The organism is Fodinicola feengrottensis (assembly GCF_010993775.1).
GTDB classification, from domain to species: Bacteria; Actinomycetota; Actinomycetes; order Mycobacteriales; family HKI-0501; genus Fodinicola; species Fodinicola feengrottensis.
This window is the reverse complement of record NZ_WOTO01000033.1, coordinates 1-102,579: the sequence shown is the minus strand read 5'-3', so window position 1 is coordinate 102,579 and position 102,579 is coordinate 1. Positions and strand designations below refer to the sequence as shown.

General features: G+C 67.6%; 104 protein-coding genes and 27 pseudogenes. 69 read left to right on the top strand and 62 right to left on the bottom strand.

Translation table 11 applies throughout. The annotated features are described in order from the left end of the window. The first annotated feature begins 63 nt into the window (after positions 1-63). Both guaA and xylB read left to right on the top strand, forming a co-directional pair. Positions 64-1,641, top strand: a pseudogene (gene guaA, locus GNX96_RS27975) (glutamine-hydrolyzing GMP synthase). A gap of 126 nt (positions 1,642-1,767) precedes the next feature. After that, positions 1,768-3,198 (top strand): annotated as a pseudogene (gene xylB, locus GNX96_RS27970) (xylulokinase). 698 nt (positions 3,199-3,896) lie between these two features. Here the strand turns inward: xylB and GNX96_RS55740 are convergent. Continuing rightward, positions 3,897-4,124, bottom strand: a complete 228-nt coding sequence (locus GNX96_RS55740) for a hypothetical protein (protein WP_279581667.1) — start codon at positions 4,122-4,124, stop codon at positions 3,897-3,899. On the opposite strand from GNX96_RS55740, the gene GNX96_RS55735 reads away from it, so the two are divergent. Continuing rightward, the gene (locus tag GNX96_RS55735; RefSeq protein WP_313885800.1) at positions 4,123-4,503 is read left to right on the top strand and encodes a CDP-alcohol phosphatidyltransferase family protein; all 381 of its coding nucleotides are present in this window, start codon (positions 4,123-4,125) and stop codon (positions 4,501-4,503) included. The two genes, GNX96_RS55740 and GNX96_RS55735, sit on opposite strands and share 2 nt — an antisense overlap. 3 nt (positions 4,504-4,506) lie before the next feature. Here the strand turns inward: GNX96_RS55735 and GNX96_RS65035 are convergent, their stop codons facing one another. From GNX96_RS65035 to GNX96_RS65030, 4 genes and pseudogenes are all read right to left on the bottom strand, one after another. Next, entirely contained in the window at positions 4,507-4,959 is a 453-nt protein-coding gene (locus GNX96_RS65035; protein ID WP_390624162.1) for a phosphatidylserine decarboxylase, read from the bottom strand. Then, positions 4,935-5,999: a phosphatidylserine decarboxylase gene (locus GNX96_RS27955; RefSeq protein WP_163570645.1), complete on the bottom strand. Its 1,065-nt coding sequence runs from the start codon at positions 5,997-5,999 to the stop codon at positions 4,935-4,937. Before GNX96_RS27955 ends, GNX96_RS65035 begins: the two co-directional genes overlap by 25 nt. A gap of 53 nt (positions 6,000-6,052) precedes the next feature. Beyond that, on the bottom strand, positions 6,053-6,898 hold the full coding sequence (locus tag GNX96_RS27950) for an alpha/beta hydrolase (RefSeq protein WP_163570642.1): 846 nt from the start codon (positions 6,896-6,898) through the stop codon (positions 6,053-6,055). Positions 6,899-6,929: 31 nt separating this feature from the next. Then, positions 6,930-7,022, bottom strand: a pseudogene (locus tag GNX96_RS65030) (hypothetical protein); the annotation flags it as partial. A gap of 50 nt (positions 7,023-7,072) precedes the next feature. Between GNX96_RS65030 and GNX96_RS27940 the strand changes: the two are divergent. Then, the gene (locus GNX96_RS27940) at positions 7,073-7,312 is read left to right on the top strand and encodes a hypothetical protein (RefSeq protein WP_163570639.1); all 240 of its coding nucleotides are present in this window, start codon (positions 7,073-7,075) and stop codon (positions 7,310-7,312) included. Positions 7,313-7,366: 54 nt separating this feature from the next. Here the strand turns inward: GNX96_RS27940 and GNX96_RS27935 are convergent, their stop codons facing one another. Genes GNX96_RS27935 through GNX96_RS27925 form a run of 4 tightly spaced genes read right to left on the bottom strand, consistent with a single transcriptional unit; the run spans position 7,367 to position 9,172 of the window. Beyond that, a complete protein-coding gene (locus tag GNX96_RS27935) occupies positions 7,367-7,669 on the bottom strand; it encodes a hypothetical protein (RefSeq protein ID WP_163570636.1) in 303 nt (100 codons plus the stop codon). Further along, positions 7,656-7,928 carry a LiaF domain-containing protein gene (locus GNX96_RS27930; protein ID WP_279581672.1) on the bottom strand — a complete coding sequence of 91 codons (273 nt, stop codon included), beginning with the start codon at positions 7,926-7,928 and terminating at the stop codon, positions 7,656-7,658. The genes GNX96_RS27935 and GNX96_RS27930 overlap by 14 nt, the downstream gene beginning before the upstream one ends. Continuing rightward, on the bottom strand, positions 7,837-8,847 hold the full coding sequence (locus GNX96_RS55730) for a hypothetical protein (RefSeq protein ID WP_279581665.1): 1,011 nt from the start codon (positions 8,845-8,847) through the stop codon (positions 7,837-7,839). Before GNX96_RS55730 ends, GNX96_RS27930 begins: the two co-directional genes overlap by 92 nt. Beyond that, entirely contained in the window at positions 8,780-9,172 is a 393-nt protein-coding gene (locus GNX96_RS27925) for a PspC domain-containing protein (protein ID WP_163570630.1), read from the bottom strand. The genes GNX96_RS55730 and GNX96_RS27925 overlap by 68 nt, the downstream gene beginning before the upstream one ends. An 85-nt stretch (positions 9,173-9,257) precedes the next feature. On the opposite strand from GNX96_RS27925, the gene GNX96_RS55725 reads away from it, so the two are divergent. The 3 genes and pseudogenes from GNX96_RS55725 to GNX96_RS27915 all read left to right on the top strand — a co-directional run bounded on the left by GNX96_RS55725 (position 9,258) and on the right by GNX96_RS27915 (position 11,225). Further along, complete coding sequence (locus tag GNX96_RS55725; RefSeq protein WP_279581664.1) at positions 9,258-10,106, top strand: PspC domain-containing protein; 849 nt, start codon at positions 9,258-9,260, stop codon at positions 10,104-10,106. Beyond that, positions 10,040-10,561, top strand: coding sequence for a sensor histidine kinase (locus tag GNX96_RS55720; RefSeq protein ID WP_279581663.1), 522 nt, complete (start codon positions 10,040-10,042; stop codon positions 10,559-10,561). Before GNX96_RS55725 ends, GNX96_RS55720 begins: the two co-directional genes overlap by 67 nt. Continuing rightward, positions 10,561-11,225: pseudogene (locus GNX96_RS27915) on the top strand (response regulator). The gene GNX96_RS55720 and the pseudogene GNX96_RS27915 overlap by 1 nt, the downstream one beginning before the upstream one ends. On the opposite strand, the gene GNX96_RS27910 reads toward GNX96_RS27915, so the two are convergent. From GNX96_RS27910 to GNX96_RS27870, 9 genes are read right to left on the bottom strand one after another with little or no spacing between them, the layout of a single operon-like run. After that, entirely contained in the window at positions 11,218-11,466 is a 249-nt protein-coding gene (locus tag GNX96_RS27910; protein ID WP_279581662.1) for an HAD family hydrolase, read from the bottom strand. The pseudogene GNX96_RS27915 and the gene GNX96_RS27910 overlap by 8 nt on opposite strands. 5 nt (positions 11,467-11,471) lie before the next feature. Next, positions 11,472-12,011, bottom strand: a complete 540-nt coding sequence (locus GNX96_RS27905; RefSeq protein ID WP_163570624.1) for an HAD family hydrolase — start codon at positions 12,009-12,011, stop codon at positions 11,472-11,474. Then, a complete protein-coding gene (locus tag GNX96_RS27900) occupies positions 12,008-13,009 on the bottom strand; it encodes an SIS domain-containing protein (protein ID WP_163570622.1) in 1,002 nt (333 codons plus the stop codon). The genes GNX96_RS27905 and GNX96_RS27900 overlap by 4 nt, the downstream gene beginning before the upstream one ends. A 3-nt stretch (positions 13,010-13,012) precedes the next feature. Next, entirely contained in the window at positions 13,013-14,260 is a 1,248-nt protein-coding gene (locus GNX96_RS27895) for an MFS transporter (protein ID WP_163570619.1), read from the bottom strand. After that, the gene (locus GNX96_RS27890) at positions 14,257-14,706 is read right to left on the bottom strand and encodes an adenylyltransferase/cytidyltransferase family protein (protein WP_163570617.1); all 450 of its coding nucleotides are present in this window, start codon (positions 14,704-14,706) and stop codon (positions 14,257-14,259) included. Before GNX96_RS27890 ends, GNX96_RS27895 begins: the two co-directional genes overlap by 4 nt. Positions 14,707-14,711: 5 nt before the next feature. Beyond that, positions 14,712-14,978 carry a hypothetical protein gene (locus GNX96_RS27885; RefSeq protein WP_163570614.1) on the bottom strand — a complete coding sequence of 89 codons (267 nt, stop codon included), beginning with the start codon at positions 14,976-14,978 and terminating at the stop codon, positions 14,712-14,714. After that, the gene (locus GNX96_RS27880; protein ID WP_163570611.1) at positions 14,953-15,795 is read right to left on the bottom strand and encodes a tetratricopeptide repeat protein; all 843 of its coding nucleotides are present in this window, start codon (positions 15,793-15,795) and stop codon (positions 14,953-14,955) included. Before GNX96_RS27880 ends, GNX96_RS27885 begins: the two co-directional genes overlap by 26 nt. Next, positions 15,792-16,046, bottom strand: coding sequence for a hypothetical protein (locus tag GNX96_RS27875; RefSeq protein WP_163570609.1), 255 nt, complete (start codon positions 16,044-16,046; stop codon positions 15,792-15,794). Before GNX96_RS27875 ends, GNX96_RS27880 begins: the two co-directional genes overlap by 4 nt. Then, positions 15,982-16,410, bottom strand: coding sequence for a LicD family protein (locus GNX96_RS27870; protein ID WP_279581661.1), 429 nt, complete (start codon positions 16,408-16,410; stop codon positions 15,982-15,984). Before GNX96_RS27870 ends, GNX96_RS27875 begins: the two co-directional genes overlap by 65 nt. A gap of 677 nt (positions 16,411-17,087) precedes the next feature. Here GNX96_RS27870 and GNX96_RS65025 point away from each other — a divergent pair. The 3 genes and pseudogenes from GNX96_RS65025 to GNX96_RS27855 all read left to right on the top strand — a co-directional run. Beyond that, positions 17,088-17,486, top strand: a pseudogene (locus tag GNX96_RS65025) (DUF222 domain-containing protein); the annotation flags it as partial. Beyond that, complete coding sequence (locus GNX96_RS27860) at positions 17,422-17,859, top strand: DUF222 domain-containing protein (RefSeq protein WP_279581660.1); 438 nt, start codon at positions 17,422-17,424, stop codon at positions 17,857-17,859. The pseudogene GNX96_RS65025 and the gene GNX96_RS27860, both read left to right, overlap by 65 nt. Next, positions 17,859-18,308, top strand: coding sequence for a hypothetical protein (locus GNX96_RS27855; protein ID WP_279581659.1), 450 nt, complete (start codon positions 17,859-17,861; stop codon positions 18,306-18,308). The genes GNX96_RS27860 and GNX96_RS27855 overlap by 1 nt, the downstream gene beginning before the upstream one ends. A 543-nt stretch (positions 18,309-18,851) precedes the next feature. Here GNX96_RS27855 and GNX96_RS27850 read toward each other — a convergent pair. The 4 genes and pseudogenes from GNX96_RS27850 to GNX96_RS27840 form a co-directional block, all read right to left on the bottom strand. Continuing rightward, positions 18,852-20,303, bottom strand: a complete 1,452-nt coding sequence (locus GNX96_RS27850; protein ID WP_163570604.1) for a M4 family metallopeptidase — start codon at positions 20,301-20,303, stop codon at positions 18,852-18,854. 286 nt (positions 20,304-20,589) lie between these two features. After that, complete coding sequence (locus GNX96_RS55715) at positions 20,590-20,829, bottom strand: fibronectin type III-like domain-contianing protein (RefSeq protein ID WP_279581671.1); 240 nt, start codon at positions 20,827-20,829, stop codon at positions 20,590-20,592. A 120-nt stretch (positions 20,830-20,949) separates the two neighbouring features. Further along, positions 20,950-22,374: pseudogene (locus tag GNX96_RS27845) on the bottom strand (glycoside hydrolase family 3 protein); the annotation flags it as partial. A 143-nt stretch (positions 22,375-22,517) separates the two neighbouring features. After that, positions 22,518-22,874 carry a hypothetical protein gene (locus GNX96_RS27840; RefSeq protein ID WP_163570599.1) on the bottom strand — a complete coding sequence of 119 codons (357 nt, stop codon included), beginning with the start codon at positions 22,872-22,874 and terminating at the stop codon, positions 22,518-22,520. 241 nt (positions 22,875-23,115) lie between these two features. On the opposite strand from GNX96_RS27840, the gene GNX96_RS27835 reads away from it, so the two are divergent. Together GNX96_RS27835 and GNX96_RS27830 are read left to right on the top strand one after the other, a co-directional pair. Beyond that, positions 23,116-24,279 (top strand): macrolide family glycosyltransferase, encoded by a 1,164-nt coding sequence (locus GNX96_RS27835; RefSeq protein WP_163570597.1) that lies wholly within the window; start codon positions 23,116-23,118, stop codon positions 24,277-24,279. A 753-nt stretch (positions 24,280-25,032) separates the two neighbouring features. Beyond that, the gene (locus tag GNX96_RS27830; protein ID WP_163570594.1) at positions 25,033-25,245 is read left to right on the top strand and encodes a hypothetical protein; all 213 of its coding nucleotides are present in this window, start codon (positions 25,033-25,035) and stop codon (positions 25,243-25,245) included. On the opposite strand, the gene GNX96_RS67375 is transcribed toward GNX96_RS27830, so the two are convergent. Genes GNX96_RS67375 through GNX96_RS27815 form a run of 4 tightly spaced genes read right to left on the bottom strand, consistent with a single transcriptional unit; the run spans position 25,202 to position 27,538 of the window. Then, the gene (locus GNX96_RS67375) at positions 25,202-26,191 is read right to left on the bottom strand and encodes an ROK family protein (RefSeq protein ID WP_452124491.1); all 990 of its coding nucleotides are present in this window, start codon (positions 26,189-26,191) and stop codon (positions 25,202-25,204) included. The two genes, GNX96_RS27830 and GNX96_RS67375, sit on opposite strands and share 44 nt — an antisense overlap. Then, positions 26,119-26,472, bottom strand: coding sequence for a MarR family transcriptional regulator (locus GNX96_RS55700; protein ID WP_279581658.1), 354 nt, complete (start codon positions 26,470-26,472; stop codon positions 26,119-26,121). The genes GNX96_RS67375 and GNX96_RS55700 overlap by 73 nt, the downstream gene beginning before the upstream one ends. A 3-nt stretch (positions 26,473-26,475) precedes the next feature. Further along, complete coding sequence (locus tag GNX96_RS27820; protein ID WP_279581657.1) at positions 26,476-27,234, bottom strand: PIG-L deacetylase family protein; 759 nt, start codon at positions 27,232-27,234, stop codon at positions 26,476-26,478. A gap of 31 nt (positions 27,235-27,265) precedes the next feature. Then, complete coding sequence (locus tag GNX96_RS27815) at positions 27,266-27,538, bottom strand: chorismate mutase (RefSeq protein WP_279581656.1); 273 nt, start codon at positions 27,536-27,538, stop codon at positions 27,266-27,268. A 296-nt stretch (positions 27,539-27,834) separates the two neighbouring features. On the opposite strand from GNX96_RS27815, the pseudogene pcrA reads away from it, so the two are divergent. Both pcrA and GNX96_RS27805 read left to right on the top strand, forming a co-directional pair. Then, a pseudogene (gene pcrA / locus GNX96_RS65020) lies at positions 27,835-30,263 on the top strand (DNA helicase PcrA). Continuing rightward, positions 30,260-30,703, top strand: a complete 444-nt coding sequence (locus GNX96_RS27805) for an HIT family protein (protein WP_279581655.1) — start codon at positions 30,260-30,262, stop codon at positions 30,701-30,703. Before pcrA ends, GNX96_RS27805 begins: the two are co-directional and overlap by 4 nt. A 162-nt stretch (positions 30,704-30,865) precedes the next feature. Here GNX96_RS27805 and GNX96_RS27800 read toward each other — a convergent pair whose 3' ends face one another. Next, entirely contained in the window at positions 30,866-31,489 is a 624-nt protein-coding gene (locus tag GNX96_RS27800) for a M23 family metallopeptidase (RefSeq protein WP_163570586.1), read from the bottom strand. 492 nt (positions 31,490-31,981) lie between these two features. Here GNX96_RS27800 and GNX96_RS27795 point away from each other — a divergent pair, with 492 nt between their 5' ends. The 7 genes from GNX96_RS27795 (at position 31,982) to GNX96_RS27765 (ending at position 37,668) form a co-directional block, all read left to right on the top strand. Then, positions 31,982-32,341, top strand: coding sequence for a cobalamin B12-binding domain-containing protein (locus GNX96_RS27795; protein ID WP_313885799.1), 360 nt, complete (start codon positions 31,982-31,984; stop codon positions 32,339-32,341). A gap of 123 nt (positions 32,342-32,464) precedes the next feature. Next, positions 32,465-32,647, top strand: a complete 183-nt coding sequence (locus tag GNX96_RS27790; protein ID WP_163570584.1) for a hypothetical protein — start codon at positions 32,465-32,467, stop codon at positions 32,645-32,647. Between the two features lie 231 nt (positions 32,648-32,878). Then, the gene (locus GNX96_RS27785; protein ID WP_163570582.1) at positions 32,879-33,763 is read left to right on the top strand and encodes a hypothetical protein; all 885 of its coding nucleotides are present in this window, start codon (positions 32,879-32,881) and stop codon (positions 33,761-33,763) included. 196 nt (positions 33,764-33,959) lie between these two features. Continuing rightward, a complete protein-coding gene (gene sucC, locus GNX96_RS27780; RefSeq protein ID WP_163570579.1) occupies positions 33,960-35,129 on the top strand; it encodes an ADP-forming succinate--CoA ligase subunit beta in 1,170 nt (389 codons plus the stop codon). A gap of 3 nt (positions 35,130-35,132) precedes the next feature. Next, on the top strand, positions 35,133-36,014 hold the full coding sequence (gene sucD / locus GNX96_RS27775; protein ID WP_163570576.1) for a succinate--CoA ligase subunit alpha: 882 nt from the start codon (positions 35,133-35,135) through the stop codon (positions 36,012-36,014). A gap of 182 nt (positions 36,015-36,196) precedes the next feature. Next, a complete protein-coding gene (locus GNX96_RS27770; RefSeq protein WP_163570574.1) occupies positions 36,197-36,874 on the top strand; it encodes a cell division protein PerM in 678 nt (225 codons plus the stop codon). Then, positions 36,865-37,668, top strand: coding sequence for a cell division protein PerM (locus GNX96_RS27765; RefSeq protein ID WP_163570573.1), 804 nt, complete (start codon positions 36,865-36,867; stop codon positions 37,666-37,668). The genes GNX96_RS27770 and GNX96_RS27765 overlap by 10 nt, the downstream gene beginning before the upstream one ends. A gap of 78 nt (positions 37,669-37,746) precedes the next feature. Here GNX96_RS27765 and GNX96_RS55695 read toward each other — a convergent pair whose 3' ends face one another. Beyond that, positions 37,747-38,202: a hypothetical protein gene (locus GNX96_RS55695; RefSeq protein WP_279581654.1), complete on the bottom strand. Its 456-nt coding sequence runs from the start codon at positions 38,200-38,202 to the stop codon at positions 37,747-37,749. A 127-nt stretch (positions 38,203-38,329) separates the two neighbouring features. Next, on the bottom strand, positions 38,330-38,710 hold the full coding sequence (locus GNX96_RS27755) for a hypothetical protein (RefSeq protein WP_279581653.1): 381 nt from the start codon (positions 38,708-38,710) through the stop codon (positions 38,330-38,332). Between the two features lie 22 nt (positions 38,711-38,732). Here GNX96_RS27755 and GNX96_RS55690 point away from each other — a divergent pair, with 22 nt between their 5' ends. The 5 genes from GNX96_RS55690 to GNX96_RS27735 all read left to right on the top strand — a co-directional run bounded on the left by GNX96_RS55690 (position 38,733) and on the right by GNX96_RS27735 (position 40,372). Continuing rightward, positions 38,733-38,903 (top strand): hypothetical protein, encoded by a 171-nt coding sequence (locus GNX96_RS55690; protein WP_279581652.1) that lies wholly within the window; start codon positions 38,733-38,735, stop codon positions 38,901-38,903. A 275-nt stretch (positions 38,904-39,178) separates the two neighbouring features. After that, on the top strand, positions 39,179-39,361 hold the full coding sequence (locus GNX96_RS27750) for a hypothetical protein (protein WP_163570567.1): 183 nt from the start codon (positions 39,179-39,181) through the stop codon (positions 39,359-39,361). Then, positions 39,342-39,569: a hypothetical protein gene (locus GNX96_RS27745; RefSeq protein ID WP_163570565.1), complete on the top strand. Its 228-nt coding sequence runs from the start codon at positions 39,342-39,344 to the stop codon at positions 39,567-39,569. Before GNX96_RS27750 ends, GNX96_RS27745 begins: the two co-directional genes overlap by 20 nt. A gap of 111 nt (positions 39,570-39,680) precedes the next feature. Continuing rightward, on the top strand, positions 39,681-39,836 hold the full coding sequence (locus GNX96_RS27740; protein WP_163570562.1) for a hypothetical protein: 156 nt from the start codon (positions 39,681-39,683) through the stop codon (positions 39,834-39,836). 227 nt (positions 39,837-40,063) lie between these two features. Continuing rightward, positions 40,064-40,372 (top strand): hypothetical protein, encoded by a 309-nt coding sequence (locus tag GNX96_RS27735; protein WP_279581651.1) that lies wholly within the window; start codon positions 40,064-40,066, stop codon positions 40,370-40,372. 615 nt (positions 40,373-40,987) lie between these two features. Here the strand turns inward: GNX96_RS27735 and GNX96_RS27730 are convergent. Further along, on the bottom strand, positions 40,988-41,272 hold the full coding sequence (locus GNX96_RS27730; RefSeq protein WP_163570556.1) for a hypothetical protein: 285 nt from the start codon (positions 41,270-41,272) through the stop codon (positions 40,988-40,990). A gap of 285 nt (positions 41,273-41,557) precedes the next feature. On the opposite strand from GNX96_RS27730, the gene purN reads away from it, so the two are divergent. Next, positions 41,558-42,211 carry a phosphoribosylglycinamide formyltransferase gene (purN, locus tag GNX96_RS27725; protein WP_279581650.1) on the top strand — a complete coding sequence of 218 codons (654 nt, stop codon included), beginning with the start codon at positions 41,558-41,560 and terminating at the stop codon, positions 42,209-42,211. Here purN and GNX96_RS55685 read toward each other — a convergent pair. Further along, positions 42,183-42,389 carry a hypothetical protein gene (locus GNX96_RS55685; RefSeq protein ID WP_279581673.1) on the bottom strand — a complete coding sequence of 69 codons (207 nt, stop codon included), beginning with the start codon at positions 42,387-42,389 and terminating at the stop codon, positions 42,183-42,185. The two genes, purN and GNX96_RS55685, sit on opposite strands and share 29 nt — an antisense overlap. On the opposite strand from GNX96_RS55685, the pseudogene purH reads away from it, so the two are divergent. The 3 genes and pseudogenes from purH (at position 42,295) to mdh (ending at position 45,836) form a co-directional block, all read left to right on the top strand. Beyond that, positions 42,295-43,785: pseudogene (purH, locus tag GNX96_RS27720) on the top strand (bifunctional phosphoribosylaminoimidazolecarboxamide formyltransferase/IMP cyclohydrolase). The gene GNX96_RS55685 and the pseudogene purH sit on opposite strands and share 95 nt — an antisense overlap. A 20-nt stretch (positions 43,786-43,805) precedes the next feature. Further along, positions 43,806-44,674 (top strand): annotated as a pseudogene (locus tag GNX96_RS27715) (bifunctional methylenetetrahydrofolate dehydrogenase/methenyltetrahydrofolate cyclohydrolase). A gap of 217 nt (positions 44,675-44,891) precedes the next feature. Beyond that, positions 44,892-45,836, top strand: a complete 945-nt coding sequence (gene mdh, locus GNX96_RS27710; protein WP_163570553.1) for a malate dehydrogenase — start codon at positions 44,892-44,894, stop codon at positions 45,834-45,836. Between the two features lie 59 nt (positions 45,837-45,895). Here the strand turns inward: mdh and GNX96_RS27705 are convergent, their stop codons facing one another. Further along, entirely contained in the window at positions 45,896-46,867 is a 972-nt protein-coding gene (locus GNX96_RS27705) for a hypothetical protein (RefSeq protein ID WP_163570473.1), read from the bottom strand. 344 nt (positions 46,868-47,211) lie between these two features. On the opposite strand from GNX96_RS27705, the gene GNX96_RS27700 reads away from it, so the two are divergent. Then, entirely contained in the window at positions 47,212-48,744 is a 1,533-nt protein-coding gene (locus tag GNX96_RS27700; RefSeq protein WP_279581649.1) for a CYTH and CHAD domain-containing protein, read from the top strand. Continuing rightward, positions 48,741-49,229 (top strand): annotated as a pseudogene (locus tag GNX96_RS65015) (ParA family protein); the annotation flags it as partial. The gene GNX96_RS27700 and the pseudogene GNX96_RS65015, both read left to right, overlap by 4 nt. 269 nt (positions 49,230-49,498) lie before the next feature. Here GNX96_RS65015 and GNX96_RS65010 read toward each other — a convergent pair. The 5 genes and pseudogenes from GNX96_RS65010 to GNX96_RS27670 all read right to left on the bottom strand — a co-directional run bounded on the left by GNX96_RS65010 (position 49,499) and on the right by GNX96_RS27670 (position 55,279). Beyond that, positions 49,499-50,017 carry a DUF1707 SHOCT-like domain-containing protein gene (locus GNX96_RS65010; RefSeq protein ID WP_163570547.1) on the bottom strand — a complete coding sequence of 173 codons (519 nt, stop codon included), beginning with the start codon at positions 50,015-50,017 and terminating at the stop codon, positions 49,499-49,501. 72 nt (positions 50,018-50,089) lie between these two features. Further along, the gene (locus tag GNX96_RS27685) at positions 50,090-50,575 is read right to left on the bottom strand and encodes a DUF1707 SHOCT-like domain-containing protein (RefSeq protein WP_163570545.1); all 486 of its coding nucleotides are present in this window, start codon (positions 50,573-50,575) and stop codon (positions 50,090-50,092) included. Between the two features lie 231 nt (positions 50,576-50,806). Next, positions 50,807-52,603: pseudogene (locus tag GNX96_RS27680) on the bottom strand (acetyl/propionyl/methylcrotonyl-CoA carboxylase subunit alpha). An 83-nt stretch (positions 52,604-52,686) separates the two neighbouring features. Further along, the gene (locus GNX96_RS27675) at positions 52,687-53,532 is read right to left on the bottom strand and encodes an LLM class F420-dependent oxidoreductase (RefSeq protein ID WP_163570542.1); all 846 of its coding nucleotides are present in this window, start codon (positions 53,530-53,532) and stop codon (positions 52,687-52,689) included. A gap of 820 nt (positions 53,533-54,352) precedes the next feature. Continuing rightward, complete coding sequence (locus GNX96_RS27670; protein WP_452124490.1) at positions 54,353-55,279, bottom strand: AurF N-oxygenase family protein; 927 nt, start codon at positions 55,277-55,279, stop codon at positions 54,353-54,355. A gap of 159 nt (positions 55,280-55,438) precedes the next feature. Between GNX96_RS27670 and GNX96_RS27665 the strand changes: the two genes are divergently transcribed. Then, positions 55,439-55,798: a MerR family transcriptional regulator gene (locus GNX96_RS27665; RefSeq protein WP_163570539.1), complete on the top strand. Its 360-nt coding sequence runs from the start codon at positions 55,439-55,441 to the stop codon at positions 55,796-55,798. Between the two features lie 29 nt (positions 55,799-55,827). Next, the gene (locus GNX96_RS27660) at positions 55,828-56,475 is read left to right on the top strand and encodes a TetR/AcrR family transcriptional regulator (RefSeq protein WP_163570536.1); all 648 of its coding nucleotides are present in this window, start codon (positions 55,828-55,830) and stop codon (positions 56,473-56,475) included. A gap of 10 nt (positions 56,476-56,485) precedes the next feature. Here GNX96_RS27660 and GNX96_RS27655 read toward each other — a convergent pair whose 3' ends face one another. The 3 genes from GNX96_RS27655 to GNX96_RS27645 form a co-directional block, all read right to left on the bottom strand. After that, complete coding sequence (locus tag GNX96_RS27655; protein WP_279581646.1) at positions 56,486-56,896, bottom strand: type II toxin-antitoxin system VapC family toxin; 411 nt, start codon at positions 56,894-56,896, stop codon at positions 56,486-56,488. Then, positions 56,886-57,152, bottom strand: coding sequence for a type II toxin-antitoxin system Phd/YefM family antitoxin (locus tag GNX96_RS27650; RefSeq protein WP_163570663.1), 267 nt, complete (start codon positions 57,150-57,152; stop codon positions 56,886-56,888). The genes GNX96_RS27655 and GNX96_RS27650 overlap by 11 nt, the downstream gene beginning before the upstream one ends. A gap of 89 nt (positions 57,153-57,241) precedes the next feature. After that, on the bottom strand, positions 57,242-57,778 hold the full coding sequence (locus GNX96_RS27645) for a CGNR zinc finger domain-containing protein (protein ID WP_163570533.1): 537 nt from the start codon (positions 57,776-57,778) through the stop codon (positions 57,242-57,244). Positions 57,779-57,915: 137 nt separating this feature from the next. On the opposite strand from GNX96_RS27645, the gene GNX96_RS27640 reads away from it, so the two are divergent. After that, entirely contained in the window at positions 57,916-58,710 is a 795-nt protein-coding gene (locus tag GNX96_RS27640) for an arginase family protein (protein ID WP_163570530.1), read from the top strand. Positions 58,711-58,728: 18 nt separating this feature from the next. Here the strand turns inward: GNX96_RS27640 and GNX96_RS27635 are convergent, their stop codons facing one another. The 6 genes and pseudogenes from GNX96_RS27635 to GNX96_RS27610 all read right to left on the bottom strand — a co-directional run bounded on the left by GNX96_RS27635 (position 58,729) and on the right by GNX96_RS27610 (position 62,124). Beyond that, positions 58,729-59,046, bottom strand: coding sequence for a hypothetical protein (locus GNX96_RS27635; protein ID WP_163570527.1), 318 nt, complete (start codon positions 59,044-59,046; stop codon positions 58,729-58,731). After that, positions 59,027-59,221 carry a class I SAM-dependent methyltransferase gene (locus GNX96_RS27630; RefSeq protein ID WP_279581645.1) on the bottom strand — a complete coding sequence of 65 codons (195 nt, stop codon included), beginning with the start codon at positions 59,219-59,221 and terminating at the stop codon, positions 59,027-59,029. The genes GNX96_RS27635 and GNX96_RS27630 overlap by 20 nt, the downstream gene beginning before the upstream one ends. Continuing rightward, positions 59,193-59,513, bottom strand: coding sequence for a class I SAM-dependent methyltransferase (locus tag GNX96_RS27625; protein WP_163570525.1), 321 nt, complete (start codon positions 59,511-59,513; stop codon positions 59,193-59,195). Before GNX96_RS27625 ends, GNX96_RS27630 begins: the two co-directional genes overlap by 29 nt. A gap of 84 nt (positions 59,514-59,597) precedes the next feature. Further along, positions 59,598-60,144: pseudogene (locus GNX96_RS27620) on the bottom strand (Maf family protein). Positions 60,145-60,295: 151 nt separating this feature from the next. After that, on the bottom strand, positions 60,296-60,502 hold the full coding sequence (locus GNX96_RS27615; protein ID WP_163570523.1) for an acyl-CoA carboxylase epsilon subunit: 207 nt from the start codon (positions 60,500-60,502) through the stop codon (positions 60,296-60,298). Next, positions 60,499-62,124: pseudogene (locus tag GNX96_RS27610) on the bottom strand (acyl-CoA carboxylase subunit beta). Before GNX96_RS27610 ends, GNX96_RS27615 begins: the two are co-directional and overlap by 4 nt. Before the next feature lie 186 nt (positions 62,125-62,310). Between GNX96_RS27610 and GNX96_RS55670 the strand changes: the two are divergent. From GNX96_RS55670 to GNX96_RS65000, 6 genes and pseudogenes are all read left to right on the top strand, one after another. Then, positions 62,311-62,565 carry a hypothetical protein gene (locus GNX96_RS55670; protein ID WP_279581644.1) on the top strand — a complete coding sequence of 85 codons (255 nt, stop codon included), beginning with the start codon at positions 62,311-62,313 and terminating at the stop codon, positions 62,563-62,565. Then, positions 62,562-63,257, top strand: coding sequence for a biotin--[acetyl-CoA-carboxylase] ligase (locus tag GNX96_RS27600; RefSeq protein ID WP_279581643.1), 696 nt, complete (start codon positions 62,562-62,564; stop codon positions 63,255-63,257). The genes GNX96_RS55670 and GNX96_RS27600 overlap by 4 nt, the downstream gene beginning before the upstream one ends. Before the next feature lie 87 nt (positions 63,258-63,344). Continuing rightward, complete coding sequence (locus tag GNX96_RS27595; protein ID WP_163570517.1) at positions 63,345-63,935, top strand: PH domain-containing protein; 591 nt, start codon at positions 63,345-63,347, stop codon at positions 63,933-63,935. Between the two features lie 44 nt (positions 63,936-63,979). Further along, positions 63,980-64,658 (top strand): annotated as a pseudogene (locus tag GNX96_RS27590) (response regulator transcription factor). Further along, positions 64,618-65,472: pseudogene (locus tag GNX96_RS65005) on the top strand (sensor histidine kinase); the annotation flags it as partial. The pseudogenes GNX96_RS27590 and GNX96_RS65005, both read left to right, overlap by 41 nt. 199 nt (positions 65,473-65,671) lie before the next feature. Beyond that, a complete protein-coding gene (locus GNX96_RS65000; RefSeq protein WP_390624163.1) occupies positions 65,672-65,959 on the top strand; it encodes a sensor histidine kinase in 288 nt (95 codons plus the stop codon). A 142-nt stretch (positions 65,960-66,101) separates the two neighbouring features. On the opposite strand, the pseudogene GNX96_RS64995 reads toward GNX96_RS65000, so the two are convergent. The 5 genes and pseudogenes from GNX96_RS64995 to GNX96_RS27560 form a co-directional block, all read right to left on the bottom strand. Then, positions 66,102-66,191: pseudogene (locus GNX96_RS64995) on the bottom strand (hypothetical protein); the annotation flags it as partial. Beyond that, positions 66,176-66,490: a GtrA family protein gene (locus GNX96_RS27575; protein ID WP_163570510.1), complete on the bottom strand. Its 315-nt coding sequence runs from the start codon at positions 66,488-66,490 to the stop codon at positions 66,176-66,178. The pseudogene GNX96_RS64995 and the gene GNX96_RS27575, both read right to left, overlap by 16 nt. 23 nt (positions 66,491-66,513) lie before the next feature. Beyond that, positions 66,514-67,086, bottom strand: coding sequence for a GtrA family protein (locus GNX96_RS27570; protein ID WP_163570507.1), 573 nt, complete (start codon positions 67,084-67,086; stop codon positions 66,514-66,516). A gap of 6 nt (positions 67,087-67,092) precedes the next feature. Further along, complete coding sequence (locus GNX96_RS27565; RefSeq protein WP_163570505.1) at positions 67,093-67,926, bottom strand: hypothetical protein; 834 nt, start codon at positions 67,924-67,926, stop codon at positions 67,093-67,095. A 420-nt stretch (positions 67,927-68,346) separates the two neighbouring features. Then, positions 68,347-69,648: an RNA polymerase sigma factor gene (locus GNX96_RS27560; RefSeq protein ID WP_163570502.1), complete on the bottom strand. Its 1,302-nt coding sequence runs from the start codon at positions 69,646-69,648 to the stop codon at positions 68,347-68,349. A 183-nt stretch (positions 69,649-69,831) separates the two neighbouring features. On the opposite strand from GNX96_RS27560, the gene GNX96_RS27555 reads away from it, so the two are divergent. Then, positions 69,832-70,665: a hypothetical protein gene (locus GNX96_RS27555; protein WP_279581642.1), complete on the top strand. Its 834-nt coding sequence runs from the start codon at positions 69,832-69,834 to the stop codon at positions 70,663-70,665. A gap of 380 nt (positions 70,666-71,045) precedes the next feature. Here the strand turns inward: GNX96_RS27555 and GNX96_RS55665 are convergent, their stop codons facing one another. The 5 genes and pseudogenes from GNX96_RS55665 to GNX96_RS61505 all read right to left on the bottom strand — a co-directional run. Beyond that, complete coding sequence (locus GNX96_RS55665) at positions 71,046-71,546, bottom strand: carboxypeptidase-like regulatory domain-containing protein (RefSeq protein ID WP_279581641.1); 501 nt, start codon at positions 71,544-71,546, stop codon at positions 71,046-71,048. Between the two features lie 156 nt (positions 71,547-71,702). Continuing rightward, positions 71,703-72,029 (bottom strand): annotated as a pseudogene (locus tag GNX96_RS64990) (hypothetical protein); the annotation flags it as partial. After that, positions 71,944-72,456: pseudogene (locus GNX96_RS64985) on the bottom strand (Kelch repeat-containing protein); the annotation flags it as partial. The pseudogenes GNX96_RS64985 and GNX96_RS64990, both read right to left, overlap by 86 nt. Before the next feature lie 1,144 nt (positions 72,457-73,600). After that, positions 73,601-73,882: a carboxypeptidase-like regulatory domain-containing protein gene (locus tag GNX96_RS61510; RefSeq protein ID WP_313885798.1), complete on the bottom strand. Its 282-nt coding sequence runs from the start codon at positions 73,880-73,882 to the stop codon at positions 73,601-73,603. A 319-nt stretch (positions 73,883-74,201) separates the two neighbouring features. Beyond that, a pseudogene (locus GNX96_RS61505) lies at positions 74,202-74,711 on the bottom strand (hypothetical protein); the annotation flags it as partial. Between the two features lie 919 nt (positions 74,712-75,630). On the opposite strand from GNX96_RS61505, the gene GNX96_RS27545 reads away from it, so the two are divergent. The 4 genes and pseudogenes from GNX96_RS27545 to purE all read left to right on the top strand — a co-directional run bounded on the left by GNX96_RS27545 (position 75,631) and on the right by purE (position 80,249). Continuing rightward, complete coding sequence (locus GNX96_RS27545) at positions 75,631-78,222, top strand: AAA family ATPase (protein ID WP_279581638.1); 2,592 nt, start codon at positions 75,631-75,633, stop codon at positions 78,220-78,222. Beyond that, positions 78,219-78,431 (top strand): helix-turn-helix domain-containing protein, encoded by a 213-nt coding sequence (locus GNX96_RS27540; protein ID WP_163570496.1) that lies wholly within the window; start codon positions 78,219-78,221, stop codon positions 78,429-78,431. The genes GNX96_RS27545 and GNX96_RS27540 overlap by 4 nt, the downstream gene beginning before the upstream one ends. 190 nt (positions 78,432-78,621) lie before the next feature. Beyond that, a pseudogene (locus GNX96_RS27535) lies at positions 78,622-79,742 on the top strand (5-(carboxyamino)imidazole ribonucleotide synthase). A gap of 8 nt (positions 79,743-79,750) precedes the next feature. Continuing rightward, positions 79,751-80,249, top strand: a pseudogene (gene purE / locus GNX96_RS27530) (5-(carboxyamino)imidazole ribonucleotide mutase). Between the two features lie 3 nt (positions 80,250-80,252). Here purE and GNX96_RS27525 read toward each other — a convergent pair. Beyond that, positions 80,253-80,642, bottom strand: a complete 390-nt coding sequence (locus GNX96_RS27525; RefSeq protein ID WP_163570494.1) for a MerR family transcriptional regulator — start codon at positions 80,640-80,642, stop codon at positions 80,253-80,255. A gap of 110 nt (positions 80,643-80,752) precedes the next feature. Here GNX96_RS27525 and GNX96_RS27520 point away from each other — a divergent pair, with 110 nt between their 5' ends. Next, on the top strand, positions 80,753-81,661 hold the full coding sequence (locus tag GNX96_RS27520; protein ID WP_279581637.1) for an aldo/keto reductase: 909 nt from the start codon (positions 80,753-80,755) through the stop codon (positions 81,659-81,661). A gap of 66 nt (positions 81,662-81,727) precedes the next feature. On the opposite strand, the gene GNX96_RS27515 is transcribed toward GNX96_RS27520, so the two are convergent. Further along, positions 81,728-82,942, bottom strand: coding sequence for an alpha-hydroxy acid oxidase (locus GNX96_RS27515; RefSeq protein ID WP_163570492.1), 1,215 nt, complete (start codon positions 82,940-82,942; stop codon positions 81,728-81,730). 170 nt (positions 82,943-83,112) lie between these two features. Between GNX96_RS27515 and GNX96_RS55650 the strand changes: the two are divergent. From GNX96_RS55650 to GNX96_RS55610, 14 genes and pseudogenes are all read left to right on the top strand, one after another. After that, positions 83,113-84,917, top strand: a pseudogene (locus tag GNX96_RS55650) (MFS transporter); the annotation flags it as partial. Between the two features lie 45 nt (positions 84,918-84,962). Next, positions 84,963-85,748 carry an MSCRAMM family protein gene (locus GNX96_RS55645; RefSeq protein ID WP_279581669.1) on the top strand — a complete coding sequence of 262 codons (786 nt, stop codon included), beginning with the start codon at positions 84,963-84,965 and terminating at the stop codon, positions 85,746-85,748. A gap of 8 nt (positions 85,749-85,756) precedes the next feature. Further along, a complete protein-coding gene (locus tag GNX96_RS27505; protein WP_163570490.1) occupies positions 85,757-86,227 on the top strand; it encodes a MarR family winged helix-turn-helix transcriptional regulator in 471 nt (156 codons plus the stop codon). A gap of 82 nt (positions 86,228-86,309) precedes the next feature. Beyond that, a pseudogene (locus tag GNX96_RS55640) lies at positions 86,310-88,049 on the top strand (FGGY family carbohydrate kinase); the annotation flags it as partial. Continuing rightward, positions 87,970-88,377 (top strand): annotated as a pseudogene (locus GNX96_RS64980) (FGGY-family carbohydrate kinase); the annotation flags it as partial. The pseudogenes GNX96_RS55640 and GNX96_RS64980, both read left to right, overlap by 80 nt. Before the next feature lie 6 nt (positions 88,378-88,383). Continuing rightward, positions 88,384-89,661, top strand: coding sequence for an autoinducer 2 ABC transporter substrate-binding protein (locus GNX96_RS27485; RefSeq protein WP_279581635.1), 1,278 nt, complete (start codon positions 88,384-88,386; stop codon positions 89,659-89,661). Positions 89,662-89,825: 164 nt separating this feature from the next. Continuing rightward, positions 89,826-90,659: an ATP-binding cassette domain-containing protein gene (locus GNX96_RS55635; RefSeq protein ID WP_279581634.1), complete on the top strand. Its 834-nt coding sequence runs from the start codon at positions 89,826-89,828 to the stop codon at positions 90,657-90,659. Further along, positions 90,605-90,805 (top strand): annotated as a pseudogene (locus GNX96_RS64975) (sugar ABC transporter ATP-binding protein); the annotation flags it as partial. The gene GNX96_RS55635 and the pseudogene GNX96_RS64975, both read left to right, overlap by 55 nt. 217 nt (positions 90,806-91,022) lie before the next feature. Next, the gene (locus GNX96_RS55630; protein WP_279581633.1) at positions 91,023-91,337 is read left to right on the top strand and encodes an ATP-binding cassette domain-containing protein; all 315 of its coding nucleotides are present in this window, start codon (positions 91,023-91,025) and stop codon (positions 91,335-91,337) included. Further along, the gene (locus tag GNX96_RS55625) at positions 91,334-91,600 is read left to right on the top strand and encodes a hypothetical protein (RefSeq protein WP_279581632.1); all 267 of its coding nucleotides are present in this window, start codon (positions 91,334-91,336) and stop codon (positions 91,598-91,600) included. The genes GNX96_RS55630 and GNX96_RS55625 overlap by 4 nt, the downstream gene beginning before the upstream one ends. Continuing rightward, positions 91,570-91,890, top strand: a complete 321-nt coding sequence (locus GNX96_RS55620; protein ID WP_279581631.1) for a hypothetical protein — start codon at positions 91,570-91,572, stop codon at positions 91,888-91,890. Before GNX96_RS55625 ends, GNX96_RS55620 begins: the two co-directional genes overlap by 31 nt. A 12-nt stretch (positions 91,891-91,902) precedes the next feature. Further along, positions 91,903-92,295 carry an ABC transporter permease gene (locus tag GNX96_RS55615; RefSeq protein ID WP_279581630.1) on the top strand — a complete coding sequence of 131 codons (393 nt, stop codon included), beginning with the start codon at positions 91,903-91,905 and terminating at the stop codon, positions 92,293-92,295. Between the two features lie 57 nt (positions 92,296-92,352). Beyond that, positions 92,353-93,249 (top strand): ABC transporter permease, encoded by an 897-nt coding sequence (locus tag GNX96_RS27470; RefSeq protein ID WP_279581629.1) that lies wholly within the window; start codon positions 92,353-92,355, stop codon positions 93,247-93,249. Positions 93,250-93,266: 17 nt separating this feature from the next. Next, positions 93,267-93,407 carry a hypothetical protein gene (locus GNX96_RS55610; protein WP_279581628.1) on the top strand — a complete coding sequence of 47 codons (141 nt, stop codon included), beginning with the start codon at positions 93,267-93,269 and terminating at the stop codon, positions 93,405-93,407. Between the two features lie 114 nt (positions 93,408-93,521). Here the strand turns inward: GNX96_RS55610 and GNX96_RS55605 are convergent, their stop codons facing one another. Together GNX96_RS55605 and GNX96_RS55600 are read right to left on the bottom strand one after the other, a co-directional pair. Continuing rightward, on the bottom strand, positions 93,522-93,983 hold the full coding sequence (locus tag GNX96_RS55605) for an MFS transporter (RefSeq protein WP_279581627.1): 462 nt from the start codon (positions 93,981-93,983) through the stop codon (positions 93,522-93,524). Beyond that, positions 93,923-94,666: an MFS transporter gene (locus GNX96_RS55600; RefSeq protein ID WP_279581626.1), complete on the bottom strand. Its 744-nt coding sequence runs from the start codon at positions 94,664-94,666 to the stop codon at positions 93,923-93,925. Before GNX96_RS55600 ends, GNX96_RS55605 begins: the two co-directional genes overlap by 61 nt. A 139-nt stretch (positions 94,667-94,805) precedes the next feature. Between GNX96_RS55600 and GNX96_RS27460 the strand changes: the two genes are divergently transcribed. From GNX96_RS27460 to GNX96_RS27430, 7 genes and pseudogenes are all read left to right on the top strand, one after another. Continuing rightward, positions 94,806-94,997 (top strand): hypothetical protein, encoded by a 192-nt coding sequence (locus GNX96_RS27460; protein WP_163570488.1) that lies wholly within the window; start codon positions 94,806-94,808, stop codon positions 94,995-94,997. A 47-nt stretch (positions 94,998-95,044) separates the two neighbouring features. Beyond that, positions 95,045-95,782: pseudogene (locus tag GNX96_RS27455) on the top strand (ROK family transcriptional regulator); the annotation flags it as partial. Beyond that, positions 95,701-96,354, top strand: a complete 654-nt coding sequence (locus GNX96_RS64970; protein WP_163570651.1) for an ROK family protein — start codon at positions 95,701-95,703, stop codon at positions 96,352-96,354. The pseudogene GNX96_RS27455 and the gene GNX96_RS64970, both read left to right, overlap by 82 nt. Positions 96,355-96,403: 49 nt before the next feature. Next, positions 96,404-97,333: pseudogene (locus GNX96_RS27445) on the top strand (alpha-N-acetylglucosaminidase TIM-barrel domain-containing protein); the annotation flags it as partial. A 28-nt stretch (positions 97,334-97,361) separates the two neighbouring features. Further along, a complete protein-coding gene (locus GNX96_RS27440) occupies positions 97,362-98,195 on the top strand; it encodes an alpha-N-acetylglucosaminidase TIM-barrel domain-containing protein (RefSeq protein WP_163570482.1) in 834 nt (277 codons plus the stop codon). Continuing rightward, positions 98,086-99,390: an alpha-N-acetylglucosaminidase C-terminal domain-containing protein gene (locus tag GNX96_RS27435; RefSeq protein ID WP_279581668.1), complete on the top strand. Its 1,305-nt coding sequence runs from the start codon at positions 98,086-98,088 to the stop codon at positions 99,388-99,390. The genes GNX96_RS27440 and GNX96_RS27435 overlap by 110 nt, the downstream gene beginning before the upstream one ends. A gap of 212 nt (positions 99,391-99,602) precedes the next feature. After that, positions 99,603-99,899: a discoidin domain-containing protein gene (locus GNX96_RS27430; protein ID WP_163570478.1), complete on the top strand. Its 297-nt coding sequence runs from the start codon at positions 99,603-99,605 to the stop codon at positions 99,897-99,899. On the opposite strand, the gene GNX96_RS27425 is transcribed toward GNX96_RS27430, so the two are convergent. Together GNX96_RS27425 and GNX96_RS27420 are read right to left on the bottom strand one after the other, a co-directional pair. Further along, positions 99,896-100,441 carry a DUF3558 family protein gene (locus GNX96_RS27425; protein ID WP_163570476.1) on the bottom strand — a complete coding sequence of 182 codons (546 nt, stop codon included), beginning with the start codon at positions 100,439-100,441 and terminating at the stop codon, positions 99,896-99,898. The two genes, GNX96_RS27430 and GNX96_RS27425, sit on opposite strands and share 4 nt — an antisense overlap. Positions 100,442-100,649: 208 nt before the next feature. After that, positions 100,650-102,008, bottom strand: coding sequence for a UDP-glucose dehydrogenase family protein (locus tag GNX96_RS27420; RefSeq protein ID WP_279581625.1), 1,359 nt, complete (start codon positions 102,006-102,008; stop codon positions 100,650-100,652). Between the two features lie 258 nt (positions 102,009-102,266). Between GNX96_RS27420 and GNX96_RS27415 the strand changes: the two genes are divergently transcribed. After that, on the top strand, positions 102,267-102,533 hold the full coding sequence (locus GNX96_RS27415) for an acyl-CoA dehydrogenase family protein (RefSeq protein ID WP_163570474.1): 267 nt from the start codon (positions 102,267-102,269) through the stop codon (positions 102,531-102,533). The last annotated feature ends 46 nt before the right edge of the window (positions 102,534-102,579 follow it).

Below are 102,579 nucleotides of genomic sequence, written 5' to 3'. Positions count from 1 at the left end.
ACCGGGGCAGCTTAGAATGGGCCCCACCGGCCGCAGGTGGTCATTCGAGAGGATTCGAAAGTCTTGAGCACCCAGCCGACGACCGACCGACCGGTTCTGGTGGTGGACTTCGGCGCGCAGTACGCGCAGCTGATCGCCCGCCGGGTCCGGGAGGCCCGGGTCTACTCCGAGATCGTGCCGCACACCATGCCGGTCGCCGACATGCTGGCCCGCCAGCCGGCCGCGATCATCCTGTCCGGCGGCCCGTCGAGTGTCTACGCCGACGGCGCGCCCAGCGTGGACCGTGAGCTGCTGGCCACCGGGGTGCCGACTTTTGGGATCTGCTATGGCTTTCAGGCGATCGCGCTGGCGCTGGGCGGCACCGTCGCGCACACCGACAGTCGGGAATACGGGCGTACCGAGCTGAAGGTCACCGCGGCCGACTCGGCGCTTTTTCACGGGCTGCCGGCGGGGCAGTCGGTGTGGATGAGTCACGGCGACGCGGTCACCGCGGCGCCGGCCGGCTTCCGGGTCACCGCGGCCACCGACCGACCGAGTGCCGGTGGCCGCATTCGAGGACGACACCGCGCGGGCAGTCGCCGGCGTGCAGTTCCACCCGGAGGTCATGCACACCGAGCACGGCCAGGCCGTGCTGGAGCACTTCCTCTACGAGGTGGCCGACATCCGTCCACAGTGGACGACCGCGTCCATCGTGGCCGAGCAGGTGGAGGCGATCCGGGCCCAGGTGGGCGGCAAGCGAGTGATCTGTGCGCTGTCCGGTGGAGTCGACTCGTCGGTCGCCGCCGCCCTCGTACAGCAGGCCGTCGGAGACCAGCTGACCTGCGTTTATGTCGATCACGGTCTGCAGCGGTCGGGAGAGTCCGAGCAGGTTGAGCGGGACTTCGTGGCCGCCACCGGGGTCAACCTGAAGGTGGTCGACGCGAGCGAGCAGTTCCTGTCCGCGTTGGACGGCGTCTCCGATCCAGAGACCAAACGCAAGATCATCGGCCGCGAGTTCATCCGGGTCTTCGAGCAGGCCGCCCGGGAGGTTGTCGCCGACGACTCGGTCGACTTCCTGGTGCAGGGCACGCTCTATCCGGACGTCGTGGAGTCCGGCGGCGGCGCTGGTACGGCGAACATCAAGAGTCACCACAACGTGGGCGGGCTGCCGGACGACCTGCAGTTCGCGCTGGTGGAGCCGCTGCGCACGCTGTTCAAGGACGAGGTCCGCAAGGTTGGGCTGGAGCTGGGCCTGCCGGAGGCGATCGTCTACCGGCAGCCGTTCCCCGGCCCGGGCCTGGGCATCCGGATCGTCGGCTGCGTCACCGCCGAGCGGCTGGAGCTGCTGCGCGCGGCCGACGCGATCGCCCGCGCCGAGCTGACCGCGGCCGGGCTGGACCGGGAGATCTGGCAGTGTCCGGTGGTGCTGCTCGCGGACGTGCGATCCGTCGGGGTGTGCAGGGCGACGGCCGTACGTACGGCCACCCGATCGTGCTGCGACCGGTGTCCAGCGAGGACGCCATGACCGCCGACTGGACCCGGCTGCCGTACGACGTGCTGGCCCGGATCTCGACCCGCATCATCACCAACGAGGTGCCAGGGGTTAACCGGGTCGTGCTCGACGTCACCAGCAAACCCCCAGGCACCATCGAGTGGGAGTAGCCGTCGTTACAATCGGAATCCGATTGTCACGACCGGGGCGGGCTGACCTGCGGGTCTGTTTTTGGCTGTGACAATCGGATTCCGATTGTGACGACAGGCGCGAGTTCGGCGGCGAAGGGGTGTGCGGTGACGCTGGTAGCCGGGGTCGACAGTTCCACCCAGTCGACGAAGGTCCTGGTGGTCGATGCGGCGGACGGCCGAGTCGTACGCACCGGTGACGCGCCCCACCCGGACGGCACCGAGATCGACCCGACGGCCTGGTGGCATGCGCTGGCGGTGGCGACCGAGGGCGGGGGCTGCTCAACGACGTGTCGGCGATCGCGGTCGCCGCGCAGCAGCACGGCATGGTCACGTTGGACGGCGAGGGCGAGGTCGTACGCCCGGCGCTGCTCTGGAACGACCTGCGTTCGGCTCCGGACGCGGCCCGATTTGATCAACGAGCTGGGTGGCCCGGATCGGTGGGCGTCGGCGGTTGGCTCGGTGCCGCTGGCCAGCTTCACTGTGACCAAGCTGCGCTGGCTGCGCCGATCTGAGCCGGACCTGGCTGACCGAGTGGCATCGGTGATGTTGCCGCATGACTGGCTGACGATGCGGCTGACCGGCGCCGAGCCGACCACTGATCGCGGGGACGCCTCCGGCACTGGCTACTTCGACCCAGCGACCTCGCAATACCGCCCTGAGCTGCTCAAACAGGCCTTCGGTCGGACGCCGGCCCTGCCCCGAGTGGCGGCTCCCGGCGAGGTGGTCGGACAGACCGATCGGGGTGCGGTGATCGCGGCCGGCACCGGCGACAACATGGGCGCGGCGCTCGGGCTGGGGTTGGAGACCGGAGACGTCGTCGTCTCGATGGGCACGTCAGGGACCGTTTTCGCGGTCGCCGAGCAGCCGAGCGTCGACCCGAGCGGCGCGGTCGTCGCCGGGTTCGCCGACGCCACTGGCCGCTGGTTGCCGTTGGTCTGCACGCTGAACGCGGCCCGCGTACTGGCCGCCGGCCGGCACCTGCTCGGCGTCGAGCCGGCCGAGTTCGACGCGTTGGCGCTGGCCGGTCCACCCGGCGCCGGTGGCCTGACTCTCGTCCCGTACCTGGAGGGCGAGCGCACCCCGAACCTTCCGACGGCGTCCGGCCGGCTGGTCGGGCTGCGGCTCGCGAACACCACTCGCGAGCACCTGGCCCGCGCCTTCGTCGAGGGCATGCTCTGTGGGCTCGCCGACGGCCTGGACGCGCTGCGTGCGCAGGGCGTGGCGCCCAGGCGGCTGCTGCTGACCGGTGGCGCGGCCCGTTCGTTGGCCGTGCAGGAGATCGCCGGGAGCCTTTTCGATGTGCCTGTGGAGGTGCCGGAGCCGCTGGAGTACGTGGCGATGGGAGCCGCTCGGCAGGCGGCCTGGGCGGCCTCTGGAGCCGCTGCCGCACCGGCCTGGCAGGTCCGCTCCCGCGCTGTCGAGGCGGCTCCACAGCCGGACGTGGCTGGAGTCGTACGCGAGGCGTACGCGTACGCTCGCGACCACCTCGCCGCCGAATTGGGCTGGGCCCTGTCTGGTTATTGCGGCGGGCGATAGCCGAGCCCAGGAGCCGCCTGGCGGCAACGCGGGAAAGCCCCCATAGCGCTGCTATGAAGGCTTTCCCGCGGCACCACCAGCCGACTCCTGAATCTCGACTCTCATCCCACCGCAATAACCAGACAGGACCCAAACCCGGCCTCACCCGGTCGAAACTCAAAACGCATAGTCGCCATGAGTGCAAGCCCATTCAGGCAGCCGGCAGGTGTCGATTGGGTGATTGTGCCGTTACGTCCCGCCTACTTAATCGTGTCAGAGTCCGAATTTGGTCTCGTCCTACAGAGTGATTCGGTGGTCCACCGGGTACGTAAGCTCGGTCGGATATGGCATGGTGGTCAATCGCACCTGGGCGTCGCGCGCCGACCGGCGAACTACGACGGACCCAGGCAGGAGGACGTAGTGCAAGCACGACCCTGGCGTCGGGGCACGATAGACCGCCCCAGACCGTTGGGCCGGCGGTGGACGCGGGGGCTGCGTCGAAGTGGCGTCTTCGCCCGGCGGGTTTTGATCCGCCGGCCGGGATCTGGACGACCGCTTAGCGGCTGGAGCCTCATCCCACCGCGGGGCGGTGGTGCGGCGGTGCTCGAACGGCCGGCCGACGCCCTCGTCGAGCCCACCATAGAGAAGGTCCCCGCGAAGGCGATCAAACCCGAGCCCGAGGTGGACGCACCGGTCGTCGTACCGTTGCTCCCCGGCCCTCAGACCGTCGCCCGCAAAAAATCAAGTTCGGCCTGGTCACGGCCACGTCGATCGCCAGTCTGGTGTTCGGTACGAGTGCGGTGCTGGTCGCCTTCAGCGGCTACTCCCGGCTCGGCGCGCTGCTGCTGATCGGCTCGGTGGTCTGCGACGGCCTGGACGGCCCCGCTGGCCCGCAAGTTCGGGGTCGCGACGCCGTTCGGCGCGCAGCTGGACTCGCTGGTCGACATGTGTTCCTTCGGTGTCGCGGCTCCGGTCGTGAGCTACGTGTGGCTCACCCACGCCGGTGCGCCGATCTTCCTGGTCGCGCCGTCCTGCCTGCTGATCGCCGCCGGCGCGGCACTGCGGTTGGCCCGCTTCAACGTGTCGCCGAAGAACTCGAAGTATTTCTGCGGCGTGCCAACCACCCTCGCCGCCGGCATCCTCGCGATGTTCGCCCTGCTGGTGCGGAACCCGGCCACGATGTGGTGGTTGTCGCTGCTGGTCGGCATGCTGGCGATCCTGATGGTCAGCACCTTCCCGTACGCGAACCTCACCCGGGTCCTGCGGCTGCCACCGTGGCTCTGGCTGGGCGTCGTCGCCGGCGTGGTGTTGATCGACGCCCCGTGACGTTCATCGCCGTGGTGACCGTGTATCTGGTGTCCGGCCCGCTGCTCTGGATGCGGCAGCGGCACGTACTGGCTTCTCGGTAGTTTCCTGCCTACTCAAGGCCGTTTCCTGCTGCTGGGGGCGGCCTTGAGTGCTGTCTGGGGTTCTGCGGTCTCGGGGGGAGTTTTCGCCGAGCGTGGGACTTTGTTCCACGCTCGGCGCCGCACTCCTCGACGCGCTGGAGCGTACGGGTCGACACGCGGGAGATGGGTCAGATCCAGCGGGCGATGATGGTTTCGGCGCCGGTGACGCGGTCGCCTTCGGCGACGGTGGGGGGGCGGAGTCGGCGGGGAGGTAGATGTCGGTGCGGGAGCCGAACCGGATGTGGCCGAACTTTTCGCCGCGGGACAGCAAAGCGCCGGGGCGGGAGCGTTGGACGATGCGGCGGGCGATCAGGCCGCTGCGTTGGGCGACCACAACTGAGCCGTGGATGGTGTCCAGGACGGTGTATTTGCTGTTGTTGTGCTCGGCATTGGGGTGGCGGGCGTCGGCGTAGCCGCCGGGTTCGTCGATGACGGCGCGATGCGACCGGCGACTGGGCTGCGGTTGACGTGGACGTCAAGGACGGACAGGAAGACCGCGATCCGCAGCCAGGAAGTGTTCGACGTGCCGAAGCGGTCGTCGGAGATCTCGTCGACGGAAAGGACGACGCCGTCGGCGGAGGAGACGATCGCGTTGGCTTCGGCGGCCTCGTCTGGGACCAGCCGGCGCGGGTCGCGGAAGAACGCGGCGACCGGCAGCGCGGCGGCGGCCGGGATCAGCCAGAACGGGCGCCGGAAAAGTCGCTGGGTGAGCAGCGCGACGCCGGCCATGGCGGCCACCGCGACGACGCCGTCCACGTCAATGCGCATGTCGCGGGTGACCGGCACCCGGGTTGGTGTGTACGCCGGAGCGATCCGGCTCGCCAGCGCCACCGGCGGCTGACCCAACCGCAGGTGATGCACCCGCAGCGGCGGGAACGCCGCGAAGACCGTCTCGGAGCGTACGGCGCAGGCCTGCGCCAACCGGCCGATCTCGGTGCCGGCCCCGCCGGGGGTGGGCGGGCCGAGCGGGGTGGCAAGACTCAGCACCCCACCCGGCACCAGCTTCTCCCGGGCCTGCTCGATCACCTTGTCGGTGCCGGCTCCGTCGCCGGAGATCGGCTCGGCGATCACCACGTGGTCGTACGACTCGATCTCGGCTGGCACGTCCTCGTCCAGCACCTGGACCCGGCCGGCCAGCCGGGCCAGCGATCGCTCGCTGGTCAGCCGGCGCCGCAGCCGGTCGTTCCGGTCGGTTCGCGGGCTGGTCACCACCAGCCGGTCGGTCGGCATCAGGTGGTCGAGCACCCGGTCCACCACTCGCGGGTCGATGCCGATGACCAGCACCCGCTTGGGTTCCGGGTGTCGGGTGACCTCGCTGGTGAGGGTGGCCGCCGCGGTCCGGCTGAGCGATCGGTTACGGACAGGAGTGATCATCGGGGCCCTCGCCAGTCGGAAGCGTCTTCCCGACGAGCATAGGGACCGTCGGGTCAGCCCGTCGCCGGCGGATCGATCCGCGGGCAGTGCGTACCCGGCCGCGGAGTGGCCAGCGTCGTCAGGTACGTGTCGACGGCGGCCATCACGCACGGGTGCAAGTACGTCCCGTGGCCGCTGCCGTCGTACGTCAGGAGCACCGAGTTCGGGATCTGCTGGTGCACGTCGACTGCCCATGCGTACGGGGTGGCCGGATCGTGCACGCTGTTCACCATCAGGATCGGCGCGCTCCCGCGGACGGTGAGCCGGTGTTGCGGGTTCTGGACCGCGATGGCGGCGCCGAGACATCCGGTGACCGAGCTCCAGGCCAGTATCGACCGATGCATGTGCGGCGCGATTTGTTCGAGCGCGCGGCGATAAAGGTCCAGCTCCCCGAACCCGGACACCGACATCGGCCAGTCCTCACAGAAAACCGCCTGGAACGGATTGCGGACCAGGGTGCCCCAGTTCACAGCGGCCCTGGTCCGGCCAACCGCCTGCGGGAGCGGCTTTCCGTCTCGTAGGTCGGCGAGTTCCTCAGCCTCGAAGCCAAAAGAGGAGGCGTCATAGAGCGTGCCCTGTACGTCCTGAAGGAGGTCGGTCGGACTGTATTTCTGTCCCGGGTCGAAAGGATCGGGCAGGTCGCCTTTTTCGGCTCTGGCATAGAGATCGTCGACCACCTTGCCGACATCGTCGCCGTGCAACGCGCACCCGGTGGTACGTCCGCACCAGGCCGCGAAGGCGTCGAACGACCCTTCGATGGACGCGGTCTCGGTTTCCAGGAACCGCCAGGTTCCCACGCTGTGGTCCATGTTGCTGTCCAATGCGAGGGCCCCGTACGTGCTGTGGAAACAGCTCGGCATATTGCTCGCCCATCAGAGTCCCGTACGAAACTCCGTAATATGTCAGCTTCTGCTCACCCAGGGCGGCTCGGATCGCGTCGATGTCGCGGGCCACGCTCGCGGTGTCGACGTGGTCGTAGGACGGACCGGTGGTCTGCCGGCAGCTGGCGGCCTTCTTTTGGTGTACGCCAGCAGTTGCGCGTACTCTGTGGGAGTGGCTGGAACGACCGGGTCCGGGCCGGCGAGGGCGTCCGAGTCACAGGTCACCGGCTGGCTTTTGTTGACGCCTCGGGGATCCAACCCGATCAGGTCGAAATGTTCGCGGATATCAGCGGAAAAAAACTCCGGGGCCTGTTCGACCCAGGCGACTCCGGGCCGCTGGCGAGCAGGCCCATAAGGACGTACGAAGTGGAGACGACCCGCACTATTCGCTGAGTGAATAGTGCGGGTCAAGCCGTTGCGGGCACCTCGGCCCAAAGGTGCATTCGGTCAGTCGCCGATGACGGTGTCGTCCTCTTTCTTGATGAAGTCAACGGCGGCGGGCTCGGTCGGTACGACCGGCTCGGCCGGGATGACCGCCGGCTGGATGACCGCCGGCTGGATGGCCGTGCGCCGCCGCGGCACCGCGGTCATCAGCCCGACCGCGCCGATCACCACCAGGGTGATAGCCACTGCCAAGGTCACCGGCACCTCGCTGGCCTGGAAGATCTCGTAGATGCCCCACCAGGCGGCGCCGGCCAGGAAGAGCAACCCGAAGATCAGCGACAGTGCGTCGGTCTCATGACGTTTCACGGATGATCTCCACTTCTCCGGCGCCCATCGAGACGCTCAGGGTCAGCGACCCGCCGCCCGGACCGTCGGTGCCGTTGTCCTGCAACTGGGTGTCCACGTTGACTCCGCTGTTCTCTCTGCCGAACAGTTGTGCGCTGCCGGCGGCGACCTTGCTGGTCAGCTGTACGTCAACGGTCTTGGGGAGAAGCACCCGCAGCGAGCCGGTGGCCATGTTCACGTCGGTGCTGACCTTCTGGCCGTCGAAGTTGACGTCCCTCAGGTCGAGCGTGGCATCGCCGTACTGCCGCTGGTAGTCGGGCCCGATCTGGCTGGCCGCGACCGGCCGCCACACGATCGGGTCGACCTGGCCGTCGTGAGCTCTGATTTCCGGCCCGGCCGAGCGCGCTGCGGCGGCGCCCAGCGCCCAACACGAGGCAGAGCAGCAACCCGATCGGAATCAGCCAGCGGGCCCGTCCCAAGAAGGTGCCGACGAGCAGGCCGGCGCCGATCACCGCGAGCGGGATCGCGAAGTATGCCGTCCAGTCCAGGCCGGTGGCCCACTGCACCAGCGCGACCAGCCCGACCGAGATCACCGCGAGACTGAAGGTGATCCCGCCGAGCGCCGACCTTTCCTTGGGTTTCTTGGGTTTGGGCGGCACCGGCGGCAGCGGTGCGGTCGGCTGGCCGCTCGCGAAGGGGCCATGTGTGTGTGCGTACGGCTCGTGGTACGTGGGCGGGGCCGCGCTGACCGGCGGCAACGGGGCCGTGTCGCCGGTGCTGGCCACGGCGGAGGTGTCGATCCGCGCGGTGACGTGATCCGAGGGCTGCTGGGCCGCGACCGGTGGTTCGGTCGCGTACGGCGGCGGTGTGTACGCGGGTGGGGCGGCGGCCGCCGGGGCACCGGGGGACGCGGCCACCGCCGTCTCGGGCTGCGCCACCGGCGGGCGGCGGAGCAGCAGCATCGCGAGGCCGAAGAGACCCGCCGCGACCAGCAGCACGACCCGGGCGCCGCCGGACAGCGCGATGATGCCCAAAATGGTGGCGGTGAGCATCAGCAGGACCGTCCAGGCCGCGTTCAATCGGGACCGGCCGCGGCCGAACAGGGCCTCCACTGGCGAGGTCTCGTCGTCCTCATCCGCCAGTACGAGCATGCCGACCACGTAGAAGAGCACGCCGATGCCGCTGAAGAAGAAGAGCACCCCCGAGGATCACTCGGAACAGCAGCGGATCGGTGCCGGTGGCCCGGCCGAGGCCGGCGCAGACACCGAAGAACAGCCGGCCCTCTCGAGGCCGGGTGATCTTCACCCGGTCCGAGAACGAGCCCGGCCGGGGGAACGGCCCGGTGTACGGCGGGCGGGGTGGCGGCCCGCCTGGCTGGTTTCCCGGGCCGAACGGTGTTCCGGGGCCGGGGGTGGTGTTCCCGGCCCGGGCGGTGCGAAAGGCGGCGGGCCGGGTGGGCCGGCTGGCGGGGGGGGCGTACTGCTGTCCATGACAACCATGGTCGCCGCTGACCGGCCGGTCCACTATCGGGTACGACCCTGAGCCGACCCTGAAAAGTGTGGTCCCGCAAGATCCGTGGCTTACCCGGTATCTGGCCGTACGGTGAGGTGTGACCATCGGTGAGGACGAGCCCGCGCGCCCAGAACGGAGTCCTGAGATCTCGCTCCCCAGCATGTCCGCCGAGCTGCCGCTGACTTCGGATCAGCCGCGGCTCTACCGGCAGCAGCGCGGCTGGCTGTTGGCCGGTGTGGCGCGCGGCCTGGCTGAACACCTCAACGTGCCGGTGGTCGCCGTACGGATCGTGTTCGTGGTGCTCGCGATCGCGCTGAACGGCCTCGGCGCACTGCTCTACCTGCTTTGGTGGATCTTCGTACCGGTCGCGCGCGCGCCGCCGCCGACCAGCCGCGGCGGCGCCGCCGGACCTCGGCCAGCTGGCGGCTTATCTCGCGCTTGTCGTGGGGCTCGCCGTGGTCGCCGCCGGCGTGGGCTGGCTGGCCGATGTGTGGGTGGTGCTGCCGACCCTCGGCCTGGTCGGCGGCGCGGCCATCATGTGGCATCGCAGCGACCCGGACCGGTGGCGCCGGTGGGTGCAGCAGCGGCTGCCCGGACCGGCCTGGGTCGAGCGGTTCGCGACCGGCCGCGGCTGGGGGTGGTGACGGCGGCCCGGATCGGCGTCGGGCTGGGCCTGGTGCTGATCGGCATGATCGGCTACCTGGCCGCCGCCCGGCAACTCCAGACCCTGCAGAACGGCCTGGTGTTCGGCCTGGTGCTGCTGGTCGGCTGCGCGGTGGTGGTCGCCCCGCTGCTCTGGCGGATGTTCGCCGAGCTGCGGGCCGAGCGCTCCGAGCCGAGAGGATCCGGTCGCAGACCCGCGCGGACCTCGCCGCGGTCGTGCATGACCAGGTGCTGCACACCCTCGCGCTCATCCAGCGCAACGCCGACGACTCGCGCGAGGTGAGCCGGCTCGCCCGCGGCCAGGAACGGCAGCTGCGCAACTGGCTCTACAAGCCGACCGGTTCGCCGGACGAGCGGCTGGCCGCCGCGCTGGAAGCCGCCGCCGCCGAGGTCGAGGACACGTACGCGGTCAGCGTCGACACCGTCATCGTCGGCGACTGCGCGGTCAACGAACACGTACAAGCGCTGGTGCAGGCCGCGCGGGAAGCGCTGGTCAATGCCGGCAAGCACGCGAAAGTGCCGACGGTGTCGCTGTATGCCGAGGTCGAGGACGGCACGGTCAGCGTGTTCGTACGGGATCGCGGCACCGGCTTCGACCTGGATACGGTTGCCGATGACCGGCACGGCGTGTCCGGGTCGATCGTGGAACGGATGACCCGGCACGGCGGCAGCGCCGAGATCCGCACCGCACCGGAATCGGGGACCGAAGTGAGACTGAAGATGGGACTGGCGCGCTGATGGTGGAATCCGAGACCCCGACCTCGACCCCGCGGGTCTTTCTGGTTGACGATCACGCGATGTTCCGTGCCGGCGTGAGAGCAGAGCTCGGCAACTACGTGGATTTGGTCGGCGAGGCTGGCACGGTCGCGGAGGCGATCGCGACGATCCAGTCGGTCAAGCCGGATGTCGTGCTTTTGGACGTACACATGCCAGACGGCGGTGGACGGGCGGTGTTGGAGGCGGTCCGCAAGGCCGACGCGAGCATCCGTTTCCTCGCGTTGAGCGTGTCCGACGCGGCCGAGGACGTGATTGGCCTGGTACGGGCCGGTGCCCGCGGCTATGTCACGAAAACCATCTCGGCCGCCGAACTCGCCGACGCGATCCGCCGGGTCGCCGACGGCGACGCGGTGTTTTTTCCCCACGCCTGGCCGGATTCGTGCTGGACGCCTTCACTCAGAACCCGACCGCGCCGCTTCGGGATCCCGACCTGGACCAGCTCACCAACCGCGAACGCGAGGTGCTGCGGCTTCTAGCGCGCGGTTACGCGTACAAGGAAATTGGTTCGGAGCTCTTTATCTCGGTGAAAACCGTGGAAACCCACGTCTCCAGCGTGCTGCGCAAACTGCAGATGTCGAACCGCTACGAACTCTCCCGCTGGGCCGTCGACCGCCGCCTCATCTAACCTTGGCGAGCCAGGCGTTAAGAGCCGTCGCGAGGCCGTCTTCGGCGACGGTTCCGGTCACGGTGTCGGCGACCGCGCGTACGGCTGCGGGCGCGTCGCCCATCGCGACGGCGTGCGCTGCCCAGGTGAGCATCTCCACGTCGTTATTGCCGTCTCCGGCGGCAAATGTCGCGTCCTGCGGGATGTCGAGGCGTACCCGTAACCGTTCCAACGTCGTCATTTTCGACACTCCGGCGGCCACCGCGATCAGCCACGGCCGGTCGTGGTCGAGGGGGTCATGGCGACTTCGGGCAGCGCGATGTGGGAGAGCCGCTGGCGTACGTCCTCCAGCGACCTTGACGGCCACCACGCGGCCAGCCGTGGCGCCCAGCAGTCGGCTATTTCCTTGCGCGGTAAGGGGATTTGCCGGCCGGTCAAGGCGCCGTCCGGGAACCGGCCGCTGACGTGGTTTCCGACGCCGACCACCTCTGCCGCGTAAAGCGCGCCAGGCGCTTGCCGGTCGAATGCGGCCAAAATCAGCCCCAGCGAAACCGGTTGGATGTGCAGTGCCCGCCGACTGCTCACGTCCAGCAGTACGGCGCCGTTTGAGCACACCGCGAATCCGTTTGACAGAGCCAAATCCTCGACTACGGGCCGGACGGCGAGGGCCGGTCGGCCGGTGGCCAGCACGACGTGGTCGCCACCTTCGACGACCGCGCGGACCGCCGCTCGTACGCGTGGGCTGACCGGTTGCCGACTGGTCGTCAGCGTCCCGTCGATGTCGAGCGCGACCAGCCGTCCGGTCAATAGTCGACCCGGCGCATATACCGGCGAGTCGTGAGGTCATGCCCGCGTGCGGCGGCGAGGAAGTCGACGACCCGCCGAGCCGCACTGCCAAGCCCGATGACCCCCAGTTCGGCGCGGTCCGCTGGTCGTACGCCCGGCAGCGACATCTTCCTGCTGTCCAGGACGGCCACGTTTCCCGAATAGTTTTCGGCGAACCGCCACACGCGTTCGGCTGCGGCGCGACTGCCGTCCTCGGCCAACAGGACGAGCACCGGCGTGCCGGGTTCGACGGCTTCGAACGGACCGTGGAAGAAAGTGGTGGCGTCCACCGCGGTCGCCGGAATCCATTGCATTTCCTGGAGATAGCAGTGCGCGAAGGCATTTGCCACGCCGAGCGACGGTCCCGCACCAACGACATAGGCCATCGTGCCGCTGTCCAACCGGCCGGCGATCTCGGTCGCGGCGGCGACGACCTCGTCTTTGGCCGTACGTAATGCGAGGGGGAGCTTCTCGAACACCGTGGTGTCGCGATGGGCCAGCGACCGAGCGAAAAGCTGGAACAGCAGCATTCGCGACTCCACGATCGCACTGTTACTGCAGTAGGCGAAAGTCTCGTGGGCGACCTCGGCGAGCGGGCTGGCCTGCTCGCGGGTGATCGCCGCGACCGTCGCGCCGGCTCGCCGAGCTAGCCGCGCGGCGTCGATAGTTTCGTCGGTATATCCCGAATGTGAAGCCGCCACGACCAGCGTACGACGGTCCAGGCGGCGGGGTGGTGCGGTCGCGAAGTCGCCACCGGTGCACCGCCATGCAGGCAGGTCACTCGCATTGTCCATAAAGGACAGTGCTGGCCAGGTCGCGTAGTAAGATGCGCCACAGCCGACAAAATAGACGCGCCGAAAGTCCTTCCCGCGGACGAATCCGGCCACCGATTCCCGCTGCGAGACGACATTCTCCAGCGCTGAGACGTAATCGGCCGGCACCGCGGTGACCGGTTCGACGATGCGGTCATTGACAAGCAAGGTTTACACACTCCTGGGTGAGTCTAGGGTCGCGAGTGAGCTCCACCGGACGCTGGCCGCGCCGAGCCCGAGCAGCCCGGCGGCGAGCACACATCCGGCCGCGACTCCCAGCCAGTCGCCCAGCCAACCCCACAGCGGCGACGCGACTGCCATGCCACCGTGGAAAATAAGCTGATAGACCGCGAGGCCGCGGGCTCGCATCGAGTCGGGCAGAAGCAGCTGCATGCTGGTGTTGAACGTGGACAGCGCGGTGAGCGTACACATGCCCGCGACGATCAGCGCCGGCATCACGACCGCCGCCAGCGGCACAAAACCGACCACCAGCAGGGCCACCGCGAAGCCAGTTCCGGCCAGCATCAGCAGCTCGTTGGGGCCGTATCTGGCTCGTACGTGTGGCAGCACGAGCGCGCCGATCGTCGCGCCCAAGCCAAAAGCACCGACCAGGACGCCGTAGCCGGCCGATCCCCAGCCGAAGTGTTGGCGCGCGACCACCGGAAGGTAGGGCCAGATCACGCACGAGGCCGGTACGAACAACAGCACCCGCAGCAGCACCCGGCGCGCCGGCGACGACCGTCGTACGTACGAGATTCCCTCGGCGAGCGCCCGAAACAGGCCGCTGGTCCGGCTCGGGGTGAGGTCGGCCGGGCGTCGCCACAGTGTCAGCACCACGACCGCGCCGACGAAAGATACCGCGTTCAGGCCAAAAGTCCAGCCGGCGCCGGCCACCGCCACCAGCAGGCCGCCGATCGCCGGGCCGACGATCCGGGCCAGGTTGACGCTGGTCGTGTTGAGGGCGGCCGCTTGGCTGATCAGGTCGCGAGGCACCAGTTCGGGCTGGATGGCCTGCCACGCCGGAGCCATCATCGCCTGCCCGCAGCCGAGCAGAAAGGTGAATGCCAGCAGCGAAATCGTGGAGAGTCCGCCGACCAGAGTGAGGAGCGCGAGAGCCCCGGCGACGACCACCAGCATGACCAGTTGGGCGACCAACAACAGCCGACGCCGGTCCAGCAGGTCGGCCACCGCGCCGGCCGGCAGCACCAGCAGGAACATCGGCAGTGCGGTGGCCGTCTGGACGACTCCGACCAGTGCCGAGCCGTGGCCGGCCACCAGCCACTGGGCGCCCAGGGTCTGCGCCCAGGTGCCGATGTTCGAGCCGAACTGGGCGATCCAGAGCAGCCGGTATTGCCGTACGAGCAATGGTTTCCAGGGCGACACCTGAGTCCGCTGCCGCGGCTGGACGGCGGTGGTCATCTGGCCTGCTCGGAGACTGGCTGTTCGCCGCGCGCGGCCGGCACGGTGGGTGCCGAGCGTTCGACGATCGTCTCGATGGTCGCCGTGGTCGAGATCGAGGCCGTACGCGGCAGGTAGATCACTCGGCAAATGTCGGAAAGATGGTCGAAACGGCCGGCCCAGTCGTCGCCCATCACCAGGATGTGAGCCTGTTGTTCGAGAATGTAGCGGCGTTTCTCCGCCAGTGAATGCTCAAGGAAAACCCGGTCCACCACCGAAAGCGCTGACACGATGCGAACCCGATGCCGCTCGGGGAAGACCGGTGGTCGCGACTTTTTCGCTATCGTGAGCCGATCCGTGGAAATGCCGACGACCAGCGGGCCGAAGGTCGCGGCCCGCTCCAGGATGGCCAGGTGTCCAATGTGGAAAAGGTCGAAGGTGCCGAAGGTGATGACGCGGTCGACCATCGCGCTCACCACGGCCGCGCGGTGCTGCCGTCGAGCCGCAGGCCCAGGATGCGTACGCGGTCAGACTCTTCGGTCCGACCGGCGGTGGCCAGCATCGCGGACAGCTCCAGGCGAGCTGCCGGGTCGCCGGCCAATGCCTGCTTTCGCAACGAAACTTCCGGGTCAGGGTGTTCGGAAACCGCTGCGGCATAACGATAACGTGCCGCGGTGTCGCCGGTTTCGGCCGCCGCTTCGAGCAGATCGACGTCATCGAGCCCGGCCAGCGCGAGCAACGCGGCGCGCGTCCGCGGCGGCCCGTCGCAGCTGGTCTTTCGCGGCATCGGGGTGGCCGGCGCTTTCGTACATCCGCGCAACAGCGTGCATTGAGGCGGTGTCACCGGCGTCCGCTGCCCGCTCGGTGAATTTTTGGGCCCGGTCCAGCTCATCGGCCCGCTCCGCCTGTGCCGCCAGCCGCCACCATCGCCCGGGTGAGCGGCGCACCACCCGCTCTGCCTCGGCCGGCCGGCCGGCGTTTTCCAGGCAGCGCGCCCATTCGTGCGTGGCCGCCGGATCACCCAGGTCGGCGGCCCGGCCGATCAGCTCCCGAGCCTCGTCGCCCGACCCGGCGCGGCTCAGCCGTCGAGCCAAGGCCAGCATGGCTGTGGTGTCACCGAGCGCGACCATTTTCCGTAGTACGCTCATCGCCTCGCTGGGCCGTCCAGCCGCATCCAGCCGCCAAACCAACGGCGGATACGTCTCGGCCGAGGAATCGAGAGAAAACGCGTGCCACCACAATTTCTCGGCTTCGTCAAGCCGGTCCGCTCGCTCCAACAAGCCGGCGAGTAGGACGGCGACCGCTGGATGGTCAGCGAAATCCCGCAAAACGTCTTCGGCCTGACCGAGGTCTCCTGCTCGCTCGTGGACACCGGCCAGTTCCACCGCCGCGTTCGGGTCGCCGGCCGTCGCCCGGGACAGCAGGACGTCGATCGCCTGATCGCGATGACCGGTCCGCTCCAGCAGCCGCGCGAGTGCCATCCAGTCGCCGGCCTGCTCGTACTTTTCAGTAGCCAGCTGGAAAAGACTCCGAACCTGCGCTTCGTCGCCGGTCATGCCACCAGCCCCGACGGCATCGCGCAAGGAACGTCAACAGCGCTGACGACCCGTTTTTCCCTTAACACCGGCTGCAGGTGATCCCAGGTGAGGTAGGCCTCGGTCGGCCAGGTCGGCCCGTACGCGTCGTCCAGGTAACGCCGGGCGGTCGGCTCGGTGACCCCGGACAGCGTGAGCGGTCCAAAGTCATAGCGGTGAAAATGGCCGTACTCGCCGGGTAGGAAGAACTGAGTGGGAAACCGCCGAACCATGCCGTCGTGGGAGAGAGACCATGGTTCCGTCCGCGCGCGAAGTGAGCGGAAAGATATCGGTGAACGGATAGCGCGGCCGGCCTTCGGACACCAACGGCCGGCCAGTCAGCGGAAAGACCTTGAAATGCGCCAACGTGCCGCGACTGACCCCGAAACCGCGGGCCCGCAGGTAATCTGGTGCCCACCGCTGGATTCGCGGGAAGAACTCGTGGCCGGCGCCAACGTCGCCGTCGTCGTCCCACGGAATGAGACCGCGATGGCGGACCGCGCCGAGCAACGTACCGCCGAGCATCGTGTACGGCACTTCCAGCCAAGTCAGCAGGTCGTCGACGACCTCAAGCGTCCGATAGACGTGATCCACCACCCACTGACTGGACCGCGGAAGCGAATTCTCCTGTGGAGCCAACGCCGAAATACCCCGTTCACCGATAACTGTGCACTGAAAGCCGAGCGGTAAAGAGGCTACATGCCAATATGCAACGTTGGAATTCACTTTTGTCACAACTTTGAAGAGCCCCCACCAAACTGATGACTTTCGTCATCCCCACGCCCCCCCTTTACCATCAAGTTGGTCAACTTTGTACAAGACCCAGCCCCGTCCGGCGCCATCGGCCGCCAGGTCGATGTTGTCGCCCTCCGGCAGGGGCGTCGGTCTTACTAGGCGGGGGTGTTGTAGTGGACTTTCCCGGTCGTGGCCGATGGGCTGGTGATACTGGAAGAGCGACGAATATTCCGCCTCTGTCGCGGCAGCAAAGAAGACCGGTTCGGTGGTGTACGTCGCCCGACGAGGCCCTGGATCAGGTCCGATTTTCACAGTGGCACTACGTGGGGACGAATGGGCCTCATTACCGCTTCGTAGGAAACAAGCAGTTGAGTATCGGGCGCCAGAGCGTGCTCTGAAACAGGGGTTTTCCACAGGGGGTTAGGTGGTCCGTTTCTTATCCACAGAAACGAAAACTGGCACCCCGACTGTCGGTAGCGGCCGGTAAAATCGGGTTATGAGCAGAAAACGAAAGGCGACCGCAGTTCACCGACCCAAACATGCAACCGTGGCGGACCATGCCACCGAGCTGGGTTCCTCTGCAGATGCTGGAGGAACTCGACCGGTACGGCCGGGCCGACGCTGATACCGCGCTGGCCGCGGTCGAGGCGCTGGATAAGGTGATTTCGTATACGCAGGCGATGCAGATGCGGTTCATGGACCGCTTCACCAACGCCCGCCCAGCCGTGGGCGCACCCTTCTCCAAATACGCGGCCGGTGAAATCGCCGCATCCCTGACCTGGAGCCTGTCAGCGGCTCAGAAACGGTTGAATTTGGCGTACCAACTCGTCCACGAACTCCCCGGCACCATGGCCGGGATGTCCCACGGTCACCTTGACTTGCGCAAAGCATTCACGTTCGCGGACCAGGTCGGCCACCTCTCACCCGAGGACGCTCGGAAAGTCGAAGAGAAAGTGCTACCCGGCGCCGATTCCAAGACGCCTCGATCGATCCGGGACAGGGCCCGCCGGGGAGGTCATCAAAATCGACCCAGCCGCTGCCGAAGCGCGTCGCAAGAGGCTGGTCTCGGAGAGGCGAGTGGAAAAGCAGCCTTGCGAAGACGGGATGGCTCTGCTGGGCGCTTTCCTGCCAGCAGAGTCCGCGGAGGCGATCTACCGTCGCATCGATACGATCGCTCGCAGCCTTAAAACCAAAGACGAGTCCCGCACCATGGACGCGCTACGCGCCGACGCCCTCACCGATCTCTGTCTGGGCGTGCCGAGCAACGTACGCACCAAAAAATCGAACTCCGCGTCGACGCCACCACGTTGATGGGCCTGGACGACAACCCCGCGATCCTGAGTGGATACGGGCCGATGACCGCGCAACGCGCCCGCGAACTCGCCGGCGACGAAAACAGCGAATGGTACCGAATCCTCACCGACCCCGTCAGCGGTGTCGTGATCGACCACGGCCGTACACGCTACCGCCCTACCAAAGCGCTACGCGACCTGGTCAACGCACGCGACCAACGATGCTGCGGACCGGCCTGCAACCGGCCGGCGGCGACCTGCGAGTTCGACCACACCATTCCCTTTCGTGATCCAGCAGGGAAGACCGCGTACGACAGCGCCGGACCGGCATGCAAATTCCACAACGACATCAAAGAACACGGCTGGACCGTCACCCAACCGACGCCGGGCCATTTCCTTTGGACCAGCCCCACCGGTCGAACGTACGACGTCACCCCCAACGACGAATACCCACCACCACCGTTCTAGCGGTTGGAAGGGCGCCCGGTGATCCCGGGTTCACCACATCCAGCGAGAGTCGCTGGGTCAAGCACGTCTACTGCCAAGACGGGGATGTCATAGTGGGCTTTCCGACGATGGTGGGCCGGATGCGGTTGTTGAAGTGGAGCATCCGGCGATCGTCAAGGCCGCGAAGAAGCGGGTTCTGTGATGCATTTCGACAACGATGCGCCGATTCGATCGGACTGTCACAGCGGCACCACCTGGGCCCGACAGGCCAGACCCCGGTGGTGGAGAAGCCAGGTCAAGCAACCTCCCACACCATCAAAATGCTCTTCCGCCAGGCGCCAGAAACACAGGGCGCATCGGCAGTAGCCACAAGAAAACCCCGCCCCACCACCGGTCTTTGGTGGCGGGGCGGGGTTTTCTTGTGGCTGGTAGACGAGACGCCGCACCCTCGCAGTCACGGCTTTAACCAGGGCGCTCATCTCTGCAGTCACACCGCTTTTAACGAGTGTTCTCGCTTCCGCAGTGCACACTGCTCTTAACCAGGGCGCACTCCACAAACCCGAGCTACGTGAGGATTTTGCGTTTGACGAAGAAGGGCCGGATTTTGGCGGCGGTTTGTTGGCCGTACAAGGCCCTCGCGGTGGCGACGACGTTGTTGGCGGCGGCGGCGAAAGAGGTGTCGGGGGCGTAGTAGAACTGGGACTGGATGATGAGCTTGTCGGCCTTCTGGCGGCCCAGGGTGCGGTTGATCTCCCACAGCGCGGCCGACGACCAGATCTCGCCGTCGTCGTGGACCTCGCCGGTCTTGTCGTCGGTCGTCTTTTTGGTGTCCAGGCGCCGAATGCAGTGTGGGGCGTCGGTGTACGAGGTGGAGTCCCAGTCCATCAGGCACGCGGGGTCGAAACCCTTGCCGTTGGGCAGCGAAAGGGTGCCGGCCAGGTAGTCGCCGAAGCCTTCGCCGATCGCGCCGGCCTCTTCGCTGGCACCAAAACCGGGCACCTGGTCGTCCTGGACGGCGTGGCCGTATTCGTGCTGCACGACCTCGAGGTCCTCGGCGTCGTCGACGCCGCCGGTGCCGGTGGTGATCTGGTCGGTGCTCGGGTCGTAGAACGAGTTGTCGTCCGGAATGCCGTCAGTCAGGAGGTCCTGCGGCTCGGCGTTGACGTCGGTCAGGCCGAGGCTGCGGATGTAACGCTGGGCCACGGTGACCGCGTAGTACGCCGAAACCTGCTCGAATCCGGGCTGGTTGCGCTTGAAGTTGAACAAGTGCGTCTTGGAGCTGACCGCGTCGGTGTTGACGATTTTCGCCCATTTGCCGACCAGGTGCGTCGGGTCGGTCAGATCGGTCAGCAGCTTGAACTTGTACGCCTTCTGAATCGCCGGGTAGTCGGCGTCGTCCTGGTCGGTCAGCGATTCGTTTTCCAGCGCTACCACCGGGTTCGGGTCGAACACCTGGCCGATCGCGTCATAGTTGTCCGACAGCGGACTGACTTTCAGCGTCTGCTTGGTGGTGGCGTCGACCAGCGTTTCGATGCTGCCGCCGGCGCCCCGGCTGGTGACCTGCCAGACCAACCGCGAGCCGGCGCCGCCAATGACGCCCAGCTTGGTGGAGACCGCGGTTTGGGTGGCGTCCGTACGACCGCCTGTTTTGTTGACGGCACGAGCAAATTTCGTCGCCGCGGCCTGTGCGGTCTGGGCTGCCTGAGCGGCCGGCACGGTCGCGCTGGTGGTCACGTTCGACGGCACCTGCTTGCGCGCGTCGGTCACTGAGGACACCCGCCCGGAGCGGTCCAGATGTTTGGCGTACCAGCCGTTGACGACCGGCAGGCCTTTGTACGTCTGCTGGAACCACTCGTGGGTGCCCAGCAGGGACGTACGCGTCTGGATAAGGCTGAGGCCGTCGGCGGTGGCCGGGGCGGCCGCCGCCGGCAGCCCGGACGCGACCAGGGTCGAGGTGGCCAGCGCCGCGACGAGCGCGACTGAGCGCACTCTCCGGCGGACAACGGGTGGACGCATGCGGTTTCCTCTCGGATGCGAACAAGTATTCGCACCCTACCTAAACCACAGGGGTAGTAAAGGCACATAAATGACTCTTAAGGTGAAGGCCCTCTTCTCCTGCCCGATCCGGACGGCGTCGCGGGCGTGACGCCGGCGGGACCGGGGTGTGCGCAGGAGAAGAGGGCCCTCTGGTGGCGGCGGGGATGGGAAGTCCCCGCTCGCCGGGATCAGGTCGGTGAGTGGTGCCCGGCGCCGGCCACCCGGGTTGAGCGGATGGCCGGCACCGGAGTTGGGAGATTCTTGGTTACCGTACGGTGAAGTCGACGGTCTGCGTGTCGGTCATGACCTGGTAGCCGCCGGGCAGCACGGTGGGCACCGCACCGCCGTCCACGTCCCCGGGCGTGACCGCGAGCTGTTTGGCTGCGATCGGGACGGTCACCGTTTGCGATGCGCCGGCCGCGAGCGTCACCCGCGCGAAGCCGACCAGCTGCTTGTTCGGCATCAGCACCGGACTGACCGGCCGATGCAGGTAAAGCGGGATCACCGCGGTGCCGGCTCGGGACCCGGTGTTGCTGACGGTCACGCTCGCGGTTGCCGTGCCATGGCGCGAAATCGTCGGTGTCACCGCGAGGCCGGAGGTGGTGAATGTGGTGTACGACAAGCCAAAACCGAAGGGATAGGCCGGGTCGTACGTGTTCGTTCCGTTGGCTGGCAGCGTCTGATACGACATCGGCTCGTCGCTGGCGACCTTCGGCCACGACACCGGCAGCTTGCCGCTGGGGTTGGCGGTACCGAAAAGCACGTCGGAAACCGCGTGCCCGCCCTCGGTGCCAGGCAGCCACGACTGCAGGATCGCGTTCGCGTCGGCGATCGAGCCCAGCGCCCGCGGCCGGCCGGTCATCAGCACCACGATCACCGGCTTTCCGGTTGCCTGCAACGAATCCACCAGTTGCTGCTGGGCCGGGGTGAAAGCCGGGTCACGTACGTCCCCGGGCCCTTCCGCGCCGGCTTTTTCACCCAGCACCACGACAACCGCGTCCGCGCCACTGGCTTTGCTGACCGCGTCGGAGGCAGTTGGCGCGTACGTGATCCGATCGCCGGCGACTTCTTTCATCGCCTGCAACGGTGTCACCACCGGCGGCTTGGGGGAGTTGTCGTCCGGCACGCCCTGCCAGCCGATCGTCCAACCACCCATCTGCTGGGAGAGGTTGTCCGCGCTGTCACCGGTGAGCACGATCTTGGAGGTCGCCGGGTTCAGCGGAAGCACGTTGTTCTGGTTGCGCAGCAACACAATCGACTCGGTCGCTGCGGTACGGGCCAGTGGCCGGTCGGCGTTGTCGACGGTTTTGTTGGCCGTACTGGCATCCACGTACGGGTGCTCGAAAAGGCCGAGCTTGAATTTCAGGGTCAGGATGCGGCCGACCGCCTGGTCGATCCGGGCCCGGCTGACCGCGCCGGACTGCACGTCCGCGAGGAGCCCGGAGGTGAAGGCGTGCGCGTCCGCCGGTTCCATCGCCATGTCGACGCCGGCGTTGACCGCCAGTGCTATCGCCTGCGGGTACGTGGAAACCAGGTGATAGCTGCTTTGCAGTTGCGCGATGTCATTCCAGTCGCTGCACACCACACCGGTGAACCCGAGCCGGTCCCGCAGTTGGGTGGTCAGCATGTATTTCGAGGAATGCACCGGAATGCCGTTAACGGAACCGGAATCCGGCATCGCCACGTCCACGCCCGCGTTTATTTGGGCGGCGAAGGACGGCAGGAAAATGTCCTGCAGGTAGCGGACCGGGAGCTGTGCCGGCGTACGGTCGTGGCCGCTTTGCGGTTCGGAATAGCCGGCGAAGTGCTTGGCGGTGGCGGTGAGTTGCCCGCTGGACTGCAGGCCGGTGACCGTACTGGCGGCCAGCGCGCCAGCCAAATACGGGTCTTCCGAATACGTTTCGTAGTAGCGACCCCAGCGAGCGTCCCGGGAAACGTCTGAGACAGGCGCGAAATCCCAGTTCACGCCGGTGGCGACCATCGCGTTCGCGGTGGAAACTCCGAGCTGGCGGGCCAGCGTCGGGTCCCAGGTCGCGCCGACGCCGATCTGGTGCGGGAAAAATCGTCGCCCCGGCCACGTCGTTGTGCCCGTGCACCCCGTCCGCGCCGTAGATGATCGGGATGGGCAGCCGGTTGTGTGTCAGCGTGTAATGCTGGATGCCGTTGATCGTGTCGGCCCAGTTTTGCGGGCTGTTATCGGGGAAAGCGCCGTCCCCGCCACCTGACAGGATCGATCCGGCGTGGTTGGTCACCAGCACGTCGGCCAGGCACGAGTCGACCAGCGGCCCGTTTGTTGTAGTCGCAGTTCCCGCGCAGCTTGCCGACCCGGATCTGGACCATCTGGCCGACCTTCTCGGGCAGCGTCATCTTGTGCAGCAGGTCCGCGACGCGCGCCGCGACCGGAGCCTTGGCGTCTGTGTACGCCACCGGGGCGGCGGCGGTCGCGCTGCTCCCGCCGCCGGCCGCGAACCCGGCTCCGACCAGCGCCAGCGCGGACACCGCGGCGGGCAGGAGCAGGCGTCTTTTCGGTAACCCAAATTTGCTCGGCATCGGGTCTCTCCCGCGAATGAAGATGTGTGCACTGGGCGACCGGACTCTGCAACAGTGATCTAGGTTACGTCAATACCTGACGAAAAATCGGGCCTAATGTCGGTTTTTTTTTTCGTTCGAGTCCTGAACGTAGTTTCCGTTCGGGCAAGATCTGCGGACATTAATTCATCAGGGGTTGAATTATTGCCCTGGCGTCCATAGGCTCCGCACGGAGGCAAAATTCACCGTGGAAGGCGTACATATGTCCAAGCACTACCTTTTCACCAGCGTGTCCGCGTCCGGGCACCTCAACCCGACCCTCCCGCTGGTGCGTGAGCTGGTCGACCGCGGTCACCGGGTCAGCTACGTGACCGACGCCAAGCGCCGCGTCGAAGTCGAAGCGGCCGGCGCGACCCTGGTCCCGACGGTGTGGGGCGGCGTCGACGCGGGCGGCGCATTGACCTTCGGGCCGGAGATGGTGCTCGGCCGGATCCGCCACCTGATCGCCGAAACCCGGGCCAGCTACCCGGTCCTGATGGAACGGTTCGAGCGGGACCGGCCGGACGCCGTCTGCTTCGACATCAGCACGCTGCTGGGCCGTGTCCTCGCCGAGAAACTGGCCGTACCAGACATCACGCTCGTCCCGGTTTTCGCCGCCAACGAACATTTTTCGCTGTTCAACAGGATGCTGCCGGTGGTCGACGAGGCCACCAGGGAGCAGATGATGGCGGAGCTGGGCGAACTCGCCACCGAGCTGGGCCTCGCCGCCCTCCCGCACCCGGTGGCCGGGCCGCCGTCGGACCGTACGATCGTCTTCATCCCGCGCGAGTTCCAGCCGGCCGGCGACACCTTCGACGACCGGTTCAGGTTCGTCGGGCCGTTGGTTGGCCAGCGGCCGGACCGCGGCGACTGGCAGCCACCGACCCAGGGCCGGCCACTGCTGTTCATCTCGCTCGGCACAGTTTTCAACAACCGCCCCGATTTCTTCCAGATGTGCGTGGCAGCCTTCGGCGACGGCAAGTGGCAGGTCGCGATGGCCACCGGAGGCGTCGACCCGGCGCTTCTTGGTGACTTGCCAGCGAACTTCGACGTACGCCCAACCTTCCCGCAGACCCTTGTCCTGCAGCACGCCGATGCTTTCCTTTCGCACACCGGCATGAACTCGACAATGGAATCGCTGCTCTACGGCGTACCGCTGGTCGCGGTGCCGCAACAGCCAGAACAACAAGCCAACGCCGAGCGCGTCGAAGAACTCGGCCTGGGCCGCCGCCTCGTCACCGACGACATCACCGCCACCATGCTGCGTACGGCCGTGGACGACGTCGCCGCCGACCGCGGCATCCGCACCCGACTGGACGAAATGCAAGCCATCATCGCAAAAGCCGGTGGCGCGGTGGAGGCGGCGGATTTGGTGGAGGCTCGGTAGTCTTTTGCATTTTCTTTTGGATTTTCTCTTGGGCTTTCTCTTGGGCTGCGTCCCCGGCATCCGAGTCGGCTGAGGGGGACTGCGTCGAGTCGCGGCTTGTGTTGAGTGGTGTTGTCGCTCGTATCAACTCTGACTGTTGCGAAACGGTGGCCTTGGCTAGGGCGGTGTTTGCTGCGGAGGTGAGCGCCTTGGTTAAGGGCGTTGTTTGCTGCGGAGGTGAGCGTCCTGGTTAAGGGCGTTTGCTGTGAGGGTGCGTCGTCTCGTCTACCAGGCATGAGAAAACCCCACCCCGACACCAAAGGGCGGTGTCGGGGTGGGGTTTTCTCGTGCTTACTGCCGATCCGCCCTGTATTTCTGGCGCCTTCGGCGCGGGCGCGTCGTCGACTACGGCTACGAGAGCCGGTCCTCAGACCCTGCAAAAACCGCAGGGTCTGAGGACCGACGCCCCTGCCGGAGGGGCGACAAACGTCGGCCTGGCGGCCGATGGCGCCGGACGGGGCTGGGTCCCGTCGAAGTGCGCCAACTGTGGTTTAACCGTGCTGTCCCGCACGGGGTGAGAACACGGGCTGGTTCCGTCGAAGTTGGTCAACTTGGTTGTGAACGTGACGGTCCCATTGAAGTTGGGATGCGGGATCGTTCCAGAAATGGGGTGCGGCGGGGTAGGGGGTGGCCGAAGGTGTGCCCGTTGGGGCGAGGGATGTGTCCCCCCGCTGGCCGGTAGGCCGGACTGGTCTTGGTTGTCATACTTTTGTGATGGCGTACGAACGGATCCCTCGCGACACCCCGATTGCCCGGGGTTCCCGGATCCAGCTGAGCGGCCCGCGACCTGTCGGCTATCCGGGCCTGCGCCCTGGACGGGCCACCGACGAGCCGCGGCAGCTCCTGGGCTTGCAACGGGTCGCGGTCAACATCGCCGCCACCCTCATCGCCAGCCCCCACCCGGACGACGACCTTCCGCGAGCTTGACGTTTTTGTCGTCGACACGACGAAAAAAACCCGGCGGCGGTTTAGCCTTCGTACGTGAGGTGTTCGGCCTTGTCCAGGGCCAGCGCGAGGGCGCCGAGGGCTTCGGCCCGCTCGCCCAGCGCGGCCGGTACCACCTCGGCGGTGGAGGCGGCGCTGGGAATGGCATAGCGCCGAAGGACCGTACGCATCGGATCCAGCAGCATGTCGCCGGCCTCGACGAGCTCGCCGCCGACCACAATGACCTCCGGATTGAGCAGGTTGGCGAGGTTGGCGATGGCGACCCCGATGTGCCGGCCGGCGTCGGCCAACACGCGCGCGCAGCCAGCGTCCCCCCCGCCCGGGCCCGCGAGATCGCCGCCGGCAACGTCATCGGCCGCCCGTAGGCCTGTTCCAGCAACCGCAGCAAAATTGGTACGCCGGCCAGCATTTCCAGGCAGCCACGGTTGCCGCAGCGGCAGATCGGCCCGTTCTCGTCAATGGTGGTGTGGCCGATCTCGCCGGCGGTACCGGCCCGGCCGCGGAACAGCTCGCCGGCGATCACCAGGCCGGCGCCGATGCCGGTGGATGCCTTGATATAGGCCGAATCCCGGCGCCCGACGCTGGCGCCCCAGGTCATCTCGCCAAGCGCGCCGAGGTTCGAGTCGTTGTCCACTACCACCGGCAGATCGAGCCGCTCCCGCAGCGCGCGTCCGTCCTCGGCCCGTACGCCCACCCACGCCGGCAGGATCGACGACGAGCCGACCAGGCCGGTCCGCAGGTCCACTGGCGCCGGCAGCCCGACGGCGACCGCCGCGAGTTCGTCGCGACTAGCGTTGATGCTGGTCAGCGCGTCGTCCAGCAGCCGGATCGCGGTGTCCAAGCCGGCTGCGGCGGTCAGGTCGGTGGCCAGCCGGACGGCCCGCTCGGCCAACACCGGACCGCCGCTGCCACCGCTCGTACCGACCACGACCCGCAGGTGCCGGTGGTCGACGTCGATGCCGGCGGCCAGCGGACCGCCGCCCAGGCCCAGCGCACCCGGTTCGCTCGCCGGCCGTTGCTGGTCGCCACGCTGACCTGCACGGATCCGGCCGCGGTGAGGGTACGTACGATCGCCGACACGGTCGCCGGGGACAGCCCCGTCCGCCGGGCCAGGTCAGCTTGGCTGGCTGGCCCGCGGCGCAGCGCCTCCAGCACACGTCGGGTGTTGGCGGCCCGCAGCGACGCCGTCGACGCGGGGATGCCGGCCATCGGTCAGCCGGTGCGCAGGACGATGAAGGACTCGGCCTGCCGGCCTGGCCCGAGCCCGAAATCGGCGGCGCGGGTGGTCGAATACCGCCGGATCCGGGCTTCCATCGCGTCCGGGTCGGCCATTTGCGAGACGTGTGACCGTAAAGCGGCGATCTTCGCGTCCATGGCGTCGGTGATGTCCACCCCGAAATCCGGACCGGGAGCGTCCATCAGCCACAGTTCGCTGACCGTCCACGGCTGCAGACCCTCGGCGAGCAGCTCCGGATGCGCGAAAGCGTTGCGGGCGTCCGGAAAAATCGCCGCGAAGGCGGCCTCGCCGACCGCCTTGTGGTCCGGGTGGGCGGTGCCGAGCCGGGAGTAGTCGCGCTCGATCGCCGGCGCCAACACCCGTTCCGGGCGGACCTGCCGGATCACCCGGCTGAGGTCCCGGCGCAGCTCGTGCGTGACGTAGACGGCACCGTCCATATAGCCGTCCAGGAACCGCACGTCGGTGACCCCGACAGCGGCCGCCGCGGCGCGCTGCTCGGCCTCCCGGATCCGCGGGATCTCGGTCCGTGGGGTGTCGTCGAAACCACCGGCATCACCGCGAGTGACCAGGCAATAGGTCACCTCGACGCCGGCTTTGGTCCACTGCGCGACGGTGCCGGCGGCGCCGAAGTCGAGGTCGTCGGGGTGGGCGGCGATCGCGAGCACCCTGCTGATGTCGTCAGCCGGCGTGATCGATGGCGGATATGTCATGTCGCCGAGCGTACTGGGGCTCACCACCCCTGCCGAAGGTAACGACGTGGCGTGGTTACAGCGGGCCGCGGCCTGATTCCAGCACGAGCATGGCCACTCGTACGCCGATGGCGCCGAGGCCCCTGCGGTAGCGCTCCAGGATCCGCTGTTCGCGGGACAACACCAGCCGGGGGCCGCCGGCCGCGCGGCGGGCCTTGCCGACCTCGCCAGAGATCCGGGATCGCTCGTTCCAGAGCTCGATGATCGCGGCGTCGATCTCGTCGATGCGTACGCGCCACTCGCCGATCTGGTCATCCGGCGTGGCGGTGGTGGTGGGCTGGGTGGTCACGGTTGCTCCTGGGGTGAGGTTCCGGCTGCCAGCCTCGGACATGAAAAAAGCCCCGGCTGTCAGCTCGGGGCGAGTGGTCTGGGTAGCGCGATCAGTCCACGGCGGCCGAGGCTCGGACGCCGTAGAAAAATCGGGTGTGCTGCGAGTGCATGCCGCTAGTCTGCCACGGCGATGGCCGTTTGTGGAACCGTCGTCCCACACTTCAAGATCCACCCCAGCAGCGCTGTGGCGCTAGGGACGAAACACCCGGCGCCGGTCGAACGTGTGTTCAGCGTCGGCGCCTACACTGGGGCACGATGAGTACCCTTTTCGACGTTCAGGTACCCGCCGGTGAACAGCCCGCGAAGCGGCGTCGCGGCGGGCTGGATCCTGACCGTCTGCTGGAGGGGCTGAATGACGCCCAGTCGGCCGCGGTCACGCACGCCGGCAGTCCGCTGCTGATCGTGGCCGGCGCTGGGTCCGGCAAGACCCGGGTCCTTACTCACCGGATCGCCTATCTGCTGGCCGCCCGCAATGTGCCCCGGTCAGATTCTCGCGATCACCTTCACCAACAAGGCCGCCGGCGAGATGAAGGAGCGGGTCAGCGGGCTGGTCGGCAATCGGGCCCGGGTGATGTGGGTGTCGACGTTCCACTCCGCGTGCGTGCGGATCCTGCGCGCGGAAGCCAAGACGATCGGCATGAAGAGCAGTTTTTCCATCTATGACGCCGATGATTCCCGGCGGCTGATGACGTTGGTGGCCCGCGAGCTGGATCTGGATCCCAAGCAGTATCCGGCTCGGGCGTTGACCGGCAAGGTCAGCAACCTGAAGAACGAGCTGGTCGACCCGGCGGAGTTCTCGGCCCGGGCGGCCGGTGCCGCGGACCGCGCGCTGGCCGAGGCCTACACGGCCTATCAGCGCCGGCTGGCCGAGGCGCACGCGATGGACTTCGACGACCTGATCATGACCACGGTCAACATGCTGCGCGCCTTCCCGGCGGTCGCCGAGCACTACCGGCGGCGGTTCCGGCACGTGTGATGGTGGACGAATATCAGGACACCAACCACGCGCAGTACGCGTTGATCCGCGAGTTGGTCGGTGGGATGCCCGAAAAGCGCACGGTCGACGGCGATCTGGTACGCCCGCAAGCCACCGAGTCCGACGAGGAGGACCTGCCGCCGGCCGAGCTCTGCGTGGTCGGTGACGCGGACCAGTCCATTTATGCGTTCCGTGGGGCCAGTATTCGCAACATCATGGAATTCGAGCGGGATTACCCGAATGCCCGGACAATCCTGCTGGAGCAGAATTACCGCTCCACTCAGACAATCCTTTCCGCGGCCAACGAGGTCATCACCCGGAACACCGAGCGCAAGCCAAAAAACCTCTGGTCGGATTCCGGTGATGGCGAGAAGATCCGGCTTTACGTGGCGGACAACGAACACGACGAGGCGGCCTGGGTGGCCGGCGAGGTGGACCGGCTGTGCGACGCGGACCAGACGCGGCCCGGCGACGTGGCGATTTTCTACCGTACGAACGCACGCACAGTCCCGGGTTTTCGAGGAAATCTTCATCCGGGTCGGGTTGCCGTACAAAGTGGTCGGCGGGGTGCGGTTCTACGAGCGCAAGGAAGTCCGGGACGCGCTGGCCTATTTGCGGGCGCTGTCCAATCCGGACGACACGGTGAGCGTTCGGCGCATCCTGAATGTGCCCAAGCGGGGCATCGGCGATCGTGCGGAGGCCTGCGTGGCCGCGCTCGCCGACCGGGAACGGATCTCTTTTTTGGCGCGGCGCTGGAAAAAGCGCGCAGGCGCCGGGCATCTCGACCCGCGCGATCAACGCGATCGCCGAGTTCACCGCGGTGATGTCCAACGTACGAGCCAAAGTGGAGACCGAGGCGCCGGCTGAGCTGCTGGAGGAACTGCTTGGCTCGACCGGCTATATCAGCGAGCTGGAGGCGAGCACCGACCCGCAGGACGAGTCCCGGGTGGAAAACCTGCAGGAACTGGTCAGCGTGGCCCGCGAGTTCGCCGACCGGGCGGGCGGCCGCCGCCGGCGATCCGATCACGCTGGCCGGGTTCCTCGAGCAGGTGGCGCTGGTCGCGGACGCCGACTCGGTGCCGGACGCGCCGGAGGATGGTGAGTCCGGCCGCAAGGCCGGCATGGTCACTTTGATGACGCTGCACACCGCGAAGGGCCTGGAATTCCCGGTGGTGTTCCTGACTGGCCTGGAGGACGGCGTCTTCCCGCACCTGCGCTCGCTCGGCGACGCGAAGGAGCTGGAGGAGGAGCGCCGGCTGGCGTATGTCGGCATCACCCGCGCCCAGTCCCGGCTCTACCTGTCCCGCGCCTTCACTCGTACGGCGTGGGGCCAGCCGCAGTACAACCCGCCCTCGCGGTTCCTGGAGGAGATCCCGGCCTCGCTGATCAACGTGGACCGGGAGGAACCGAGCCGGGCCGAGCGGTCCCGGTGGAACGGCAGCAGCGCCCAGGAGAAGCTCGCGAACCGGGGCATGACCTCAACGTATTCTCGCCCGACCCGGTCCAGAGCGGCCTCGGCCGGCCCTGGAGGTCGGGAGGTTCCGGTGCTCGATGTCGGCGACCGGGTCACCCCACGACAGCTTCGGGATGGGCACCGTCGTCGGGCTGCGGGGGCGTCGCTGAGAAGCAGCAGGCCGAGGTCGACTTCGGTTCGAACATCGGGAGGAAATGGCTGCTGCTGCGGTTCGCCCCGCTGGAGAAGATTTGATCGACTGCTACACCTGCGCCCAGGAAGCTGGGCTGGCGACCGCGCCGCCGCGCGAGCGGATCGCGTACGACGACCACTGGCGGGTCGCGCACGTCATTACGTCCTCGCTGCCCGGCTGGCTCGTGCTGCTTCCGCGCCGGCACGTGACCACGGTCGCCGAACTCACCGACGACGAGGCCGCCGCGCTGGGCAGCTGGCAAGTGCGGGTTTCCCGTGCCTTGCACGCCGAGCTGGGCTGCTCCAAGACATATGTCGTGCAGTTCGCCGAGGCGGCCGGCTTCAGCCATGTCCACTTCCACCTGGTGCCGCGGCTGCCGGACCTGCCATCCACCCAGGTGGGTCCGAAGATTTTCGCGCGCCTCGGAGTGGCCCCCGACCTGCAGGTTTCCGAAGCCGACATGGACGCTCTCGCGGCAGGTCTAAGCCGCCGTCTCCGCTAGCCGCTCGTACGTCCGGAACGCGTCAGCCCTGGGTCCACCGATCCGGGTGGCGGAGGCGTACTCACCGGACGTCGGTCGGATCGCGGCGAGAGCTACCAGGATTCGCTGGCGTTTGAGGCGTACCCGAAGGGGTAAACCTGCCGCATGGGAAGCGACGGCGGGCTAGAGGTTGCTGTCCTCGCCGTCCTTGGCGAGGTCCAGGCCGCGGGCCTTCATCCAGGGCATCGGGTCGACTGCCTTGTCGTCGATCCGGACCTCGAAGTGGCAGTGCGGGCCGGTCGAGTCGCCGGTGCTGCCGACCAGCGAGATGACCTCGCCGGCGGTCACCTTCTGGCCTTCGTGCACCAGCAGCTTGGAGTTGTGCCCGTAGCGAGTCTTCACGCCGTTGCCGTGGTCGATCTCGACCAGGTTGCCGTAGCCGCCATACCAGCGGGCGATGCTCACCACACCGTCATTGGAGGCGTGGACCTGGGAACCGTACGGCGCGGCGATGTCGACGCCGGCGTGCAGGACGCCCCAGCGGATACCGAAGAGCGAACTCAACGGGCCCTGCGCTGGCTTCAGCCAGGTGACACTCGACTTCGGCTTGGGAGCTGCCGTACGAGCCTGCGAACGGGAGGCGCGGTCGTTGCCGCGGGCGTTCGCTGAGCTGACACTGGAGGACGCGGTGCTGTTCTGGTGCACGTCGACGCCGGGCGGACCGGAGGCGGTGATGTTGGCAATGGCCGGAAGTGCGCCACCGGCACTGAACGCGACCACGCCAGCACCGACAACGGCGCTGGTCACAACGATCGCGTACCGACTGCGGGTGTCAATGGTCGCGCGGTGGCGGCCGTGATGACGTGCCATGGGTTTGCGATGGTGCACGTGACACCCTTCGTTCCACGCCCGGCCGGTGTTACAGCTGCCAGCCTGGCCTTTTCACGCGCGGCACCGCGGAGTTAACCGTCTGAGCCGGGGGAAGTCGCGCTGCCGATGCTCTGTCTCGGCACTGGCCGACCCTAGCACCCACTTTTTCGGGCGCCCCGCGCCCCTGTCGGCGTGTCCGAAAATTCACGTCGTGACCTGCGATATCAGCACGTCGGGGCGGCCATTCGAGCGATGATCATCGGCCATGCGGCGGGCGTATGGCCGATGGTAAGAACGCACTCGTACGTACGCACGCGGCGTTGCCGAATGTGGCCAACGCCATTAGTCGCACATCGTTGCGTTGAACGACCGTTAAGGGTGCGGCCAGAGGCATTAAGCTGACCGGAAGAACGAGCTGGGAGGTTCGCGATGGCCGGACGGATCCGGGTGGTGGTCGCCAAGCCGGGGCTGGACGGGCACGACCGGGGAGCGAAGGTGGTCGCGCGGGCGCTGCGTGACGCCGGGATGGAAGTCATCTACACCGGCCTGCACCAGACGCCCGAGCAGATCGTCGAGACGGTGATCCAGGAGGACGCGGACGCGGTCGGGCTGTCCGTCCTGTCGGGTGCGCACATGACGCTGTTCACCAAGGTGACGGATCTGCTGAAGGAGCGCGGCGCGGACGACGTGGTGGTGTTCGGCGGCGGGGGATCATCCCGGACGGGGACATCGCCGAGCTGCAGCGGCTCGGAGTGGCCAAGATCTTCACGCCGGGTGCGGCCACTATGACCGAGATCGTCGAGTGGGTAAGGGCGAACGTCGCCTCACCGGCCCCCGCCTGACCCTTTTGTCGCGACGGCAGTGGTTCGGCAGTGCGTAGCGGGACAATTCATGGTCCATAAGGAGTGGACTATGGCTGTCTCGGGGAAACAAGTCGACCGCACCGACCTTCCATCCGACCTGCCGGTGGTGCTGACCCGGATCCGGCCTTTCGGGGGCCGAAGTTCGGGGATCGCGCTGACGGTGGCGGTCGTGTTGGTGGTGAGCCAGTTCCTGTGGACCGGGGCGGCAGACGCTCTCTGTTTTATGGGATAGCAAGCATCTTGCCGCGGGTGGTGATCGTGGCCGCCGTCGTGCTGATGGCGCTGGGGCGGGGGGCTCTGGCGGCGTCGATGGCCGATCGGGCCGATCTTCGGCGCCGACTCGCACGGGATCTGGTGGCGGCAGCGCCGGTGGCTGCTCTCGGTCAGCGTCTCGTGGCTGCCCTGGTCGGCTGTCACGTCCACGGACCTGGGAGCGCGTTGGTACGGCCGGCGGGTCTTCGTGGTGGAAACCTCCACGACTCCGTCGAGGCTGGTCATTCCGGTCGCCGGTGTGCGGTGGGATGGGATTCCGCTTCGTTATGGCCCCGCCTGGCACGCAGCGTTGGGAGCACTCAGGGGCGGTCAGCTCAGTGCGAAGCCGCTGGTGACCGATGCGTACGAGCAACAACCTGTGACGGACCTTCCGCGTCGCGACTTTCCAGTGGTCTTGATGGCGCGCTTCACCGGAAATCGCGGTCCGCTGATGGCCGGCGGCGCCATCCTGTTCGGCGCCCTGTTCTTCGGTGGCGGAGTAGGTCTGCTGTCGCTGGTCGACCCGGTCATGCTGCCAAGAATCGGGTTTCTGGTAGTCGCCTGCTTGGTCGTGACTGTCGTGGTGACCGCGGCGACGGTCGCGGTCCGGCGCGGCTCGCCGCTCCCGACCGCCGTTTTCGCCGCTGACGAGACCGGCGTCTGGTATCGGTCCTATCTCGGGGGCCGCCGGTCGCCGCTGCGGCACTGCCGCTGGGCCGACATTGGCTGGATCGGCGAGCGCAGGTCCGGGCCGACGGTCAGCCTGGTGCTCGGCGCGTACGGCCGCAGGTTGCCCGGCGCCGGCCCGTCTGGCCAGGTGCGCATCGACGTTTCCGGCGCGCGGTGGCGGGGCGTGGACGCGCGTGGCGCGGAGTATCTGCCGGGTCTGCAGGCCCGACTGCACCACCTGTCCGGCGGCCGGACGCCAGTTTTCGCCCCGCCTCCCGCGACCCTGATGCGCTACCCCACAGCACCCGCCCAGCGGCCAGTCGACGCCCGCACTATCGAACCCATCGCTGCGCAGTCGGCGCCCGGCTCGTACGCACCGCCAGTGGACGACTGGGCTCGGCCAGTCGACCCGCCTCACTCGCACTGAGAACCATTTTCGACGTACCAGGGCCGCCCGAAGCGGCCAAGGCGACGGGTGGCCAAAGACCTGTGGCTGAGTGCGATCGGCCACACGAGGGTGGTCACGTGTCGAGCAGGTCACGCCGGGTCGATAGTCTCCGGAACAGTCCGTACACCCCACTTGTACGGGCCTGTCACCGGCGAGAAGACGAGGCGGTACGGCAGTGGATCTGTACGAATACCAGGCGCGGGACCTGTTCGCCAAGCATGGCGTCCCGGTGCTGGACGGGGCGGTCGCGGACACCGCCGAGCAGCAGGCGCGCGAGATCGCCGAGAGGTTCGGCGGGCACGTGGTCGTCAAAGCGCAGGTGAAGGTCGGTGGCCGGGGCAAGGCCGGCGGGGTGAAGCTGGCCAGCGACCCGGCTGACGCGGCCGAGAAGGCCGGCCAGATCCTCGGGATGGACATCAAGGGCCACACCGTGCACCGGGTGCTCATCGCGCAGAGCGCGGAGATCGCCGAGGAATACTACGTGTCGTTCCTGCTCGATCGCTCCAACCGCACTTTCCTGGCGATGGCCAGCGTCGAGGGCGGCGTGGAGATCGAGGTGGTCGCGGCGACCAAGCCCGAAGCGCTCGCGCGGATCCCGATCAGCGCGATCGAGGGCGTCGACGAGGCGAAGGCACGTGAGATCGCGCAGGCCGCGAAGTTCCCCGCCGAGCTGATCGACCCGATCGCGCATGTGCTGGTGAAACTCTGGGAGGTCTTCACCACCGAGGACGCCACCTTGGTCGAGGTGAACCCGCTGGTCAAGACAAAGGACGGCAAGGTCCTCGCGCTGGACGGCAAGGTCACCCTCGACGACAACGCCGAGTTCCGGCAGGCCGACCACGCGGCGCTGGAAGACTCCGCGTCGGCGGACCCGCTGGAGGCCAAGGCCAAGGCGCTGAACCTGAACTACGTCAAGCTGGACGGAGAGGTCGGGATCATCGGCAACGGCGCCGGCCTGGTGATGTCCACCTTGGACGTGGTCGCGTACGCGGGCGAGAAACACGGCGTCAAGCCGGCGAACTTCCTGGACATCGGCGGCGGCGCGTCAGCAGAGGTGATGGCCAACGGGCTGTCGGTGGTGCTCGGTGACGCGGACGTACGCAGCGTCTTCGTGAACGTTTTCGGCGGCATCACCGCCTGCGACGCGGTCGCCGACGGGATCGTGGCCGCACTCAAGATTCTCGGCGCCGAGGCGACCAAGCCCCTGGTCGTACGGCTCGACGGCAACAACGTGGTGGAAGGGCGCCGGATCCTCACCGAGGCCGCGCATCCACTGGTGACGCTGGTGGACACGATGGACGACGCGGCCGCCAAGGCCGCCGAGCTTGCGGCAGTGGGAGCCTAGGTCATGGCGATTTTCCTGAATGAGAACAGCAAAGTCATCGTCCAGGGGATGACCGGCTCGGAGGGGATGAAGCACACCCCGCGGATGCTGCGCGCCGGCACCACCGTGGTCGGTGGCGTCAACCCGCGCAAGGCCGGCCAGAAGGTGGACTTCGACGGCAGCTCGCTGCCGGTCTTCGGCACCGTCGCCGACGCGATGGCCGAGACCGGTGCGGACACCACGGTGATCTTCGTGCCGCCGGCTTTCGCCAAGAGCGCGATGCTGGAGGCCATCGACGCCGGCATCGGACTCGCGGTGGTCATCACCGAGGGCATCCCGGTGCACGACTCCGCCACCGCGTGGGCGCACGCTGTCGCGACCGGCAACAAGACCCGGGTGATCGGCCCGAACTGTCCCGGCATCGCGAGCCCCGGCAAGTCCAACGCGGGCATCATCCCGGCCGACATCACCGGGCCCGGCTCGATCGGGTTGGTCTCCAAGTCGGGCACCCTGACGTACCAGATGATGTACGAGCTGCGGGACATCGGCTTCTCGACGGCCGTGGGCATCGGCGGTGACCCGGTCATCGGGACCACCCACATCGACGCGCTGCAGGCCTTCGAGGACGACCCGGAGACCTCCGCGATCGTGATGATCGGCGAGATCGGCGGCGACGCCGAGGAGCGTGCCGCCGCGTACATCAAGGAGCACATCACCAAGCCGGTCGTCGGCTACGTGGCCGGTTTCACCGCTCCCGAAGGCAAGACGATGGGCCACGCGGGCGCGATCGTGTCCGGCTCGTCCGGCACCGCCCAGGCCAAGAAGGACGCCCTGGAGGCGGCCGGCGTGACCGTCGGCAAGACGCCGAGCGAGACGGCCCGGCTGCTCCGCGATCGCGTCAAGTAGTTCGGCTTTTCAGCGGCTCCCGGCAACAGAACCACCATGTCGCCGGGAGCCGCTTGTCGTACGCGACCGGCTGCGCAGCCGGATTCCGATGGCAGCATTTGTCCACAGGCCCAGTCCCGTACGTAGTAGGGACCGGCGTGTCCGGGCGATCTTCGGCGCGTACGGCTGTCAGAGTGGATCGAGTGACCGACCTGCTGGAGCCGGGAGCGGCCGCTTCGGGCCCACGTACGACCGGCGAGATCCCCAAACCCGACCCTGAGCGGCGGCCGGTGCCGTTGTGGCTGGCCGCGGTGAGTACGACCGGATGGGCCGTACTCACCGGCATGGGCCCGTTGGTCGCGGTGATCCTGCTGGTCTGGGTGGCGGATTCCTCGAACGGGTCGCGCGCGGTCGACGCCTTCCGGGTCGGCATCGGCGTGTGGCTGCTCGCGCACGGCGCGACATTGCAGGTCGGCGGCGTGTTGGTAGGCCTCGCCCCGCTGCTGGTGACCGGGATGGCCGGCTGGCAGGTGGTCCGGGCCGGCGCCAACGCGCGCCCCGCGGTCGGCGCCAACGGGCTCGCGATGGGCGCTCAGGTCGTCGCGGCGGTGGCCAGTTGCTACACGGTGGTCGGCGCGGTCGCCGCGGTGGCGGTGCTCGGCAGCCCGGCGCAGGTGCCGGTGTTGCCGGCGGTCAGCGCGGTGGCGGCGCTGGGCCTGCTGGGCAGCGCGATCGGCGTGCTGCGGGTGCCGGACATCCGCCGCGACCTGCTCCGCAGATTCCCGGCGCCGATGCTCTCGGTGGTCCGGGGCCGGCACCGCCGCCGCGGTCGCGGTGCTCGGCGCCGGAGCGGTCGTCGCGGCCGCCGGGGATGGTGCTGAACTGGCAGCGTACGGTCACGCTGATGGCTGGCCTGGACGACGGGCCGATCGGCGTGATCGGTCTCTGGGTAGTCTGCGTTTTGTACGTACGTACGACGGTGGCGATCTGGGGCGCGTCGTACGTGCTCGGACCCGGGTTTGCGGTGGGCGCGGGCACCCACGTCGGTCTGTCCGGTGTCGCGCTGGGTCCGCTGCCGGCCGTACCGCTGCTCGGTGGCATCCCGGCGGCAGCGGCGCCATGGCCGGCGTACGCGCTGCTGGCCCTGCCGGTGGCGGCCGGTGTCGGTGCCGCATTGATGGTCCGCCGATCCCATCCGGGTGCCGCGACGGTGCCGCGGTTCGCGTCAGCCGCGCTGACCGGTCTGGTGGCTGGCGTTTTGCTCGCAGCGGCGGCGCTGGCGGCCGGTGGCCCGCTCGGGTCGGCCCGGTTGGCCGAAGTCGGGCCGTCCGGGTGGCACGTCGGTGTCATTGGTGGGCTGGAGGTTGCGCTCGGCGCGGTCGGGTTGGTCGGCTTTGAGTACGCGCGCGACTGGGCGCTGCGCCGGTGGGCAGGCTCCCGCAGCGAGAAACCCGAAGCTGACCCGGTTGATTCAGCGGACTCCGCGGAGCAGCCCACCGAACCGGTCCAGCCGGTCCAGCCCACCGAGCCCATCCAGTCGGTCGAAGCCGAAGAGCCGGCCGAGCCCACGCTCGCTCAGTCGACGCAGCTTGAGCCCACGGTTGTCGAGGCCGCGATGGTTGAGCACCCCGAGGGTGTCGAGCCCACCGCGGACACCGAGATTCCGCAGGCCTGACGGAACAGCAAAAGGCGCCGCCGGACCTCGCGGTCTCCGGCGGCGCCTTTGGCTTGAGGCTTGGAAGTCTCTTGAGATTTAGTAACCGCTGGTCGGGATAGCGCTCAGCGCGGTGATCTGGATAATGACGCTGATGATCGTGCAGATGCAGCTGAGACCCCAGAGACAGCCACCCACGATGTAGCCGATCTTCTTCCACTTGTGCGCGCTCGCGAACTCGACCGAGGCGCCGGCGGAGTCACCGCGCGAGAGCAGGTCCTTGCCCCGGTTGTTGGCGATGATCACCGCGATGAAGAACGGCCAGCAGAGAATGAACGACAGCACGAGCTGGCCGACGCTGACCTCGCCGGTCGGGCCGTTCGGAAGACCCCCGCCGCCACCGCCGTAGCCGCCACCACCGGAGTAGGGGGGCTGGCCGCCATAGCCACCGCCACCTGACTGCGGCGGTTGGCCGTAGCCACCCGGCTGTTGCGGCTGTTGGCCGTAGCCGCCTGGCTGCTGGCCGTATGGATCCTGGCCCTGGCCGTATGCCATTTCGAGAACTCCTTGGCGGTCTAGACGGTGACCTTGCCGATCGACCGTCAGTTATCGCTTTACCGCTGCGCAGCGTACAGGTTGTCTATGACGGCCTGTCGCGACGGGCTGGGCCTGTCGCATGCGGCTACACCAGCGAGGACACAGCGTAACCGCACCCCGCCAGAATCACCTGTTCTGACTCACGCATTGATGCACTTTCCGCGAGTTGTCGCCGGCGTTGAGCGCGCATTTGCCCATTGGGCTGTTCCAAAGGGCGATTGCCGCGATCAGCGCACCAGTGCTGACCAGCACCGCGCAGGCGCCGAGAATGACCCCGGTCAACGCCATCCCGCGGCCGCGCGCGCGCGCCGTCGGCCACCAGCCGTACGCCGATGACTCCCACGATGAGGGCCGGGATGCCGAGGTAGAAGCCGCTGAAGAAGCAGCTGAGCAACAGGCCGGCGATCCCAAGGAGCAGCGCGAGGATGCCCAGCCCGGCCGAACCGGCCGCGGTTGGTACGGCCACCGGCCGCGGCTGGGCCGGCTGCGTGAACGGCGGTGTGGCCGGCCAGGCCGGCGCCGTGCGTACGGTCGCGGACCCGGACGCCGGATGCCCGTACGCGGGACGCCCCGACACCGGTTGTCCGGACACCGGGTGCCCGGACACCGGCTGGGCGGAGGTGGGAATTCCGGAGACTGGCGGCCCGGATACCGGGTAGCCAGATACTGGATAAACAGTGCCGGGGCGACCAGAGACTGGCTGGCCAGAGACCGGAAGTCCAGACACTGGCTGGCCAGACACCGGAAGTCCAGACACCGGTAGTCCGGAGACCGGTCGACCGGGCGCCGGAGGCGCTGATACCGGCGGAGGTGGAGGGGGCGGTCGCACCGGCGCGACTGGTGGTGCGGCCGACGTACCCGGGCGAGCCGGCAGTGCGGTCGTCGGTTGCGCCGGCGGAACACTCCCCGGCTGGGTGACCTGCGGCGGCGCCGGTTGAGGGCCCTGGGAGGGTACGGCTGGTATCTCCGGCGGCTGCTGCCCTGGCGCTGGGGCCGCCGGCTGCTGTCCCGGCGCTGGGGGCGGTGGAGCTGCCTGCGGTTGTTGGCCCTCGGGCGGTCCGACCGCCGGCGGCTGTGCCGATCGACCAGGCGATGGGGTGGCCGGTGGGGTTCGTGATGGCTCGTCCGGCGGTGGTGTCGCCTGGGGTGGCGCGGACGGCGACGGCTGCGCCGCTGCCGCTGGCTGGCCCTGCGGTGCTGCCGGGGTGGACGAAGGCTGCTGTGTCGCCCCCGACTGCTGCGATGGTGTTGCCGCGGTGGGCGGCGGCGCTGTTCCGGGCACCGGCTGGGGCTGCTCCGGCGTTGGCTGCGAGGACGGCAGCTGAGCGGCCGGCGCCGGAGCTTGCCACGATGGCGGACCTGCTGCATCCGGCGCGTTCTCAGCTGGCGCCGGCGCTGAGGGTGCCGTCGCTTCGGCCGCACTCGGCTGGACGGGCGTGCTGGGCAGCCTTGGGGCAGGGCTCTGCGGCGCTGGTGCCGGCGTCGGGCTCTGCGGTGGCGTGGTCGGCGGGGGTGGGGGTGGCGATGCGTCCGGTGTCTCGGTCGAGCCGGGCTGCGCTGGAGCGCTGGGCTGCGCTGCGGCCGGCGTCTGACCTGGAGCGGACTGCGCAGGGGCGGTTGGCGGTGCGGCCGCCGGTGGAGTCGGTTGTGGCGCCGGACCGCCCTGTGAGGGGCCCGGCGGTCGCGTGGGGTCGGGCTGCGGCGCAGTGCTGGCCGGTGGGCTCGGCGGAGCCGCGGGATCAGCCTGCGGTACCGGTGTTTCGGCTGGTGGCGGCGGGGTGGGAGTGGGCCTGGGACGCGGCCGGGCCGGGCCGGCGGGGTGGCGGGCGTACGTGCCGGGATGGGCGCTGCCACCGGCGGGGGTGGCGAGCTGGGCTTGGGCGCTGGTGCTGGCGGCGCTGTGGGTGGCTCGGCGGCGCTGGTGGTTTTGTCGCCCGGCGTAGCGGTCCCAGCGTCGGCCGTTGGCAGGTCGGCGACAGGGACGTCCGGCAGTGCGATCAGCTCGGTCGGATCGTCGTACGTGCCGTCGGCGTTGGCGACCGGCAACGTGATCTGCTCGGTCGGGCCGTTGTACGTGCCGTCGGCGTTGGCGACGGGCAGCGTGATCTGTTCGGTCGGGTCGTTGTAAGAGGCCGGTGTGGCTGGCGGTGCGGTTCCCCCGGCCGATGCCGTCTGGTCCGGTCGAGCCGGAGCCGGAGCCGGAGCCGGAGCCGGAGCCGGAGCCGGAGCCGTGGGGTGGGGTCTGGGACGCAGGTGGGGGCGGTGGGGGGGCCGCGAAATCTGTACGGTCTCGGCGCTTGCCGGTTGTGGGGGCGCGCGGCCGGGGGCGGGCTGCTGGCAGTTGGCGGAGAAGGCCGCTCCGCGCTCTTGGCTGCCGTGTCCTGCGGCGCACCGGCGGTCTCGTTGGTCGCCGTGGTCGATGGCACTGGTACGGCCGCGGTCTCGGCTTCGGGCGTACCAGCCGGAACAACGGTCTCCAGATCCAGATCCGCGGAAGCTGCCGGAGCGGGAGTGGCAGCGGCCGGTGGCACGGTGGTCGGCTGGTCGGAGGTTGGTGCGGACGAGGACGGCGGCGTGGCCGGGGGTACCGACTGCTCGGACCGGGGTGAATCCGGTGTCGGCGAGTTCGGATCGGTCATGCTCTCTGAGGTCCCTTCGACGCGTCCACGCATGCAAAAGCCGCGAGCCGGACGCTACTGCATCCGGCTCGCGGCTTCGCTGCTGCCGCCGCAGCGGCAGGACGCTAGTGTCCTACGCCTTGGACGGCGAGCAGGCTGCTGATCACGCTGAAGATGATGCCGATCACATGCAGTGCGACGAAGACAACCGAGACGATCAGTGCGATCTGCGGGAGCCTGGCCGGCTCGCCGAAAGCGGCCGCCTTCTTCCGGGCCTTCAGGGACAGGATAATCCCCACAATCGGCCCGGCGAGAAAACACAAAACGGAAATAACAATGGCGATGATGCTTAAGGTCTGCGCATTGCTTCGCTGTACTGGCTGAGCGCTCACATTCTCCTGCTTTCCCAAACCAAGGTAACTTCGGATGAACCAACCGGGTCGACGTCTTGGCGTCATGAAAAGAAAAAAACGGCAGCAACGGACGACTCGGTGGTGTCGGCAATCGTCGGCTGGTGGGGACGGCGAATCAAGCGCTTTGAGACCTGAAACGGGTCTTCTGCCGCTTCGATAGGCAACCGCGGCTGGACGGTCGAGCCAGCAGATCGGTCGTTAGTCTGAGGTTGCCGCCGGCTGGCGGCCCGGATCCGGCGCCGCTGGTTGGGCACGAGTGGCCCGGGCCGAGCCGCCCCGGCGGTGGCCGGTAGTCTGGACCTCGCGCGTTTCGGCATATGGAGGGCAGCCCTGACCGCCCGATTGGTAGTTCTCGTGTCCGGCTCGGGCACCACCCTGCAGGCTCTGTTGGACGCTTGCGGGGATCCGGCGTACGGCGCTCAGGTCGTCGCTGTCGGTGCCGACCGCGAAGGCATCGTCGCCCTGCAGCGCGCTGAGCGTGCTGGGGTGCCGACTTTTGTCCACCAGCTGGCCGACTACGGTTCGCGGCCGGAGTGGGACTCGGAGTTGGCCAAGGTGGTCGCCGGGTACGACCCCGATCTGGTGGTCTCGGCCGGTTTCATGAAACTGGTCGGGGACGGATTCCTGGCCGAGTTCGGCGGGCGTTTCATCAACACACATCCGGCGCTGTTGCCGGCTTTTCCTGGCATCCACGGTGCCCGGGACGCTCTTGAATACGGTGTGAAAATCACCGGTTGCACGCTGTTCGTGGTGGACGCCGGAGTGGACACCGGGCCGATTCTCGCGCAGCGGGCGGTTCCGGTGCTGGACGATGACGACACCGATGCCCTGCATGAGCGGATCAAGGTCGCCGAGCGGGAGATGCTGGTCGAAACGGTCGGCCGGTTGGTGCGGTACGGGTGGACGGTTACCGGAAGAAAGGCAACGATTCCATGATTGCGGGCGGGCAGCAGGTGCCGATCCGGCGCGCGCTGATCAGCGTGTACGACAAGACCGGGCTGGTGGAGCTGGCGCGCGGGCTGGCGGAGTCGGGCGTGCAGATCGTCTCGACCGGATCGACCGCCGGCCGGATCACCGAAGCCGGCATCGCGGTGACACCGATCAGTGATGTCACCGGTTTCCCAGAATGTCTGGACGGACGGGTGAAAACGCTGCACCCGGCCGTACACGCGGGCATTCTGGCCGACCGGCGACGAGAAGACCACCGTAAGCAACTGTCCGATTTGGACATCGCGCCTTTCGATCTGGTGGTGGTGAATCTCTACCCGTTCCGGGAAAGGTCGCCTCCGGCGCGTCCGGCGACGACGTGGTTGAGCAAATCGACATCGGCGGCCCCGCGATGGTGCGCTCGGCGGCGAAAAACCACGCCAGCGTCGCGGTGGTCGTCGACCCGGCCTCGTACGACACGGTGCTCGCCGCGACCCGGGCCGGCGGTTTTGACCTCGCGACCCGGAAACTGTTGGCGCGTAAGGCTTTCTCGCACACCGCGTCGTACGACGTGGCGGTCGCCAGCTGGCTCGCCGGCGAGGAGGTCGACGAGGAAACCGCGCCTGGCGCGAACTCCTGGCCGGCTTTCACCGGAGTGACCGGCGAGCGGGCCGCGGGTGCTGCGGTACGGCGAAAACCCGCACCAGGCCGCCGCGCTCTACGTCGAGCACGACTCGCCGGCCGGCATCGCGCAGGCGGAACAGTTGCAGGGCAAGGAAATGTCCTACAACAACTATGTCGACGGTGATGCCGCCTATCGCACCGCGTACGACTTCGAAGACCCGTGCGTCGCGATTATCAAGCATGCCAACCCCTGTGGGATCGCGGTTGGCGCGGATATCGCTGAGGCGCACCGAAAAGCGCACGCCTGCGACCCGGTTTCCGCGTACGGCGGGGTGGTCGCCAGCAACCGGCCGGTGTCCGCGGCGATGGCCGAGCAGCTGGCGGACATCTTCACCGAGGTGCTGATCGCGCCGGCGTACGAAGACGGTGCTTTGGCCCTGCTGGAAAAGAAAAAGAACCTGCGCGTGCTGATCGCGCCGGAACGCGACGCCAAGCCGGTAGAGCTGCGGCCGATTTCCGGCGGCATCCTGGCCCAGACCGCCGACCGGTTGGACGCCCCCGGCGACGACCCGGCGAACTGGAAGTTGGCCGCCGGTGACGCGGTCGACGAGGCGACGCTGGCGGACCTGGCGTTCGCTTGGCGGGCGATCCGCGCGGTCAAGTCCAACGCGATCCTGCTGGCTCATGACGGCGCGACCGTCGGCGTCGGGATGGGGCAGGTCAACCGGGTCGACTCGGCCAAGCTCGCGGTGGCCCGCGGCGGCGACCGGGTGGCCGGATCGGTAGCCGCGAGCGACGCGTACTTCCCGTTCCCGGACGGCCTGGAAGTGCTGCTGGAGGCCGGCGTGCGAGCGGTCGTGCAGCCCGGCGGCTCGATCCGTGACGACGTCGTCATCCAGGCGGCCAAAGAAGCCGGCGTCTCGCTCTACCTGACCGGGACGCGGCACTTCTTCCACTGACGACGTTAGGGTTTCGTTCCGTGACTGCGACGATTCTGGACGGCAAGGCGACCGCTGCGGCGATCCGAGTGGACCTGACCGGCAGGGTGGCCAAGCTGGCCGCCGCCGGTCGTGTTCCTGGGCTCGGCACCATCCTGGTCGGCGACGACCCGGGGTCGGCGGCGTATGTGGCGGGCAAGCACCGCGACTGCGCCGAGGTCGGCATCTCGAGCATCCGGGTGGACCTGCCCGGCTCGGCGACCGAGGACGAGATCCTCGAAGCGGTGGACGGGCTGAACGCGGACCCGGCTTGTACGGGCTACATCGTGCAGCTGCCGCTGCCGTCCGGGGTCGATGCCGGCCGGGTGCTGGAGCGGGTCGACCCGGACAAGGACGCCGACGGCCTGCACCCGACGAACCTCGGCCGGCTGGTGCTGGGCGTCGACGGTCCGCTGCCCTGCACGCCGCGCGGCATCGTTGAGCTGCTTCGCCGCTATGACGTACCGATCGCCGGCGCGCACGTGGTGGTCGTCGGCCGTGGCGTGACGGTCGGCCGGCCGCTCGGGCTGTTGCTGACCCGCAAATCCGAGAACGCCACCGTCACGCTGTGCCACACCGGCACCCGCGACCTGCCGTCGTACGTCCGGCAGGCGGACATCGTGGTGGCTGCCGCCGGCAACCCCGGCCTGATCACCGCCGACATGGTCAAGCCCGGCGCGGCTGTGCTCGACGTGGGCACCACCCGGGCGTCCGGCGAGGGCGGCAAGACGCGGCTGATCGGCGACGTGTGACGAAGGACGCGTACGAGGTGGCCGGCTTCGTCGCCCCGATGCCCGGCGGCGTCGGCCCGATGACCCGCGCGATGCTGCTGACCAACGTCGTTGAAGCCGCCGAACGCTTCTCCGCCTGAGCGCGCGCTTACTCGCGCGCGCGTTACGTACGTAACGAAAAACCCCCCCCCCCCCCCCCCCTCTCAAAGGGCGGGGGCTCAAAATTTCAGGTGGGTACGACAGTTTTGCGCCGCACTGGGTGTGGCGGGTGTCGTGTGGTACCCGGCGGTGGGCCGTACGGGCGTCCGGAATAGCCTGGGCTGACAGCCTGAGACCTGGGGAAAGGGAGTCCGACTCGTGGGCAAGAAGGTCACTGTGGTGGGGGCCGGGTTCTACGGTGCTACCACCGCGCAGCGCCTGGCCGAGTTCAACATCTTCGACACCGTCGTGCTGACGGACATTCTCGAGGGCCGGCCGGAGGGTTTGGCGCTCGACCTGAACCAGTCCCGCCCGGTCGAGGGCTTCGAGACCAAGGTGGTGGGCGTCGTCGGCGGCGGTTCGTACGACGGCACCGAAGACTCCGACATCGTGGTCATCACCGCGGGTCTGCCGCGCAAGCCCGGCATGAGCAGGATGGACCTGCTGGGCACCAACGCCAAGATCGTCCGCGACGTGACGACCAAGATCGCCGAGAAGAGCCCGAACGCGGTCATCATCATCGTCTCCAACCCGTTGGACGAGATGACCACACTGGCCGCCGAGGCGAGTGGTTTCCCGCGCGAGCGGGTGTTCGGCCAGGCCGGCATCCTGGACACCGCTCGGTTCACGAACTTCGTGGCCGAGGAGCTGGGCGTGAAGATCGCCAGCGTCAAGACGCTCACGCTTGGCTCGCACGGCGACACCATGGTGCCGGTGCCGTCGCAGTGCACGGTCGACGGCAAGCCGCTGGCGGACCTGCTCAGTGCGGAGAAGATCGACGAGCTCGTCACTCGTACGCGCAACGGTGGCGCCGAGAGTGTGAACAACCTGCTCAAGACCGGTTCGGCGTTCTACGCGCCGTCCGCGGCCGCGGCCCGGATGGCGAAGGCCGTCGCCGAGGACGCCGGCGCGGTGTTCCCGGTCTGCGCGTGGCTGACCGGTGAGTACGGGATTTCCGATGTCTACCTGGGTGTCGAGGCCGAGCTCGGCGCCGGCGGCGTCAAGAAGGTCGTCGAGACCAAGCTCACCGACGACGAGCTGGCCGGCCTGAAGGCCGCCGCCGAAGCCGTCAAGTCGAAGGCCTCCAGCCTCAAGGAGCTGTAACCCGCACTGTCGTCCATGGCCCGTTCACTGCGCTCAATGCAGTGAACGGGCCATGGACGTCATCGGCGGTATGGCGGCGGGTACGGACCGGGACGCGGCGGATACGGCTGGGGCGGGTATGGCTGCGGTGGATAGGGCTGCGGTGGATAAGGCGGGTAGGGCTGCGGGGGATAGGGCTGTGGTGGGTAGCCGCCATAAGGATTCGGCGGAAGCGGCCGTGGTGGTGGGGGGGGTGGTGGCGGAGGCGGCGGGTACGGGCCGCTGGCGAGCGTCACGCCCCGGCGGGCTAACCGTATGACCTCCCACAGGGACAGCGCGGTCAGCGCCAGCGCTCCGCCAAGGGCCAGCAGCAGGTCCAGCCAGAGCGGTTTGTATTCGCTCCGGAAGATCAACCGCTGCACGATCTGCCACCAGCCGACGAGGGTGGTGAACAGCGGCGGCAGCAGCAGGTTGCCGTCGATCGCGTTGAAGAGGTGTCGTGCGGCCAGGAAAGCGCTGCTGATCAGGAAGATGAGATACCAGAGCACGAACAGGATGATCACCAGGGTAAGCACCGGGTTCCGGTCCTTCTTCACATCCAGTGCCCCGGCGACGATCATCAACGAGAAGGCTGCGTACACCAGCGTGAAAATCCCGACGGTCCCGAGCGGGCGAAGCAGCTGTTTGATGGTGTCGGCGCGCCAGCGGGGGCCGCAGAAGAAGGCCAGGATCCCGAGCGCGACCAGGAACAGCGGGATCAGGAACATCCCGGTGGTGAACAGGTCACCGAGATAGTTCTCGGAGATCTTGGCCGCGTCGAGCCTGCCGATGTACGGCAGTGCGGCGGCGGCCCCGATGGCGACGGCGAGGACCGTACGCCAGCGGTGTGCCCGCTCGATGACCGGATCCGGCTTGCCGAGCTTGTACTGCGGGCTGAACAGGTAGAGCGCGAGCATCGGCGGCAGGAACGACAGTTTCAGGAAGAGCCGTTTGCGTTCGCGGCGGCCAGGTGGTTGGTAGAGGCCGTCCTTGACTTGTTGTGCGTTGGTCAACCGTCGTCCTCTCAGCGCACCGGCTCTGGTGAACGGTCGCGACCGTGTCACTGTCAGGCGTACAGAGTGCCATGAGTTGGCAAAGGTGCAGCCATCTGCCCGTGAGCATCTGGACTGTCGAATTCGGCACCCTCGCCAACCTGGCTGCCTGTCGCCTGACGCCTTGTGTCAGACCCCGGTTGGGCGGTGCTGCTGCAGATCTTGCCGACGGAGGCGACGATCATGCAGAAGGTTAACGAAAGACGAATTCAGTCGGACCTCTCCGTGAACTAGACTGGGCCGCGTCTTAGCCCATGCGCGACCAAATCCGATGGATGCCGGTGACGACGAACGAGCCTTTCGCGTTGACTCTGTACGCGCGCGCCGACCCGATGCGCGCCGCCGAGCCGGACGTGCTGGCCGTCCTGAAGCCGCTGGCGCAGGCGTACGAACTCGTCGTCGGCCCCCGTCGTACGTCCACGATCACCTACCTGGACACTGCCGACTTTCGGTTGCGCAAGGCCGGGTTGACGCTGTCGTACGAGCATTCCTCTGGGCCAGGTGCGCTGGTAGTCGTCGACGCCGAGGGTGAGCGTACTGAGTGCCGGTTAGGCGCCGTCCCCGACTTTCCGGCGTTGGCCGACGAGCTGCCGGCCGGTGCGGTGCGGGACCGGGTGGCCGAGGCGATGTGGATTCGCGCGGTCGCGCCGGTGGCCCGCTCACGCCGGGTGACCCGCGAGGTCGCGCTGCTCAACACCGACGAGAAGACGGTCGCCCGGCTCGACTGGGTGGAGGCCGCCGGCACCGAGCCGATCCAGGCGGTGCTGGCGCCGCGGGTGCGGATCCGGCCGCTGCGCGGCTACCACCGGGATGCCGCGGCGGCCGCCCGGTTGCTGGTGTCCGCCAATGGTGCCGGTGGGTTTCGGGCGGCGGAATGCACCGACTCCGACGAGCTGCTCGCTTTGGTCGTACCAGCGGAAAAACCGCGGGCGGTGACGGCCGCGATGTCAGCCAGCGCGGCGGTGGCGACCGCGTTGCTGGGTTTTCTCGACGATCTTGAGGCGAATGTCGACGGCGTGGTCGCGGACGTTGACACGGAGTTCCTGCACGACCTGCGGGTCGCCGTCCGGCGGACCCGGTCGCTGGTGAAACTGGCCGGCGATGTGCTGCCAGCGCGGCTGGTGGCTCGCGGGGAGCCGGGCTTCAAAAGGCTGGGCGACCTCACCACCCCGACCCGCGATCTGGACGTCTACCTCCTGGAGCTGCCCACGCTGGCCGGCGGCCTGGTCGCTGGCGACGCGGCTGACCTCGCCCCTTTCGGCGGTTACCTGCGGCACCAGCGGACGTTGGAATGGCGCAAGCTCGTTCGCGGCCTGCGAACCCAGCGGTTTTCCCTTCTGCTGAAGGAATGGCGGGCAGGCCTTGAGGCCGTAAGGGAAGATCCAGCGCAAGGTTCGTCGGTCGATGAGCTTGCGGTGGCGCGGGTCGGCGACGGATTCAAGAAGGTGGTGAAGAAGGCGCGGGCGCTGACCCCCGAATCTCCGTCCGACCTCGTTCACGCGCTTCGCAAGCGTGCCAAGGAACTTCGCTACGCGCTGGAAGTTTTCGGGCCACTGCTGGGATCTGAGGTGACCAAGCAGGTTGTCAGGGATCTGAAACAGATCCAGGACACCCTCGGCGAGTTCCAGGACGGTGAGGTGCAGGCGGCGGCGCTGCGCACATTCGCAGAGCGGATGCAGATCGACGGCCCGCCGCCGGCGGTCACGCTGCTCGCGATGGGAGAGCTCGCCGCCGGTTTCGCCGCGCAGCAACGATTCGCGCGCCAGCAGTTGGCTGACCGACTCACCACCTTTCTCGGGGCGCGTACGCAGGCCAGGATCAAGGCGCTGCTGTCGTGAGAATTATCGCGTCGTACAACGTGAAAGGCGGCGTCGGGAAGACCTCGGCCGCGGTCAACCTGGCCTATCTGGCCGCCCGGGAAGGCCGTCGCACGCTGCTCTGGGACCTCGACCCGCAGGGTGCCGCGACCTTCCTCTTCCGGATCCGGCCGCGGGTCAAGGGCGGCAGCGCCCGGCTGGTGACCGGCGCCCGCGACCTCGCCGATGGCTTGAAGGGCACCGATTTCGACTGCCTGGACGTGTTGCCGGCCGACTTCACCTACCGCAACATGGACATCGACCTCGCGCAGTCGGCGAAGAAACCGACCAGGGTGCTGCAGCGGCTGTTGGCCGAGTTGTCCGGTGAGTACGACCTGGTCTTCCTGGACACTCCGCCCAGCCTGTCGCTGGTGTCGGAAAACGTGTTGCACGCAGCCGATGTGGTGCTGGTGCCGATCATCCCGACGGTGCTGGCGGTGCGGACGTACGACCAGCTGGTCGGTTTCGTGGACACCTTCGTCGGCCGCAAGCCCCGCGTGCACGGCTTCTTTTCGATGGTGGACCGGCGAAAGTCGCTGCATCGGGAGATCGTCGCGACGCTCCCGTCCGAGCGTCCGGACGTGAGCGCGACCGGCATTCCGGCGCTGTCCGCGGTCGAGCAGATGGCTGTCCACCGGGCCCCCGCTGCCCACTTTCGCCCCGCGCAGCCCGGGCACTCGCGCGTACGAGCAACTGTGGAAAGAGCTCGTCGCGCTGCTCTGACAGGCCCGAGTCATCACCAGCCGTGGCGGCGGGAGCGAAGCTCGCGGCGGCGGCGCTGGTCGCGATCGCGGTCGTCGTCGTCGTCGTCCCAGCCCCAGACCTTCTTGGCGAAGGACGAGATGCCGATGGGCACGAAGATCAGCCACCACGCCCAGCCGTGCGAAAGGGCCACCGCGGGGATCCAGATCAGCCAGCTGACCCCCATCACCCCGAGGAACACTCGCTTCGCGAGGTCGCCGTTGCCGCGCCTTGTCGTGACCGGCAGGTTTTCGGCTCGCTTGGCCAGATCCACCGACGGCGCCAGCGGCGCGGCTGGAGCTGGGTCGTCCAGCTGCGGGTGCGGCGCGGGCAGGTCGCTGAAAAGGGCCATCAGCTCGCCGCGGGTGGCCGCCGTGGTGGCCTCCGCGCTGCGGGTGCCGTATTCGTCGAGGGTGACCCGGCCGGCCGACAGGTGCTCGCCCAGGGCGGCGATTGCCGACTCGCGTTCGGTGGTGCCGACGCGTACGTTTTCCCGGTCAGTGGGCGCTGTCATGACCTCCATGCTACGGCGGCCACCAGGGCTGCGTCTCGGCCAGATGTCATGTCAGGGCCAGGCCCATTCGGACTATGTGAAGGTGCCGTGCCGGGCGTCGTCGTCGCGGTCCGCCGCACAGCGCTGTCGCGCGTCCGATGGCCAGACCTGGCTGGCGAAGACGTAGAAGATCGCCGGCACGAAGATCAGCCACCAGAACTGTCCGTGCCCGGTGACCAGCAGGATGAGCCACACCAGGATCGCGATCGCGCCGAGGCCGTGAAAGATCCGCGGCGCGAGCTGCTGGTCGCGGGCCAGCAGGGTTCCCAGTGGCCGCTGGCGCGCGTTTTCGGGGGTTTTGCGGAGATCTACCGCTAAATCGAGTGCCGGCTGCGGTCCGGGCAGATCGGTGAAGACCGCCAGCAGTTCGCCGTACGTTTGGGCGCTGGCCGCCCGCGTGGTGCGCTCGCCATATTCGTCCATGGTCAGCCGGCCGGCGGCCAGGTGCTCGCCGAGCGCACCAAGAGCCGCTTCGCGCTCGGCGTCGCCGATGCGAAAGGGTGGTGTACTCCGGCTCATTCATTGTCAAGGAGCATACGACCAGAATAGCTTCGGTGACGGTGCTTTACTTTTTTGCGTGACCTGCAAAGAAATTCTCCCCGGTCGTTCCGGAGGGATTTGCCGGGAAATGACCGGGGCCGCAAAGTTCTTTATATTTCAACGATCCGGTGAGGTTCAGGAGAACTCAAGGAATCCTCAAGCGGCGGTCGTAGAAATGTATTAACAAGAATGAAAAGGAACCGGAAAAGACTAACTGTCCAGAATCTCGCAGATCACCGCGCCGCTGTTGACACCGGCGCCCTGCTCGGCGGTCAGCCCGCTGATCGTGCCGGCTTTGTGTGCGGTGACCGGATTTTCCATTTTCATGGCTTCGAGCACGATGATCAGGTCGCCAGCCGAAACCGGGTCGCCGTCGTTGACCGCGACCTTCACGATGGTGCCCTGCATGGGTGCTGTGACAGCGTTTCCGCTGACCGTGGTGCCACCGCGGGCCGACTGTTGCGCTTGGGGGTCTTCTTTTCGGGCGTACCAGCGCCGGCCGCGGCGAGGTTCGCCGGCAGCGAGACCTCCAGTCGCTTGCCGCCGACCTCGACGACGACGGTCTGTCGCGGCTCTGCCTCTTCGTCCGTCGCGGCGGCCGTTTCGTACGGCGGGATCTGGTTGTCGAATTCGGTCTCGATCCATCTCGTATGGACCGAAAATGGCTGCGCCGGGTCAGCCGGCGCGAAGGCCGGGTCGGCCACGATCGCGCGGTGGAAAGGCAGCGCGGTCGCCATGCCGTCGACCTGCGTTTCGGCCAGCGCCCGCCGGGCCCGCGCCAACGCCTCTTCGCGATCGGCCCCGACGACGATGAGCTTTGCCAGCAGGGAATCGAAATTCCCGCCGATCACGGTGGCACTCTCAATCCCGCTGTCGACCCTTACGCCTGGGCCTGACGGCCAGTGGACGTTGGTCACGGTGCCTGGCGCGGGTAGGAAGTTGCGGCCCGGGTCCTCGCCGTTGATGCGGAACTCGAAAGCGTGCCCACGTGGCTCCGGATCCTCGGTGACCCGCAGCTTTTCGCCGTCCGCGATGCGAAACTGCTCTCGCACCAGGTCCAGCCCGGTGGTCTCTTCGCTGACCGGGTGCTCGACCTGCAGCCGGGTGTTCACTTCCAGGAAGCTGATGGCGCCGTCCGCACCGACCAGGAATTCCACCGTACCGGCGCCGTGGTAGCCGGCCGCCTTGCAGATCGCCTTCGCGGCGGTGTGGATTTCTGCGCGCTGCCCCTGCGAGAGGAAGGGCGCTGGGGCCTCTTCCACGAGTTTCTGGTGTCGGCGCTGCAAAGAACAGTCGCGGGTGCCGACCACGATGACATTTCCGTGGGTGTCCGCGAGCACCTGCGCCTCGACGTGCCGCGGCTTGTCGAGATAGCGCTCAACAAAGCACTCGCCGCGACCGAAGGCGGCCACCGCCTCGCGTACCGCGGACTCGAACAGCTCGGGGGGATTTCTTCCTTCGACGAGCCACTTTCAGCCCGCGGCCGCCACCGCCGAAAGCGGCCTTGATGGCGATGGGCAGGCCATGTTCCTCAGCGAAGGCGATCACCTCGTCCGCGTTGGCGACCGGGTCCTTGGTGCCGGGCACCAGCGGCGCGCCGGCGCCGGTGGCGATGTGCCTCGCCTCGACCTTGTCACCGAGCGAGCGGATCGCGTCCGGAGTGGGACCGATCCACGTCAGCCCGGCGTCGATGACCGCGGCGGCGAAGTCGGCGTTCTCGGACAGGAAGCCGTAGCCGGGGTGAACGGCGTCGGCGTCGGCCTTCGCGGCCACTTCGAGCAGCTTGTCGATCCGCAGGTACGTCTGCGCCGCGGTGTCGCCGTCCAGCGCGTACGCCTCGTCCGTCAACCGGACGTGCATCGCGTCGCGGTCCGAGTCCGCGTACACCGCGACACTCAGCAGCCCGGCGTCCCGGCAGGCCCGGGCCACCCGTACCGCGATCTCGCCGCGGTTGGCGATCAGCACCTTGCGCACATCGACTCCCTTCGCCGTTCCGCAGGAGTCTATGTGCGCACGGCCGAGCCGACAGATCCGTGTGACATCCTGCTCAGCCGTGCGCCATGTGACCCTGCCCCGGGACAAGCAGAGACTTAGCCGATCAGTGCGGCGAGGTCACGCCACTCCTTGATGGGCAGTGCGGTGCCTTCGGTGAGGACCTGGATGCCCACGGTGTCGGCGCCGGCGTCGAGGTGCTCCGTGATCCGCCGGCCAACCGTCTCCACGTCACCCCACGCGATGGTGGCGTCCACGAGCCGGTCGTTGCCGCCGTCAGCCAGCTCGTCCTCAGTGAAACCGAGCCGCAGGAAGCTGTTCCGGTAGTTTGCGAGGCCCAGATAGAAGCCCAGCGTCTGGCGGGCCTGCGCGCGAGCCGTCTCCGGGTTCGTGTCCAGGATGACCTTCTGCTCGGGAGCCAGCAGCGGCCCGGTGCCGAGGATCTCGCGGGCCTGGGCGGTGTGCTCGGGCGTGGTGAAATAGGGGTGCGATCCACGCGTACGCTCGCCGGCCAGCTTGGTGACCCGCGGCCCGAGCGCGGCCAGCGCCACGTCCTCCAGCGGCACCTTCGCCGCGTCAAGTGCGTCGAGGTAGTTCACCAGCGCGTCGTATGGCTTCTGGTAAACCTGGGTCATCTCGCGGTGACCAGCGCCGATGCCCAGCAACAGCCGACCGGGGTGCTTCGCGACCACCCGGTGGTAGGCGGCCGCGGCCGTCTCGACCGGCTCGGTCCAGACGTTCACGATCCCGGTCGCCACCACCATTTTCTTGGTCGCGTCCAGGATCGCCTCGGACTGCTCCAAATCACCCTTCGCGGTGCCCAGCCAGAACGAGCCGTAACCCAACTCGTCCAACTCGGCCACGGTCTCGGCGAGCGCGGCCGGGTCATCGCCCAGCAGGAAGCTTCCCCTCCACAGTCCGATCCGGCCCAGGTCAGCAACCATCTTCTCGTACCTCCAGCTCGGTGTGATGCCTTCCTCGGGCCAACCTCCATATCGGTCGCGGTTGTTCCCGTTGCCCTCAGCGCACCGATCGCCCCAGATCGCCATGCGGCGCGAAATTGTCGTAGGTGTCTGTTTTTCTTTCCCCCCTCCCTTTGAACGGGCGGGGGGTGGGTTGAGAGGTGGACTTTAATTTTTAGTTGAACATTGGTCCTCGAACCCGCCCCCCACCCGTCACTGGGTGGGGGCAAATCTGCCGGAGGGGTACGACAGTTTCGCGCCGCACCCTGTGTAGAGCTGCGCAATCGGATTCCGATTGTGCAGTGGGTGGGTGGGGTGCCCTTCGGGCGGAGCCTCAAGGAAGAACGGGGTCGACGGGTGGGGTGCGGCTTTGACTGTGGGTGGCCGGGTACTGGGTGGGGGTATGTCCGATCGTGACGTTGTTGCCGATTTTGGGGCGCCAGGTTGGGCAACATCGTTACAATCGGACATAGGTGGCGGCGGTATTCGCAGAATCCGGTTACTGGCGGTGAAAGTTGACCTCAGGGGTCCCATTGGTCACCACGGAGTGCGGCCGACCGGACTTCGTCCCACATTTCGGGATTGGCGTCTCGCTATTCGAACCCGCCAGTTATCCCTGTGACTCAAGTGATTCTTGAGCACTCGCCGAGTTGACGGCCTCGGGTCCGGCGCGACGGACCAGGGCACGCCGATGTACGGATTCAAGGATTCGAGCGTACGCCCGGAAATCGCGTCGACCGCGTGCCCACCCACCAGCATCCATAAAACCACCGTAGGAGCCCAGGTGCGGCCGCGCCACTGTCTAGGTGGACGGCCCCAGGAGCCGTACTTCGGTGCCGTCGGGGTGTACGTGCGCGAGGTGCCAGAAGACCCGCGTCGGGCCGCCGATCAGGCCCTGCTCGGCGAGAAAACTCCGCAAACGCTCGAAACCCTCGGCCCGGAACTGCCGGGCATGCGCGTTGGTGCGGGCGGCCTTGCGGGCCTCGCGTACGTCCAGACCAGCCCGCTTGTACATCTCCGGCCGCGCCAGCACGGTCTGCAGCAGGAGCGCGCCGGCGCCCACGACCAGGCGAGACAGCTCACGAACCCACCAAGGCGAGCGCTCCAGCCGCCGGACGGTGTCTTCGCGCGCGTACCTGATGTGCCGGGCCTCCTCGATCACGTGGATGCTCATCACCTGGCGTACGAGCGGCTGCAACCGTTCGTCGTGCATGGTGGCGCGCTGGATCGAGTCGAAGATCTCCTCGCCGATCAGCGCTGCCACCCACACCGACGGCCCGCGCAGGACCAGCGGCAGGACGCGCCCGAGGTTGTGCAGCACGAAACCCTGTTTGTACGGTCGCTCGCCGAGCGCCTCAATGAGCCGCCCGAACATCGTCATGTGCCGGCACTCGTCGGCCAACTCGGTCAGCGCGTAGTGCACGTGCCGCTTGGTCGGATCCTGTTCGTACGTCATCCGCAGCAGCAACTGGTTGAGGATGTTCTCGAACCAGATGCCACACTGACCGCGTTGACGGTCTGTTGGCGGGAAAGCTCGATGCGTTGCTCTTCGGTCAACCGGTCCCAGAGCGGCGTCGCGTAGAGCGTGAGCGTCGCTGGTGGCGCGAAATACTTGCCCTCGACCAGCGGTGCGTCCCAGTCGATGTCGATGTCCGGGTCGTACGAGCGGCGGACCGAACCGGTCAGCAGCCGTTGGGCGGTGGTTTTCCCGATCTGCGACCTTCGTCATACTCACCAGTGAAACGCATGTAACAAACTTCGTCAATATGTAAAGCCGCTGAGCTGCGCGAATGTTCCGCGCGCGTACGACGTGTCGCGCTCGTGGAATGCGGCACCACCGTCGCGCCTTGACCTGGTGGGAAGGTCAAGCGAACGGGGGGAGCATCAGGTGCTGATCGGTGAGCTGGCTCGGCGTACGAACACCAGTGAGCGTTTGTTGCGCTATTACGAGCGGGTGGGGCTGCTGTCCTCGGATCGGCTCGCCAACGGCTATCGCGACTACGCCGACGATGCTGAGCGCGTGGTCGGGCAGATCCGGTCGTTGCTCGCGGCCGGCCTGCCGACTCGGGTGATCCGGCACATCATCCCGTGTGCCCGCGAGGACGGATCGCTGGCCGCGTGCCCAGGTGTACTCGACCGGATGCGCAGCCAGCTTGAGCAGCTGGACCAGCGGGCCGACGAGCTGGCGGTGGCTCGCGAGACGCTCGTACGAGCCATCCGAACCACCGAAACACATGTAACACTCTGAGTTCAGTTGTCAGCGCGTACGCTGGGTGAATGCGCGTTCGCGGCACGAAACAGGACCTGCTCCAGCAGGCGTTGGCCGCCGAGCTGCCGGACGACGCGACCGCCGAGCGGATCCTCGGCGCGGCTTTCGAGCAAGCCGAGGACTTTGGCCTCCGGCGTTTCACGATCGACGAGGTCGCCCGCCGGGTCGGCGTCTCGCGGGTCACTGTTTACCGTTACTTTCCCAAAAAAGACTTACTGCTGAATGCGCTGTTGATGCGCGAGTTGCGGCGCTTCCTGACCAAGGTCGACGCCGTCCTCGCCGCCCAGTCGACCCCGGACGCCAAACTGGTCGAGGGTTTGGTGTTCTGCCTCGAATTCCTCCGCGGCCACAAGGTCCTCAACCGGCTGTTACGCACCGAGCCTGAGCTGATTTTGCCTCTGTTGACGGTGAAAGCCGGCGATGTGCTGGCCGCCGCCCGCGGCTGGATCGCCGGCCACATCCGGGCCGAGATCGCCGCTGGCCGGTTGGCCTTGCCGGACGAGGACGTGGAGGGCGTGGCCGAGCTGATCGCCCGCAACGTGCTGTCGCTTGTCCTCACCCGCGACACGGTTCTGCCGATCGACTCCCCATCCGGCCGCCGTCGCATCGCCGAGCTCTATCTGGCGCCGATCGTCGCGTCCCTGCAGCCGCGTTAGCGCTCGAGTTCTAGTTTGGTCGGCTGATCGCGACGATCTCGATCAGGTCGGTGAGCGCGGAAAAGTCATCCGCATTTGTGGTGTAGAGGGGCAGTCGATTCGCCAAGGCAATGGAGGCAATCATCAAGTCGGCTATGCGACGGGGCGGTTTGCGGCCGGCTGTGAGTTCGGCAGCGCAGACCTGACCAAAGGCTCGGGCTGCTGGTCCGTCAAAGGGGAGCGGATGGAAGGTCGACTCGGCGCGCTGAAGGATGTTGACGCGACGCGCCCGTTCTATCGGGTCGAGAGCGTGATGCGGCCCTGCGGACAGTTCGGCCAGGGTCACTGCGCTGATCACGAGTTCGGCAGGTAGCTCCGCTGGCTTGAGTCTGGGGAGGTGGATGACGATGTTCGTATCGATCAGACCGCGGCTACCAATCACGGTCGGGCAGATCCTGGTCAACCGCGGCGTCGAGGTCTGCCCGGAACTGGTCGGCGTCGACGAACGGTGCATCAGCAAACGCGGCGAGCACTTCGTCGCGACCGACGAAAACCCGCCGCTGCAGCGGGATCAACTGTCCGATCGGCGTTCCGTTCCGAGTGACGGTGAAAGACTTGCCGCCTTCCACCGCGCGCATGATTGCGCCCGACTCGTTCCTGAGTTCGCGTTGCGTGATCTCACGTGAACCCGAAGCCATGAGCTGAGCACACGCCTGTGTGCTACAAGGTGCCACAACGCCCGCAGGTGCAAGCGATCGCGCTTGGAAGCCGCACCTCCTTGAATGACCTAACCGCTCCGGCGGGCTCGGGAGGTGGACGCGTGTACGCGATTGGCGCAGGTGGTCGAGCAGAACTGGCGGCGTCCCGGCCGGCTTTCGTCGACGAACACGTCCCGGCACGGCGAAGCGGCGCAATGATGAATGCGCTCCCACTTGCCGGCCGCGGCGAGGTCCATAAGCTCCCCGACAGCGCGTACGCCCAGCCGCGGAGCCAAATCAGGAGCCTCAGCCACGAGTCTCAGCGTTGGGACGCCCGAAGATGTGCCGACGACTGGCTTTATCGGTAAGCGCGAGGCAAAATCTGCCAACGCACGCGTACGAGCAGCCGCTTCCCCGGTCACCGTCTCGCGGAGTTGCGCTCGCAGCGCGAGTACGGCCGCCAGTGAGCCGGGCGCATAGTCCTCCGAGAGTTCCGCGCAGAACCGCCGCAACGCGGCCTCGTCGGGTAGTCGCTCGGGATCTTCGAAGTACTCATCCCAGGTGTTCGCCAGGTCGAGCGCGACCAGCCCGGTCTCCGCGTACGGGCGGGCGTCATCCGAGCGCATCTGGGCGTCTCCTCTGCTATCGTCAGGGCTATGAACACTTTAACTCGTGACAAGCGGTTGAGTCTCGTCGACGCGCCGTCGAATCTCGGGCTTCGGCCGCCGGCGCGGGACGTGGTGCCCGGGACGTACAAGGCGCCATGGGCCCTGCGGGACGCGGGGCTGCTGGAGCGGCTCGGCGCGAAGGACGCGGGCGCGGTCGTCCCGCCGCGCTATGTGGCCACCTGGAAGCCTGGCGACGGCGTCCGCAACGGGCCCGCGATCGTGACTACGCGAGGAAACTCGCCGATCGGCTGGCCGTGGTCCGGCGGGCCGGCGACTTCCCGGTGGTGCTCGGTGGTGACTGCTCGATCCTGCTCGGACCGATGCTGGCGCTGCGCCGGGACGGCCGCTTTGGGCTGGCATATGTGGACGCCCACACGGATTTCCGTGAGCCGGCCAACTCGCCGTATGTGGGCTCGGCGGCCGGCGAGGACCTGGCGCTGGTGACCGGCCGCGGCGATGGCTACCTGGTGGACATCGACGGTCTGAAGCCGTACGTACGGGATGAGGACGTTGTCCAGCTCGGCGCCCGTGACGAGGACGATCTGCGCGATTTCGTCGAGACCGGCATCCGGATGCGTACGAGCGCGCATATCATCGCCGACGGCACCGATGCCACTCTCGCCGCCGCGGCCGAGGTGCTCGTACGCCCTGACCTCGACGGCTTCTGGCTGCACATTGACGCCGACATCCTCGACCCCTCGGTGCTCGGCGCCGTCGACACGCCTACTCCGGGCGGCCTCGACCGCCGACAGCTCACCGACCTGGTCCGCGGCCTGCTCACCCTGCCCGGCGCGGCCGGCCTGGAAATCACCATCTTCGACCCCGACCTGGACCCGACCGGCACCCAGGCGGCACTGCTCACCGACATCCTCGTCGACATCCTCCGCTAACCACACTCCTACTGAGATTTAGGGGATGGTGGCGGTGAGGGTGAGCATCAGGGGGAGTGGGTCGCCGGGGAGGCGCCAGAAGCCGTCCTGGTCCTGGACGAGTTCGGGGTTGCGCTGGCGTACGTCCACCGGCAGCTCGCGCACGCGGGTGACCCGCAGGCCCGCGGTGGCCAGCGCGGTCACCAGCTCGCCGACGGTGAAGGGCCAGGTCGACTCCGGGTGCGGCGGCAGCGGTCGACTGTCCGCATACGTCTCGGTGACCTCGTACTCGCCGCGGCCTTCGCGGAAATAGCGGCCGGTGACCTCCAGGTGGTCGTCAACCCCAGCTGGCGACACCGTTCATCGGATGCGACTCGATCACGGAGAAAATCCCGCCCGGCTTCAGGAACCGCGCCACCACCCGGCCCAAGGCGACCAGGTCCGGCAGCCAGTAGAGGACGCCGTACGTCATCACCACGATGTCGTACGTGCCCTCCAGCACCTCAGGCAGGTCGTAGACGTTCGCACACACGAAAGTCGCGTCGACGCCGACCTCGGCGGCAAGCTCGCGGGCCTTCGCGATCGCGTCCGTCCGGTGAGAAGTCCGCGCCGGTCACCTCCGCGCCCATTCGTGCCCAGGACAGCGTGTCCATCCCGAAATGGCACATCAGATGGAGCAGCGATTTTCCCCGTACGTCTCCCAACTCCGCCAGCTCCAGTGGGCGCAGCGAGCTGCCGCCGGCCTTGAAGGAGGCCACGTCGTAGAAATCGGACTCCAGGTGGGCGGCGGTGCGCAGATTCCAGGCGTGCTGGTTCCGCCGCATCCGTTCCTCATTTGTACTCATCATTGGTACGGTACGGAAACGGGCAACCGATTTTCGTTGCTCTTATCCTTGATAACAGTCGGCTCAGTCGGGCAATTGCCAGAGATCGGTGATCGGCACGCCCAGGTCGTGCAACAGTCGGCGCAACAAGGGCAACGAAATTCCGACCACGTTGTGCGGGTCGCCGTCGATGCCTTCGATGAAGATCGCGCCGAGCCCGTCGATGGTGAAAGCGCCGGCCACCGCGAGCGGCTCGCCGCTGGAAACGTACGCCTCCAGTTCCTGTTCGGTGGGCGTACCAAACCGGACCGCGGTGGTCGCGGTGTCCGCGCTTGATTTGCCGGTGGCCACGTCGATCACGCAGTGGCCGGTGTGCAGCAAGCCGGCATTTCCGGCCATCTGGGCCCAGCGGGCGCGGGCCACTTCGGCGGTTTTTGGTTTACCGTAAGCCTTGCCCGCCAACTCCAACATCGAGTCGCAGCCCACCACCAAGCCACTGTCCACAGTGGACGCGACCGCTTCGGCCCTTCGCGGTGGCCAGTGCGAGGCACAGTTCGGGCGGGGTCGGATTATCCAGCGAAGCGGCGACTTCGTCCTCGTCGACACCGGAAATCCTGACTTGTGGCGCCATCCCGGCATTGCGCAGGGTGGTCAGCCGGGCTGGCGATGCGGAGGCGAGAATCAGGAGGGGCGGCACGGTCGTCACACCTGTTGACGGTAGTCGGTCCTGAACCGGTTCTGTCGGGATTCCGGCAAAATTGACATTATGCATCGGCAAATTCTCAGCCAGGGAGGCCGGACGCACGCCAGCGGTCTTTCCCCGGCATCGCCGGAGCGTGCAACAACCCCGTCCGGTCCGTCCACAAAGGACGCTGGCGCGACGGTGCCGGCGGCCGGGAGACCGACAGGGCGGCCACCACCGCGGTCACCGCGGCCACCTCCTCGGCGGTCGGCTCGCCTCGTACGATCCGCAGCAGGGGCCGGCTCACAGCGGGATGTTCCCGTGCTTCTTGGGCGGCAGCGTCTCGCGTTTTCCGCGCGCAGCGACCGCAAAGCCTTGATCACCGTGCCTCGAGTGGTGCTCGGCGGGATGACCGCGTCGACGTAGCCGCGCTCGGCGGCGATGTACGGGTTGGCCAGGTGGTCCTCGTATTCGGTGACCAGCTGGGTCCGCAGCTCATCCGGCTGACCGGCCTCGCGCAGTTCCGAGCGGTAGAGGATGTTGACCGCGCCCTGCGCGCCCATCACGGCGATCTGCGCGGTCGGCCACGCGAAGTTCATGTCCGCGCCCAGGTGCTTGGAGCCCATCACGTCGTACGCGCCGCCATACGCCTTGCGGGTGATGACGGTGACCTTCGGGACGGTGGCTTCCGCGTACGCGTAGATGAGCTTCGCGCCGCGCCGGATGATGCCGTTCCATTCCTGGTCGGTGCCGGGCAGGAAGCCGGGCACGTCCACGAAAGTGAGGACCGGGATGTTGAAGGCGTCGCACGTACGGACAAACCGCGCTGCCTTTTCGGATGCGTCAATGTCCAGCGTGCCGGCCATCTGGGTGGGCTGGTTGGCGACCACCCCCACCGAACGACCGTCGACTCGGCCGAAGCCGCAGAGGATGTTCGGCGCGAACAGCGGATGGATCTCCAGGAAGTCGCCGTCGTCGAGGATGTGCTCGATGACGATGTGCATGTCGTACGGCTGGTTGGACGAGTCCGGGAGCAGCGTGTCCAGCTCGAGGTCCTCGTCGGTGACCGCCAGGTCGGAGTCGACCTCGTACGACGGTGGCTCGTCCAGGTTGTTGCTGGGAAGGAAGCCGAGCAACTGCTTGACGAAGTCGATGGCCTCGGCCTCGTCCGGCGCCATGTGGTGCGCGACGCCGGACTTGCTGTTGTGTGTGCGCGCGCGCGCGCCGAGTTCCTCGAACTCCACGTCCTCCCCGGTGACCGTCTTGATCACGTCCGGGCCGGTGATGAACATGTGCGAGGTCTTGTCGACCATCACGGTGAAGTCGGTGATCGCCGGCGAGTAGAGACCGCGCCGCCGGCGCACGGGCCCATGATCAGCGAGATCTGCGGGATGACCCCGGAGGCGCGTACGTTTCGGAAGAAGATCTCGCCATAAAGACCGAGCGAGACGACACCTTCCTGGATGCGGGCGCCGCCGGAGTCGTTGATGCCGATCACCGGGCAGCCGGTCTTGGCGGCCAGGTCCATCACCTTGACGATCTTCTCGCCGAAGACCTCGCCGAGGCTGCCGCCAAAGACCGTGAAGTCCTGCGCGAACACGCAGACCGGCCGCCCGTCGACGGTGCCGTAGCCGGTCACCACGCCGTCGCCGTACGGCCGCTCGCCGGACATCCCGAACGCCGTCGAGCGGTGTCGCGCGAGCGCGTCCAACTCGACGAACGAGCCCTCGTCCAGCAGCGCCTCGACCCGTTCGCGAGCGGTCTGCTTGCCGCGTTTGTGCTGCTTCTCTCGACACCGCGAGCGGACCCCGCGTGCACAGCGTCGTCGTCGCGCAGCTTCAGGTCGGCCAGCTTGCCGGCGGTCGTGTGGATGTCGATCCCGGCTGGCACCTGGTCCGCCCCGACCGCGTCCGCCGGGCCTTCGGCCACCTGTTCAGCGCTCACAAACACCCTCCAAGGCTTGCCTGCCGGTCACGTACACCGGGCATAAAGACGCACCCGTCACACTAGTTGCTGACCGCTGCCCTGGCCGGCCACCGGCAGCGACCTTCGCCACACCCCATTTCGGCGAGGGCCACTCCGACGCTCAGCCCAGACAGGGAGCGCGTACGCACGGTGAGGGCTGTCGTAGGTGGGTACGGCGGCGGTCTGACCGCCACGAGGGCTGGGTGGCAGGGTTGCGGGGTGAGCTTGTACGCGAATCTTGACCGGCCGCCGCTGTCCGAGACCGGGTTGGGCCGCGCGCTGACCCGTACCACCGGCCCTGGCAGTCCACTGTGGACGGACGTACGGGTAGTCGGCGAGACCGGCTCGACGAACGCGGATGTGGCCGCCGCGCGCGGGGGAAAGGCGCCCCGGAGGGGTTGGTGATCACCGCCGACTTCCAGGGCGCCGGCCGCGGCCGGCGGGACCGTAGCTGGGTGAGCCCGCCGCGGGCCGGCATCAGCGTTTCGATGTTGCTGCGCCCGGCGCCGGTGCCGGTCACCCGGTGGGGCTGGCTCTCGCTGCTGGCCGGGGTCGCGGCGGCCCGCGCGATCGGCCGGGTCGCCGAGGTTGCGATGGCGCTGAAATGGCCGAACGACCTGCTGGCCGGTGAGCCGGACGGGCCCGGTTTCGGGAAGGTGGCGGGCATTCTGGCCGAGGTGATCGGCACTGGCGACGAGGCCGCGGTGGTGCTGGGGATCGGGCTGAACGTCACGAACACGGCCGATGAGCTGCCCGTACGTACGGGACTGCCGGCCACCTCGCTGCGGCTGGCTGGCGCCGCCAACACCGATCGGGACACGTTGCTGCGGGCGCTGCTGCGCCAGATCGCCACTGACTACGAACGATGGCGGGACGCGGGTGGCGATCCGGACGAGAGCGGGCTGCGGTCGGCGTACCAGGAGTTCTGCCAGACCGTCGGGCAGCGGGTGCGGGTGGAGTTGCCCAACGGCCGGGAGCTGGTGGGCGAAGGCGTCGATGTTGACGAGGATGGGCGCCTGGTGGTGCGGGGAGACGGTGGCGCGCTCACGGCGGTTTCGGCGGGAGACGTCACGCACGTGCGGCCTTCGCGAGGATGACGTTGCGGGGTGACAAAATGGGGCATTCCGGCCCCGAAACGTCACCCTCGCTTGGGGTGTGGGGGCTGGGGTCGCTAGCGTCGACCTGTGCGGTTTCCGGAGCGGCTGCTGGTTGAGGACGAGCGGGTCGTCCTGCATCTTCACCCGCATTGGAAGACGTTGACGCCGGCGGTGCTGGTGCTGCTGGCGACGGTGGGGGTGGCGTCGTACGGGATCGGGGCGCTGCGCTACCCGTCGTTGCAGGTCCTTATAGCGCTGGCGGCGATCGCGTTCATTGGGTGGTTCAGCGGGCGCCGGGTGGTGCGGTGGTTGACCACGCATGTGGTGTTCACCAGCGAGCGCATCATTGTCCGGGTGGGGCTGTTCAAGCGCCATCGGTGGGAGCTGCCGCTGGCCGACATCACGGACGTGGCCTATGCGAGTTCGATCCTCGGGCGGATGCTGCGGTGTGGGACGTTGGTCGTACGAGCTGGCACTGAGGACGGCGAGAGCGGCCAGCTCACCCTGGTGGACCTGCCCAGAGCTCGCGATGTGCAAACAATTCTTTATGAATTGATGGAAGAAGAAGAGAAAAGAGCCGCCGAAGAGGAGGATGAAGAGGAATTCGACGATGATATTCCGGACTTTGGGAATTTTCGTCCGAGCTCACCCGTGGTAAAGCTCGACCAACCCGAATGATCTGCGGAGACGCAAATGATCACGAACGAATGTAGGGTGTGACCGTGTCCACCGTCCTGCTGGCGGAAGATGACGCCGCCATCGCCCAGCCGCTCTCCCGCGCACTTGAGCGGGAAGGCCATGACGTCATCGTCCGGTCCGATGGGCCGTCCACTCTGCAGAGCGCACTGTCCGGGGTCGCCAACCTGCTCGTCCTGGATCTCGGGCTGCCCGAGATGGACGGGCTGGAGGTCTGCCGGCGGCTGCGTAGCGCGCGTTCCACTCTCCCGGTCCTGATGCTGACCGCCCGCCGCGACGAGGTCGACTACGTGGTGGGCCTGGACGCTGGCGCGGACGACTATGTCGGCAAGCCGTTCCGGCTGGCTGAGCTGCTCGCGCGGGTACGGGCCCTGCTGCGCCGCTCGGCCGCTGGTGAGCTGGCCGCCGCGCGGCGTACGAGTCGATGTCGCGTCTCGCCGCGCGTACGTTGATGGCGAGGAAGTTCACCTCACCAACAAGGAGTTCGCGCTGCTGCAGCTGCTGCTGGAGCACGCCGGCGAGGTGGTCGGCCGGGAGACGGTGGCGGAGCAGGTCTGGGGCGATGCCGGTGCGGCCTCCTCCAAGACCATGGACATGCACGTGTCCTGGCTGCGCCGCAAGATTGGCGACGACGCGAGCGCCCCACGCCGACTGGTGACGGTCCGTGGGGTCGGCTTCCGGTTCGAGCGGGACACCGAGAAGTAGCGGCCAGACCTCACCTCCAGGAACAAAAAGGGCACTCGTGCGTCGGCGGATCGTCGTGGCCACCCTGCTGGTCGCGCTGGTCGCGATCGGCATTCTTGGCGTCCCCCTGCTGGTGATCACGCAGAACCAGATCGGCAGCTCGGCGCAGGTCACGGTGAACCACGACGGCCTGAAGTACGCGCTGGACGTCGAGCCATTCGTGGCCGACCGGTCGCTGACCGCGGCCAAGCTCGATGCCATCGTGGACGACAACGCGTATGTGTCGGTGACGCTGTCCAACGGCCAGACGGTCGCCACTGGCGTACGCCCGACCGGCTCGACGCTGCAGACGACGGTGAACATCGGCGGCGGTGCCAGCCTCACTGTCCAGCACTCGCTCGCGGACTACGCCCGCGACCGGATCGAGACCGCCGCGATCGTGGTGATCGCGGCGGCGTTGGCGATCGGGGTGGCGGTGCTGCTGGCCGGCCGGGTCTCCACTCGGCTGACCACCCCGCTGTCCCGGTTGGCCGACGACGCCAGCCGGTTCGGCGAGGGTGACCTCCGGCCGTCCGGCCAGCGCTACGGCATCGCGGAGTTGGACGACGTGGCGAGAGTGCTGGATGGGGCCGCGCTGCGGCTGGCTGACCTGGTACGCCGTGAGCGCGAGTTCGCCGGTGACGTGTCGCACCAGTTGCGGTCCCGGCTGACCGCGCTGTCGATGCGGCTGGAGGAGGTCGGTGCCTCCACCGATCCGAACGCGAGCCGCGAGGCCGAGGCGGCGCTGGAGCAGGTCGACCGGATGGTCTCGGTCATCGACGACCTGCTGGAGCAGGCCCGGAACGAGCGGGCCCGGTCGGCGATCCCGGTGGACGTGGCCGAGCAACTGGACAACGTGTACGACGAAGTGGGCCCCGCAGCTGTCCATCCTGAGCCGCAAGCGCAAGCTGCGCATCCTGCCGGCGCCCGGGCTGCGTGCGCACGCCACTCCCGGCCACCTGCAGCAGGCCATTGGGGTGCTGGTGGAGAACGCGATGACGCATGGCGCCGGCACAGTCGACGTGCAGGCGTACCGGCATGGCGAGCACGTCGTCGTGGAGGTCACCGACGAAGGCCCGGGTGTCTCGGATCTGCTGATCGGTTCGGTCTTCGCCCGCGGGGTGTCCGGCCGTGGTGGCACCGGGCTCGGCCTGCCGCTGGCCCGTGCGCTGGTGGAGGCGGACTCCGGCCGGTTGGAGCTGGTCCGGCCGAAGCCGGCCACCTTCGCGATTTACCTGCCGGGGCTACCGCAGCTGGAAAAGCGGCCGACCAATGAGGTTTAGCGGAAAAACAAGGCCGGGAATTCTTTACTAAACCGGGGTGGGTTCTTTTTCTTCGGCCAGTTTGTCTTCCTTGGATGCCATGAAAAACAAACTTGCTGAACGCCCAGAACCGGAAGAACATGGCGACCGCCACGCCCATGATGTTGCCGACGTTCGCCCAGAAGACGTTGTCCAGGCCCAATCCGAACTTGAAGATCCCCAGGATTCCCCACTGGATCAGCAGTCCGGCCACGCTGAAGGCGAAAAACAGCAGGATTTCCCGCCGCCGCCCGGTGTCCTCCTCCGGTGCCGGAAAGCCCAGTGCCGGTTCATGAAGTATGAGCTGGTGGCCGAAATCGCCGTCGCGCAGCCACGTGCGGTCAGCAGTGGGATGCCGAACTTGATATAGAACAAGTTGAACAGCAGCACGTCGAGAACGAAGTTGATGCCGCCGATGACACCGAATGCGGTTACCTCGTGTAGGCGACGCTGCCAGCGGTCATAAAGACTGCGTACGAGATTCACCCGATCGAGGATACGGACCGGGTGCACGCCGTCGAGCGGCGGCTCGGCTGTTACTGGCGGCTCTCCGTTTTGTCCGGTACGACCTCGGTCGCCGCCGTGGGTTCGTCGTCCTGCTCGTACAAAGCGTCATCTGGGTGCTTGAAGACCCATTTGCTGTACGTGAAGAACCGGAACAGAGTGCCCAGCACCAGGCCGATGGTGATCGCCACGTTGACCCAGAGCGCGCTGGTCAGGTGCAGCGGATACGTGAACAGCCAGAGCACCGCGGACGAGATGGCCAGCCCGATCCCGTTGAAGATGAAGAACAGGATGTATTCGCGGTGCAGGCTGCTGCGCGAGCGGTGCCGGAAGGTCCAGTGCCGGTTCATGAAGTACGAGCTGGTGGCCGAGATGACGGTGGCCAGCACGTTGGCGATCAGCACGTTGAGGCCGAGTGCCAGGTGGAAGAAGTTCACTCCGGCGTACTGGACACCGGTGTTGATCACGCCGATGATCCCGAAGGCGGTCATCTCGCCAATGAGCCGGCGCCAGCGCTGGATCAGGCTGCGGACAAGTGACATCCGCCCAGCGTACGGAACAGCCACTGGCCGCACGCCGGCAAGGTCGGCCGATTTGTCACCCACCGACGACTAGCTCCGGTTGAGGACGGCGAAGGCGCCGAGCGTGACCGCGTCCGCCGAGGATCGGCCGACCAGGTCCGACGTACGGCTGAGCCGCCCGCCGCTGGCCGTCCAGGCGTCTGTGCCGAAGGTGTTCCAGTTCCTGCCGCTGGACGCCTCCACGGCGCCGTCAGCGTGGCTGCAGAAGGCGTCGTTGGCGCTGCAGCGGGTGTCCGATGGCGACAGTGAGTGGCCGTTGATGGTCAGCCGGTCGCCGGTCAGGCCCGGATCGCCTTCCCAGCCCACCACGCCGACCTGGCTGGCGGAGCCGGTCATGTCCAACGGCAGGTCGATGGTGGCCGAGCGGTGGCCGCCGGTGCCGAGGCCGATGTTCGTGTCGAAGACCGCGACCTGGCCGTTCGGCGCGGTGGCGTCGCTGGTGACCACGATCAGCGCCCACCCGGCGTACCCGCCGAGCGACGACTGCGGCGCGGTCCGCCAGCCGACCGTCCAGTTGCCGAAGCCGCCGGACCGGACCGTGTTGGTGACATCCGCGTACGCCTGGAAGGCGCTCGGGCCCGCCTGGCCGTCCACGAGGTCGGGGGTGATGGCGAGGCGCCGGCCGCTCGGGCCGGTCACCTGGGCGGCCGGCACGTTGCCGCCGGGCCGTGCCCACGACGACCAGAACAGACCGGCGTAGAGGACCTGCCCAGAGCCTTCGAGGCGGGATGTGGAGGACGCCTTGGTGGTCGGGTCGTGGTCCGTGTCGTACGGCACCATCCGCCGGTCGTTGTCGATCCCGGTGTTGTTTGGGGCCCGCTTGCGGGCCGCGGCGCAGCCGTAGTCCAGCGGCGCGCAGCTCATAAGTGCGTTGCCGGTGACGGCAAGCCGGGTCCGGCCGGTGGCGGCGAAGAGGGTGCCCCAGTCCTGATGGGTCGGGGTGGGGCAGCGTGGTCGTCGCGCTGGACGCGCCGGCGCCGCCGCCGGAGACGGTCACCGGGATCGACCCGGACGCGTCGCTGGCCACCTTCACCCGAATGTAGGCGATGGTCGTACGCCCGCTGGCCAGCTCCGCGTGCGTACACGTCTGGCCGCCGACCTGGCAGGTCCAGCCGTCCGCGCCGTCCGCGCTGGTGATCGTCAGCACGCTGCCGAGAGTCAGCGTGAGCAAGGCGGGTTTGGCCAGCGGCCCGATGGCCGGCCGTACGGCTGGGACCGCGGCCGGCTCGATGAGGATGCTGTTGCCGCGGCTGCCGTTGCCAGGAGACGCGACGACGGCCTTGATCACGCCGGGCCGGCCGGCCGCCAGCGGCCCGACCGTGGAGACGCCGAGCGTCGGCTTGGCGATCGGGCTGGCCGGCGGGGTCGGCACCGCGCTCGCGGGCGCTGGCTGGCTGGCCGGCTGCGCGCTGCTGGCCGGCTGGTTGTTGGGCGGCTTGTTCGGCTGGTTGGGCGCGGCCGGCGGCGGGGCGCGGGGGCGCGGGCGCGCCACCAGCGCCGCCGCCGGGCGGGGCGGCGGTTTGGTTTGTTCGGCGCCGCCGCGGTCGGCGGTTTGGGCTTGGGCTGGCCGCTGGTCAGCGCGAACGCGGCCGCGACGACCGCCACCACGACGACTACAGCGCCGACGCCGGTGGCGATCCCGGACGGTTGCTTGAAGAAGTCCTTGATCCGGCCGAGCAGCAGGAGGACCCAGTGCCACATTCCGGCGAGACCGGTGCTGGCGCCGGCCAGGATGGCCGCCGGCTTGACGAAATAGCCGGCGATCGCGGTGCCCAGGATGAGCGGGCCCAGGACGTTGCGCAGGCTGGAGTTCAGCTCGCCCAGTTCCGCGTACAGCAGCTTGCACTGGGCGCAGTCGTGCAGGTGCGCGTCGATCTTGGTCGCCTCGCGGTTGCTGAGGCCGCCGCGTACGCGCGCGCCCAGCCGCTCGGCGGTCCAACCGCACGTTGAGCCAGCCACCACGGTGGTCTGTGGCGCGTCCGCGACATGGACTGACAGGTACGCCTGGCGGAGCCGCTCGCGGGCGCGGTACGCCAGCGCGGCGACGCCGTTGGGGGTCAGGCCAAGCAGCGGCGCCACCTCGGCGGGCGAGTCGCCCTCGACTTCGGTGTGCCAGAGGACCATTTGCCAGCGCTCGGGCAGGGTGGCGAAAGCGCGGGCCGCGAGCGTACGTTCCAGGCCCTCGACGACGGTATCCGTGAAGGCGACCCCGCGGTCGTGCCGCTCCATGTCGTCAGTGACCTCAAGCCGGCGGTCGCGCCGGGTCCGGTCGTAGAAGGTGTTTCGTACGGCGGACAGCAGATAAGAGCGGAAGGCGAGGTCCGGGCCGCCGCCGTTGCGCAGCGTCGACAGCACCTTGGCGAAGGCCTCGGACACCAGGTCGTCACGGTCCGCCGGGTTGTGGGTCAGGCTCATCGCGTACCGCTGGGCCGCCTCGGAGTGCCGGCGGTAGAGCGTCTCGAAGGCTCCGGTGTCGCCGGCCCGGGCAGCAGCCGTGATCAGCTCCGCGTCGCTGGGACCCGCCGGAGCCTGTCCTGAATCCAGCCGGTCGCCGCTTCCGTCGGCCGCGCCGTTGCCGCCAGACATCTGCTCGAAACAACCCCCCCATCGTTACATTTCGGGCATTGCTCTCGGATTGCGCAGGAGAGTCGGGGAAAAGAGTACGGCCAAATCGCGTCATGACTTGCACACGCTCCCGTCTACATCACGAACTCGCTGGTCAGAACCTCGACACGACCGGCGACCAAAGAGGCGGGAGAACCCGAAGTGGTGGATGCAGTCGCTGCCGTAGACGCGCTGTCACTGGTACCCCGGGTGGCGCAGCGGACCTCCGCCCCGGCGGGCGAGGCGATCGCTGTCGACCCGGTGGACCGGTTGCGCCAGCGCTGGCGGCAAGCCAGCGTGGAGGCCGGGTGGTCCTGGCCGGACGACTGGCGTTGCGCCGAGGTCGACGCGGTGACCGAGCAACTGGTCTCCCCGAGCGGCCAACTGCTACCCGCCTGCGTCCGGCTCGGCCGGGCCCGCGCCGCCGCCGCCGGCGTCTGGCTCGACGAGACGCTCGAGGACATCGCCGCTCTGCTGGTCGCCGCCCGGGGCGTACGCGCGGCCACCGTCCCACCCGCCGAGGTGCTTATTCGTACGGTCGCGTTGGCCTGGGCGGACGAGGGGGCCGCCCAGTTCCGACGTATCTGTGTCGAAGACCCAAGCACGGGTCTAACGACGTTGCCCTACCTGCGTACCCGCCTTGGCGAGATCTACCGCGAAGCCGCCCGTTCGGGCGACCGCGTCTGCACCACGCACGCTCTCATCGTGGTGACTACAGGTGTCCGGCAGCAGCCGCAGAGGGGTCGGCTGCTGCGCGGAATGGCACTGGGGGAGTGCCTACGGTCCGTGTTCTCCGGGGGAGAAACACTGGCCACAGCAGGGGTGGAACGGGCGCTCGGGCTGGTCGCCCGTACACCCCTGTTGCCCACGATGGTCCAGGCCGTGCAGCGCGAGCTGACCCGGCTGGACATCGCCGACGCGACTCCCCGTGCCTGGATCGAGCGCCTGCCCGACGCGCTGCCGGCCGCCCTGGACCTGGTCACGGACCTGTCGCGATGAACAAGTAGAGGCCAGCGCACCGACCGTCGTCGTTCGGTGCGCTCCACGAACGTGCCCTGATCCAGGCGCCGGCGCCGGGATCAGAGCGCGGGCCCGAGGGGGCCGGTGGTAGCTGGGCGAGGGGGCTGGCTGTCACCGGGGGTCGTACCAAGCCGCGTGGACTGGGTGGGCTGCCTCCGCCCAGTCCACGCGGTGCTTTTTTTGTACGTGGTAGGGGCTGGGTTTTCGTCGAGTGCGGGACTTTGTGCCGCACTCGACGTCGAGAGTGGGGTTTTGTCCCGCACTCGACGCTGGGACAACGCAAACAGCAGTAACAAAAAGAAAGGACCCCTCACGCTCCCATGAAAGGAGCGCAAGGGGTCCTCCCCCTAATTAAGGAACTACGGTTTGACCAGGGTGAAATTCTTGGTCGTCACCGCGCCCTGCTTGATCGACACTGTTGTCGTTTGTGGACGGAAGCCGTCCTTCGCGACGATCAGGGTCAGCGGGTTGTTGCGGTAGTCCAGCCAGAGGCCGTAGTTGCCGTTCGCGTCGGTCTTGAGCGTGTACGACGTGGCCCAGCTGTCGATTTCGACGGTGGCGCCGGCGAGTGGGACCAGGGCGCCGGAGGCGTCCTTGGTGGTCACGGTGCCGGTGATCTTGCCCCAGGTGGTCGGCGGCTTGACGGTGAAGGACACCGGGATGGCCGTCGAGCCGTACGGGGTGTTGCCACTGATCGAAAGGTTGGCGGTGAGTACACCCGGTTGGGTGATCTCCGGGACGCTCGCGTCCAGGGTGACCGTCACCGTGGCGCTCTTGCCGGGGGCAAGGGTGCCGGTGGTGGCGCTCTCGGACAGCCACGTCACGTCGCTGCTGCCGCCCTGGTCGTACCCGGGCAGCACCTCGGCGTTGGCCTGCGGCGGGACGCCGAAGCCGCCAGGGTTGCCGCCGACCTTGTAGAACCCGAGCGCGCTACCGGCGCGGTAGAGCGAGTTGTTCGAGTTCGGCAGGGCGGTCCAGGCGTTGCCGGCCGGGTCGTACGCGAAACCGGTGTTGGTGATCGCCGCGCTGGAGTTGATGACGCCACCGCTGACGAGCAGCTTGCCGTTGGCCGCCGCGTAACCGGCACCCCAGGCGTCGGACGGGAGGTCCGCTACCGGAGACCAGCTGTTGGAGCTGGGCGAGTACGCGTACGAGTGCTTCGTGGTCGCCGCACCGGTGTTGCCGCCGGCGCAGTAGAGCACGCACGCCGTTGATGCCACCGCAGGACACCCAGGAGATCGCCTCCGGGTAGTCCGCCACCTTCGACCAGGTGTTCGCGGCGGTGTCGTAGACCTGTACGTCCTTGACGCCACAAGCGTCGGCCGTGCAGCCACCAACGGCATAGATCTTGCCGTCGAGGACCGCGTGACCGGAGCCCGCGTACGGGGTCGGCATGGCCGCACCGGTGGACCAGCTGTTGCTGGCCACGTCGTAGATCGAGGTCGCCGCGAGCGGGGCGCCAGAGGCACCCCAACCGCCGGAGGCGTAGATCTTGCCGTTGACATAGCCGCCGGCCGGGGCTTCCCGGGTGCCGGCCGGGGAGGTGCCCAGCTTCGTCCAGGCACCGCTGGCCGAGTCGTACGAGTAGAGGTCGGCGGTGTCGTCACTGCCGGCGTACCCGAACTCGGAGAAGACCTTGCCGTCGCCGGCGATCGCCAGGTTGTCCTGGATGATCGTCGGGAAGTTGGCCAGCGCGGCCCACGGCGCGTCGGACGGGTTGGCGTCCTTCGGCGCGGCGGTCTTCTTGGCCGCCTGCGCCGCGATCTTCATCGAGCCGGTGACCGGCTTGACCGGGACGTTGTGCACAGCCGCGCCCTTGCCGCCGGGCGTCTGCTGGGTGAACCCACCAGGCGCTTCGCCGATCTTGTACGTGGCGGGTGCGCTACCGCTGTTCGTGATCTTCACGTTCGCGGTGGCCTGGCCGCCCCACGGGACCGTCTTGCTGATCGTCGCGGGAGTCACCTTCAGTTGGCCGGCGGCCAACGTGAAGTCGGCCTTGGTGACGCCGTCGGTGCCGACGTTCACGCTCGCCGTCGCCGTGGTGTAACCACCCTTGGCGGCGGTGAAGTTGTGCGCGCCGGTGGCCGACGAGAAGAACCAGTAGTAGCCGTCGCCCTGGCCAGCGTCCGTCGCCGTGGTGGCGTTCTCGGCCGGCTTGTCCGTGTCGGTGACGACCGCGCCGGTGACGCCGGCGTGGGTGTTGCCGTCCGTCACGTGACCGACGACGAGCCCACCATGAACCGGCACACAGGACCGGTCGCCGACGAACACGTTGTCGAGCTCCCAGTAGTACGCGAACGAGCCGGTGTAGTGGAATCGCAACTGGACGGCGTTCTTACCGGCCGCGCCGGTCACCGGCAGGTCGATCTTGGCCGGTCCGGGCACGCCGACCGTGCTGCGCTGCCAGAGGTTCGTCCAGGTCGTACCGCCGTCGGTGGTCACGTCGACCGCCGCGGTGGAGTTGCCGAACGGCTGGTAGTGGGTGTCCGCGGTCAGCACCGGGTTGGTGCTGCCGGACAGGTCGTAGACCGGGCTGGTCAGCGTGGTGTTCTGGGTCTTGCCGACGCCGAGCTTGTCGGAGTCGACGATCGCGAACCCACCGGCACCGCCGGTCTTGTTGCCCCGCTTGCCCGGGTCGTCGAACTCCCAGCCGCCGTCGGCGGTGGCGTTCGCGACCGTCCAGCCGGCCGGCGTCGACGTGGTGTCGAACGACTGGCTGGTGCCGTTCAGGGTGTACGTGTAACCCGGCGCGGTGCAGGCCGACGAGACCTTCAGCGTCAGGTCCTTGTGCAGGTCGCTGCTGCCGAGCGTGACGGGCACGTCGGCCGCGTCGTAGCCAGGCACGTTGGACGCGACATGCAGGGTGTACGTGTTGCTGGCTGGCAGGTCGATGCTGTAGCGGCCGGTGGCCGGGTCAGTGGAGACCTTGGTCGTCGTACCGTTCACGCCGACGCTCGCGTAGAGCGGGCCAGCCATGCCCGGAACCGTCGATGATGGTGCCACTGAGACTGACCTTCGGCACTGACGCGAGCGCGAAGTTGGTGGTGATCTTCGCGCCGTCGCCGACCACGACTCCCGACACCGTCTGGCTGGTGTAGCCATAAGCGCTGGTGGTCAGGTCGTACGTGCCGGCACCGATGGACAGGTCGTATTTGCCGGTCGCGTCGGTGGTGGCGGACAGGTCGCCAGCGGCCACCTTCGCGCCGGCCACCGGGGCGCCGGAACCACTGTCGGTGACGGTGCCGAGCAGCTCGCCGTGCGGGCCGGAGCTGAACGCGGCCACGCCCTTGGGCGTACCGAGACCGGTCGGGCCGTCGTAGCCGGGGCCGGCGGTGCACAGGTACGCCGGGTTGCACGTCCCGTTGAGACCGGGTCACGTCACGTCGTTCAGCGCTGAGGTGTGGTCGTACGGCAGCGAGTTCGGGAAGCTGCCGGCGGCCGGGGTGCCGGCCGGCGCTGGCGTACACGCCCGCGATGATCGGCGACGACGCGCTGGTGCCGCCGTACTGCCGCCAACCGCTGTCGCCGTACGTGTTGTAGACCGAGACGCCGGTGGCGGGGTCGGCGACCGCGGAAACGTCCGCGACCGCGCGGTTCGCGCAACCGGTGTCGTGCTGGAAGGCCGGCTTGGGCTCGATGGTCGAGCAGCCGCTGCCGGGCCCGCCGTACTGGTTGTGCCAGACGCTCTCGGACCAGCCGCGGGCGCTGCTGTCCTTGGTCAGCGCGGTGCCACCGACGGAGGTGACGTACTGCGAAGCGGCCGGGTAGGCCACCCCGTAGTCACCGTCGCCGGAGCTCACCGTGACGGCCACACCGGGGTGCTTGTAGTACTGGTCGTCCCAGGTCAGCTCGGCCGGGTCCTCACCGCTGCCGGGGGTGCTGGTGTAGTTGGTGCCGTAGCTGTTGGACACGAACTTCGCGCCCAGCGAGACGGCGGTGTTCACCGAGCTGCCGAGGTCGTCGAAGTTGGCCGAGTCGGCCTCCACCAGGATGATGTGGGCCTGCGGCGCGGACGCGGACACCATGTCCCACGTCGAGCGCGATCTCGCCGGCCCAGCCGGTGTTCGGCGCCGGGTAGCTGCCCTGCACGCCGCGCTGGTTGACCTTCTTGAAGCAGCCGTTGGCGGTGGTGCACGCGGGCAGGCCGTACTGCGCGCGGTAGACCGTCAGGTCGGCTTCGGCGTTCGGGTTGTCGTACGCGTCGACGATGGCGACGGTCTGGCCGGCACCGCCGTTGGCGGGCAAGCCGTACGCGGCCTGCAGGTCGCCCGGGCCGTAGCCGGCCGGCGGGTCGGCCAGCGGCCGGATCCCGGTGCCGGACGCGGTGTCGGTGCGCTTCAGCGCGAAGCACCGGAACACGGTCTTGGAGCTGGTGCCGCCGCTGGGCGGTCACCGCGGGCTTGGCAGTGCCTGGTTTGGCCGCGGACGGCCCAGTGGGTGCGGCGCCTGCCGGCTGCACGACACCCAGCACCAGAGCCACCGCGGCGGCTCCGGCGAACAACACGTTTCGTGGTCGGAATATTCGGTCGTGGTCTCGCGTCATGCGTTCTCCCTGCGCAGCACGATCATCGGCGACCTGACGCTATGGAGCGCAAAGAGTATGGGTAAGACGGGAAAACCCTTGTAATTCCCTTGCCTACCCGACCTGCTATACGTCCCTATGTGGCCATGAGAGGCGCTACACAGCCTTTTGATAGGCATTCTGCGGCTAAGCGCACCCCGATCAAGATCACTCTGTGTACGCCAAACGGCACTCTTGGGGCTGATGCGGGGATTTGTCGGCTACGCGGGGTGGTGACAATAGCGGGAAATCCCTGATGCTCGACCGAATGGGGACATCGCGTGGTTTTCCCCGGCAGGCCGGCCGATCAATCAATCTTTTGGTGGGCATCGTCGACCAAACGGACGTTGCCTGCCCGATGTTGACGGACAAGCCTTAACCCCGTGTTTTCCGGACAGCCCGCGGGGCGATCAGAACTGCTTGAGCAGTGTTGGTCCGGGGTGTCCGCTGGCGGTTTAGTGCTTTATGGGACCGCCGGGATCGGAAAAACGACCGTCCTGCGGGCATTAACGAACCTTGTTCGCAGAGCCGAGCCGGACGCGGTTTTCCTGCATTGTGAGCCGTCCGAGCCGGACCGGCTGCTGCCGCTGTCCGCGCTCGCGGATCTGCTCGCCGGAGACAGCGGCGACGATATCGGTGCCGACGCGATGGCGGCCGCGATGTCCGCGTTGCCGGGCCGCCAGCGGTCCGTGTTGGTGGGGCTGTGCCGCGGCGAGCTGACTCACGTGTCCGAGCGACTGGCGGTCCGGATCGCCGTTCGGGATTTCCTCGCCGAGCTCGGCCGAGATGGCCGGCCGGTGTTGCTGGCGCTGGACAACGCGCAGTGGATCGACCCTGCTTCGGCCGCGGTGCTGGAGTTTTCGCTGGGCCGGATGGGGCCGGCCCGGCTCCGGGTGGTGGCCGCCGAGCGGGTGTCGGCCGGCGGCGCACCGGCGGCTACCCGGCTGTGCCCGGACGGTGGCACCGAAGTGGAAGTGCCGTCGCTGCCGGCCGGCGCGTTGATCGCGCTCGTACGCGCCAGGGCCGGCGACGCGCTGCCCGGCTGGGCGGCCCGCCGAATTTGCGCGGTCAGCGACGGAAATCCTTGGTTCGCGGTGGAAATCGCGGCCGCTGCCGCCCATCGCGACCGGCCGCTGCAACTCGGCGAGCCACTGCCCGTACCAGCCCGACTGCGCGCCTTGGTGGCTCCGCAGCTGGCGCAGTTGTCGGCCGCCGCCATGGAAACTCTGCTTTTCGCCGCCGCCACTGACCGGCCCACTATCGAGCTGCTTCGGCGCGCTGGTCGGAGCCGGGTCGCCGAGGACCTGGCGGAGGCGGCCGGCGGCGCCGCGGTCGCCGACCTCGACTACGACGGTGTCATCCGGTTTTCCTATCCGTTGCTGGCCGCGGTGGTTTATGACCGCGCGCCGGGCATTCGGCGGGCCGCCGTACACGCGGCTCTGGCCGGGGTGGTCGAAGATCCAGTAGCGCGGGCGAGGCACCGGGCTTTGGGCGACACGGCCAATATCCGGTTCGCGGCCGCCGAGCTGGACCGGGCCGCCGAGCTCGCCGCCGGTCGTGGCTCACCGGCCGCTGCCGCCGAGCTGGCCGCCCTGGCGGCCCGTCGTACGTCCACAGTGGACGGTGATCTGGTGGTGGAACGTACGTTGCGCACGGCCGAATACGCGGCCGGTGCGGCGATGTTCGACTTGGCCCGGCCAGCTGCCGAAAACGTGCTGGCGGTGGCCGTGCGCCCGTCCGACCGGGTGCGCGCCGGGTTGGTGTTGCTGGACGCGGCCGGGCAGGGTTTGGTGCACGCGGCCGGACTTTTCAACAGCGTGTTGGTCGATGCCGGCGACGACCCGGCGCTGCTCGCGCCGGTCCGGGTGTGGGTTGGCATCCGGTATTTGCTGGAAGGGCGGCTGGTCGAGGCCCGGGTGGAGGCGCAGCAGGCGGTTTCGCTGGCCGAGATCGCCGGTGACGAAGCCGTTCGCGGGGTCGCTCTGCAGGTGCTGAGCATGGCGCAGCTTTATCTCGGTGACCCGAACGCGGAGCGTACGATAGAGCGCGCTTTCGCTGATTCGGTCGGGGCTTTTGGTTCCCGCGCCAAACGGGCCCGGCTGTGGTTGATGTCCGGCCGGCTCGTACCAGCGCGCAACGAACTGGCGCAGTTGGCGGTCACCGCGGACCGGCTGGGGCTGCCCAGCCAGCTCTGGATGGTGTTGCCGGATTTGATCGACGCCGAGGTAAGACTGGGAAACTGTGCCGCCGCTTTGCAGTTTGGGGCGCGTGGCCTGCGACTGACCGACGAAGCCGACCTCGGCCGCGGCCCGGGCCCGGTGTTTTTTGCCGCCCTCGCCGAGGCCGCCGGCGGATCACTGCAACGCGCTGGCGAGTTGGCCCGAGGTGGGGTAGCAGCCTCCGAGGCGGACGCGGATCGGTTGATGCAGCTGCGATCTTCGGCCCTTGACGGGCACGTTTCGTTGCTGGCAGGGCGACCCGCCGAGGCCCTGGGTCCGCTTCGCCGCGCCGGCAAGCTGTCCGAGTCGATGGGCATTGGCGAGCCGGCGTTGTGCGACTGGCAGGCCGACCTCGCCGAGGCGTACATCCGGCTCGGCAACGACGACCGCGCCCGTACGGTCATCGAGCGGGCCGTCGGCCAGGCCGAACATCTGGACCGGTCCGGAGTGCTGGCAGCGCTCGGCCGGGCCGAAGGCCTGCGGCTCGCCTCCATCGGGCAGGCGGACGGCGCCGCCGACGTTTTGCAGGCCGCCGCCGACCGGTTCGCCATGTTGAGCATGCCGCTGGAACACGGTCGTACTTTGCTGGAACTGGCCCGAATGGGAACGCCGTCGCCGGCACCGGTCGGCCGCCGAGCGCGCCTCGGAAAACGCACTGGAGATTTTCGAGCGGGCCGGAGCCCAACCCTGGTTGGAAAAAAGCCCGGTCGGAAGCTGGCACGCCGGATGCCGTACGGACAGCCGGGCCGGTTTTGACCGCCGATGAGCGGCAAGTGACCGCGATGGCCATTGGCGGCGCCACCAACGCCGAGATCGCGCGTACGTTGTTCGTGAGCGTCAAGACCGTCGAGGCGAAACTTTCCCGGATCTACCGCAAGGTTGGCGTCCGGTCCCGCCGGCAGTTGGCTTTGAAACTGGGAAACTCCAGCGACTCCGACGGCGTGGTCGACATCGCCGCCGGCTGATCGTGTGTTGATCTTGGTTAGTTGGTCTACCCAAAACGGACATTCACGCAATATGTCTGTTTTGGGTAGACCAACTAACCAAGATCAACAGCGCAAGCAACAACTGGGACCGGGGGGCCGCCGAGGCTCCCACCTGGGAGTTCATAGACTGGGCGGCATGGACGCGCGTACCGGCTTACCGGTGGTCGGCATGGTGGGTGCCGGGCAGCTGGCCAGGATGACCCACCAGGCGGCCATCGCGCTCGGGCAGTCGTTGCGGATCCTGGCGGAGCGGCCGGACGATGGCGCGGCGCTGGTGGCGGCGGATGTGCAGGTCGGGCATCACACGGACCTGGAGGCGCTGCGGCGGTTCGCGAAGGGCTGCGAGGTGGTCACGTTCGACCACGAACATGTGCCGCCGGACCACTTGCGGACGCTGGCCGCGGAGGGTGTGCCGTTGTTGCCCGGGCCGGACGCGCTGTTGTACGCGCAGGACAAGCGCGCCATGCGGGAAAGGTTGACCGGCCTGGATATGCCGGCGCCGCGGTGGGCACCGGTGTCCACTATGGATGATCTGGTGGCGTTCGCGGATCGGGTCGGATGGCCGGTCGTACTCAAGGCCAGTCGCGGTGGGTACGACGGCAAAGGTGTGTGTGGTTGTTGGCAGTGCGGCGGAAGCGGTTGAGGTCGTAGGATCGCCAACTCCGTTGATCGTGGAGGAAAAAGTCCCGCTCGTACGGGAACTGGCCGCGGTGGTCGCGCGGTCGCCGTTTGGGCAGGTGTCCGCGTGGCCGGTGGTGGAGACCGTGCAGCGGGACGGGATCTGCGTCGAAGTGCTCGCGCCGGCCCCGAATCTGCCCGATGACCGGGCGGTGCAGGCGCAGGAAATGGCGATCCGGATCGCCACCGAGCTCGGCGTGGTCGGGATTCTCGCCGTCGAGCTTTTCGATACCGGCAAGGAAATGCTCGTCAATGAGCTGGCGATGCGGCCGCACAACTCCGGGCACTGGACCATCGACGGCTCGATCACCAGCCAGTTCGAGCAGCACTTGCGCGCGGTGCTCGACTATCCGCTCGGCGCGACCACCGCGCTCGCGCCAGCGACCTGCATGGCGAATGTGCTCGGCGGCGCCAGCGGCGGAATGGCGTTTGATGAGCGGCTGCACCACATGTTCGTTCGCCGCCGAGCCGACCGCCAAGGTGCACTTGTACGGAAAATCCGTACGACCAGGCCGGAAAATCGGGCACGTGACGGTGCTCGGCGAGACCTTCGATGACGTTCGCGCGCGGGCCGCTCGGGCCGCGCGGTGGCTGTCTGACGCTGCGGAATAAGGGAAAACATGGCACCGGCAGTGGGCATTGTGATGGGAAGCGACTCGGACTGGCCGACCATGCGGGCCGCGGCCGAGGCGCTGGCCGAGTTCGGAATTGAGTATGAGGCGCAGGTGGTTTCCGCGCACCGTACGCCCCAGGAAATGCTGGACTACGCGAAAAAACGCGGCCGGTCGCGGGTTGAAGGCGATCATCGCCGGTGCTGGCGGAGCCGCCCATCTGCCGGGCATGGTGGCGTCGGCGACGGTGTTGCCGGTGATCGGCGTGCCCGTACCACTGAAATACCTGGACGGCATGGATTCGCTGCTGTCGATCGTGCAGATGCCGGCCGGCGTACCGGTCGCCACCGTTTCCATTGCCGGCGCCCGCAATGCCGGCTTGCTGGCGGTCCGCATCCTAGCCAGCTCAGACGTTGCCCTGCAACAGAAAATGGCCGACTTCCAACAGTCCCTGGTGGAGCTGGTGACCGCGAAGAACGCAGCCCTTCAGGAACAACTTCCGCGCTAGCGGTCAGAAATCCACGCCCGACCGGGCCTGGGTGGCGATTTCGCTGTGATACCAGGCAATCTTCTCGTGGATGTGGGCTTGCTGTGTACGCAGCTGGGCGATCTGCTCTTCGACCGCGCGGTCGTGCTCTTCCAGCAACTCGACCCGTTCGGCCAACGTCTCGCTGCCGACCCGGGCGAGCTCGGCGTACGTGTGCATGCGGTTGATGGGCATGCCGGTGTCCCGCAGGCAGCGCAGGATGCCCAGCCAGCTCACGTCGTCCTCGGTGAAGAACCGGTGACCTCCGCTCGTACGCCCGATGTCGGACAACAGCCCGATCAGTTCGTAGTAACGCAGGGTGTCGAGGCTGAATCCGGTCCGGTCGGCCACTTGGCCAGGGGAATAGTGCTCCATGGCCACCAGTCTTCCAGCAGACCTTGACCTGGAGCGCGATCCAGGTAGCAGTCTCGGTGACAGGCACCCACCGAAGAGGAGTGGCATCGCTGATGTTCGTACTAGGCGCAATGAATTTTGGTACCAAACAAGACGAGAAGACGTCGTTCGACCTGCTGGACAGGTTCGTCGACGCCGGTGGAACGATGATCGACACAGCGGACTGTTATGCGTTCTGGAGCGATCCGAGCGGGCATGGCGGCCTCAGCGAGACGTTGCTCGGCAAGTGGCTCAGGCTGCGGCCAGGCATCCGCGAGCGGATCCAGCTGAGCACGAAGGTCGGCGCCGAGCCCGGTCCTACCGGCGAGTGGCCGGCGAACCGCGAGGGGCTGTCCGCGCCGGCGATCGAGGCCGCCATCGAGGGCAGTCTGCAGCGGCTCGGCGTCGACCACGTGGAGATGTACTGGACCCACATGGACGACCGGCGGGTCCCGTTGGAAGAGGTCGGCGGCGCGCTGAACGAGCTGGTCACGGCCGGTACGGTCGGCCGGCTCGGGGCCTCCAACCAGCCGGCCTGGCGGGTCGAGGCGGCCCGCCGTACGGCCGCCGCGCACGGCTGGACCCCTTACACCGCGGTGCAGCTGAGCTACTCGTACCTGCGGCCGCGCCCCGGTGAGATGCCGCCCGGTGTCAACCACGAATTCCCGTGGGCGACGGACGACGTGCTCGACCACGTCCGCAGCGAAAACCTGGAGCTCTGGGCGTACACGCCGCTGCTGGCCGGCGCCTACACCCGCCCGGAGCGGCTTCGCGAGGTGTACAACCACCCTGGCAACACCGCCCGTCTGGCGGTCCTGGACGAGGTGGCCGGCGAGCTGGGCGCCACCCGCCACCAGGTCGTACTTGCCTGGATGACGGCCGATGCGCACGTACGCCCCATCGTCGGAGTCAGCACCGCCGCGCAACTCGACGAAGCAGTCGCCGGAGTGGCTCTCACCCTCACTCCCGACCAGCTCACCCGCCTCGACGCCCCATCGTGACGTTCCGTAATGACTGTTCGTCCGCATGGGAACCCAGCGAGGGCGTTGCGGACTAAGGCCGGCGAGCTAGCGGAGGGTGACGTGGGAGGGGGTGAGCTCATCGACGGAGTTGACGCCCAGCAGCGCCATCGTACGGCGGAGTTGGCTGGTCAGGATCTCGGCGGCGCGCTCGACTCCGCGCTGGCCGCCGGCCATCAGGCCGTACAGGTAAGCGCGGCCGACCAGGACTGCGTCGGCGCCGAGCGCGAGGGCGGCGGCGATGTCGGAGCCGGACGTGACGCCGGTGTCCAGGTAGATCTCGGTACGATCGCCGACCGCTGCGGCCACTGACGGCAGCAGCTCCAGCGGGACCGGCGCCTTGTCCAGTTGCCGGCCGCCGTGGTTGGAAAGCACGATGCCTTCGGCGCCGGCCGGGTCGACGACTCGCCGGGCGTCTTCGACGGTCTGGATGCCCTTGATCACGATCCGGCCCGGCCACGCGTCCCGGATCCAGTCCAGGTCCTTGAGCGTCACGGTCGGGTCGAACATGTGGTTGATCATGTCCGCGACGGTGCCCTCCCAGTGCGAGAGCGAGGCGAACTGCAGCGGCTCGGTGGTGAGGAAGTCGAACCACCAGTTCGGATGCATCGCGCCATCGAGGAAGGTCTTAAGCGTCAACGCCGGCGGGATGGTCATGCCGTTGCGTACGTCCCGCAGCCGCGCACCGGCGACCGGTACGTCGACCGTCAGGATCAACGTCGTGTAGCCGGCCGCGTGCGACCGCTGGACCAGCTCCTTGCCGGCGCCGTGGTCGGACCAGATGTAGAGCTGGAACCACTTGTCCACGTCCGGCCCGGCCGCCGCCACGTCCTCGATCGACGTCGTCCCCATCGTCGACAGCGCGTACGGGATGCCGTATTTCTGCGCCGCTCGTACGACCGCGCGCTCGCCCTCGGTGTGCATCATTCGGGTGAAACCGGTCGGTGCGAAAATGATCGGGTACGCCGACGGATTGCCCTGAATGGTGGTGGATGTGTCAATTTTGGACACGTCTCGCAGGATGCTCGGGTTGAACTGCAATCGGGCGAAAGCCGACCGGGCCCGGCGCAGGCTGACCTCGCCGTCGGCGGCTCCGTCGGTGTAGTCGAAGGGCGCCGACGGGGTCCGCCGTTTCGCGATCCGTCGCAGGTCACCGATCGTCTGAGCCTTCGCGAGCCGGCGCTCGGTCGGATCCCACTCGATCTTTTGGGTCTGCAACAGGGGTTTCAGTTCGGACCACTTCGGAAGTCGGCGCGTTGTCATCGTTCCCCTAAAAGCCGAGGCCAAGTCGCCTGATCCTACAGAATATTCCCTGCTGCTCTTCCCATCACATGATCACCGCCACGCTGTACGGCGACCCGCCAAATCAGTTAGCATTAGACAACTAACGAAGTGTGCGGGGAGGGTAAGCCGTGGCTGTGGAAGACCAACAGATCCAGGCAGCGGGCAGCAAGCACCGAGGTCCACGTCGGATCGAGGAGTTGGGTCCGCACTACAAGTGGATCGCGCTGTCCAACACCACGCTGGGCATCCTGATGGCGACGATCAACTCGTCGATCGTGCTGATCGCGCTGCCGGACATCTTTCGCGGCATCAACATCAACCCGCTGGAGGGCGGCAACTCCAACTACCTGCTGTGGATGATCATGGGTTTCCTGGTCGTCACCGCGGTGCTGGTGGTGGGTTTTTCGGCCGGCTCGGCGACATGTACGGGCGCGTACGGATGTACAACATCGGTTTCGCGGTTTTCTCGATCTCGTCGGTGTTCCTCGCGGTGACGTGGATGACCGGCCCGGCGGCCGCCTGGTGGCTGATTGGCTGGCGGATCGTCCAGGGCATTGGCGGCGCCTTCCTGTTCGCCAATTCCAGTGCGATCCTGACCGACGCCTTTCCGGTCAACCAGCGTGGTATGGCCCTCGGAATCAACGGTGTGGCAGCGATTTCCGGGTCGTTCATCGGCCTGGTGATTGGTGGCGTGCTGGCCCCGATCAACTGGCACCTGATTTTCCTGGTCTCGGTGCCGGTCGGCATTTTCGGCACCATCTGGGCGTACCTGAAACTGCACGACACCAGCGAGCGGCGCCGGGCCAAAATGGACTGGTGGGGCAACATCACCTTCGCGGTCGGCCTGATCGCGTTGCTGGTCGGCATCACCGGTGGCATCCAGCCGTACGGCGGTCACACGATGGGCTGGACCAACCCGCAGGTGCTGGCACCGCTGATTGGTGGAGCCATCCTGCTGGCGATTTTTGGTTACATCGAAACCAAGGTCGAAGCGCCACTGTTCAACCTGTCGCTTTTCCGGATCCGCGCTTTCGCGTTCGGCAACATCGCCAACCTGCTGGCTTCGCTGGCCCGCGGTGGCCTGCAGTTCATCATGATCATCTGGCTGCAGGGCATTTGGCTGCCACAGCACGGATTCTCGTTCGCCGAGACGCCGTTGTGGGCCGGCATCGCGATGCTGCCATTGACCGTCGGCTTCCTGATTTCCGCGCCAGTGTCCGGCATCATCTCAGACCGCATTGGCTCGCGCTGGCTGACCACCGGCGGCCTCGCGTTGACCGCGGTGACTTTCTTCCTGCTGCTGGCGTACATCCGGGTGAACTTCGAATATTGGCAGTTCGCGGTTTTGTTGTTCTTCAACGGCATTGGTATGGGGCTGTTCAGCTCGCCGAACCGGGCGGACGTGATGAACGCGCTGCCGGCCAACTCGCGTGGCGCCGGCGCCGGCATGACCGCGACCTTCCAGAACTCCGCGATGGTGTTGTCGATCGGTGTCTTCTTCAGCCTGATCATCGCCGGCCTCTCGCAGCACCTGCCGGCCGCGATGAACGCCGGCCTGCAGGCGCACGGAGTGTCCGCGGGTGACGCGACCCGGATCGCCGGGCGCCGGGCTGCCCCCGCGGTGGCCGTACTTTTCGCCGCTTTCCTCGGTTACAACCCGATCCAGCAGCTGCTCGGCCCAGTGCTGAACATGCTGCCGCACGCCCAGGCCGCTTTCCTGACCGGCCGCGGCTTCTTCCCGCAGCTGATCTCCGGACCGTTCTCGGACGGCCTGACCGCGGCCTTCTGGTTCGCGATCGTCGGCTGCCTGATCGCCGCCGTCGCGTCCTGGCTGGCCGCGCCTTCCCGGCGGAGCAGGAAAATCGGCGTCGAGTCGCTGGGTGCGGAGCTCGCCGAAGTGGCTGGTGAGCCGGCCACCGACATGCAGTCGAACTTGCTACCGCAGCAAACCAACGGAGCCCACGCGGCGGTGAACGGACGCATCCAGCACAATGCTGTGATGACTCCCGACCCTGGAGTGTCGCTGGCTGGCAGCGTGCGTACGCCGGCGGGCGCGCCGGTGACGTCCGCGGTGGTCACCGTGACCGGCGTCGATGGCGGCCAGATTGGTCGCGCCCAGGGCGACCCCACCGGTGCGTACGCGGTGACCGGCCTGCGTCCGGGCCCATACACGCTGATCGGCACCGCGCCGGGTTTCCGGCCGGAGGCGGTCGCCGTGGTGGTCCGGTCGGACGTGCCGGTACGACGTGATTTCGTGTTGGCTGGCAACGGATCCCTTTCTGGAGTGGTCAGGGCGAGCAGCGGTCAGCCGGTGCTGGGCGCGGCCGTGTTGGCGATCAACAGCGACGGTGACGTGCTCAGTCAGGCGGTCACCGACGAGGTCGGGCACTTCGCGATCAACGGCCTGCCGGCCGGCGACCTGACCGTGACCGTCAACGCCGAGCACTTCCAGCCGGTGGCCGCCGCGGTCCAGGTGACGCTCGGACAGCCGGCCGTGCTCGACCTGCGGATCGCTCCGGTCGGCGGTCTCGCCGGGCTCGTGTCGGCGCCCGGCGGCGGCACTGTCGAGGGCGCTGTGGTCACCGTCATCGACCCCGCTGGCCAGGTGATCGGCACCGCTCGTACGAACGCGGACGGCTCGTACCGGATCCCGGACGTGCCGTCCGGCGACTACACCGTGGTGGCGAACCTCTACCAGCCGGCGGTCGCGACCATCCACGTGAATGGCGGCCTGACCAGCGCGGATCTGGCCTTTGCCGCCCCCGCCCAACCGATCCGCGGGTAGTCTGCATCATGGGCGAGAGTGCGGCGAAGCTGAAGGTGCAGCCCGGAATCGATCCGGACCTGCCGGGTCGGCTGCGGATCGCGATCAGCCGGATCTCGCACCGGCTGCGGCTGCAGGCGCAGACCGACGACATGACACCGACCCGGCTGTCCACCATCGCGGTGGTGGAGAAGAGCGGGCCGCTGCGGCTCGGTGACCTGGCCGCACGGGTGGGTACGAGTGCGCCGACGATGTCCCGCATCGTGGACTGGCTGCTGCAGCAGGGTTATGTGGACCGCTGGCCGGATCCGGACGACCAGCGGGCCGGCCTGATCGGGATCGCGCCGCGGGGCTCCGCCTGGATCGCCGAGATCCGTACCCGCAACGCCGGCTATCTGGCGGACAAGCTGGCCATGTTGACCGACGCGGAGCTCGCCGCGTTGGCTGCCGCGGTGCCCGTACTGGAGCGCATCGCCGCCGAATCCGAAACCCAACCGTAACCGAGAGACCAGCATGGTTGATTTCGTTTGTTGACGTTTCGGCTTCGAGGTGTCTAGGGTCACACTCCGCGGAGGTGGCCTCATGCCAGGGATTGCAGAACACGAACGCCAGCAGGAAGTCCTGCGGCTGTTGGAGACCGATGGGCGGGTCAGCGTCAGCGACCTGACCGACCGGTTCGGGATTTCGGCGGTGACCGCCCGAAAAGACCTGGAGAGCCTGGAGCGGCGGCACCTGCTCAGACGCGTACGCGGTGGCGCGGTTCGCTCGCATGGCGCCGACGAAGGCGCCTTCGAGATGCGGTTGCGGCACCGCGCCGACGCGAAGCGGTCGATCGCCCGGGCCGCCGCGGCGCTGGTCCAAGACGGCGACGCGATCGCCCTCGATGGCAGCACGACGTGCTATTACATGGCGCTTGAGCTGCGGGAACGCCGCAGTCTCATCGTGGTCACCAACGGTCTGCGTGCGGCCGACGTGCTGTCGGAGTCGGACTCGATCACCGTGGTGTTGCCCGGCGGCACGGTCCGCCGGTCCTCGTGGTCGCTGGTCGGCGACTTCGGTGACGCGTTGACCAGTCGTGGCCAGTTGCAGCACGGGTTCTTCGGTCTGCGGTCCCTCTCGGTGCAGGGTGGACTCATGGAGTTGTCCGCCGAGGAAACCACCGCGAAAGTGCGGATGGTGGCCGCCTGCACGTACGTCCACGGGCTTTTCGACTCGTCCAAGATCGGCCGGTTCTCGCTGCACTCGTTCGTACGAGCATCCCGGGTGAGCAGTCTTTTCACCGACGACAGCGCGAGCGACCAGTTGGTGGCCGACTGGAAGGAGATCGGGGTGCCGATCAGCCGGGTGCCGAGTCGCGGAGGGCGCCGCCTGATGGCCAGCCGCAACGTGATCGCGGTGGATCTCGGCGCCGAGAGCGGCCGGGTGATGGTGGCCCGTTTCGACGGCAGCCGGCTGACTTTCGAGGTCGCGCACCGATTCCCGAACGGTGCTCGTACGGTCGGTGCCGCGTTGCGGTGGGATCTGGCTCTGCTCTGGGAAAACATCCGGGACGGCATCGCGCGGGCGGCCACCATGGTCGATAGCGTCGACGGCATCGGAGTGGACAGCTGGGGGGTCGACTACGGATATTTGGACGCCGCTGGGCGACTCCTGGAAGATCCGGTGTCGCATCGAGATGACCGTACTCGCGGGATGATCGACACCGCGATCGGCATGGTTGGCCGGGAGCGGTTGTACGACAGCACCGGCATCCAGCTCAACGACATCAACACGATTTACCAGCTGCTGGGCGAAAGGCAGACCGCCGCGGGCCGCCGCCGTCAAGATGAAGCCGCCTTGTTGTTGCTGGTGCCCGACATTCTGAACAACCTGCTGTGCGGTGCCACCGTCACCGAATTCACCATCGCCAGCACCACCGGTGCGTACGACATGGCGAACCGGAAATGGGCCACTGGCCTGCTGGACGACCTGGGTATTCCGACGCATTTCCTGCCCGAGGTGGTCGACGCCGGTACGGACCTGGGCCCGTTGCTGCCCAGTGCCGGCGATTTTCCCTCGCTGGCCGGCGCTCGGGTGATCGCGCCGGGTTGCCACGACACCGCGAGCGCGGTGGCCGGAGTGCCGTTCGCGGACCCGGCGGCCGCGTACATTTCGTCCGGCACCTGGTCTTTGGTCGGGGTGGAAACGCAGCGACCGGTCATCACGCCGGCCACACGCGCGGCGAACCTGGCGAACGAGGGCGGTGTCGCCGGCACCATCCGACTGTTGTCGAACTGTACGGGTTTGTGGCTGTTGCAGGAATGCCGGCGGGAGTGGCGGGCCGCCGGCCACGACCTCGGCTATTTCGGAGCTGGTTATTTTGGCGCGGCAGAGCCCATCGGGCAGCGTGGTGAACCCCGACCACCCGGATTTTCTGCGGCCAGGCGACATGCCGGCGCGGATCGCCGCGTACTGCCGGCGGACCGGGCAGGCGGTGCCGGACGGCATCGGGGCGACTGTCCGATGTGTACTGGAAAGCCTCGCGCTCAGCTACCGGCTGACCGTCGAGGACATCGCGACGGCCGCCGGCCGGCCAGCGCCGCTGATCCACATCGTCGGCGGCGGGTCGTCGAACGAGCTGCTGAACCACCTCACCGCGGACGCGGCCGGCATCCCGGTGTACGCCGGGCCGATCGAGGCGACCGCGTACGGGAACGCTTTGGTGCAGCTGGGCGCGCTGGGGGAGCTGTCAGGGCTGGCGCAGATGCGTGAGGTCGTACGAGCCAGCGACCGGCCGAGGGTGACCACCCCGACCGGCGCCGCCGGTGGGGGAGAAAGATATCCCCCAGGTTCCGTGAGCTGGTACGGGCCGACGCGGTCTAGTTGGGACCGCGGAGTTGGCTCGATGAGTGGAGGATGTGCAATGCCAAGGACGACGTTGCTTTCCCGAAGCGTCACCGTTTTCACCGCTGTGTTACTGGTCGGCGTGGTGGCGTTGACCGGCTGCAGCAAGAAGAACACCGGTGCCACCGCCGATGGCACCAGGAAAATCACTGTCGCTTTCGTGCCCAAGCTGCAAGGAATCCCGTATTTCGAGGCGATGAACTCCGGTGGCAAGAAAGCCGCCGCCGCGCGCGGCGTCAACTGGATCTACAAGGGCGCGACGACCGCTGATCCGGGCGCGCAGACCGACATCGTGAAGTCGCTGATCCAGCAGAAGGTGGACGTGCTGGTGGTCGCGCCCAACGACCCCGACTCGCTCGCGCCGGTGTTGCAGGATGCCAAGAACGCCGGCATTCACGTGATGACCGCGGACACCGACGCACCGAACTCGATCCGCGAGGTGTTCGTCAACCAGGCCACCGTGGACGGCATCGGGATGGGCCTGACCGACTCGATGGTCAAGGCCATGGGAGGCAAGGGTGAGTACGCGATTGTCTCTTGTGGACAGACGGCCGCCAACCTGAACTCGTGGATCGCGGTCCAGCAGAAGTACGGCGCGCAGAAATACCCGGGCGTGAAGCTGGACGGGATCGTCTATGCCGGTGAGGATCAGGCGAAGGCGGTCACGATGGCCAAGCAGCTGATGGCCGCGCACCCGAATCTCACTGGTTTGGTGGGCGAATGCACGTCGTCCGCACCGGGAGTTGCCCAAGCCGTACGGGAAGCCGGAAAGACCGGCAAGGTTTTCACCGTGGGCCTCGGAACTCCACAGGCCATGAAGCCGTATCTGCAGGACGGATCGAGCAGCAGCGCGATCCTGTGGGACGTGGAAAACCTCGGCTACCTGACCGTGTGGGCCGCCAAGCAGGTCGCGGACAAGAAGCCTTTCACCACCACCAACAACGTCAGCGGTTCGCTGCCGGCCGTACAGTATTTCGGCGACAAGAAGATGCTGCTGCTGGGTGACCCGTTGGTGATCACCAAAGACAACGCCGACAAGTACAGCTATTAGGCCGTGTCTCTCCATTCCAGGCGGCGAGGGCCGAGCCCAAACGCCGTCTGCCGGCACCGGGAGATCGCCCCCATACAACAAAGGTATGAAGGCGACCTCCCGGCACCGGCAGAACGCCGTTTGGATCTCGACCCTCATCCACCTGGAATGGAGAGACACGCCCCATGAGCTCGCCTTCGGTTCTGCTGGAGATCGCTGGTGTGCAGAAGCGGTACGGCGGCGTGCATGCGTTGCGTGGCGTCGATTTCTCCGTACGAGCCGGTGAGGTGCACGCGCTGGTGGGCGAGAACGGTGCCGGCAAGTCGACGCTGATCAAGATCGTGTCCGGTGCCGAGTCGCCGGACACCGGTCAGGTGTCGCTGGACGGCAAGCCGCTCTCGCTCGGCAGCACCTCGGCGGCGCTGGATGCCGGCATCGCCACTGTCTACCAGGAACCGCAGCTGTTCGGCGAGCTCACCGTGGCGGAAAATGTCTTTATCGGGAGGGAACTGCGCCGCTTCGGCCGGGTCGACTGGCCGAAGCAGCGCACCCAGGTCGCGTCCTTGTTGCGACGGCTTGGCCTGGATCCACGGCTCGCGGACGTACGGGTCGCCGATGTCCCGGTGGCCGAACAGCAACTCGTGTCGATCGCCAAGGCGTTCGCCCACGACGCCCGGATCCTGATCCTGGACGAGCCGTCCGCGATCCTGACCGACCGGGAGATCGAGACACTTTTCACGGTCGTACGAGGACTTCGCGACTCCGGCATGGGCGTTATCTACATCAGTCACCGACTGGACGAATTAGCGCAGGTGACCGACCGGGTCACCGTGTTGCGGGACGGGCAGGTGGTGGCGAGCCAGCCGACCCGCGAACTTTCGGTACGCCAGGTCGCCGAACTGATGGTCGGCCAGCCGCTTTCCGACCTCGCGCCGGCAAATCCGCCGCCTCCGCGCAGGGCTCGGTGCCCGCACTTTCGGTGCGCGACCTGTCGCGCGGAGAAGCCTTCACTGACGTGACTTTTGACGTACGCACCGGTGAAGTCGTCGCCCTCTACGGGCTTGTCGGATCCGGCGCAGGCGACATCGCGCGCGCTCTCTTCGGGATCGACACCGCTTTTTCCGGAACAGTTAGCCGAAACGGCAAGGTCATCACGCTGGCGGACCCGATTGACGCGGTCCGGCACGGCATCGCGATGCTCCCGGCGAACCGGAAACTGCAGGGCGTTTTCGCTCCGCAGAGCATCGCCTTCAACATCTCCAGCGCGCACCTGACATTCCTTTCGCGCCTGCGGCTGTGGGTGGACCGCCGGCGCGAGCAGGCCACCGCCACCGACCTGATTTCCCCCGATGGGCATCAAGGCGCCCGGTCCAGGTACCGCGGTGGGCACGCTTTCCGGTGGCAACCAACAGAAAGTGGTGCTGGCCCGGCAGTTGGTCGAGCGCCCGGACGTGCTGGTGCTGCAGGAACCCACGCAAGGCGTCGACGTGGGCGCCAAGGAAGAAATCCACCGGACGATCGCCTCGCTCGCCGAGGCCGGCAGTGCGGTGGTGCTGGTTTCCTCGGATCTGCAGGAGGTTCTGTTGCTCGCTGACCGGCTGCTGGTCGTACGCGCCGGCCGCATCACCGCTCGCTACGGGCGTGCCGCCGAGCAGGTCGAGGTGTTGGCTGCGGCCGCTGGGGAGGTCGCCGAGTGACCACAGTGGACACCCCGGTCCGGCGGCGGCCGATCGTCCGAGCAATCGAGGGCCAGGAACTCGCGCTGGTCGTGGTCATCATTGTGTTGTGTGTGGTTCTTTCGTTGATGACCCGTACTTTCCTGACCGCGTCGAACCTGAACAACATCCTGTTCTCGGTGGCCCCGATCGCCATCATGGGGATCGGGATGACCGCGGTGATCGTCACCGCCGGCATCGACGTGTCGTGTCGGTGGGCAGCGCGGCGGCGCTGGTCATGGTGATCGTCGCACTGCTCGTACGGGACTCCGGCCTGCCGTTTCTGCCGGCCGTCGTGGTGGCGCTGGTGTTGGGGTCGATTTTGGGGACTCTGAACGGATTACTGGTCGCGTACGGGCGGGTCCACCCGATCATCATCACTTTCGGGACACTGAACATCTACCGCTTCGTGTCTTTGCAGATCTTCAACTCCCAGGACGTCACGGGCGTCCCGCCGACGCTGCAGTTTTTCGGCGGTGGGGGGGCAGTGGCAGCACCCTGGGGGTGTCCAACGCCTGGTGGCTGGCGATGCTGATCGGCGCGGGAAATGTGGATTTACATGCGATATTGGGCCACCGGGCGGCATCTCTACGCGATTGGCGGTGATCCGGACGCGGCCCGGCTGGCCGGCGTAAAAGTGGCCCGGCGCAGGGTCGCGGCGTACGCGATGACCGGTCTGCTGGTGGGCCTCGCGGCCTGTTGCCTGATCGGCAGCGGCGGCCTTCAGCAAAATTCCGGCACTGGCTTGGAGCTTCAGGTCATCGCGGCCGTTGTCATCGGCGGCACCAGCATTCTGGGCGGTCGAGGCACAGTTTTGGGGACACTGCTGGGCGCCCCTGCTGGTCGGCATCGTCTCCAGCGCGATCACCTTGCTCGGCTGGCCCAGCGACCTCACCGACCTGTTCATCGGTCTTTTCATCCTGCTCGCCGTCGGGGTTGACCTGGTGCGCCAGCGCCGCCGGCTGGCCGGCCACCTCGGACGCCGGAAGGTTGGCTGATGGCAACGCAAACGGCGGAACCGGCGGGCAATCCGGTCAGCCGGATCGTCCGGATCATTCTCACCGAGCGGGTGGCGCTGCTGGCGATCCTGCTGGTAATCATGGTGGGGTGGCTCAAGTTCCTGGAAGCCGGCGACTATCTGACCGCGCCCTACGACATCTCGTACATGGCGTCGGCGCTGGAGTCGATGGTGCCGCTTTGCCTGCTGGCCATCGCCGAGCTGGTGGTGATGGTTTCCGGCCGCGGCGGCATCGACCTCTCGGTCGGCGCGATGGTCAGCCTCTCCGGTATGGTCTTCGGCTTCCTGGTAGGAAAATTGTCCTGGCCGGTGCTGCCGGCAATTGTCGTGTGCTTGCTCTGTGGTGCCGTGCTGGGCGCGATCAACGGCGCCCTCGTCGCGTACCTGCGCTTCCCGGCGTTGATCGCCACCCTTGCCACCTACTACGCCTTCAGCTCGATTTCCTTGGTGAGCAGTCACAGCGACCCTATTTCTGACAAGCCGGTGCAGGACCTGCACTCACTCACACAGCCGGTCACTGTCGGATTCCTGCCGCCTTTTCCGTTGCAGGTGCTGACTTTTCTGCTGCCCTGCGTGGTGGTCGCGTGGCTGGTTCTGAGTCGTACGACCTACGGCCGGAAACTCTATGCCGTCGGCACCAATGACGCGGCCGCCCGCTTCGCCAGCATCCGCGTCTCCAGCGTACGTTTCCGCGCTTTTTCGTCGCCGCCGGCATCATTTCCGCCGTCGTCGCCGTCGTCACCGTTGGCCAATTCGCCTCCGCCCGTCCAGACGCCGGCACCGTCGGCAACGGCATGGCCCTGCCCGCCATCACCATCGCCGTTCTCGGCGGCGTCGCCATCTCCGGCGGCGTCGGCCGCATCGGCGGGGGGGTAGCGGCATCTTTGCTGATCGTGTGGCTCAACGCGGGCATCCTGCTGATGTTCACCGGCTCCCAAGGCAGCCAGTTCCAACTGCTCGCGCTCGGTGTCGTTCTGATCGGGTCAGCGTTGTTGAACTCCTTCACGCTGCGCCGGTACGGCTCTTTGCAGTAGGTCGCAGCGTCAATGCCACCGCCGACCAGTACTAGCGGCGGACTTTTCGCAGTGGGTCAGTGGAAGCTTGATAGGCCGTCCAGAGCAGTGTAAGCAAAGCAAGCGCAGCAACGATTAAGAGGAGGTCTCCGGCGGGTACGTGCCGGCCGGCGGCCGAAAGTGGGTAGGACCGGCAAAGCCGAGGTACGAGACCGCCTGGTAGGCGGCGGTCAGCCCGGCCAGCCGGTCCGGTCGGGCGATCCGCTGCACCTCGCGGAGCCCGCAGACCTGGCAACATCCGTAGCTGGCGCCAAGAATCAGCGCGGCGAGGACAGCCAGCGCTGGCTGCACCAGGGCCGCCGCAGCGGCCGCGACGAGAACTCCGACCACCACGAGTCCCAAAGCGGTGCCCAACAGCCACGGTTTGCCCGGCCTGTCAACGAAACGGGCGAGTGGCTGGGTGGCGATACCGGTGGCCGCGCAGAGCGCGGTCATGCCCGTACTGAATATCAGCGCGTTGTCGCCGAGACTACTTTTCACCAACCCGGGCAGATACGCCACCGCGATCGACACCGAGCCGAAAACCCATGGTGCCAACGGAACAACGACAAAGAGGAATCGACGGTCGCGGATTTCCGGTATCCGTAGCTGTCCCAGCAAGCTGCCCGGGCCGGTATGAAAGCGAGTCTCGGTGCGCCGAAAATGAGAAAGAAGGCGACCGCCGCGAGCAACAGATGAGGCAGGTACGGGACCACCGTCGGAGCCGGCCCCCACTGCGCCAACACGCCGGAAACCAGTGGCCCCAGGCCAAAACCGACGCTCATCGCCACCGTGATCCGGCGCGGGCTCAGGCTGCTGCGGGAAGCTGAAAGTTCCTTGATCCAGGCGGCTCCCGAGCTGAAAGCGGCGCCACTGGCGACCCCGGCGAGCAGCCGGCCGGCGAAGAGCCACCCGGCGCCGGTGCCGCCCAGGATCAGCAGCAGGCTGGCGACAGCCGAGACCACCAGCGTTGGAGCCATCACTCGGCGGCGGCCGTACCGATCCGACATCGGGCCGCCGAACAGCAGTCCGGGAATCAGCCCCAGCACGTAGAAACCGAAGGTTCCCTGCACGGTGGTCGTCGACAGGCCGAGCGTGGACTGGTACATCAGCAACAGCGGCGCGAACTGCTGCGCTCCCCATCCCACCGCCGCCACCGCGACGCCGGCCCGGAGCCACCCTCGCGGATCACTCGACGCGGTCAGGTCGACTGCGCCCGTACGCGCCTCGTCAGCTGTCACCCCCCGATCATCGCCGCTGCGATCCCGGAACTCGAGTGGCAGGAACGCCACTATGCGTACAGTTTCGGCCACCAGATGACAGCCAGAAAGAGAACCTGGGATTCTAGACAAATGTGGACAGTCGAATTCGACTCATCTGATGAACCGCGACGAGTCTGGGGCCGCGGGCGGGCGCGGATTTCGACGGGCCGGTGCTGCGGCCTCCACTTTGACCAGCGGTGCTGGCCGTGCTGGCCGGACCGGAGCCGCTGAGCCGGAGTTGCCGGCCACCGGTTGGTTCGCGACCGCCGGCGGTCGCGGTCCGGATGTCGAACCGCCGGGCGAGCGATAGAAGGAGTAGTTTCGTAAAGATCTTTCGTTTCGGCCGGTGGAGGTGGCGTGCAGGCGAGCAGCAGTCCGGCGTTGTTGCGCGAGATCAACTGCGCCAAGGTGTTCGCCGCGCTGCGGGGCCGCGATGCGTTGCGGCTGACCGAGATCGGCGAGCTGACCGGGCTGTCCCGCCCGACGGTCTCGCAGGCGTCCGAGCAACTGGTGGCTGGCGGGCTGGCCGAATATGTCGAGGAAGAGGCAGCGGACCAGCCGCGGATCGGCCGGCCGGCCCGGGCCGTACGTTTTCGCCGCAGAGCGGGATATGTGCTGGGGATCGATATCGGCCCGCACAAGATTCTCGCGATGCTCGCGGACCTGACCGGCTCGGTGGTCGCGAAAAAGCGCCGCGACGACGATTTCGCTAGCTCTGGGCAGCAAGTTTTGGCCGCTGTAAGGGAAACTGTGACGAGCCTGCTGAAAGAGGCGGGTATTGCCCGCCATGAGGTGTGGTCGGTAACGGTGGGCACACCGGGCATCGTGGACCCGCACACCAGGGCGGTGACCTTCGCGCCGAGCCTGCCGGACTGGAACGAGATCCGGCTGGCTGACGCGCTCCGACGCTCGTTTTCGGCGCCGATTCAGGTGGAAAACGACGTCAACCTCGCGGTGATCGCGGAGCGGTGGCTGGGGGTGGCCACCGGGGTTAGTACGGTCGTGTTCATTCAGTGGGGCGCGCGAGTGGGTGCCGGCCTGGTGATCGGCGACCGGTTGCACCGCGGCGCGGCCGGAATGGCCGGCGAAATCGGCTATTTGAGCGTACTGGACGGGCAGGCCGGGGTGGTGCCGGACGAATCTGGGTTGGGGCCGCTGGAAAGCCGGGTCGGTGCGGGCGCCATCATCGAGGCGGCCGGCAGCCGGCGGCGGCGCGGCGGCCGGCCGGCCGGCCGGCGGGGGCCGAGGAAACCGACGCGACCGCGGTTTTCGCCGCCGCCCGTGCGGGCGACGAGGCGGCCGCGCAGGCGATCGACGAGGTGGCGGCCCGGCTGGCCCGCGGTCTTTCGGCTCTGTTGCTCGTGCTGGATCCCGAGATGGTCGTCCTTGGCGGCGGAGTGTCCACCGCGGGGCCGTCGCTGCTGTCGGCCATCGAGCGGCACATCGAGCCGCTCGCGTTGGCCAAGCCACTGCTGACGCTGTCCGCATTGGGCGACGAGGCGACCGCTCCGCTCTCGGTGCCGTCCGTCTTGCCCTCACCGACGTGGAAGACCGATTGCTCCCGGCTGCCACCGATCCGCTGGCCCGCTGACCGCGTTCGGCCATTCCCGGAGCGGAGGCGTCCATCCCTTGACGCCCATCCGCCGGTCCGTCAGGGTGATCCGTAAATAACTTTCGAAAGATGCCTTCATTAGTACGCCACCTGGAGGGTCAGTCATGCGTGCCAAGGCTTTGGTGCTGGTCACCGCCGTTGCGGCGGCCCTGCTCACCGCCCCGCAGGCGCCGGCGAACGCGGCTGGAGCACCCTTCGACTCCCGGCCGGCGCAACAGGCACTGACCCGGCTGATCGGACCTCGCTACGCCAGCCAGGTGACCTTGCGGGCAACGCGGAAGGGGACCGGCAAAGACCGGTTCCGGGTGTCCGCCGACCACGGCCGGCTGGTCGTGGAGGGCACCAGCCCGGCCGTCGAGCTGACGGGCTTTGGTTGGTATCTCAAGTATGTCGCGCACGCGAACATCGAACTGGAAGGCAGCCAGCTCAACCTGCCACCGCGCCTTGCGCTGCCAGCGCAGCCCATCGAGCACACCGCGTCGGTGGACAATCGCTTCGCGCTGAACGACACCAATGAGGGCTACGCCGGCGCGTACCTGACCTGGCAGCAATGGCAACACCGGATCGACGTGCTGGCCTTGCACGGCATCAACGAGGTGCTGGTTTACGAAGGACAGGAGGCCGTGTACGAGCGCGCCTTCCAGCAGTTCCATTACACCGCGGCACAAATGCGGAGTTGGATTCCGCAACCGGGCCACCAGCCGTGGTGGCTGCTGCAGAACATGTGCTGCCTGGGCAGCCCGATCTCGCAGCAACTCATCGACCGTCGCGCGGTGCTCGGCCGGCAGATCGCGGATCAGTTGCGATCGCTCGGCATGACGCCTGTTCTTCCGGGCTATTACGGGACAGTGCCGGCCGGATTCAGTGCGAAGAACCCCGGTGCGCACACTGTTCCGCAGGGTATCTGGGCGGGGCTGGAACGGCCGGACTGGCTCGATCCCACCGACCCGTTCTTCGCCAAGGTCGCGGCCGCCTTCTACCAGGTGCAGACCCACCTTTTCGGCCCCAGCACGATGTACAAAATGGATTTGCTGCACGAGGGCGGGATAGCCGGACCGGTCGATGTCGCGGCGCGCTTCGCAGGCTGTCCAGCGGGCGCTGGAAACCGCGCATCCGGCCGCGATCTGGGCCATTCTCGGCTGGCAGTCCAACCCGCTGCCAGCGACCCTGCAGGCCGTCGACCGGTCGAAGATGTTGGTGCTGGACGGGCTTTCCGAGCAGGGCTCGGTCACCGACCGAGACCAGGACTGGATCGGTACGCCGTATGCCTTCGGCACCATCTGGAACTTCGGCGGACACGACAACATGGGCGCCGGGCTCGCTGAATGGAACCGGAAGTTCCATGCGTGGCAAGCAAAATCTGGTACGGCCTTGAATGGCATCGCGCTGATGCCGGAAGGTATCGACAACAACCCGGTCGCGGTGGACTTCTTCGCCGAAATGCCTTGGCAAGATGGCCCGGTCGACATGGCCAGCTGGTTCGCCAGCTATGCCCTCGCCCGCTACGGTACGGCTGACCTGCATGCCGCGCAGGCTTGGCAGATCCTCGGCAAAACCGCGTACAACCTGCCGACCACGGTCGACGGGAAATATCCGACTGCCTTGTACGACGATGAGCCGAGCATCACCGACACCGGCGCCGCGCTGGGCTACGACCCGAACACGTTCACGCCCGCCCTCGGCGACCTGCTCCAAGTGGCCCCGCGGCTGCGGAACAGCAGCGCCTATCGGTACGACCTGGTCGATGTGGCCCGTCAGGTGCTGGGCCAACCAAAGCCGTGCGCAGCTGCCGCCCATCCAAGCCGCCTTCGCTGCCAAGGACATCACGAAATTCGAGCAGTTGACCGGAAAGTGGGCGCAGAGCATCAAGTTGATGGATGCCCTGCTCGGCACTGACAGCAATTTCCTGCTCGGCAGCTGGCAGGCCGAGGCGCGCGCGCAGGCCGCGAACCGGACCGAGGCCGCAGCGCTTCGGTACGACCTACGGTCCCTGGTGTCGCTGTGGGACTCGGGCACTCCGGATCTGCAGGACTATGCCCGCCGGGAGTGGAACGGGCTGGTCGGTGACTATTACGGCGGCCGCTGGCAACTATATTTTTTCCAGCCTGGACAAGGCTTTGCGGACCGGTCAGCCGGCCGCCGACATCGACTGGCACGCGTACGCCAACACCTGGGCGCATCAGGACACCGCTTATCCGAGCCAGCCACATGGCGACTCGTACGCGCTGGCCAGCCGCGTCGCGGATGGGCCGGCCGGCACCCCCTGACCGCGACCGCGGCGACGGCCTGGGTGAAGCCCGGCGGCACCGCCCAGGTGACCGTTGTTTTCGCCAACAGCAACCTGATCCGGTCGGCGGACAACGTCGGACTGACGGTGTCCGCGCCGGCCGGCTATGTCGTACGCCCAGCGACTCCGACGACCACCAGGCAGGTCCCGGTGGGAGGCACCTTCACCGCCAAATGGACCGTCGCCGCGCCGGCGAACGCGCCCTCCGGCAGCACGCCAGCCCTGAATGCCGGCGTTTCTTGGCGCTCTGGCTCGGAAAGTTCCCGCGCCACCGCCGCCGCTCAGCTGTTGGTCACCGGTGACATCGCGGCTCCGTACACCACGGTCTCGACCAACAACGCCGGCTTCGCCCAGTCCGGGGACAATTTCTCGATCGCCGGCGGCGGTGTGCGGACGTGTGGGGTGACCGCAACGAATTCGGAGCGGTCTATCGCAAAAAAAAATGTGCTCGCCGACGACCAGGCAGTGATTACCCAGGTGACGAGCCAGGACAACACTTCGCCGTACGCGCGCGCCGGCCTGGTCGCGAGCAACGACCTGTCCGCGAGCGGATCCGCTGGCTACGCGACGATCGGGGTGACACCTGGCCACGGCTGCGTCTTCGGCTGGGACCGGGACGGCAACGGCACGATCGACAGCTCCGCGGAAACCGGCGGTTTCGCGCCCACTGTCTACGTACGACTTGGCCGGCACGGCGACCAGCTCAACGGATCTTGCAGCAGCGACGGGAAAAAAACTGGACTGTGGTGGGCAGTGCGACCGTTCCTGGGGTGGCCGCCGGCGAAGACGTGGGCATGGTTATGAGCGCGGTCAACGCGAACACCGGCCTGACCGGCCTGGCCCGTTTCCACGGCTTCGCGGTCGGCTCGTACGTGCCAGCCGCGCCGACGACCGGCGCGGCGCGCTGAGTGTGAGTGTCGGCAAGCCGGTGACCGCGCAGTCGTCCGAGCCGGGAAACTCGGCGACCGCGGCGAACGACGGGAGCCGCCTCGAACGATCCGTACTGGGGTAGCAAAATGGAGACCACCGGCACCTGGTGGCAGGTCGATCTCGGGGCCCCCACCGATATTTCCGCGGTGAACGTACGAAACTACGTCGACGGGACCCGCTTCTACACGTACCAGCTGCTCGGCAGCACCGACGGCACGCACTATTTCGTCCTGGGTGGCAAAAGCAACACCAACCCCGCGACGGACGCCGGTGACACCGCCCGTACGGAAGCGACAGTGCGCTACGTGAAGATCATTGGCCTGAGCAACTCGGCGAACTCCAGCTTCCATCTCACCGAGGTCACCGTTTTCGCGAGAGGTTAGGTCAGTTTGGGGAGGACCTTGGCGGCGACCGTCTTGTTGGCGGCGAGTTGCGACTCGGGGTGGGCGGTGTCGCTGTATTTCAGCGTCATCAGGAAGGTGCCCTTCAGCACCCGGAGATCCTGGTCACCGCCCACATAAGCGGCGTCGCCGACATCGGTCACTGGCTTGGACGGAGGGTCGAGTTTCTGGGCGGAATCGAAGGCTTCCCTGGTCGTACGCGTAAGGGTGATGCGTACGACGAGAAAGGCTGGGTCGAGGGTCCATTCGCAGGACAGGATGGGTCCGTTGGTGCCTGGGAAGTGTTTGGCGACCGGCTTCCCGACGGCGACGCTCACGTCGTTGTCGGTGATCAACGTGCATGGATCCGGTACGGAGGTTTCGGCCGAGCCGCTGTCGGAGGAGGCACTGGCCGATGGGGAAGCTGCAGCCACCACCGGTGGAGCGGCGGGCGCGGTGGTTTTCTTAGTAAGGAGGCCACAACCGGTCAGCGCGAGCGCGCCGGTCAGCAGAACCGTGGCGAGGGTGAGGGTACGGCCGGCCATAGGAACTCCTTGGACGAGCTGGCACCAGTTCGGCCAGCCGACCGAGAAAGTTAGTGACCGGTGCGATCCTCGTCACCGCGGCAATGGACCCGTACGAGGGCAACCCGCGCTGCCCCCGCCGAGGCACTTTCGGGCAAGCGCGATAAGGGCCTGAAAAGCTCATCGCGGGCCCCGCCGAAGCGGAGCCCGCGATGGAACTACGGCAAAACTACGGACGGCCCAGCCCGCGGTATTCCCAGTTGGCGGCGCGCCACAGCTCCGGGTCGAGGCAGTTGCGGCCGTCGACGATGCGTGTCGCGTTCACCACATCGGCCAGCGCGACCGGGTCGGCGTGCCGGAACTCCTCCCACTCGGTGAGCACACACAGCACCACCTCGGCGCCCTTGGCGGCCTCGTCGAGCGACGCCGCGTACGACACCTCGGGGAGGTCGCGGCGGGCGTTCTCGTTGCCCTCCGGGTCATACACGACCACTGAGGCGCCGGCGTCGTGCACCTTGCGGGCCACCGCGAGGGCCGGCGAGTCGCGTACGTCGTCGGAATTCGGCTTGAAGGCGGCCCCCAGCACGGCGACCTGCTTGCCGGCGAGGGACCCGCCGACCAACTCGGCGGCCAGGTCCACGACCCGCTGCCGGCGACGGAGGTTGATCTCGTCGACCTCGGACAGGAAGTTCAGCGCGGCACCGACGCCCAGTTCCTCGGCGCGGGCCCGGAACGCCCGGATGTCCTTGGGCAGGCAGCCGCCGCCGAAGCCGACACCGGCGCGCAGGAAGCGGTTGCCGATCCGCAGGTCGTACCCGATCGCGCGAGCGAGCTGCGTCACATCGGCACCAGCGGCCTCACAGACCTCGGACATCGCGTTGATGAACGAGATCTTGGTGGCCAGGAACGAGTTCGCGGAGACCTTGACCAGCTCGGCGGTGGCGAAGTCGGTGACCACCACGGGGACCTCGCGGTCCTCGGCGGCGGCCAGCTCGTACACGCCGCGGTACGTCTTGTCGAGCATCTCCTTGGCCCACTCGGTCTTCACGCCGAAGACGAGCCGGTCCGGACGCAGGGTGTCCTCGACCGCGAAGCCCTCGCGGAGGAACTCCGGGTTCCACGCGACCTCGATCTCGGCGTGCTCGGGAGCGTGCTTGGCGATCAGCTCCTCGACCCACTCCGCGGTGCCCACCGGCACCGTGGACTTGCCGACGATCAGCGCGCGGCCGTGGATGTTCTTCACCACCGAGACCACGGCGGCCTCGACATACCGCAGGTCAGCGGCCAGCGAGCCCTTCTTCTGCGGGGTGCCGACGCAGACGAAGTGCACGTCGCCAAAGCGCGCGGCCTCCGCGTAGTCGGTGGTGAAGCGCAGCCGGCCGGTGGCCAGGTTGCGCTGCAGCAGCTCGTCTAGGCCGGGCTCGTGGAACGGCACCTGCCCGTCGGCCAGCTTGCCGATTTTGGCTTCGTCGACATCAACGCCGAGCACGTCGTAACCCAGCTCCGCCATCGACACGGCGTGGGTGGCACCGAGATAGCCGGTGCCCAGTACGGTCAGCCGAGGGCGTTGCGGTGTGATGGGTGGCACGCTGGGGAACCTCCGTTGGCTTCAGCGTTTGGGCGCTCTGCGGGGCGGTTGTGCCGCTGCGAATGGGCGCACTTTGTTAACGGAACAATGTCGTCGGACGAGGATAGACGGTGTGGATCGTGTCACCCATGTCCGGGAGTGTTACTGGCCGGTAGTCTGTGACCTGAGTCACCGACGTGTTGCTTTGCGTTGCTGGTTACCGGCCCGTAAATCACGCTACTTTCATATTCTCGCATACCGCTTGAAGAGGAGAATTCCGTGGACCCGTCATTTCAGACCTACCGCCTGACGGATGACCACGACACGGTGCGCGCCGCCGTTCGGGAAATCGCCGAGAAGGCCATCGAGCCGTACGCGAAAGACGTGGATGAGCAGCCCAGATACCCGCAGGAAGCGCAGGATGCGCTGGTTTCGTCCGGTTTCCACGCCGTTCACATCCCGGAGGAGTACGAGGGTGCCGGCTCCACTCGCTCGCACTGTCATCCGGATCGAGGAAGTCAGCCGGGGTGTGCTTCGTCATCCTGATCCCTTACGTCACCGATCTCGCAGCATGCCGGCATCCTGTCCGCGT

Bases quoted from the DNA above. Each gene is read 5' to 3' on its own strand.
- GNX96_RS27460 (WP_163570488.1), top strand. From the start codon at position 94,806: ATGAACCGCGACGAGTCTGGGGCCGCGGGCGGGCGCGGATTTCGACGG.
- GNX96_RS27645 (WP_163570533.1), bottom strand. From the start codon at position 57,778: ATGCGCTCGGATGACGCCCGCCCGTACGCGGAGACCGGGCTGGTCGCG.
- GNX96_RS27560 (WP_163570502.1), bottom strand. From the start codon at position 69,648: ATGTCTGGCGGCAACGGCGCGGCCGACGGAAGCGGCGACCGGCTGGAT.
- GNX96_RS27790 (WP_163570584.1), top strand. From the start codon at position 32,465: ATGGCTGTCTCGGGGAAACAAGTCGACCGCACCGACCTTCCATCCGAC.
- GNX96_RS55695 (WP_279581654.1), bottom strand. From the start codon at position 38,202: ATGGCATACGGCCAGGGCCAGGATCCATACGGCCAGCAGCCAGGCGGC.
- GNX96_RS55615 (WP_279581630.1), top strand. From the start codon at position 91,903: ATGTGGATTTACATGCGATATTGGGCCACCGGGCGGCATCTCTACGCG.
- GNX96_RS27675 (WP_163570542.1), bottom strand. From the start codon at position 53,532: ATGGTTGCTGACCTGGGCCGGATCGGACTGTGGAGGGGAAGCTTCCTG.
- GNX96_RS27625 (WP_163570525.1), bottom strand. From the start codon at position 59,513: ATGCGGCGGAACCAGCACGCCTGGAATCTGCGCACCGCCGCCCACCTG.
- GNX96_RS27685 (WP_163570545.1), bottom strand. From the start codon at position 50,575: ATGAGCCGGAGTACACCACCCTTTCGCATCGGCGACGCCGAGCGCGAA.
- GNX96_RS27855 (WP_279581659.1), top strand. From the start codon at position 17,859: ATGGGCCTGGACGACAACCCCGCGATCCTGAGTGGATACGGGCCGATG.
- GNX96_RS27950 (WP_163570642.1), bottom strand. From the start codon at position 6,898: ATGCCGAGCTGTTTCCACAGCACGTACGGGGCCCTCGCATTGGACAGC.
- GNX96_RS27765 (WP_163570573.1), top strand. From the start codon at position 36,865: ATGGTGCTGAACTGGCAGCGTACGGTCACGCTGATGGCTGGCCTGGAC.
- GNX96_RS27795 (WP_313885799.1), top strand. From the start codon at position 31,982: ATGGCCGGACGGATCCGGGTGGTGGTCGCCAAGCCGGGGCTGGACGGG.
- GNX96_RS27425 (WP_163570476.1), bottom strand. From the start codon at position 100,441: ATGGCCGGCCGTACCCTCACCCTCGCCACGGTTCTGCTGACCGGCGCG.
- GNX96_RS27835 (WP_163570597.1), top strand. From the start codon at position 23,116: ATGTCCAAGCACTACCTTTTCACCAGCGTGTCCGCGTCCGGGCACCTC.
- GNX96_RS27650 (WP_163570663.1), bottom strand. From the start codon at position 57,152: ATGGCTTCGGGTTCACGTGAGATCACGCAACGCGAACTCAGGAACGAG.
- GNX96_RS27880 (WP_163570611.1), bottom strand. From the start codon at position 15,795: ATGACCGGCGACGAAGCGCAGGTTCGGAGTCTTTTCCAGCTGGCTACT.
- GNX96_RS55735 (WP_313885800.1), top strand. From the start codon at position 4,123: ATGTGTTCCTTCGGTGTCGCGGCTCCGGTCGTGAGCTACGTGTGGCTC.
- GNX96_RS27890 (WP_163570617.1), bottom strand. From the start codon at position 14,706: ATGGTCGACCGCGTCATCACCTTCGGCACCTTCGACCTTTTCCACATT.
- GNX96_RS55700 (WP_279581658.1), bottom strand. From the start codon at position 26,472: ATGGCCGGCATCCCCGCGTCGACGGCGTCGCTGCGGGCCGCCAACACC.
- GNX96_RS27430 (WP_163570478.1), top strand. From the start codon at position 99,603: ATGGAGACCACCGGCACCTGGTGGCAGGTCGATCTCGGGGCCCCCACC.
- GNX96_RS27565 (WP_163570505.1), bottom strand. From the start codon at position 67,926: ATGAGCTGCGCGCCGCTGGACTACGGCTGCGCCGCGGCCCGCAAGCGG.
- GNX96_RS27670 (WP_452124490.1), bottom strand. From the start codon at position 55,279: ATGACGAAGGTCGCAGATCGGGAAAACCACCGCCCAACGGCTGCTGAC.
- GNX96_RS27955 (WP_163570645.1), bottom strand. From the start codon at position 5,999: ATGATCACTCCTGTCCGTAACCGATCGCTCAGCCGGACCGCGGCGGCC.
- sucD (WP_163570576.1), top strand. From the start codon at position 35,133: ATGGCGATTTTCCTGAATGAGAACAGCAAAGTCATCGTCCAGGGGATG.
- GNX96_RS27515 (WP_163570492.1), bottom strand. From the start codon at position 82,942: ATGACAACGCGCCGACTTCCGAAGTGGTCCGAACTGAAACCCCTGTTG.
- GNX96_RS27525 (WP_163570494.1), bottom strand. From the start codon at position 80,642: ATGGAGCACTATTCCCCTGGCCAAGTGGCCGACCGGACCGGATTCAGC.
- GNX96_RS27660 (WP_163570536.1), top strand. From the start codon at position 55,828: ATGCGCGTTCGCGGCACGAAACAGGACCTGCTCCAGCAGGCGTTGGCC.
- GNX96_RS27840 (WP_163570599.1), bottom strand. From the start codon at position 22,874: ATGCCGAGCAAATTTGGGTTACCGAAAAGACGCCTGCTCCTGCCCGCC.
- GNX96_RS27850 (WP_163570604.1), bottom strand. From the start codon at position 20,303: ATGCGTCCACCCGTTGTCCGCCGGAGAGTGCGCTCAGTCGCGCTCGTC.
- GNX96_RS65010 (WP_163570547.1), bottom strand. From the start codon at position 50,017: ATGACAGCGCCCACTGACCGGGAAAACGTACGCGTCGGCACCACCGAA.
- GNX96_RS27440 (WP_163570482.1), top strand. From the start codon at position 97,362: ATGTCGCGGCGCGCTTCGCAGGCTGTCCAGCGGGCGCTGGAAACCGCG.
- GNX96_RS27470 (WP_279581629.1), top strand. From the start codon at position 92,353: ATGGCAACGCAAACGGCGGAACCGGCGGGCAATCCGGTCAGCCGGATC.
- GNX96_RS27830 (WP_163570594.1), top strand. From the start codon at position 25,033: ATGGCGTACGAACGGATCCCTCGCGACACCCCGATTGCCCGGGGTTCC.
- GNX96_RS55740 (WP_279581667.1), bottom strand. From the start codon at position 4,124: ATGTCGACCAGCGAGTCCAGCTGCGCGCCGAACGGCGTCGCGACCCCG.
- GNX96_RS27520 (WP_279581637.1), top strand. From the start codon at position 80,753: ATGAATTTTGGTACCAAACAAGACGAGAAGACGTCGTTCGACCTGCTG.
- GNX96_RS27875 (WP_163570609.1), bottom strand. From the start codon at position 16,046: ATGGTTCGGCGGTTTCCCACTCAGTTCTTCCTACCCGGCGAGTACGGC.
- GNX96_RS27895 (WP_163570619.1), bottom strand. From the start codon at position 14,260: ATGACCACCGCCGTCCAGCCGCGGCAGCGGACTCAGGTGTCGCCCTGG.
- GNX96_RS27505 (WP_163570490.1), top strand. From the start codon at position 85,757: ATGGGCGAGAGTGCGGCGAAGCTGAAGGTGCAGCCCGGAATCGATCCG.
- GNX96_RS55635 (WP_279581634.1), top strand. From the start codon at position 89,826: ATGAGCTCGCCTTCGGTTCTGCTGGAGATCGCTGGTGTGCAGAAGCGG.
- GNX96_RS27640 (WP_163570530.1), top strand. From the start codon at position 57,916: ATGGGCCCTGCGGGACGCGGGGCTGCTGGAGCGGCTCGGCGCGAAGGA.
- GNX96_RS55645 (WP_279581669.1), top strand. From the start codon at position 84,963: ATGACTCCCGACCCTGGAGTGTCGCTGGCTGGCAGCGTGCGTACGCCG.
- GNX96_RS65000 (WP_390624163.1), top strand. From the start codon at position 65,672: ATGACGCATGGCGCCGGCACAGTCGACGTGCAGGCGTACCGGCATGGC.